At 64.3% G+C, this 115343-nt stretch carries 111 protein-coding genes and 1 pseudogene (2 of these 112 only partly in view); 38 read left to right on the top strand and 74 right to left on the bottom strand.

Annotated elements, in window-relative coordinates; translation table 11 throughout:
- The 3 genes from FGL95_RS08200 to FGL95_RS08190 all read left to right on the top strand — a co-directional run.
- Positions 1-179, top strand: partial view of a ferredoxin reductase gene (locus tag FGL95_RS08200; protein ID WP_338079758.1) — the end only. The gene continues 556 nt to the left of window position 1, outside the view; the window shows 179 of its 735 coding nt (coding positions 557-735); the start codon falls outside the window, past its left edge; the stop codon is at positions 177-179.
- Positions 179-433, top strand: coding sequence for a DUF6510 family protein (locus FGL95_RS08195; protein WP_206071605.1), 255 nt, complete (start codon positions 179-181; stop codon positions 431-433). The genes FGL95_RS08200 and FGL95_RS08195 overlap by 1 nt, the downstream gene beginning before the upstream one ends.
- A gap of 72 nt (positions 434-505) precedes the next feature.
- Complete coding sequence (locus FGL95_RS08190) at positions 506-697, top strand: hypothetical protein (protein WP_169585707.1); 192 nt, start codon at positions 506-508, stop codon at positions 695-697.
- Between the two features lie 7 nt (positions 698-704).
- Here FGL95_RS08190 and FGL95_RS08185 read toward each other — a convergent pair whose 3' ends face one another.
- From FGL95_RS08185 to FGL95_RS08175, 3 genes are all read right to left on the bottom strand, one after another.
- Positions 705-908 carry a hypothetical protein gene (locus FGL95_RS08185; protein WP_169585706.1) on the bottom strand — a complete coding sequence of 68 codons (204 nt, stop codon included), beginning with the start codon at positions 906-908 and terminating at the stop codon, positions 705-707.
- Positions 909-922: 14 nt separating this feature from the next.
- A complete protein-coding gene (locus FGL95_RS08180) occupies positions 923-1288 on the bottom strand; it encodes a low affinity iron permease family protein (protein WP_169585705.1) in 366 nt (121 codons plus the stop codon).
- Between the two features lie 104 nt (positions 1289-1392).
- Complete coding sequence (locus tag FGL95_RS08175; protein WP_169585704.1) at positions 1393-1566, bottom strand: CsbD family protein; 174 nt, start codon at positions 1564-1566, stop codon at positions 1393-1395.
- Between the two features lie 136 nt (positions 1567-1702).
- Between FGL95_RS08175 and FGL95_RS08170 the strand changes: the two genes are divergently transcribed.
- From FGL95_RS08170 to FGL95_RS08160, 3 genes are all read left to right on the top strand, one after another.
- Positions 1703-2416, top strand: coding sequence for a GntR family transcriptional regulator (locus FGL95_RS08170; RefSeq protein ID WP_169585703.1), 714 nt, complete (start codon positions 1703-1705; stop codon positions 2414-2416).
- 77 nt (positions 2417-2493) lie between these two features.
- The gene (locus FGL95_RS08165; protein WP_169585702.1) at positions 2494-4038 is read left to right on the top strand and encodes an NCS1 family nucleobase:cation symporter-1; all 1545 of its coding nucleotides are present in this window, start codon (positions 2494-2496) and stop codon (positions 4036-4038) included.
- A 9-nt stretch (positions 4039-4047) separates the two neighbouring features.
- Complete coding sequence (locus FGL95_RS08160) at positions 4048-4776, top strand: aspartate/glutamate racemase family protein (protein WP_169585701.1); 729 nt, start codon at positions 4048-4050, stop codon at positions 4774-4776.
- Here the strand turns inward: FGL95_RS08160 and puuE are convergent.
- The 5 genes from puuE to FGL95_RS08135 are packed head-to-tail and all read right to left on the bottom strand — an operon-like array spanning position 4743 to position 11144.
- The gene (gene puuE, locus FGL95_RS08155) at positions 4743-5666 is read right to left on the bottom strand and encodes an allantoinase PuuE (RefSeq protein ID WP_169585700.1); all 924 of its coding nucleotides are present in this window, start codon (positions 5664-5666) and stop codon (positions 4743-4745) included. The two genes, FGL95_RS08160 and puuE, sit on opposite strands and share 34 nt — an antisense overlap.
- Positions 5663-6661 (bottom strand): allantoicase, encoded by a 999-nt coding sequence (gene alc / locus FGL95_RS08150; protein ID WP_169585699.1) that lies wholly within the window; start codon positions 6659-6661, stop codon positions 5663-5665. Before alc ends, puuE begins: the two co-directional genes overlap by 4 nt.
- The gene (locus tag FGL95_RS08145; RefSeq protein WP_169585698.1) at positions 6658-7875 is read right to left on the bottom strand and encodes a DUF6986 family protein; all 1218 of its coding nucleotides are present in this window, start codon (positions 7873-7875) and stop codon (positions 6658-6660) included. Before FGL95_RS08145 ends, alc begins: the two co-directional genes overlap by 4 nt.
- 12 nt (positions 7876-7887) lie before the next feature.
- Positions 7888-8889: a zinc-binding alcohol dehydrogenase family protein gene (locus FGL95_RS08140; protein ID WP_169585918.1), complete on the bottom strand. Its 1002-nt coding sequence runs from the start codon at positions 8887-8889 to the stop codon at positions 7888-7890.
- A 5-nt stretch (positions 8890-8894) separates the two neighbouring features.
- Positions 8895-11144 (bottom strand): protein kinase domain-containing protein, encoded by a 2250-nt coding sequence (locus FGL95_RS08135; RefSeq protein WP_476726935.1) that lies wholly within the window; start codon positions 11142-11144, stop codon positions 8895-8897.
- A gap of 145 nt (positions 11145-11289) precedes the next feature.
- Between FGL95_RS08135 and FGL95_RS08130 the strand changes: the two genes are divergently transcribed.
- From FGL95_RS08130 to FGL95_RS08120, 3 genes are all read left to right on the top strand, one after another.
- Positions 11290-11754 carry a PAS domain-containing protein gene (locus FGL95_RS08130; RefSeq protein ID WP_338079757.1) on the top strand — a complete coding sequence of 155 codons (465 nt, stop codon included), beginning with the start codon at positions 11290-11292 and terminating at the stop codon, positions 11752-11754.
- Positions 11755-11973: 219 nt separating this feature from the next.
- Complete coding sequence (locus FGL95_RS08125; RefSeq protein ID WP_169585696.1) at positions 11974-13293, top strand: hemolysin family protein; 1320 nt, start codon at positions 11974-11976, stop codon at positions 13291-13293.
- On the top strand, positions 13286-14293 hold the full coding sequence (locus FGL95_RS08120; protein WP_169585695.1) for a CNNM domain-containing protein: 1008 nt from the start codon (positions 13286-13288) through the stop codon (positions 14291-14293). Before FGL95_RS08125 ends, FGL95_RS08120 begins: the two co-directional genes overlap by 8 nt.
- Before the next feature lie 3 nt (positions 14294-14296).
- On the opposite strand, the gene FGL95_RS08115 is transcribed toward FGL95_RS08120, so the two are convergent.
- Positions 14297-14653, bottom strand: coding sequence for an Rv2640c family ArsR-like transcriptional regulator (locus FGL95_RS08115; RefSeq protein ID WP_169585694.1), 357 nt, complete (start codon positions 14651-14653; stop codon positions 14297-14299).
- A 101-nt stretch (positions 14654-14754) separates the two neighbouring features.
- Between FGL95_RS08115 and FGL95_RS08110 the strand changes: the two genes are divergently transcribed.
- From FGL95_RS08110 to FGL95_RS08090, 5 genes are read left to right on the top strand one after another with little or no spacing between them, the layout of a single operon-like run.
- Positions 14755-15240 (top strand): ArsI/CadI family heavy metal resistance metalloenzyme, encoded by a 486-nt coding sequence (locus FGL95_RS08110; RefSeq protein WP_169585693.1) that lies wholly within the window; start codon positions 14755-14757, stop codon positions 15238-15240.
- A 40-nt stretch (positions 15241-15280) separates the two neighbouring features.
- Positions 15281-15631, top strand: a complete 351-nt coding sequence (locus FGL95_RS08105; RefSeq protein WP_169585692.1) for a metalloregulator ArsR/SmtB family transcription factor — start codon at positions 15281-15283, stop codon at positions 15629-15631.
- Positions 15628-16368, top strand: coding sequence for an aquaporin (locus tag FGL95_RS08100; RefSeq protein ID WP_169585691.1), 741 nt, complete (start codon positions 15628-15630; stop codon positions 16366-16368). Before FGL95_RS08105 ends, FGL95_RS08100 begins: the two co-directional genes overlap by 4 nt.
- A 15-nt stretch (positions 16369-16383) precedes the next feature.
- A complete protein-coding gene (locus tag FGL95_RS08095; protein WP_169585690.1) occupies positions 16384-16809 on the top strand; it encodes an arsenate reductase ArsC in 426 nt (141 codons plus the stop codon).
- On the top strand, positions 16799-17392 hold the full coding sequence (locus tag FGL95_RS08090) for an NADPH-dependent FMN reductase (RefSeq protein ID WP_338079756.1): 594 nt from the start codon (positions 16799-16801) through the stop codon (positions 17390-17392). Before FGL95_RS08095 ends, FGL95_RS08090 begins: the two co-directional genes overlap by 11 nt.
- Here FGL95_RS08090 and FGL95_RS08085 read toward each other — a convergent pair whose 3' ends face one another.
- The 5 genes from FGL95_RS08085 to FGL95_RS08065 all read right to left on the bottom strand — a co-directional run bounded on the left by FGL95_RS08085 (position 17393) and on the right by FGL95_RS08065 (position 22468).
- The gene (locus tag FGL95_RS08085; RefSeq protein ID WP_169585689.1) at positions 17393-17563 is read right to left on the bottom strand and encodes a hypothetical protein; all 171 of its coding nucleotides are present in this window, start codon (positions 17561-17563) and stop codon (positions 17393-17395) included.
- Between the two features lie 37 nt (positions 17564-17600).
- Positions 17601-18086 (bottom strand): hypothetical protein, encoded by a 486-nt coding sequence (locus FGL95_RS08080; protein ID WP_169585688.1) that lies wholly within the window; start codon positions 18084-18086, stop codon positions 17601-17603.
- Positions 18087-18152: 66 nt separating this feature from the next.
- Positions 18153-19028 (bottom strand): acyl-CoA thioesterase, encoded by an 876-nt coding sequence (locus FGL95_RS08075; RefSeq protein ID WP_169585915.1) that lies wholly within the window; start codon positions 19026-19028, stop codon positions 18153-18155.
- Positions 19028-20446 (bottom strand): pyruvate kinase, encoded by a 1419-nt coding sequence (pyk, locus tag FGL95_RS08070; RefSeq protein WP_169585687.1) that lies wholly within the window; start codon positions 20444-20446, stop codon positions 19028-19030. Before pyk ends, FGL95_RS08075 begins: the two co-directional genes overlap by 1 nt.
- Before the next feature lie 24 nt (positions 20447-20470).
- Positions 20471-22468, bottom strand: coding sequence for a protein kinase domain-containing protein (locus tag FGL95_RS08065; RefSeq protein WP_240962877.1), 1998 nt, complete (start codon positions 22466-22468; stop codon positions 20471-20473).
- Between the two features lie 209 nt (positions 22469-22677).
- Here FGL95_RS08065 and FGL95_RS08060 point away from each other — a divergent pair, with 209 nt between their 5' ends.
- On the top strand, positions 22678-24690 hold the full coding sequence (locus FGL95_RS08060) for a protein kinase domain-containing protein (protein ID WP_169585685.1): 2013 nt from the start codon (positions 22678-22680) through the stop codon (positions 24688-24690).
- Here the strand turns inward: FGL95_RS08060 and FGL95_RS08055 are convergent, their stop codons facing one another.
- The 8 genes and pseudogenes from FGL95_RS08055 to FGL95_RS08020 all read right to left on the bottom strand — a co-directional run bounded on the left by FGL95_RS08055 (position 24691) and on the right by FGL95_RS08020 (position 37599).
- Positions 24691-26196, bottom strand: coding sequence for a glutamate synthase small subunit (locus FGL95_RS08055; protein WP_169585684.1), 1506 nt, complete (start codon positions 26194-26196; stop codon positions 24691-24693).
- Positions 26189-30733 carry a glutamate synthase large subunit gene (gltB, locus tag FGL95_RS08050; RefSeq protein ID WP_169585683.1) on the bottom strand — a complete coding sequence of 1515 codons (4545 nt, stop codon included), beginning with the start codon at positions 30731-30733 and terminating at the stop codon, positions 26189-26191. Before gltB ends, FGL95_RS08055 begins: the two co-directional genes overlap by 8 nt.
- A gap of 573 nt (positions 30734-31306) precedes the next feature.
- Positions 31307-32347: pseudogene (lgt, locus tag FGL95_RS08045) on the bottom strand (prolipoprotein diacylglyceryl transferase); the annotation flags it as partial.
- Between the two features lie 11 nt (positions 32348-32358).
- Complete coding sequence (gene trpA / locus FGL95_RS08040; protein WP_169585682.1) at positions 32359-33153, bottom strand: tryptophan synthase subunit alpha; 795 nt, start codon at positions 33151-33153, stop codon at positions 32359-32361.
- Complete coding sequence (gene trpB / locus FGL95_RS08035) at positions 33150-34436, bottom strand: tryptophan synthase subunit beta (RefSeq protein ID WP_169585681.1); 1287 nt, start codon at positions 34434-34436, stop codon at positions 33150-33152. The genes trpA and trpB overlap by 4 nt, the downstream gene beginning before the upstream one ends.
- A 70-nt stretch (positions 34437-34506) precedes the next feature.
- On the bottom strand, positions 34507-35316 hold the full coding sequence (trpC, locus tag FGL95_RS08030; RefSeq protein ID WP_169585680.1) for an indole-3-glycerol phosphate synthase TrpC: 810 nt from the start codon (positions 35314-35316) through the stop codon (positions 34507-34509).
- Positions 35317-35404: 88 nt separating this feature from the next.
- Complete coding sequence (locus FGL95_RS08025; RefSeq protein ID WP_169585679.1) at positions 35405-36028, bottom strand: TIGR02234 family membrane protein; 624 nt, start codon at positions 36026-36028, stop codon at positions 35405-35407.
- Positions 36025-37599: an anthranilate synthase component I gene (locus FGL95_RS08020; protein WP_240962811.1), complete on the bottom strand. Its 1575-nt coding sequence runs from the start codon at positions 37597-37599 to the stop codon at positions 36025-36027. The genes FGL95_RS08025 and FGL95_RS08020 overlap by 4 nt, the downstream gene beginning before the upstream one ends.
- Positions 37600-37655: 56 nt before the next feature.
- On the opposite strand from FGL95_RS08020, the gene FGL95_RS08015 reads away from it, so the two are divergent.
- Positions 37656-38111, top strand: coding sequence for a redoxin domain-containing protein (locus FGL95_RS08015; protein ID WP_169585677.1), 456 nt, complete (start codon positions 37656-37658; stop codon positions 38109-38111).
- Between the two features lie 14 nt (positions 38112-38125).
- Positions 38126-38719, top strand: a complete 594-nt coding sequence (locus tag FGL95_RS08010; protein WP_169585676.1) for a permease — start codon at positions 38126-38128, stop codon at positions 38717-38719.
- Positions 38720-38783: 64 nt separating this feature from the next.
- Here the strand turns inward: FGL95_RS08010 and FGL95_RS08005 are convergent, their stop codons facing one another.
- From FGL95_RS08005 to FGL95_RS07980, 6 genes are all read right to left on the bottom strand, one after another.
- Positions 38784-39653, bottom strand: coding sequence for a DUF559 domain-containing protein (locus tag FGL95_RS08005; RefSeq protein WP_169585675.1), 870 nt, complete (start codon positions 39651-39653; stop codon positions 38784-38786).
- Positions 39654-39760: 107 nt separating this feature from the next.
- Complete coding sequence (locus tag FGL95_RS32890) at positions 39761-42484, bottom strand: AAA family ATPase (protein WP_169585674.1); 2724 nt, start codon at positions 42482-42484, stop codon at positions 39761-39763.
- Positions 42485-42542: 58 nt separating this feature from the next.
- The gene (locus FGL95_RS07995) at positions 42543-42722 is read right to left on the bottom strand and encodes a tautomerase family protein (protein ID WP_169585673.1); all 180 of its coding nucleotides are present in this window, start codon (positions 42720-42722) and stop codon (positions 42543-42545) included.
- 9 nt (positions 42723-42731) lie between these two features.
- Entirely contained in the window at positions 42732-42923 is a 192-nt protein-coding gene (locus FGL95_RS07990) for a hypothetical protein (protein ID WP_169585672.1), read from the bottom strand.
- Positions 42911-44284 carry an FAD-binding oxidoreductase gene (locus FGL95_RS07985; RefSeq protein WP_169585671.1) on the bottom strand — a complete coding sequence of 458 codons (1374 nt, stop codon included), beginning with the start codon at positions 44282-44284 and terminating at the stop codon, positions 42911-42913. Before FGL95_RS07985 ends, FGL95_RS07990 begins: the two co-directional genes overlap by 13 nt.
- 86 nt (positions 44285-44370) lie before the next feature.
- Positions 44371-45984 carry a LuxR family transcriptional regulator gene (locus FGL95_RS07980; protein WP_169585670.1) on the bottom strand — a complete coding sequence of 538 codons (1614 nt, stop codon included), beginning with the start codon at positions 45982-45984 and terminating at the stop codon, positions 44371-44373.
- A gap of 70 nt (positions 45985-46054) precedes the next feature.
- Between FGL95_RS07980 and FGL95_RS07975 the strand changes: the two genes are divergently transcribed.
- Positions 46055-47677, top strand: coding sequence for an alpha/beta hydrolase (locus FGL95_RS07975; protein WP_169585669.1), 1623 nt, complete (start codon positions 46055-46057; stop codon positions 47675-47677).
- A 1-nt stretch (position 47678) separates the two neighbouring features.
- Here FGL95_RS07975 and hisI read toward each other — a convergent pair whose 3' ends face one another.
- Positions 47679-48029 (bottom strand): phosphoribosyl-AMP cyclohydrolase, encoded by a 351-nt coding sequence (hisI, locus tag FGL95_RS07970; RefSeq protein WP_169585668.1) that lies wholly within the window; start codon positions 48027-48029, stop codon positions 47679-47681.
- Positions 48030-48073: 44 nt separating this feature from the next.
- On the opposite strand from hisI, the gene FGL95_RS07965 reads away from it, so the two are divergent.
- Entirely contained in the window at positions 48074-48565 is a 492-nt protein-coding gene (locus FGL95_RS07965) for a hypothetical protein (protein ID WP_169585667.1), read from the top strand.
- On the opposite strand, the gene hisF is transcribed toward FGL95_RS07965, so the two are convergent.
- The 9 genes from hisF to hisD form a co-directional block, all read right to left on the bottom strand.
- Positions 48562-49335, bottom strand: a complete 774-nt coding sequence (hisF, locus tag FGL95_RS07960; protein WP_169585666.1) for an imidazole glycerol phosphate synthase subunit HisF — start codon at positions 49333-49335, stop codon at positions 48562-48564. The genes FGL95_RS07965 and hisF overlap by 4 nt on opposite strands.
- A 28-nt stretch (positions 49336-49363) precedes the next feature.
- Positions 49364-50167, bottom strand: a complete 804-nt coding sequence (locus FGL95_RS07955; protein ID WP_169585665.1) for an inositol monophosphatase family protein — start codon at positions 50165-50167, stop codon at positions 49364-49366.
- Positions 50164-50901, bottom strand: a complete 738-nt coding sequence (priA, locus tag FGL95_RS07950; protein WP_169585664.1) for a bifunctional 1-(5-phosphoribosyl)-5-((5-phosphoribosylamino)methylideneamino)imidazole-4-carboxamide isomerase/phosphoribosylanthranilate isomerase PriA — start codon at positions 50899-50901, stop codon at positions 50164-50166. The genes FGL95_RS07955 and priA overlap by 4 nt, the downstream gene beginning before the upstream one ends.
- Before the next feature lie 11 nt (positions 50902-50912).
- Positions 50913-51170 (bottom strand): hypothetical protein, encoded by a 258-nt coding sequence (locus FGL95_RS07945; protein ID WP_169585663.1) that lies wholly within the window; start codon positions 51168-51170, stop codon positions 50913-50915.
- On the bottom strand, positions 51167-51802 hold the full coding sequence (gene hisH, locus FGL95_RS07940; protein ID WP_169585662.1) for an imidazole glycerol phosphate synthase subunit HisH: 636 nt from the start codon (positions 51800-51802) through the stop codon (positions 51167-51169). The genes FGL95_RS07945 and hisH overlap by 4 nt, the downstream gene beginning before the upstream one ends.
- 99 nt (positions 51803-51901) lie before the next feature.
- On the bottom strand, positions 51902-53020 hold the full coding sequence (locus FGL95_RS07935; RefSeq protein ID WP_338079755.1) for an MFS transporter: 1119 nt from the start codon (positions 53018-53020) through the stop codon (positions 51902-51904).
- Positions 53021-53023: 3 nt separating this feature from the next.
- Entirely contained in the window at positions 53024-53638 is a 615-nt protein-coding gene (gene hisB / locus FGL95_RS07930) for an imidazoleglycerol-phosphate dehydratase HisB (RefSeq protein ID WP_169585661.1), read from the bottom strand.
- Positions 53635-54783 (bottom strand): histidinol-phosphate transaminase, encoded by a 1149-nt coding sequence (locus FGL95_RS07925; RefSeq protein ID WP_169585660.1) that lies wholly within the window; start codon positions 54781-54783, stop codon positions 53635-53637. Before FGL95_RS07925 ends, hisB begins: the two co-directional genes overlap by 4 nt.
- The gene (gene hisD, locus FGL95_RS07920) at positions 54780-56102 is read right to left on the bottom strand and encodes a histidinol dehydrogenase (protein WP_169585659.1); all 1323 of its coding nucleotides are present in this window, start codon (positions 56100-56102) and stop codon (positions 54780-54782) included. Before hisD ends, FGL95_RS07925 begins: the two co-directional genes overlap by 4 nt.
- 72 nt (positions 56103-56174) lie before the next feature.
- On the opposite strand from hisD, the gene FGL95_RS07915 reads away from it, so the two are divergent.
- Positions 56175-57644 (top strand): flavin-containing monooxygenase, encoded by a 1470-nt coding sequence (locus tag FGL95_RS07915; protein WP_169585658.1) that lies wholly within the window; start codon positions 56175-56177, stop codon positions 57642-57644.
- Between the two features lie 2 nt (positions 57645-57646).
- On the top strand, positions 57647-58834 hold the full coding sequence (locus FGL95_RS07910; protein ID WP_338079754.1) for a GNAT family N-acetyltransferase: 1188 nt from the start codon (positions 57647-57649) through the stop codon (positions 58832-58834).
- 4 nt (positions 58835-58838) lie between these two features.
- Here FGL95_RS07910 and nadC read toward each other — a convergent pair whose 3' ends face one another.
- The 3 genes from nadC to nadA are packed head-to-tail and all read right to left on the bottom strand — an operon-like array spanning position 58839 to position 62291.
- Positions 58839-59696: a carboxylating nicotinate-nucleotide diphosphorylase gene (nadC, locus tag FGL95_RS07905; protein WP_169585656.1), complete on the bottom strand. Its 858-nt coding sequence runs from the start codon at positions 59694-59696 to the stop codon at positions 58839-58841.
- Between the two features lies 1 nt (position 59697).
- Entirely contained in the window at positions 59698-61269 is a 1572-nt protein-coding gene (locus FGL95_RS07900) for an L-aspartate oxidase (protein WP_169585655.1), read from the bottom strand.
- Positions 61266-62291, bottom strand: a complete 1026-nt coding sequence (gene nadA / locus FGL95_RS07895; protein ID WP_169585654.1) for a quinolinate synthase NadA — start codon at positions 62289-62291, stop codon at positions 61266-61268. The genes FGL95_RS07900 and nadA overlap by 4 nt, the downstream gene beginning before the upstream one ends.
- A 76-nt stretch (positions 62292-62367) precedes the next feature.
- Between nadA and FGL95_RS07890 the strand changes: the two genes are divergently transcribed.
- Complete coding sequence (locus FGL95_RS07890) at positions 62368-63057, top strand: NUDIX hydrolase (protein WP_169585653.1); 690 nt, start codon at positions 62368-62370, stop codon at positions 63055-63057.
- A 4-nt stretch (positions 63058-63061) separates the two neighbouring features.
- On the opposite strand, the gene FGL95_RS07885 is transcribed toward FGL95_RS07890, so the two are convergent.
- The 3 genes from FGL95_RS07885 to bioB are packed head-to-tail and all read right to left on the bottom strand — an operon-like array spanning position 63062 to position 64844.
- Positions 63062-63610, bottom strand: a complete 549-nt coding sequence (locus FGL95_RS07885) for a DUF2567 domain-containing protein (RefSeq protein WP_169585652.1) — start codon at positions 63608-63610, stop codon at positions 63062-63064.
- Complete coding sequence (bsaP, locus tag FGL95_RS07880) at positions 63607-63816, bottom strand: biotin synthase auxiliary protein BsaP (protein ID WP_206071683.1); 210 nt, start codon at positions 63814-63816, stop codon at positions 63607-63609. The genes FGL95_RS07885 and bsaP overlap by 4 nt, the downstream gene beginning before the upstream one ends.
- A gap of 14 nt (positions 63817-63830) precedes the next feature.
- Complete coding sequence (bioB, locus tag FGL95_RS07875) at positions 63831-64844, bottom strand: biotin synthase BioB (protein WP_169585650.1); 1014 nt, start codon at positions 64842-64844, stop codon at positions 63831-63833.
- An 82-nt stretch (positions 64845-64926) separates the two neighbouring features.
- On the opposite strand from bioB, the gene FGL95_RS07870 reads away from it, so the two are divergent.
- A complete protein-coding gene (locus tag FGL95_RS07870) occupies positions 64927-65511 on the top strand; it encodes a TetR/AcrR family transcriptional regulator C-terminal domain-containing protein (RefSeq protein ID WP_169585649.1) in 585 nt (194 codons plus the stop codon).
- Here FGL95_RS07870 and FGL95_RS07865 read toward each other — a convergent pair.
- Both FGL95_RS07865 and FGL95_RS07860 read right to left on the bottom strand, forming a co-directional pair.
- Positions 65499-66338: a pyridoxamine 5'-phosphate oxidase family protein gene (locus tag FGL95_RS07865; RefSeq protein ID WP_169585648.1), complete on the bottom strand. Its 840-nt coding sequence runs from the start codon at positions 66336-66338 to the stop codon at positions 65499-65501. The genes FGL95_RS07870 and FGL95_RS07865 overlap by 13 nt on opposite strands.
- Before the next feature lie 16 nt (positions 66339-66354).
- Entirely contained in the window at positions 66355-66819 is a 465-nt protein-coding gene (locus FGL95_RS07860; RefSeq protein ID WP_169585647.1) for a VOC family protein, read from the bottom strand.
- Between the two features lie 97 nt (positions 66820-66916).
- Between FGL95_RS07860 and FGL95_RS07855 the strand changes: the two genes are divergently transcribed.
- Positions 66917-67459: a CGNR zinc finger domain-containing protein gene (locus FGL95_RS07855; protein WP_169585646.1), complete on the top strand. Its 543-nt coding sequence runs from the start codon at positions 66917-66919 to the stop codon at positions 67457-67459.
- Between the two features lie 27 nt (positions 67460-67486).
- Here the strand turns inward: FGL95_RS07855 and FGL95_RS07850 are convergent, their stop codons facing one another.
- Positions 67487-68803 (bottom strand): AAA family ATPase, encoded by a 1317-nt coding sequence (locus FGL95_RS07850; RefSeq protein ID WP_338079753.1) that lies wholly within the window; start codon positions 68801-68803, stop codon positions 67487-67489.
- 82 nt (positions 68804-68885) lie between these two features.
- Positions 68886-70292 carry a Si-specific NAD(P)(+) transhydrogenase gene (gene sthA / locus FGL95_RS07845; RefSeq protein WP_169585645.1) on the bottom strand — a complete coding sequence of 469 codons (1407 nt, stop codon included), beginning with the start codon at positions 70290-70292 and terminating at the stop codon, positions 68886-68888.
- Positions 70293-70371: 79 nt separating this feature from the next.
- On the opposite strand from sthA, the gene FGL95_RS07840 reads away from it, so the two are divergent.
- Positions 70372-70554 carry a hypothetical protein gene (locus FGL95_RS07840; protein WP_169585644.1) on the top strand — a complete coding sequence of 61 codons (183 nt, stop codon included), beginning with the start codon at positions 70372-70374 and terminating at the stop codon, positions 70552-70554.
- Here FGL95_RS07840 and bioD read toward each other — a convergent pair.
- Together bioD and FGL95_RS07830 are read right to left on the bottom strand one after the other, a co-directional pair.
- The gene (gene bioD, locus FGL95_RS07835; protein WP_169585643.1) at positions 70541-71254 is read right to left on the bottom strand and encodes a dethiobiotin synthase; all 714 of its coding nucleotides are present in this window, start codon (positions 71252-71254) and stop codon (positions 70541-70543) included. The genes FGL95_RS07840 and bioD overlap by 14 nt on opposite strands.
- On the bottom strand, positions 71251-72393 hold the full coding sequence (locus FGL95_RS07830; RefSeq protein ID WP_169585642.1) for an aminotransferase class I/II-fold pyridoxal phosphate-dependent enzyme: 1143 nt from the start codon (positions 72391-72393) through the stop codon (positions 71251-71253). Before FGL95_RS07830 ends, bioD begins: the two co-directional genes overlap by 4 nt.
- Positions 72394-72540: 147 nt before the next feature.
- Here FGL95_RS07830 and FGL95_RS07825 point away from each other — a divergent pair, with 147 nt between their 5' ends.
- Positions 72541-73269 (top strand): hypothetical protein, encoded by a 729-nt coding sequence (locus FGL95_RS07825; protein ID WP_169585641.1) that lies wholly within the window; start codon positions 72541-72543, stop codon positions 73267-73269.
- Between the two features lie 4 nt (positions 73270-73273).
- Here the strand turns inward: FGL95_RS07825 and FGL95_RS07820 are convergent, their stop codons facing one another.
- Entirely contained in the window at positions 73274-74539 is a 1266-nt protein-coding gene (locus FGL95_RS07820; protein WP_169585640.1) for an adenosylmethionine--8-amino-7-oxononanoate transaminase, read from the bottom strand.
- Positions 74540-74707: 168 nt separating this feature from the next.
- On the opposite strand from FGL95_RS07820, the gene FGL95_RS07815 reads away from it, so the two are divergent.
- The 4 genes from FGL95_RS07815 to FGL95_RS07800 all read left to right on the top strand — a co-directional run bounded on the left by FGL95_RS07815 (position 74708) and on the right by FGL95_RS07800 (position 81855).
- Positions 74708-76108 carry an HNH endonuclease signature motif containing protein gene (locus tag FGL95_RS07815; protein WP_169585639.1) on the top strand — a complete coding sequence of 467 codons (1401 nt, stop codon included), beginning with the start codon at positions 74708-74710 and terminating at the stop codon, positions 76106-76108.
- Positions 76109-76168: 60 nt separating this feature from the next.
- The gene (gene glgX / locus FGL95_RS07810) at positions 76169-78289 is read left to right on the top strand and encodes a glycogen debranching protein GlgX (protein WP_169585638.1); all 2121 of its coding nucleotides are present in this window, start codon (positions 76169-76171) and stop codon (positions 78287-78289) included.
- The gene (treY, locus tag FGL95_RS07805; RefSeq protein WP_206071710.1) at positions 78286-80637 is read left to right on the top strand and encodes a malto-oligosyltrehalose synthase; all 2352 of its coding nucleotides are present in this window, start codon (positions 78286-78288) and stop codon (positions 80635-80637) included. Before glgX ends, treY begins: the two co-directional genes overlap by 4 nt.
- Before the next feature lie 69 nt (positions 80638-80706).
- Complete coding sequence (locus FGL95_RS07800) at positions 80707-81855, top strand: acyl-CoA dehydrogenase family protein (RefSeq protein WP_169585637.1); 1149 nt, start codon at positions 80707-80709, stop codon at positions 81853-81855.
- Here the strand turns inward: FGL95_RS07800 and FGL95_RS07795 are convergent.
- Positions 81824-84193 (bottom strand): serine/threonine-protein kinase, encoded by a 2370-nt coding sequence (locus FGL95_RS07795; protein ID WP_338079752.1) that lies wholly within the window; start codon positions 84191-84193, stop codon positions 81824-81826. The two genes, FGL95_RS07800 and FGL95_RS07795, sit on opposite strands and share 32 nt — an antisense overlap.
- 147 nt (positions 84194-84340) lie before the next feature.
- On the opposite strand from FGL95_RS07795, the gene FGL95_RS07790 reads away from it, so the two are divergent.
- From FGL95_RS07790 to treZ, 3 genes are read left to right on the top strand one after another with little or no spacing between them, the layout of a single operon-like run.
- The gene (locus FGL95_RS07790; RefSeq protein WP_169585910.1) at positions 84341-84643 is read left to right on the top strand and encodes an ArsR/SmtB family transcription factor; all 303 of its coding nucleotides are present in this window, start codon (positions 84341-84343) and stop codon (positions 84641-84643) included.
- Between the two features lie 12 nt (positions 84644-84655).
- Positions 84656-85102, top strand: coding sequence for an SRPBCC domain-containing protein (locus FGL95_RS07785; RefSeq protein ID WP_169585635.1), 447 nt, complete (start codon positions 84656-84658; stop codon positions 85100-85102).
- 27 nt (positions 85103-85129) lie between these two features.
- Entirely contained in the window at positions 85130-86869 is a 1740-nt protein-coding gene (gene treZ, locus FGL95_RS07780) for a malto-oligosyltrehalose trehalohydrolase (RefSeq protein WP_169585634.1), read from the top strand.
- On the opposite strand, the gene ilvA is transcribed toward treZ, so the two are convergent.
- From ilvA to FGL95_RS07765, 3 genes are read right to left on the bottom strand one after another with little or no spacing between them, the layout of a single operon-like run.
- Positions 86866-88212: a threonine ammonia-lyase IlvA gene (ilvA, locus tag FGL95_RS07775; protein ID WP_420838027.1), complete on the bottom strand. Its 1347-nt coding sequence runs from the start codon at positions 88210-88212 to the stop codon at positions 86866-86868. The genes treZ and ilvA overlap by 4 nt on opposite strands.
- Before the next feature lie 47 nt (positions 88213-88259).
- Positions 88260-88649, bottom strand: a complete 390-nt coding sequence (locus FGL95_RS07770) for a VOC family protein (RefSeq protein ID WP_169585632.1) — start codon at positions 88647-88649, stop codon at positions 88260-88262.
- Positions 88650-88707: 58 nt separating this feature from the next.
- Complete coding sequence (locus FGL95_RS07765) at positions 88708-89142, bottom strand: nitroreductase family deazaflavin-dependent oxidoreductase (RefSeq protein WP_169585631.1); 435 nt, start codon at positions 89140-89142, stop codon at positions 88708-88710.
- A 95-nt stretch (positions 89143-89237) separates the two neighbouring features.
- On the opposite strand from FGL95_RS07765, the gene FGL95_RS07760 reads away from it, so the two are divergent.
- Entirely contained in the window at positions 89238-89423 is a 186-nt protein-coding gene (locus tag FGL95_RS07760) for a hypothetical protein (RefSeq protein ID WP_169585630.1), read from the top strand.
- On the opposite strand, the gene dnaE is transcribed toward FGL95_RS07760, so the two are convergent.
- From dnaE to FGL95_RS07745, 3 genes are all read right to left on the bottom strand, one after another.
- Positions 89397-92933 (bottom strand): DNA polymerase III subunit alpha, encoded by a 3537-nt coding sequence (gene dnaE / locus FGL95_RS07755; protein WP_169585629.1) that lies wholly within the window; start codon positions 92931-92933, stop codon positions 89397-89399. The genes FGL95_RS07760 and dnaE overlap by 27 nt on opposite strands.
- Before the next feature lie 155 nt (positions 92934-93088).
- Positions 93089-94006 carry an EamA family transporter RarD gene (gene rarD, locus FGL95_RS07750; protein WP_169585628.1) on the bottom strand — a complete coding sequence of 306 codons (918 nt, stop codon included), beginning with the start codon at positions 94004-94006 and terminating at the stop codon, positions 93089-93091.
- Positions 94003-94869, bottom strand: a complete 867-nt coding sequence (locus FGL95_RS07745; protein WP_169585627.1) for a PfkB family carbohydrate kinase — start codon at positions 94867-94869, stop codon at positions 94003-94005. The genes rarD and FGL95_RS07745 overlap by 4 nt, the downstream gene beginning before the upstream one ends.
- A 28-nt stretch (positions 94870-94897) precedes the next feature.
- On the opposite strand from FGL95_RS07745, the gene FGL95_RS07740 reads away from it, so the two are divergent.
- On the top strand, positions 94898-97306 hold the full coding sequence (locus FGL95_RS07740) for a cation-translocating P-type ATPase (protein ID WP_169585626.1): 2409 nt from the start codon (positions 94898-94900) through the stop codon (positions 97304-97306).
- Here the strand turns inward: FGL95_RS07740 and FGL95_RS07735 are convergent.
- From FGL95_RS07735 to lspA, 3 genes are read right to left on the bottom strand one after another with little or no spacing between them, the layout of a single operon-like run.
- Positions 97299-97952 (bottom strand): hypothetical protein, encoded by a 654-nt coding sequence (locus FGL95_RS07735; protein ID WP_338079751.1) that lies wholly within the window; start codon positions 97950-97952, stop codon positions 97299-97301. The genes FGL95_RS07740 and FGL95_RS07735 overlap by 8 nt on opposite strands.
- The gene (locus tag FGL95_RS07730) at positions 97945-98871 is read right to left on the bottom strand and encodes an RluA family pseudouridine synthase (protein ID WP_169585624.1); all 927 of its coding nucleotides are present in this window, start codon (positions 98869-98871) and stop codon (positions 97945-97947) included. Before FGL95_RS07730 ends, FGL95_RS07735 begins: the two co-directional genes overlap by 8 nt.
- Positions 98868-99377 (bottom strand): signal peptidase II, encoded by a 510-nt coding sequence (gene lspA / locus FGL95_RS07725; protein WP_338079781.1) that lies wholly within the window; start codon positions 99375-99377, stop codon positions 98868-98870. The genes FGL95_RS07730 and lspA overlap by 4 nt, the downstream gene beginning before the upstream one ends.
- 121 nt (positions 99378-99498) lie before the next feature.
- Between lspA and FGL95_RS07720 the strand changes: the two genes are divergently transcribed.
- Positions 99499-100431 (top strand): hypothetical protein, encoded by a 933-nt coding sequence (locus FGL95_RS07720; RefSeq protein WP_420838026.1) that lies wholly within the window; start codon positions 99499-99501, stop codon positions 100429-100431.
- 4 nt (positions 100432-100435) lie between these two features.
- On the top strand, positions 100436-101149 hold the full coding sequence (locus FGL95_RS07715; protein WP_169585622.1) for a sensor domain-containing protein: 714 nt from the start codon (positions 100436-100438) through the stop codon (positions 101147-101149).
- Between the two features lie 55 nt (positions 101150-101204).
- Here the strand turns inward: FGL95_RS07715 and FGL95_RS07710 are convergent, their stop codons facing one another.
- Positions 101205-101705 carry a WKL family lipoprotein gene (locus FGL95_RS07710; RefSeq protein ID WP_169585621.1) on the bottom strand — a complete coding sequence of 167 codons (501 nt, stop codon included), beginning with the start codon at positions 101703-101705 and terminating at the stop codon, positions 101205-101207.
- A gap of 95 nt (positions 101706-101800) precedes the next feature.
- Positions 101801-103132, bottom strand: a complete 1332-nt coding sequence (locus FGL95_RS07705; RefSeq protein ID WP_169585620.1) for a DNA polymerase IV — start codon at positions 103130-103132, stop codon at positions 101801-101803.
- Positions 103133-103203: 71 nt separating this feature from the next.
- Between FGL95_RS07705 and FGL95_RS07700 the strand changes: the two genes are divergently transcribed.
- The gene (locus FGL95_RS07700; protein ID WP_169585619.1) at positions 103204-104097 is read left to right on the top strand and encodes a TIGR03619 family F420-dependent LLM class oxidoreductase; all 894 of its coding nucleotides are present in this window, start codon (positions 103204-103206) and stop codon (positions 104095-104097) included.
- Here FGL95_RS07700 and FGL95_RS07695 read toward each other — a convergent pair.
- The 11 genes from FGL95_RS07695 to murC form a co-directional block, all read right to left on the bottom strand.
- Positions 104094-104426, bottom strand: coding sequence for a TfoX/Sxy family protein (locus FGL95_RS07695; RefSeq protein WP_169585618.1), 333 nt, complete (start codon positions 104424-104426; stop codon positions 104094-104096). The genes FGL95_RS07700 and FGL95_RS07695 overlap by 4 nt on opposite strands.
- 516 nt (positions 104427-104942) lie before the next feature.
- Complete coding sequence (gene ileS, locus FGL95_RS07690; RefSeq protein WP_169585617.1) at positions 104943-108113, bottom strand: isoleucine--tRNA ligase; 3171 nt, start codon at positions 108111-108113, stop codon at positions 104943-104945.
- Between the two features lie 239 nt (positions 108114-108352).
- Positions 108353-108652 (bottom strand): hypothetical protein, encoded by a 300-nt coding sequence (locus FGL95_RS07685; protein WP_169585272.1) that lies wholly within the window; start codon positions 108650-108652, stop codon positions 108353-108355.
- Between the two features lie 58 nt (positions 108653-108710).
- The gene (wag31, locus tag FGL95_RS07680; protein WP_169585616.1) at positions 108711-109553 is read right to left on the bottom strand and encodes a DivIVA-like cell division protein Wag31; all 843 of its coding nucleotides are present in this window, start codon (positions 109551-109553) and stop codon (positions 108711-108713) included.
- 146 nt (positions 109554-109699) lie between these two features.
- On the bottom strand, positions 109700-109984 hold the full coding sequence (locus FGL95_RS07675) for a YggT family protein (protein ID WP_169585615.1): 285 nt from the start codon (positions 109982-109984) through the stop codon (positions 109700-109702).
- Between the two features lie 78 nt (positions 109985-110062).
- The gene (locus FGL95_RS07670; RefSeq protein WP_169585614.1) at positions 110063-110704 is read right to left on the bottom strand and encodes a cell division protein SepF; all 642 of its coding nucleotides are present in this window, start codon (positions 110702-110704) and stop codon (positions 110063-110065) included.
- Positions 110705-110765: 61 nt separating this feature from the next.
- A complete protein-coding gene (locus FGL95_RS07665) occupies positions 110766-111476 on the bottom strand; it encodes a YggS family pyridoxal phosphate-dependent enzyme (RefSeq protein WP_169585613.1) in 711 nt (236 codons plus the stop codon).
- Complete coding sequence (pgeF, locus tag FGL95_RS07660; protein WP_169585612.1) at positions 111473-112198, bottom strand: peptidoglycan editing factor PgeF; 726 nt, start codon at positions 112196-112198, stop codon at positions 111473-111475. Before pgeF ends, FGL95_RS07665 begins: the two co-directional genes overlap by 4 nt.
- Positions 112195-113352 carry a cell division protein FtsZ gene (ftsZ, locus tag FGL95_RS07655; protein ID WP_169585611.1) on the bottom strand — a complete coding sequence of 386 codons (1158 nt, stop codon included), beginning with the start codon at positions 113350-113352 and terminating at the stop codon, positions 112195-112197. The genes pgeF and ftsZ overlap by 4 nt, the downstream gene beginning before the upstream one ends.
- Before the next feature lie 228 nt (positions 113353-113580).
- The gene (locus FGL95_RS07650; protein ID WP_169585610.1) at positions 113581-114297 is read right to left on the bottom strand and encodes a cell division protein FtsQ/DivIB; all 717 of its coding nucleotides are present in this window, start codon (positions 114295-114297) and stop codon (positions 113581-113583) included.
- Positions 114294-115343 carry the 3' portion of a UDP-N-acetylmuramate--L-alanine ligase gene (gene murC, locus FGL95_RS07645; RefSeq protein WP_338079780.1) on the bottom strand. It continues 450 nt past the right edge of the window, so only the last 1050 of its 1500 coding nucleotides appear in the window; its start codon lies beyond the right edge, outside the window; its stop codon occupies positions 114294-114296. The genes FGL95_RS07650 and murC overlap by 4 nt, the downstream gene beginning before the upstream one ends.

The raw sequence follows: 115343 nt of genomic DNA, 5'->3' as shown, positions 1-115343 counted from the left end.
CGACACCACCAGGCCGCCTGACCCGAGAAACTCTCGCCTCTGCCGTCGTCCCACCAGCCGACGGACCTCGCATCTTCGTGTGCGGGCCGACCGCATTCGTCGAGGCAGTCGCCGGCTGGCTCCTCGACCTGGGCTTCCCGTCCAGTTCGATTCGCACCGAAAGATTCGGAGGCACGTGATGTCGCACGTCGACGGCAATGCATTGGCAGGTCCATTCGCTGACTTGTTCGCATTCGACCTGACCGCAGCATCGGCGCGATGTATCGGCTGCGGCGCGGTCGCAGCACTCGCGACGGCCATGGTCTACAACGGTGCGGCGGGCACCGTCATTCGCTGCGGTAGTTGCGATGGGGTCCTTGCCACGATCGTCCAAGCCCCGGACCGCACCTTCTTCGGCTTCTCGGGAATCAGTGCGATCGAGGTTCGCCGCTGATCAGATGCCAAATCCGCCTATCACGGTTTAGTAACGTTGTGGCGTGGGTAACCACAGCACATGATGTCGAAAATGGATCGACCTCCCACAACTATCGCAGGCGTTGAAGTCGGCGTTGTGATCTTGGCGGCCGCGCTGTGCCTCATCGGAGGTGTCTCCGTCGCGCTGCTGCAAGGCTCAGTGTTCGCAGGCATCGCGAGCGCCTCCGCCCTGTTCGCCGGAATTCTCCTCACCATGGGCATGCTGCCCGATAGCGCGACCTGACGGTCGGCTACTCCGGAGCTTGGTCTTCGCTCTCGACCTGCTCCGTTTTGGCCCTGTCGTCGGCGTTTCCGGGCGCACCTGCGGCCCGACGCTCGTCAGTGATCCGCTCTTCCAATTCGTTGACCACCCCCGCCAGGTCCTTGTCCCGCTCGTGTCCACTGTCCGGTGGAACCAAGAGGTCATCTTTTTTGTTGGCGTCGTCTTCTGCCATTGCAGTACCTCTCGTTAGTGACCAAGCCGGTCTTCTAGGTCGTGTTGCTCATCGACGGTGCGTTCTTCGGCATCGATCACTTCGTTGTCCGCGTCCTCGTCGGCGTGGATCAGCTCGTCGAGCTTCAGCAGAATGGCATTCGTGTGCTGGTTCGTCGTGTGCTGAATGACGAACAGCATTACGAGGCTGACCAGCGCAATGACCGAGTGGACTGTAATTTCCCACCAGTGCGGAAACCGGAAGCCGGCCCCGAGCGCCAGCAGGACGACCACCACAATCACCGCTGCCACATTGACCGCAACAGAGCCCGCCCATGCCGAGACGAAATGAACCGCGCTCGATACTCGCTTCTCGTGCTCGACTGAACGCGTATTGACCATGAGCCGCGTATACCCAGGTAGACGCAAATTTATGCAGTCGTTCAACGCAAGAGCGGCGGGCGGAGTCTTCAGACTCCGCCCGCCGCCAACGTCTATAGACGGACTCAGCTCTTGAAGGCGTCCTTGACCTTCTCGCCAGCGTCCTTCAGGTTCGACTTGGCCTGGTCCGTGCGACCTTCGTTCTCGGTCTCGCGGTCACCAGTGGCCTGTCCAACCTTCTCTTTCGCCTGTCCGGCGAGGTCTTCGGCCTTGTTCTTTGCTTTATCGATGGCACTCACTAGGTGAATCCTCCTCGTTGTCGACGACCCCCAGCCGGGGCTCATAGAAGGACTACCCGGGGCCAGCTAAGTGCAAACATGAGTCACGCATACTCGGCGTCACATCGCCGCAACATCGGACACCTATTCTTCGCGAATGTCGCAGCGACGCAGGTCGGTGCTGCTGTCGCAACTGGTCATCGAGCGGCCCGGCAGTCCGCAAACCGCCATCCTGAACGAGCTGCGCCGAGTGATACTCGACGGCGCAGCGCCACCGGGGACCCCGATTCCGCTGGGCGACGTCGCCGACCTGTTCGGCGTCAGCCATATCCCAGTCCGAGAATCACTCAAGACGTTGATCGGCGAAGGCCTCGTCGACCATCGGCTGAATGTGGGTTACGCGGTCGCGCAGCTGACTCCGGACGAGTTGCGCGAAATCTACATCGTGCGTGAGAGTTTGGAGACCGCTGCGCTGTCGGCGGCGATAGAATTTGCCACCGCTGCCGACCACCGCGAGGCGACCGAGGCGAATGTCGCTTTGGAGCAAGCCCTTCGGGACGATGATCCACACGCCTACCACCGCCACAGCCGACGTTTCCACCTCGCGCTGACGCGGCCGTCCAAGATGCTGCGCCTACTGCACATGCTCGAATCCGCTTGGAACATGACCGAACCGGTGCAACCGATGGTGCATTCGACCGGACAGGACCGAATGGCGCTGCACGACGATCACAAGCAGATGCTCGACGCATTCGTCGCCGGTGATCTGCGCCGTTTGCTGATGACCGCCGAGGCGCATCATCGTCGGCTCAATTCGGTCATCGCCAAATTGCCGACCCACACAGGTCTACTCGCGTCGGAAGATATATAACTGCCGCAACAGCCACGCAATCTGGCGTGGATAGCGTCTGGAATGTCCGTTCGAGACCGTCCAGATGGGTCCACGCCATGACCGATACGCTCCCCACCCACGCTCCTCCGCTGCCACCCGGCGCCGCGGCTGATCTCGTCGAAGCCGCAGGCCACCCCGTCGGTGGTGGGCTCATCAAGCCCGGTTACGACCCGCGGCTGACCAACGAAGACCTCGCCCCGCTGCGCAAGCAAGGCTGGGGCTCGTACAACATCTTCGCTTTCTGGATGTCGGACGTGCACAGCGTCGGCGGGTACGTCACCGCAGGCAGCCTGTTCGCACTCGGGCTGGCGAGCTGGCAGGTGCTGATCTCGCTGCTGATCGGCATCGCGATCGTCTACTTCTTCTGCAATTTGGTGGCGAAGCCGAGTCAAGCCACGGGCGTTCCGTATCCCGTGATCTGTCGCAGCGTGTTCGGTGTGCTGGGCGCGAACATCCCCGCGATCATTCGCGGCTTGATCGCGGTGGCCTGGTATGGAATTCAGACTTTCCTCGCGTCTGCCGCACTGGATGTCGTCCTCGTCAAGCTCTGGCCGTCCCTGGCGCCCTACGCCGTCGCCGACGATTACGGTTTCCTCGGCTTGCCGGCACTGGGGTGGGGCAGCTTCATGCTGCTGTGGGTGGTGCAGGCCTGCGTGTTCTGGCGCGGGATGGAATCGATTCGCAAATTCATCGACTTCTGCGGTCCCGCTGTCTACGTCGTCATGTTCCTGCTGTGCGGGTACTTGATCTCGAAGGCCGGTTGGAGCGCAATCGATCTCAACCTGGGCGACGTGAAGTACTCCGGCTTCGATGCAGTTCCCGTCATGCTCGGCGCCATCGCGCTGGTCGTTTCGTACTTCTCGGGTCCAATGCTCAACTTCGGCGACTTCTCCCGCTACGGACGCTCGTTCGCCGCAGTGAAGAAGGGCAACTTCCTCGGCCTGCCGGTGAACTTCTTGGTCTTCTCGGTTCTCGTCGTGGTGACGGCGTCACTCACGGTCCCCGTGTACGGCGAACTGATCACCGACCCGGTCACGACGGTCGCCAAGATCGACAGCACCTTCGCAATCATCTTGGGCGCCTTGACCTTCGCCATCGCGACGACCGGCATCAACATCGTCGCCAACTTCATCTCTCCCGCGTTCGACTTCTCGAACGTCAGCCCGCAGCGGATCAGCTGGCGCGCGGGCGGCATGATCGCGGCAATCGGCTCGGTGCTGATCACGCCGTGGAACCTCTACAACAACCCCGACGTCATCCACTACACCTTGGAGACGCTCGGCGCCTTCATCGGACCGCTGTTCGGAGTCCTGATCGCCGACTACTACTTGGTCCGTAAACAACACGTGGTCGTCGACGATCTGTTCACCATGTCGACGAGCGGAACATACTGGTACACGAAGGGATACAACCCGGCCGCCGTGGTCGCCACGGTCGTCGGTGCGATCGTAGCGATGATCCCAGTGCTCACCGGCGACAGTGTTTACGGCATGCACACCGCCGCCCAGTACAGCTGGTTCATAGGGTGCGGCTTGGCATTCGGTGTGTACGTTGTGCTTGCCACGCGATCACGAATGAAAGTGACGAATGTCGACGCTTAGGCACTGCTGATGAAGATCAAGATCATCAATCCGAACACCACGTTGGCGATGACGGCGAAGATCGACGAATGTGCCCGCGCTGTTGCGGGCGAGGGCACACTCATCGAAACAGTCAGTCCAGCAATGGGACCAGCATCGATCGAGAGTCACTACGACGAAGCGTTGAGTGTCCCCGGCCTGCTCGCCGAGATCATGCAAGGCGAACGAGACGGCGTCGAGGGGTACGTCGTCGCCTGCTTCGGCGATCCCGGACTCGAAGCCGCGCGTGAGGTCGCGCACGGACCTGTCATCGGGATTGCCGAAGCCGCAATGCATATGGGCAGCTTCCTCGGCCGCAGCTTCAGTGTCGTGACGACGCTGGAGCGCTCCGCAGGCCGGACCTGGGAGCTCGCAGAGAAGTACGGGATGGCACGTTTCTGCCGTGGCGTGCATCCGTGCGACGTGGCTGTGCTGGACCTCGATACCGATCCGGACGCCCACAAGATCATCACCGAAACCGCCTTGCGCGCAGTCGAAGCCGACAAGTCAGATTCGGTGCTCCTCGGTTGCGCGGGGATGGCCGATCTTTGCAAAGACATTTCCGACGAGATCGGCCTGCCGGTGATCGACGGCGTCGCTGCCGCAACGGTCATGGTGGAGTCGATGATTCGGTTGGGCCTGCGCAAGTCCGGCCGCGGCGAATTCGCGACCCCGATCCCCAAGGTCTACTCAGGAATTTTGAGCGAATTCGGCGGGTGAATCGCACGCCAGTGCTCGGCGATCTCGATCCGACGAGCGATCCATACCTGTTCGTGCGATTGGACGTGGTCGAGGAATCGTTCCAGTGCAGCGGTTCTGGCGGGGCGACCCACGAGCCTGCAATGCAAACCCACTGACAACATCTTGGGTCGCCCGTCGACGCCTTCGGCGTAGAGAACGTCGAACGCGTCCCGCAGGTGCGCGAAAAACTGTTCACCACTGGGAAATCCGGCCGAGGACGAGAACCGCATGTCGTTGGTGTCGAGCGTGTAGGGCACGACCAGATGATCCTTGGCGCCGACCTTCACCCAGTACGGCAGATCGTCCGCGTAGGAGTCGGAGTCGTAAACGAAGCCGCCGTGCTCGACGACCAGCTCGCGCGTGTTCGGTGAGTCGCGACCGGTGTACCAGCCGAGCGGCGCTGCACCCGTCAGCTCGCGCAGGATCTGCACCGCTTCGGCGAGATGCGCGCGCTCGGTCTCCTTGTCGACGAATTGATAAGACAGCCAACGCAGTCCGTGCGACGCGATCTCGTGCCCCAGTTCGCCGAATGCGGCCACCGCTTCCGGGTTGCGTTGCATCGCCTGCGCTACGGCGAAGATCGTCAACGGCAATCCACGCTTCTCGAACACCCGTAGCACTCGCCACAGGCCCGCCCGCGATCCGTACTCGTAGATCGATTCCATGCTCATGTGCCGTGCCGGGAACGGTGCTGCCGGCGTCATCTCGGAAAGAAACGTCTCCGAGCCGGAGTCGCCGTCGAGGACTGAATTCTCGCTGCCCTCTTCGTAATTGAGCACGAACTGAACGGCAATTCGCGCATCGCCCGGCCAGTGCGGATGCGGCGGGTTCGGTCCGTAGCCGACCATGTCACGCGGGTAGGTGTTCATCGCGCGCTCCGTTCGATTTTTGCGATTGCGGCCGCGGTGAGCTCGCCATAGAGGCGCAGCCGGGCGAGTCCGCCGTCCGGAAAAATGTCGAGGCGCACATCGGTGACCGGCGGGCCCGTGTTGACGTCGAACCGCTGCCGAGCGTCGGGAATCAGCTCGGTCCGCCCCAGTAACTCGATCCACTCACCCGCAGTGGTACGACCCCGCAGCGCCGCAGCACCGGGACAGTTTCCGATGAAGTAGGACGTGTCGATCTCCGCCGACGCGATCACGCCCTCGCCGGCCAATTGCACCTGGACCCAGTCATTTTCAGCGTTTCGGCGCCTCGCCGTCTCCCACCCGTCGCCCATCACGCGGGCCAGTCCGGGGAACAGCAGGTTGTGCGGCGAACTGTAGAAGCGGTTGGAGCAGTCGGTGACCAACGCACCGTTTTCCAGCGCCGCGAGGTCAAGCGGCCCGGACCGGAGGTAGTGCGGATCCGGCTTCCCTTCACCATGGACCCGAAAGCGCGCGACTCCCCCATCTGGATGCATCGTGAGTTTCACATGGGTCCAGCGCTTATCCGACTCGACTGCGAACGGATTGCGGCTGTCGCCATACACTTTCGTCTTCTCGATTATCGGTTCCCAGTCCGTGCGCACAGCCAACTCGTCGGCGGGCGGATAGCCGGACACCGAGACAGCCGAGACCGAGATCTCCGGCGGGAAGTTGCCTTTGAACCACGCTGTGTCGACTACGACGCCACGAATCACGCCGGGCACGCCGAGCCGGACGATCGCTTCGTCGATCCCCGTTTCCCGCCGCCGCCGGGTCTCCCAGCCGTCGTAGATCTGGCCTTTGTGCCCGAAGCTCGCGGGTTGATACGACGCCGGACCAGGTCGAATCAAATTCTCTTTCTCGGCGAAGGTCTCGTCGTTCGCCCAGACCACGGCGCCGCCGAGCGGCCGCAACGCAAGGTCGGGCAACATCGTGAAATCGGGAACAATCTCGCTCATCGAAGCCTCACCGGTCGTCGTTGCACCAAGTCCTCCAACACCGGCCGCTCAGGGGCGGCGACGTCCGCACCGTCGAATGCCCCACAATCCAAGCCGCGCAGCACTACTCGCGCCAGCGCCTCGGCGGTGGCTGGCTCGTCCACAACGCCCCCGGCACGCCGCTCCACATATGCGTCGAGCCGCGGGATTGCGGCGTCGGCAGCGCTGCGATAGAACGCGAAATTCGCCAGCCATCGCGTGACCAGATGGCCTGGGTGCATGTCCCACCCTTGGTAGTAGCCGCGTTCCAGCGCTCGGGTAACCAGCGCGTAGTGCCGCCGCAACGCCGCCTCGACCTGCGGGCCGTCGCCGGTCGGCGCTATCTGCGTAGAGCCGTCTGCGACCCACACCCCGGTCTGCGCGGCTGCGGCCAGCATGACCCCTTTGGCGTGATCGGCTACAGGATGGTCCAGCGCTTGGTATTGCGCCGCGATGCCGCAGGCTGCGCTGTAATCGTAAGTACCGTAGTGCAATCCAGTACATCTCCCCTCCGCGATCGATATCGCTCGGGCGAGTGTGACGGTCCCGTCGGCCGCAATCACGGCCTGCGGGCTCTCGATCTGCAGCTCGAACTGCAATGCGCCGGAGGTCAAGCCGTGCGCCCGCTCGAGGGCAGCACACAATCTGATCGCCGCCGAGACTTGCTCGACGGCACGAAACTTCGGGATCGTGAACACGAATCCTGCCGGGACGCCACCGGCCGCGTCGAGCACCAGCTCCAGCGTGCGTGTCGCCCTTTCCCATTCGCCGACCGTCAACCCCTTGATCCGTATTCCGCAGGCTCGCAGTCCATTCAGCGCTCCGAGTACCGCACCCGCCCGCCGCGCGTCCGCGTCTTCTGTTGCGTCGTCACGAAGTCCGTAGCCATCTTCGAAATCGAGCCGCAGATCCTGTATCGGGTTGCGCTCCAGCGCGTCACGAACACGGGTCACCAACACCGAATCGGCCAACTCGGCGAGGACCGCTACCTGCCCATCGAGCAGAGTCGTTGCCGCCGAACCCCATCGGTCCGGCAGGTCCGGCGATGCGTCTGCGGCGCTGACATACACGGTGTGCAAGGGCTGGATCGCGGCACGCTCGCCTGGGTAGCGCGCCGCGAGATACCCGTCGACGTCGCGCAGAATCTGCTCGACCGCACCAAGGTCGGCGTCGGACAATCGCGATTCGTACGGCATCCGCCTATGTTTTCACGGAACCAGCACTGCCGCTCCTGCGATTCGGCCCGCCGCCAAATCGGTCAACGCGCGATCGGCCTCGGAAAGCGGATATTCGGGCGTGGTTACGCGAATTGGATGGTGGTCGGCGAAGTCGAGGAAGTTGCGCGCGTCGGCTCGCGTATTCGAGGTGACCGACAGGATTTGGCGCTCCTGAAACAGATGTTTGTGGTAGTCGAGCGATGGGATGTCGGACAGATAAATTCCGGCGATGGCGAGGGTGCCGCCGCGGTCGAGGGCTTCCAGTGCGGGCGGCACGAGGTCGCCGACAGGCGCGAACAGAATCGCCGAGTTCAGCGGCACAGGCGGGCGGTCGTAGACCCCTTGCACCGAGGTTGCGCCCAGTTCGAGCGCAAGGTCGCGGGCTCGCTCGTCGCGAGTCATCACGTGCACCTCGGCGCCGTCGGCGATCGCGATCTGCGCGGTGATGTGCGCACTGCCGCCGAAGCCATAGATGCCGAGAGCACCGCCGGCCGGAAGCTGTGCGCGCACATACGATCTGTAGCCGATGATGCCGGCACACAAGAGCGGGGCAAGCTCGGAGTCGGAGTAACCCGTCGGCAGCTCCAGCGCGAAAGCCGCTGGCACAGTAGCATATTCGGCATAACCACCGTCGGCGTCCCAGCCGGTGTAGCGCGAATTCGGACACAGATTCTCCGCGCCTCGCAGGCACTGGTTGCACACCCCACAGGTCTCGCGAAGCCACGCGATTCCGACGCGATCACCGATCGCGAACCGCTCGCCCGCGTCGTCACCGAGCGCCAACACTTCGCCGACGACCTCGTGGCCCGGAATCACGTCCGCGCGATGAACGGGAAGATCGCCCTCACTGACGTGCAGGTCCGTCCTGCACACTCCGCACCTCAGCACTCGGACCAGCAGCTCCCTCGACGCCGGCTCCGGACGCTCGATATGGACCTGGGTGAGCGGCTTACTCGACATCGGACCAGGCCGCTGGACCTGCCAGGCCACCATCGAGGTCACGACTGATCTCGTCCCTTGTTGTCGTCCGAGGCACCTAGCGCACTGTTGACCTTGTTGAGCGCCGCGGCAAACAGGCCCTTCGACTTCGACGTCACCTGTTGCACAGGCCCTTTCGTGACCATGGCGAGAAGGGCGTTCATTCGCGAGGTCTCCATGATGTCCATGCCGGTGGATTCGATCAGGTCCAACGCAAATTTCGGGTCAGCGGCGGCCATTGCATGATCGACGGATTCCCGCAGCATTCCGTGTTCGGCGAACCACCGCGACGCTCGCAGATGCAGACTACGGACCCGCCCTGGGTGCGCGCGCTCTAGCCGCTGCCTTAGAAAATCTGCGAACAACAGCTGAAAGCGGAACCAATCGGGGTCCTCGGTGCGCTGCAAGAACAAACCGCGGTGGACGGCGTCGTCGAGCAGCGCGCGAGCGTTCTCGTCGTCGGACATGGCCGCTGCCAGACCGCTGTTGATTCGCTCGGCTACCGACGCCGCCATCAAGAACTCGATCATTTCGGGTTCGAGTGTGTGCAACACGTTTTCGATCAGATACTCACCGATGGCGCTGTGACTGCCCGACATTCGGCTGATCTCGTCGGCAGACCTGCCGATCGAGCGTGTCGTAGTGCCACTGCCCCGCACCGCCAACGCGAAAAGCTGCAGCGCGGCGACCCAGCCTTCGGTCGCTGCCCACAAGGCCTCGATATCGGCGTCGGACAGGTCGAGCCCACGCGCGTCGACGAGAAACTGCTTCGTCTCGTCGAGGTCGAATCGAATTGCGTCGGAATCGATTTCGACCAGTTCGTCGCGAACACGGAAACGCGCAAGCGGCAATCCCGTCCGTGACCGACTCGCGACGACTATCCGCAGATGGTGGCACCCGTGGTCGAGGAGAAATTCCAGCGCGGCGATCGAATCACGATCGGTGACGCGATGCCAATCGTCGATCACGAGCGCAAGGGTCTCGCCGCTCGTATGAATCTGTTCGATCAGCGCAGTCAGCACTGCACGCAGCGCATCGTCGCCTTGCTCCTCCAGGCGCTCGGTCGCGTCGGCAGCAAGGTCCGGGCGGACCCGTCGAATCGCGTCGATCATGTGCGTGACGAACCACACCGCGTTGTTGTCGTCACCGTCGACGCTCAGCCACGCAACCGCAATTCCGTCGTGGATCAGAACGTCTCGCCACTGCAGGAGCAACGCCGTCTTGCCGGATCCGGCCGGCGCATGAATCGCCGTCAGCTGTCGGCCTCCGCCTGCTTTGAGGATCTCCAGCAGACGCGACCTCGGCAGCGACGCCTGCGCGGACTTCAACGGACCTTGGGCTACCGTGGCCGGGACCGGCCGGGGACGGTCCGTGGGCAGCGCCATCTCGTCATGCCGCAAACCGTGCTCGTCTTCGACCAGCTGCAACATCTGACCGAATTCGGCAGCAGTGGCCGGCCTCTTCGACGGGTCCGCTGACATCGCCGCTTCGATCGCCGCCACGAAGTCGACAGGGAGGTCGAGCTCGCGTAGATCAGGTATCGGCTCGGATGTGATTCGCAAGAATTGCGCGACGACCTTCTCGCCACTTTTTCGCTCGAACGCCGCATGCCCGGTGACGAGGCAGAACAGTGTGGCGCCGAGCCCGTACACGTCCGAACGCACGGTCGGTTCGTGGCCCTGCAACACCTCGGGCGCCGTGAACGCGGGCGAACCGGCGATCGCATTTGTCGATGTCTCGAAACCGCCCGGCACCCGCGCGATACCGAAATCGGTCAGCTGTGGCTCGTCGTAGGCGGTCAGCAGAATGTTCGCGGGCTTCACGTCGCGGTGCAGGATGCCGGCGCGATGCGCCCATTCGAGCGCCCCTGCCACCTTGATGCCGATCCGCACCACCTCCGCCCACGGCAGCGGACCGCTCTCGCGGAGCAAGGCCTCGAGCGAGCCACGCGCGTGGAACGGCATCACGATGTACGGCCGGCCCGTCATGGTCACGTCGACCTGCAAGATGTCCACGATGTTCGGATGACCGGACAGGCGCCCCATCGCATGTTCCTCACGAAGGAACCGGTCGCGGTTCTCCTGGTCCAGGTCGGCGGACAACACCTTGACCGCGACGGTCCGGTCGAGGGATCGCTGTACGCATTTGTAGACGACGCCGAATCCGCCGCGACCGATCTCCTGCGCGTCGGCCAGGTCGGCGACGTCGAGTTCGGCCACAATGTCCGGTCTGAGGTCGCGCTGAGTCGAGGACGGCTCCGGTCCTGTGATCACGGAGCTGATCTTGCGACCGTCCTTGGGCGCGCCCATCTCACCACCCTTTCGAGCGAGTAGTTCAGCATACCGCCGGGCCTGCGACTGAACTCGGGCCGACAGAGCTACATTCCTTGTATACGCAGTGTGCAAGCCGCCCACGGTGAGAATCGACAACCTGGAGTACACGATGGACGAGTCAGCCGAGCGACGTCGGCGACCGCACCCCGAAAGCGCGATGGGCTACCTCGAAGCCCTACCCGCGACCGTGTTGCTGGAGCGGCTTCCCGTTCCCGTTCTCGCTGTGCACGTCGACGGGACGTTGCTATACGCAAACGGCGCATTCGAGCAGCTGGTGGGTTGTGATCGCTCCGAATTGGTCGGCAAGCCGATCGGCGGCTTGTTCGTCGGTTCCGATGCGGAGACGTCTCCGTTCGGCCTGCTTCGAGCATCCGTCGGGGAAATCGTGCAGCTCCAGCACAGTGTGGACGGCACGATCATCCGCGCCTTGGTCGGCGAATCCGCGTTCATCCGTGACGACGATCCGGTGGTGATGGTCAGCTTCCTCGACGTCACCGAGGAACTCTGGAACCACGGCGGCCTACCTGGACCGGCCCATCCCGCCTAGCGCGAGGGTGTCCGGCGGCGGGCCGACGCTTCCCGTAGTTACCTACCGCCGGCCCGCCGATCGAAGCTTAGCAGCTGATCGAACACCTGTTCGCTTGAGCGAGCGGGGTCCGATTTGCCCTATTCTCGAATGCAGTAGCCGTTCACACGACAGAGAGCAGGTCATGAAGCGCGCCAAGCGCCGCCGAAAACCCGTCCCGCCCCACCCGCTGGCTTCGCCATGGTGACCGTACTGACCATCCTCCTCGGTCTTAACGTCGTTCTCGCCATCACGGTCCTGACCGGCTACTTCGTTGCCCAAGAGTTCGCGTACATGGCCGTCGACCGGTCGCGGCTCGCGGCTCGCGCCGACGACGGTGACGCCGCGGCAGCCCGCGCATTGGCAGTCACTCGACGCACGTCGTTCATGCTGTCCGGCGCCCAACTCGGCATTACCGTGACCGGTTTGCTCGTCGGCTACGTTGCCGAACCGTTGATCGGCGCCGGGATGGGCGACCTGCTCGGCAGCGTCGGACTGTCGACTGCAGTGGGACTCGCGATCGGCGCCGTCGTCGCGATCCTGTTCTCGACGGTGGTGCAAATGGTCTTCGGTGAGCTGTTCCCGAAGAATCTCGCGATCGCTCGGCCCGAACCGGTCGCTCGGCGACTCGCGTTCTCCACCACCGTCTATCTTCGACTGTTCGGCTGGTTGATCTGGCTGTTCGACCAAGCGTCGAACCAGCTGCTCCGAGTTCTGCGGATCGAGCCGGTCCACGACGTCGAACATTCGGCCAATCCACGCGATCTCGCCCATATCCTCGCCGAATCCCGCCAGACCGGCGAGCTGCCCGCGGACCTGTCTGTCTTGCTCGACCGCATCCTCGATTTCCCCACCCGCACGGCCGAGCACGCAATGATCCCCAGACCGCGCGTGGACACTGTGCGCGTCGACGAGCCCGTGGACGCGGTGCTGGCTCGAATGGGAGCGGGCCACACGCGCTATCCCGTGGTCGGCGACTCGATCGACGACCTCCGCGGAGTCGTGCACTTGCGCGACCTGCTCGCTGACGATGCGGACGGGACCGTCGAGGCATACGCGCGCACGGCGGTGGTTGTGCCGTCGAGTTTGCCATTGCCCGAGTTGCTCACGCGGCTGGTCGACGCCGGCGACGAGCTGGCACTCGTCGTCGACGAGTACGGCGGCTTCGCGGGGATGGTCACGATCGAAGACATGGCCGAGGAGCTCGTCGGCGAACTCGCGGACGAATTCGACCCTGCGACCGACATATCGGTCCGTCCAAGCGACGAAGGCTGGTTGATCGCGGGCGACCTGCATATCGACGAGGTCGAGCGCGTCCTCGATCACCGCCTACCGGCGGGCGACTACGAAACCCTGGCCGGATTGGTCATCGCCGAATTCGGCGGTCTGCCTGTCGTCGGCGACACCGTCACGCTGGACCTGCAGCCGGACGGAGCGGTGACGATGCAGGTCCGTGACGTAGAAAAGCATGTTCCTGCTTCGGTGTTCGTCGCGCTCGTGAACGGTGACGAACATGGATAACCCCTGGCTCCTCCTGCTGGTGACAGTCGGATTGATCGGCGCGAGCGCCTTCTTCGTCGCGGTGGAGTTCGCGTTGATCGCCGCGCGGCGTCACCGCCTCGAAGACGCTGCGACGACCAGTCGCGCCGCACGCGCGGCGTTGCGGAGCGCCTCGGAGCTGTCTGTCTTACTCGCCGGATCGCAGCTCGGAATCACGGTGTGCACGCTCGCGCTGGGCGCGATCACCAAACCGGCGGTTCACCACTGGCTGAACCCGCTGTTCGAACGCTGGGTTCCGGTCGTGTGGGTCGCCGACGTCGGGGCATTTCTTCTCGCGCTGATCATCGTCACGTTCCTGCACCTGGTCGTCGGAGAGATGGCGCCGAAATCGTGGGCGATCGCGCACCCCGAGCGCTCGGCAACGCTGCTCGCAATTCCGATGCGGGGCTTCATGTGGCTGACCAGACCGCTGCTGATCCAGCTCAACCACTTGGCCAACTGGTGCCTGGTCAAGGTCGGTGTCGAACCGGTCGATCAACTCGCCACGGGGCAAGACCCACAATCGTTGCGCCAGTTGGTCGAACACTCCGCGGATGCCGGCGTACTCGATGAGCAGTACCGACGGCACATTGCCGACGCACTGGACCTGGAGACCCTCACCATCGGCGGGATTCTCCGGCCGAATTCAGCCGCTACCAGCGTCGGCATCGACGCGGTTACCGCGACAATTCGCGCTGCGAGTCACCGCAGCGGGCACCTTCGCTTGCTCGTGACCGGCGCCGACGGTATCGAGGGCGTGGTGCACGTGCGCGACACCCTGCGCGCATCAGCGCCCACTACGGCACGCGACCTGATGCGACCGGTGCTGATCCTGACGCCCGACACACCCGTCTACGAGGCGCTGCGGATCATCCGCGACGCCCGTAGTCACCTCGTCGTCGTGCAAGACGCCGACCAGCGATCCCTTGGCGTCGTCACCCTCAGCGACATTCTCGAACGGCTCATGCGCACAGCCGCATGAACTTCAGGTGCAGCAATTCGGGTCCAGTACGAGGCATAGCGCGGACAACGCGTCGCGACGGGCGCGGTGCTGGACGTTCATGCCCTGGCGTTCCGATTCGATCAGACCAGCGGTTCTCAGCTGACCGAGATGGTGACTGATCGTCGACTCGGACAGTCCGATGACGGCTGCGAGGTCGCCAGTCGTCGCATCCGGCGCGTCGGTGAGCAGCAGCGACATCAACTTGACTCGTGCTGGATCGGCGAGCGCTTTGAGCCGCAACGCCACTTCGAGGGCAGCCTCGTCACCGACCGGACCCGCCGCAACGGGTGCGCAGCAGACCGGGGCGGACATGTCGACCAATGGCAACGTCTTGGGCATGAACCAATTCTGCCGACAATATTGACATATGTCAAAAAGGTGCGCATCCTGGTGGTAGTCGAGCAATTCGACATATGTCACACAATCCGGAGGTCATCACCATGTCTCGTGTTCAGCTCGCCCTCAACGTCGACGACCTTGGCACGGCAGTCGAGTTCTACTCCAAACTGTTCGACAGCCAGCCCGCGAAACTGAAGGAGGGCTACGCCAACTTCGCGATCGCCGAGCCGCCACTGAAGCTGGTGCTGATCGAGAATCCCGGCAAAGGCGGATCGATCAACCACCTCGGCGTCGAGGTCGACTCCAGCGCGAAGGTGCATTCCGAGATCTCCCGCTTCACCGATGCCGGCCTGTTCACTCAGGAGGAGATCGGGACCACGTGTTGCTTCGCGACCCAAGACAAGGTGTGGATCACCGGACCTGCCGGCGAGAAATGGGAGGTCTACACGGTCCTCGCCGATGCGGAAACCTTCGGCACAACACCGGACTTGCTATCGGCCGACCCCACGGGCGGATGTGCGTGCGACAGCACCACGACGACCGCGGAAGCTCAGGGCGCCGAGGTCGCGACGTCCTGCTGCCGTTGACGCGCTTGCGTCTTGATTCGACATCCATCAATATCGATGGGTGTCGAATCAGGAACTGCTGTTGACCGACGTATCCGGGTGCACGGTCGCCCCGTTGGTGCGGGAACCGCTGAGCGCCGATGCCGCGACCGAGTTGGCGGCGAAACTCAAGGCGCTCTCGGATCCGGTCCGGTTGCGGTTGCTCAGCGCCATCGCCAGCACTGCAACCCAAGAGGCATGCGTCTGCGACATTTCCGCGGGCATCGAGTTGAGCCAACCGACCATCTCGCACCACCTCAAGGTGCTGCGCCAGGCCGGTTTGATCGACAGCGAGCGCCGCGGCACTTGGGTCTACTACCGGGTGGTTCCCGATGCACTGCAACAACTTTCGCGGCTGTTGGGCAACGGATGACCACCATGCCGCTGCGCAGGCGATTGCTGGCTGAATTCGTCGGCACCGCCCTGCTCGTCACCGTGGTGGTCGGATCCGGCATCGCCGCAGCCCAGCTGTCCCCCAACGACATCGGGCTCCAACTGCTGGAGAACTCGACCGCCACTGTGCTGGGTCTGGCCGTACTGATTCTGATGTTCGGACCTGTGTCCGGGGCGCATTTCAATCCTGTCGTCTCGGCCGCGGATTGGTTACTAGGGCGCCGAACCGGCACGGGCATGACTGTGACCGACCTCGGGTCCTACGCCGTTGCGCAGATATCGGGCGCCATCGTGGGCGCGATCCTGGCGAACGTCATGTTCGACCTGTCTGCGTTCCAGATCGCATCGAAGGACCGCGTCACGACCGGGCATCTGGTCGGCGAAGTCGTCGCCACCGCCGGATTGGTCGCGTTGATCTTCACCCTGGCTCGCACCAGCCGAGCCGGGCTGTCCGCGGCGTCGGTCGGGGCGTACATCGGCGCCGCGTACTGGTTCACCAGCTCTACCTCGTTCGCCAACCCGGCGGTGACGATCGGGCGGATCTTCTCCGACACCTTCGCGGGCATCGCCCCAGGGTCGGCGCCCGGATTCATCGGCGCCCAGCTGATCGGGGGCCTGATCGGGCTCGCCCTGATCGTCTCGCTGTACCCAGACGCCGCCGCAACCGCCGACGACGTGGTCGTTCCCCACCATCCCGACCACGCCACACCGAACTGAAAGTGACTGTTTCCCATGGCATCTGCCAAACCCAGCGTCTTGTTCGTCTGCGTCCACAACGCCGGACGCTCCCAAATGGCAGCAGGCTTCCTCACTGCCCTCGCGGGTGATCGAATCGAAGTCCGCTCCGCAGGAAGCGCACCCGCCGACTCCGTGAACCCCGCAGCCGTGGCTGCGATGGCCGAAGTCGGAATCGACATCTCCGACCAGTCGCCGAAGATCCTTACCTTCGACACCGTCGAAACTTCCGACGTCGTCATCACGATGGGCTGCGGTGACGTGTGCCCAGCGTTTCCGGGTGTCAGTTATCGCGACTGGACCTTGGACGACCCCGCGGGCAAAGGTGTCGATGCGGTCCGCCCGATTCGCGACGAGATCAAGGCACGCATCGAGGCGCTGATCGACGAGCTTGTTCCTTCACAACATCCAAGTGCGGGATGAACTGACCACGCGCAGCGTTCTAACCGACATGGCACCGGTCAAGCTTCTTTTGATATCCGGCAGCACGCGCGGCGGTTCGACGAACACAGCCGCGCTACGGACCGCGCTCGGCGTGCTGCCAGACGACACCACCGCTGAGCTCTACGAAGGCCTCGCCGCCCTGCCCGCTTTCAATCCCGACGACGACCACGAGCCACTTCCGCCCGCGCCGGCCGAACTCCGAGCAGCGATCGCCGACGCCGACGCTGTTCTCTTCTGCACACCTGAGTACGCAGGCAACATGCCAGGGAGCTTGAAGAACCTGCTCGACTGGACCGTTGGCGGCGCCGAAATGTACCGAAAGCCGGTTGCGTGGATCAACGTCGCGGTTCCCGGCCGGGGACACAACGCGCTCGCAGCGCTGTCGACGGTCCTCGGCTACGTCGGTGCCGACGTCATCGACGAGGCGTGCGTAGACCTGCCTTTGCGCAGCGCCCAGGTCGACGAGAACGGACTCGTCACCGACCCCGAATGGCTTGCACAGCTGGCGAAGCCGCTCACGGCGATCCGTGAGCGCCTCAACTCCCGCCAGCGGAGCCGGTGACTACTCTGCAGATCGCTTTCGAATCTCGTCCTCGAATGCCGCTATCACACGGTCGATTTCGCGAAAGTCCGCGGAGTCGGCCCCTTCGTCCAGTCCGGCGTCGCGTGCCTTACGCAAATTCGCCAGCGCTGGTTCCAATTCATGTGTATCGAGCACTCGTGGATCCTGCATGCTTGCCATTGTGCCTCGCGAGCGTGCTCAGGGGGTCCTATCTCTCGCTTCTAGCCAGCAAGCAACGGATGGGAAGTGGTCCCGGACCGAGCGCGTGAACAATGACGTTCTTGACCGACGACGCTGAAATGTCCGGGAATTCGATATTCACCACCGATTGGCCGGGCACGACCAACACCGTATTGGACTTGTCGCCGCCCGACGATGTCACCGTCACCGTGACCGAGGCCGGTCCGTACTCGTAAACCGTTGCAGTGATGCCGTTTCCACTCGACGCGGTGCGCCAGCCATTGGCGGACGGGCACGGCGAGACGCGACCGTCGAACGCCGGCGCGTCGGTCGTCGTAGGCACAGTTGTCGTTGTCGTTGTCGTGCTCTGAGTCGGCGTAGCGGTCGGATCCGCCTCAGCGCTCCCCGTCGCACCGATGCCCCAGCCGAGCACCGACACGCCCACCAACAGCAGCGAAACCCACCCCAACCGAACACCGATCGGGCGCGGTAGCCGCAGGTCAGTTGGGGTCATAGGACGAGAGTGCGCCCAGATCCGCAACACGTCAACTACGAGCTTTGGACGCGCCCCGGACCGTATCTATTTTCTTCTCGGGAAGTGCCGAATCAGCCCTTCCTGCACCACAGTTGCGAGGAGTTCGCCTTCCAGCGAGAAGTAGCGACCGGTGCCCAGCCCGCGGGATCCGGCGGCGACCGGCGATTCCGTTGCGTACAAGGCCCACTCGTCGAAACGGATCGGACGGTGGAACCACATCGAGTGGTTCACCGTCGCCGCAACGATGCGGTCGTGCCCCCATGACAGCCCGTGCGTCGTGATGATCGAATCCAGCACCGTCGTATCCGACGAATAACCCATGATCGCAACGTGAATCAGCGGATCCTCGGGAATCGGGCCGTCAGCCTTCATCCACACGCGGTTGTGCGTGAGCCGCTCCCCCGTGCCTTTCATGATCCAGGCGGGGTCGTTCGCATAGCGCATGTCGATCGGCTTGAGCGCGTTGACGAACATCTGCAGCCGGTCTTCGTAGCCGACGAAGTGATCGCCCAGCGGCGGCAGGACATCCGGGTAAGGCACGTCCGGCACCTCGACGGCGTGCTCGAGACCCTTCGTCCAGTCCTGGAATGCGGCCAGCATCACGAAGATGTCGGCGCCGTTCTGGCGCGCCGTCACCAAGCGGTTGGCGAATGCGCGTCCGTCACGTTGCCGTTGCACGTGATATTCGATGGGCGCCTTCACATCACCGCCGCGGATGAAGTGCGCGTTGATCGCGTGCAACGGCCGCGTCGAGCCGACCGTGCGGCCGGCGGCGATGATCGCCTGCGAGATGAGCTGCCCACCGAAGGTGCGGCTACCGACGTGACCCAGGTGCTTGCCGAGATAGACGTCGTCGCCCAGTTCCTCCAGGTCCAGCAACTCGAGGAGCGTTTCGAGATCGGACTTCGGCACGGTCAAGATCAGTAATCTCCCTCACCGATGCGGTGCACATGAATCAGGTTGGTCGAGCCTACGGTTCCCGGCGGGGAGCCGGCGACGATGATCACCATGTCGCCCTTGGCGTAGCGGTCGAGAGCCAGCAGCGACTGGTCGACCTGCCCGATCATCTCGTCGGTGCTTTCAACCCGTGGCACCAGGAACGTCTCGGTTCCCCAGGTCAGCGTCAGTTGGCTACGGACCGCCGGGTCCGGCGTGAACGCAAGCAACGGCAACGGCGTGTGCAAACGAGCGAGGCGACGCAGAGTGTCGCCTGACTGGGTGAACGCCACCAACGCTCGGGCATTCAGCCGCTCGCCGATATCCCTTGCGGCGTAGGAAATCACGCCACGTTTGGTCCGAGGCACATGCGTGAGTGGCGGCACCCGCGTCGAGTCGGCTTCGACGACCTCGGCGATGCGCGCCATCGTCCGCACAGCCTCCATGGCGTACTTACCAACGGACGTCTCGCCCGACAGCATGACCGCGTCGGCACCGTCGAGCACGGCGTTGGCGACGTCGGACGCCTCGGCGCGGGTGGGGCGAGAGTTCTCGATCATCGATTCGAGCATCTGCGTTGCGACGATCACCGGCTTCGCGTTCTCACGCGCCATCTGAATCGCACGCTTCTGCACCAGCGGGACCTGCTCGAGTGGGAGCTCGACGCCGAGGTCGCCGCGAGCAACCATGATCGCGTCGAACGCGAGGACGATGGCTTCCAGGTTGTCGATCGCTTCCGGCTTCTCCAGCTTGGCGATGACGGGGATCTTCCGTCCGACGCGATCCATCACTTCGTGGACCAACTCGATGTCGGCGGGCGAACGCACGAACGAGAGCGCGATGAAGTCGACGCCGAGCTCCAGCGCGAACTCCAGATCCTCGATGTCCTTCTCCGACATCGCGGGCACCGAGACGTCCATGCCGGGCAGAGACACGCCCTTGTTGTTGCTGACGGGGCCGCCCTCGGTCACGCGACAGACCACATCGTTGCCGTCGACAGCTTCGACGGTCAGGCCCACTTTGCCGTCGTCGACGAGGAGCCGGTCGCCCGGTTTCGCGTCTTGCGCGAGCTCTTTGTAGGTGGTCGAGACCCGGTCGTGTGTGCCGTCGCATTCGTCGACGGTGATGCGAACTTGCTCGCCGCTGGCCCAGGTCGTCTTGCCATCGGCGAAGCGGCCCAGTCTGATCTTCGGGCCTTGGAGGTCGGCGAGGATGCCGACGGCGCGGCCGGTCGAATCCGACGCGGCGCGCACTCGGTCGTAGTTGGCCTTGTGGTCCGGGTAGTCGCCGTGGCTGAAATTCAGCCGCGCGACATCCATACCGCTTTCGACAAGTTCTCGAATGCGGTCATCGGTAGCAGTGGCAGGTCCGAGCGTGCAAACGATTTTGGTCCGTCGGGTCACTCGTAGAGCGTAGTAGCTCGAGGATCATCGCGTCTTCGTAGGTGGCGCAGACGGTGGCGGCGTCGTCGTCGTATATGTGACGGGCGGTGTCGTCGGCGGGGCCGTCGTGGGCGGTGTGGTCGGCGGCGTCTTCACCGGTGGCGTCGTCGGCGGTGGCGTCGTCGTGACCGCTACCTGGTGGAAAGTCGCAGTGACCGACACGGCGCTGTTCAACGCGACTGTGCACGTGCCGTAGCCCGAGCACGCGCCCGACCAGCCCGCGAAGGTCGAGCCGTATTCCGGAACGGCAGTCAGCGTGACGCTGGTCCCGGACTGATAGGTGCCCGTGCAGCGCGAGCCGCAGCTGATGCCGCCGCCGGTCACGTAGCCGGAGCCGTGACCGTTCGTGTAGACGGAGAGGGTGTACTGATTCGCGACCACCACAACCGGGTTTGCCGTGAACGATGCGGTCAGCTCGACGTCGGAATCGGTGACGACCTCGCACGCGCCTGTTCCGGAGCATGCGCCCGACCAGCCGTCGAACCGGTAGCCGGCGTCGGGACGCGCGGTGAAGGTGACCTTGGTGCCAGGCGCGTAGCTCTCGGCGCACTTGCCGCCGCAGTCGATGCCCGCAGGATCGCTCCACACCGAACCGCTGCCGTTTTTCGCGATCGAGACGGTATGCGTGGCGGTCTTCGGCGGTCCGTCGCTGCGGGTGATGACGCCTTCCGCACTGGCGACGCCGATCCCGGCGCCCTTGGCGTTGCTGAGCGACACCATGACTGTCTTGTTGCCTTCGGCCTCGCTGTTGCCGATGACCGGCACCCGGATCTCTTGCTTGGTCTTGCCCACGGCGAATTCCAGCGTGCCGCGGGTCGCGTCGTAGTCCTTACCTGCGATGGCGGTGCCGCCGTCGGTCGCGTAGTCGACGGTCACTGCCTGTGTCGGCGCGGGCGTGACCTCCACCGCGAAGACGAGATCTGCCCTGCCCTCGTTCCCCTCGGCGACGGTGGCGTTGCTGACCTTGATCGTCGGGGCAGCTGCTGCGGACGCGGAAGCAGACGCCTTGCTGTTGTCCGGCAACAGGGCGAAGACCGCGAAACCTGTCAACAGCAGGAGCACACCGACGACAGAGGCCAGTATGAGTGCCGGTCGCTTGTTCGACCGAGGAGATGCCTGGGCCACTGGAGCCTGCCGGACCTGCGTCACCGCGGCCGGCTGGTAGAACGCAGGTGGTGGCTGCTGCCGGTAGACCGTTTGCGATGGCTCGGGGCGAAGGGCAGCGCGCGCCGCAGCAGCAAGTTCGCCGCACGATGAGAATCGGTCTTGCGGCCGCTTTGCCAACGCGCGCTCGATCACGGCGTCCATTGCCCGCGGCAACCCTGGTCGGACGACACTCGGTTTCGGAATCTCGGACCGCAGATGCGCGTGCATCATCTGCGGCAGCATCGTGCCCGCATAAGGCAACTGTCCGGTCATCAGGTGAAACAGCGTGCAACCGAGCGAGTACACGTCGGTACGGTGATCGAGCTCGCCGCCGACGAACTGTTCGGGCGCGGCGTATTGCAGACTGGCGACGAGCATTCCGGTGCGCGTCAACTGGTCAGTCGATTCGCTCAGCGCCTTGGCAATACCGAAGTCGGCCAACAAAACTCGGCCTGGCCGCCCCGAACGTCCATGTTCGAGCAAGATATTCGCCGGTTTGACGTCGCGGTGCAGGACACCTACCTCGTGCGCATAGTCGAGTGCCTTCGCGGTTTCCGACACGATGTAGACGGCGCGGTCCGGCGCGACGGGTCCGTGTTCGAGCTCTGCCTTGGCGTCGGTTCCGTCGATGTGCTGCATCGCAATCCAGAGTTGCCCCGCTGACACACCGCGGTCGTGCACAGCGACGATGTTGGGATGCTCGAGGCGCGCAGCATGGTCTGCCTCTTGCTCGAAACGCGACCGGACGTACTCGTCGTCGGTCAGTCCGGGGTGGAGCAGCTTCAGCGCGGTCTTGCGTGGCAGACGTGGGTGCGCGGCCAAATAGACAGTGCCCATGCCGCCGACACCCAGCACTTGTTCGACGGTGTAACCGGCGAACACTGCCCCGGGTTCCAACGTGCCTGACTCATCCACTCGACGACCACCTTTCTGTAATCAACCATCGCAGAGATATGGACAATTGCTCCGTTTGCGAGGGTTCGACTTTTGACACCTACGGTGCAAGGTTTGCTATGAGCACCGTTCGCGCATGACAGAATTCGGCAGTGGATGAAACCCCGTTCGGCCGCTATCGCCTGCTCGAACGGCTGGGCGTCGGTGGCATGGGCGAGGTCTACAAGGCGTACGACACCGTCACCGATCGCCTCGTCGCTCTGAAGGTTCTCAAGCGCCAACTCGCCACAGAATCGGAGTTCATCGAGAGGTTCAAACGAGAAGCGCGCGCGGTCGCCGGGCTCACAGAGCCGCACGTGGTCCCGATTCATGATTACGGCGAGATCGACGGCCGGCTGTTCCTCGATATGCGATTGCTCGAAGGAACCGACCTCACTGGCCTGATCCGGCAGGGCGGCCCGATGCCACCCGCGCTGGCGGTGAAGATCATCGACCAAGTTGCGTCCGCCTTGGACGCCGCGCACGCAAACGGCCTGGTCCACCGTGATGTCAAGCCGTCCAACATCCTCGTCACAGCGAAAAACTTCGCCTACTTGATCGACTTCGGCATCGTCCGCGCCGCGGAAGACTCAGGATTGACGAGCACGGGCATGGCGATCGGAACCTTCGCGTACATGGCCCCGGAACGCTTCACGACCGGCCACGCCGACCATCGCGCTGACGTTTACGCGCTCGCCTGCGTGCTCCACGAATGCCTGACCGGTCAGCGTCCGTACACCATGACCCAGCCCGAAAAGCAGATGGCGGCACACGTCTACGACAGTCCGCCGCGGGCAAGCCAGGTTCGCCCCGGCGTGCCGCCTGCGTTCGACCCCGTCATCGCGCGCGGGATGGCGAAGGACCCGAACAATCGCTACTCCTCGGCAGGCGAACTCGCCGCAGCTGCCGATCGGGCGTTGACGATCTCAACTCAGCACGCCATCGACGATCCCGACGCGACTGAGCGCATACCCCCACGTCGAGAGCCGACCGGGCCTGCGCGCATCGCTCCGCCCACTGCTCCCCCAACGATTGCGCGGCCGACGCGACCGGTCACCACGCCGCGCTACGACGGGTACGCGGTCCCCGATGTCATCGCGCCCGCTGTATCGAAGAAACGAAAGCCGTGGCTACCTATCGCCGCCGCAGTCGTCGTCGCACTGCTGATCGGCGTGTTTGCGGTCTGGAAGTTGAGTGGCGAGAAGGATTCTGGCGGCGCCCCTACGACATCAACCGTCACCGCGTCGCCCGTAACCAAAGTCACCGGGACAATCCCGGTCGAGCGAAGACCGACCGCGGTAGCGTTCGATCCCGGAACACAGGTTGTGTATGCCACCAACTCCGATGTCGACAAAGTGACGACGATAGACATCAAGAATCGTTCGGTCACAGGTTCTTTCGCGGTCGGCAAGACTCCGGTCGGACTCGCGATCGATACCGACGCGCACCGGCTCTACACGGCGAACATCGGCGACAAGACGGTATCGGTCATCGACACGGGCACCAATACAGTCATCGCAACCATTCGAGTCGGCAAGACGACAGCCCGCGTGGCGATCGATCCGAGCGCCCATTTGCTCTACGCGTCGAACCCCGATGACGACACAGTCACAGTCATCGACACTGCGAAAAATGAAGTCACGAACACGATTCCGGTCGGCAGCTTTCCATGGAGTCTCGCTGTGGATGGCAGCGCACACAAGATCTACACGGCCGACACACATTCCAACGACCTCTCGCTGATCGACGGACCGACCGGCAAGGTCTCCACCGTGACAGTCGGCACTCCCCCATCCCGTGTTGCCTTCGATGCGACGACTCACATCGTCTATGTCACACACGAAGAGGAGAACAGCGTGTCCGCCGTCGATACGAAGACCGGCAATGTCAGCACGGTCCGAGTCGGCAGCAAGCCGGTCGGATTGGCGGTCGATGCGGACCTCCACACTCTCTACGTCGCGAACATCGATGACAACACGGTCACCGTCATCGACACGAAGACTCAGTCCGTCGTCCGGACGATCAAGACCGGCGACGGACCCGCCGCCATGGTGATCGACCCGGCGACGCACGTCGTCTATCTCGTGCTCGAAGGCGCGAGCAGCATTGCGGTCTTGGAGCCCTAGCTATTTGACTGCCAGCGGCAGCGCGGTCGGATGTACCGGCGCGGGGAGGTCGGACGCGCCCATCAGATACATGTCGACTCCTTGTGCCGCAGAGCGACCTTCGGCGATTGCCCAGACCACCAGCGAGGCGCCACGATGCGCGTCGCCACAAACGAAAACGCCCGGGACCGTGGTCTGGTAGTCCGGACCGCACGACAGCACGCCGCGCCGGTTCAGCTCCAGCCCGTATTCGTCGAGCAGCGCCATGTGCTCGACCCCTTCGAATCCGATGGCGAACAAGGCCATGTCACAGGGCAATTCGACTTCTTCGCCGACCGGAACGATGGATCGCCTGCCGTCTGCGTCCCGCTCGACCTTGACCTCGGCGAGCACCATCGCCCGCACATTGCCGGCGTCGTCACCCAGGAACCGACGAACCGCGACTTGATAGCGGCGCACCCCGCCTTCGGCATGCGCCGGTGAGGTCCGTAACACCAAGGGCCACGCTGGCCAGGGCGTTACCGCTGCGTCGCGCTCGGACGGCGGTTCGGGGTTGTAGTCGAGCTGGGTCACCGACGCCGCACCTTGCCGGTGCGCGGTACCCAGACAGTCCGCGCCGGTGTCGCCACCGCCGATGATGACGACGTGTTTGCCACGCGCGCTGATCGGCGTCGGACCGTCACCTTCACATTCCCGATTCGACGGCACCAGGTGCGACATCGCAAGATGCACGCCGGCGAGGTCGCGACCTTCGATCGAGTGGTCGTCGCGAGCGCGCAACGCACCGACCGCCAGCACGACGGCGTCGTATTGGCTGCGCAAGGCCGAAATCTCGAGATCCACGCCGACTTCGCAGCTGGTGACGAAACGCGTTCCCTCGGCACGCATCTGGTTCAGCCGCTGATCGAGCACGCCCTTGTCCATTTTGAATGCCGGAATGCCGTAGCGCAGCAGGCCGCCGAGGCGGTCGTCGCGCTCGAACACGGTCACGTTGTGCCCTGCACGGGTCAGCTGTTGCGCGGCCGCCAGTCCCGCAGGTCCGGATCCGACCACAGCGACCGATCGTCCTGTGCTCACGGCCGCGAGTTGCGGTGTGATCGAACCGTTCTCCCACGCGGCGTCGGCGATGGTCTGCTCGATCCGTTTGATCGTGACGCTGCCGCCGGTGTCGTTCTCGGCGATCGACAACACGCATGCGGCCTCGCACGGCGCCGGGCAGACGCGGCCGGTGAACTCCGGAAAGTTGTTTGTTGCGTGCAGCCGTTCGATCGCGGCAGACCAACGCCCCCGTCGGGCAAGGTCGTTCCATTCGGGGATCAAGTTGCCCAGCGGGCAACCCGAGGAACCGCTGTGGCAGAACGGAATACCACAGTCCATGCATCGACGCGCCTGGACCGACACCTCTTTGGCACGCTCGGTCAGCGACGGCTCGGCGTAGATCTCCCGCCAGTCATTGATCCGTTCGGCCGCAGGGCGTTTCGGCGCATCCTGCTTCTGGACGTTGAGAAACCCGTGAATGTCAGGCACGTGCCGCCTCCATAATCGCAGCGTCGACGTCGCGGCCTTCGGCCTTGGCCAACCGCGTCGCCTGGAGAACACGCTTGTAATCCGTCGGCATGACCTTGGTGAACAGCCGCGACCGCCTCGGCCAATCGGCGAGAATGGATTTCCCGACCGACGAACCGGTCCACCGAACGTGCGCTTCGATGGTGCCTCGCAACCACGAGAGATCATCGGGATCAGGTGAATCGAGCTCCACCATTGCGAGATTGACGTTCGGCGGATGGAGATCGAGAACGTAGGTGATGCCGCCTGACATTCCTGCCGCGATGTTGCGGCCAGTCGGTCCGAGCACGACCACGCGACCGCCCGTCATGTATTCGCACGCATGGTCGCCGAGTCCTTCGACAACTGCCGTCGCCCCGGAGTTGCGGGCACAGAACCGTTCGCCAGCCAAGCCGCGCAGGAAAACTTCACCCGACGTCGCGCCGTACAGCACAGTATTTCCGGCAATGACGTTGTCTTCTGCCAAGAACAGCGTCGAATCGTCGGGTCGCACGACTACCCGACCGCCGGAAAGTCCTTTGCCTACATAGTCGTTCGCGTCGCCGATCAATTCGAGCGTGATACCGGGCGGCAGGAACGCACCGACCGATTGACCGGCAGATCCCGTGAGCGTCACTCGGATCGTGTCGTCGGCCAGACCGTTCGCGCCGTATCGCCGCGTGACCTCCGCGCCGAGCAAAGTTCCGACCGTTCGGTTGACGTTGCGCACCGGTAGCTCCAGATGCACTGGCCGCGCGTCCTCCAAAGCGCCTTCGGCAAGTTGGATCAGAGTCTGGTCGAGCGCGAACACCAAACCGTGGTCTTGGTCGCGCTCGCGACGACGCTGAGTGAAGTGCGCGCCGTCGTCGTCGACCGGAACGTGGAAGATCGGGCTCAGGTCGAGGCCCGCACTCTTCCAATGTGCAATTCCCGCAGCAGTATCCAGGGCGTCCGCTCGCCCGACCGCTTCGTCGACACTGCGGAATCCCAGCCGAGCCAGATACTTTCGAACATCTTCGGCGATGAACCGGAAAAACTCTTCGACGAACTCCGGCTTTCCGTTGAATCTCTTGCGCAGCTCGGGATTTTGCGTCGCCACGCCGACCGGGCACGTATCAAGGTGACAGACGCGCATCATGATGCAACCAGCGACGATCAGCGGCGCCGTCGAAAAGCCGAACTCCTCCGCGCCGAGGAGCGCGGCGACGATCACGTCGCGTCCGGTCCGTAGCCCGCCGTCACACTGCACTGTGATGCGATCGCGAAGTCCATTGAGCACCAACGTTTGCTGTGCGTCTGCGAGACCGATTTCCCACGGTGCGCCGGCGTGCTTCATAGAGGTCAACGGCGTCGCGCCGGTGCCGCCGTCGTACCCGGAAATCAGCACCACGTCGGCATGGGCCTTGCTCACTCCCGCCGCGACGGTCCCGACACCGACCGAACTCACCAATTTGACGTGAACTCTTGCCTTGTCGTTGGCGTTCTTCAGGTCGTGAATGAGCTGGGCGAGGTCTTCGATCGAGTAGATGTCGTGGTGTGGCGGCGGGCTGATCAGTCCGACACCTGGGGTCGAGTGCCGCGTCTTCGCGATCGTCGGATACACCTTGAACGCCGGGAGCTGACCGCCCTCACCAGGTTTGGCGCCTTGCGCCATCTTGATCTGGATGTCGGTCGCGTTGACCAGATAGTCGCTCGTCACGCCGAACCTGCCACTTGCGACCTGCTTCACGGCGCTGCGGCGGGTGAGGTCGTACAGCCGGTCCGTGTCCTCGCCGCCTTCACCCGAATTCGACCGGCCACCAAGGCGGTTCATCGCAACGGCCATCGTCTCGTGCGCCTCTGCGGAGATGGACCCGTAACTCATCGCGCCCGTGTTGAACCGCTTCACGATTTCGTCGGCGCTTTCGACTTCGTCGAGTGGCACCGGCGGTCGAAGGCCCTCACGGAATCCGAAGAGCCCCCGCAAACTTCCGCCTTCGGCTGACAACCGGTCGACCTCGTCGCTGTATTTTGCGAAGACGTCGCGACGGCCGGTTCGGGTCGCGTGCTGCAGCAGGAACACAGTCTCCGGTGTGAACAAGTGCAATTCACCCTCGCGCCGGAACTGGTACTCACCGCCGACGTCGAGCCCGCGGTACACGACCGCAGTCGGGTTGTCGGGGTAGGCACGTCGGTGCCGGAGCTTCACCTCGTCGGCGAGCACGTCGAGTCCGGCGCCGCCCAGTTGGCTGACCGTGCCCGTGAAGTATTCGTCGACCAGCTCCTTGTCGAGGCCGATCGCCTCGAAAGCTTGTGCGCTCGTATAGGAAGCAATGGTCGAGATGCCCATCTTCGACATCACCTTCAGCACGCCCTTGCCGAGCGCGACGAGGTAGTTGCGCGTCGCGACGCTGGCCTCGATCCCCGTCAGCTCGCCCTGGTTGATCAGGTCCTCGATCGATTCCATTGCCAGATAAGGGTTTACCGCACCCGCACCGAATCCGATCAGCGTAGCTATGTGATGTACCTCGCGGGCGTCGCCGGACTCGATGACCACAGCGACCTGGGTCCGCTGCTTGGTGCGAACCAGATGGTGATGGACCGCCGAGATGGCCAACAGCGACGGAATCGGCGCACGCGAATGGTCCGAATCACGGTCGGAGATAACAATTATTCGGAAGCCCGCGGCAATCGCGTTCGTAGCGGCCAGGCGAAGTTCGTCGAGTGCCTCCGCCAGTCCCGCACTCCCCCGCTCGACGTCGTAGAGCGCGCGGAGCACAGTGGCAGCCAGCCCGGGATGGTTGCCGTCGTCGTTGATGTGGACGATCTTGCCGAGTTCGTCGTTGTCGAGCACCGGCCACGGCAACACGAGCTGTCGACAGGACGCAGGCGTCGGGTCGAGCAGATTCTGCTCCGGTCCCACCACCCTGCGAAGCGAGGTGACGATCTCTTCGCGAATCGCGTCGAGCGGCGGATTGGTCACTTGGGCAAAGAGTTCGATGAAGTAGTCGTACAACAACCGAGGTCGCTGCGAGAGCACGGCCACCGGTGTGTCGGTCCCCATGGAGCCCAACGGTTCTCCGCCGCTCGCGGCCATGGGCGACAGCAATATTCGCAGGTCTTCCTCGGTATAGCCGAATGCTTGCTGCCTGCGCACCACCGACTCGTGATTGTGCGGAAGACGTTGGCGCGCAGGCAGAGTCTCCAGGCCTAACAGCCCGGCGTAGAGCCACTGGTCGTACGGACGCGCTCCAGCGAGCTTGGATTTGATCTCGTCGTCGGACACGATTCGGCCCTCGGCTGTATCGACGAGGAACATCCGGCCTGGTTGCAGCCGTCCTTTCGCGACGACCTGATCCTGCGACACCGGCAACACCCCGGCTTCGCTGGCGAGAATCACTCGGTCGTCGACGGTCTGCCACCACCGGCCTGGCCGTAATCCGTTGCGGTCCAGTACTGCACCGACACAGGAGCCATCGCTGAACGTCACGCACGCCGGTCCGTCCCAGGCCTCCATGATCGATGCGTGGTACTCGTAGAAGGCCTGCCGGTCCGGGGCCATGGACGTGTGGTTCTCCCACGCCTCCGGCACCATCATCATCACCGCGTGCGGCAGCGACCGTCCGCCCAGGTGCAACAACTCGAGCACCTCGTCGAACGACGCCGAGTCCGATGCGTCGGGTGTGCAGATCGGAAACAGCCTGCTCAGATCACCAGGAATCAGGTCACTGGCCAGCAATGCCTCGCGAGCGCGCATCCGATTCCGGTTGCCGCGCACGGTGTTGATCTCACCGTTGTGCGCCACGAAGCGGAACGGATGCGCCAGCGGCCATGACGGGAACGTGTTGGTCGAGAACCGACTATGCACAATCGCGATTGCACTTTGGCAGAGCGGATCGCGCAGGTCCGGGAAATACAGCGGGAGCTGCGCGGTCGTCAGCATGCCTTTGTAGACGATGGTGCGGCTCGACAACGACGGAAAGTACACCGAAGCCGTGTGCTCCGCGCGCTTGCGTAGCGGATAGACCGCACGGTCGAGGGCGATTCCACCGAGTCCCGGTGCGGTCACGAACAGCTGACTCATGTACGGCACGCAACTCATTGCTGTGCGACCGATATCGGCACCGACCGCGTCCACTGGAACCTCGCGCCACCCGAGCACCTCGATGCGTTCTTCCGCCGCGATCGCCTCGACCTCAGCCACGGCCGTTGCGCGCTCTTCCTCGTCCTGCGGCAGGAAACAGACGCCGACGGCATAGGCGTTGGTGCCGTCGGGAACGGGTGCCGGCAGATCGAAGTCGACTGCGGCGCTGAACAACTCGGTCGGGAGCTGGATCAGAATCCCAGCCCCATCGCCGCTGTTCGGCTCAGCACCGGCTGCCCCACGATGGTCGAGATTTTCGAGCGCCAGCAAACCATCGGACACAATCGAATGCGACCTCACCCCGCCGATATGCGCGATCATCGCCACACCACACGAATCGGATTCCCGATCAGGATCGTACAAACCCTGCGCTGGGGGAATTTGCGAGAAAAGCACGGGGCACCTCCGCGTCTGCCGGCGGACGAAAACGCCAGCGCACACAGTCAACAGGCTTTGTGTGCTGTCCGGTAACCGGGACAGCAGCGGCCCGTGAAGCCTCTCGGTCATCGAGTTGATCAAGCCTAGCAGCTATTGGGCAACCGACAAGATCAACTTCGCCCCGCTGGTCGCATCAATGCGACATTCACTCAGTTAGATCGAGTCAATGGGCCATTCATGCAGTTAGTTCCCGCGAACGCGGCGAATCAGCCCGCTCAGCCGACCCTCTTGCTTGGACATCGGCACGGCAACCTCAGGTTCGGTAACTTCCGGCTCCGGCTCGGGCTCGGGCTCCTTCACCGGTTCAGGCTCAGGTTCAGGTTCAGGTTCCGCCTCGGGCTCAGGCTCCGGCGCTGCATCCTCCACCACCGCAGGCGCGGGCTTCGGCGTGCGTTTGAACAACCCACCCTTCGGCGGCGCGACTACCTCAGGCTCAGGCTCGTCGACTGCGTCCTCACCGACCGCAGGCGTGGGCTCCGGTGCACCCTTTTCGGCCTCGGCCGGCGCGTCAGCCTTCAGCGACTCGACCCAGGCGTCGTCGTCGGTGACTTCCTTTTCAGCCACCCCGCCGCGTTTGAACAAGCCGCCACGCTTCGGCGGTGCGATGACGGTCGGGACTTCCGTCTCGTCCTCGTCGATGATCTCCACGATCTCGTCGGATTCATCGGACTCTTCCGATTCATCGGAATCGGAGCCGGCAAGGGCGACAACGGACTTCAAGTCGGCGGGATCTTCTCGTCCCTTCTTCGCAAAGATCACATATGCGACTGCAAGGACGAAGACGATCACCGAGGTGAACAGGTTGATACGGATTCCGGCAATGTGCGAGGCGTGGTCGACGCGCAGCAATTCGACGCCGAATCGGCCGACGCAATACAACGCGACGTACAGCGCGAACAGCCGGCCGTGACCTATCTTGAATCGCTTGTCTATGAGCACAAGCAGTCCGACGACGATGAGATTCCACAGCAACTCGTACAGGAACGTCGGATGGACCACGCCGGCGACGACGCCGTTCGAGATGCCGTTCAAGTCGTCTTTGACACCGGAGGTATCAAAGCGCTGATAGATCTCTAGGCCCCAGGGCAGGTGAGTCTCGCGACCGTACAGTTCCTGGTTGAAGTAGTTGCCGAGCCGGCCGATGGCCTGCGCAAGCAAGATTGCGGGAGCGATAGCATCGCCCAACGCGGGCAACGGAATTCCACGCTGACGGCAGCCGATCCACGCACCGAGTGCACCGAACAGGACTGCGCCCCAGATGCCAAGCCCGCCCTGCCAGATCTTCAATGCGTCGATCGGGTGCTTGCCGTCGCCGAAGTACGTCGGCCAGTCGGTGGCAACGTGGTACAGCCGTCCACCGATCAAGCCGAATGGCACAGCCCAGATGGCGACATCGAGAATCGTCCCTGGGTCGCCACCGCGTGCGATCCAGCGCCGCTCACCCCAGTAGATAGCGACGATGATGCCGATGATGATGAACAAGGCATATGCGCGAAGAGGAAACGGACCGAGCTCCCAGACGCCCCGTGGAGGGCTAGGGATGTACGCCAAAACTTGCGCGGACGAAGTCAACAAGCTGGAAGTCACGACGCAACGGTAGCGGAGCGCACACCTTGGGCTAGCTCGGTGGTGAGAGTACGGACCGCATCCACGCCGATTCCCGCCGCCGAAACCAACGCGGACCCGACGATGACGCCGTCCGCGAACTGCGCGATTTCCGCAGCCTGCGCGCCGGACCGCACACCGAGGCCGACACCCACCGGGATATCGGAGTGGGCGCGAATGCGAGCAGTCAGCTCCGGTGCAGCCGACGAGACCGCGTCGCGCGCACCCGTCACACCCATGGTCGACGCGGCGTAGACGAAGCCGCTGCTCGCCTCGAGCGTCATCGCCAAACGTTCCTCTGTCGATGACGGCGCGACAAGGAAGATGCGGTCGAGGTCGTGCGCGTGCGACGCGGCGATCCACTCGTCGGCCTCTTCGGGGATGAGGTTCGGCGTGATGAGGCCGAGCCCGCCTGCGGCTGCGAGGTCGCGGGCGAACGCGTCGACGCCGTAGCGAAGCACTGGGTTCCAGTAGGTCATGACGACGGCTTTGCCGCCGACGGACGCAATCTGCTCAACGACGGTGAAGACGTCACGAACGCGGATTCCGTTGCGCAACGCCTGCTCGGCGGCGGCCTGAATCGTCGGACCGTCCATCACCGGATCGGAGTAGGCGACGCCCACTTCGATGATGTCGCAACCGGATTCGACCATGGCCTTGAACAGGTCGATCGAACCAGCGAGGTCGGGGTAGCCGGCAGGCAGGTAACCGATCAGGGCGGCGCGGTTCTCGGCGCGGCAGGCGGCGAATGTTGGTGCGAGTCGTGACGTCATTTCGCGGACTCCTTATCGAACAGCCCGAACCACTTACCAGCCGTGTCCATGTCCTTGTCACCGCGGCCGGACAGGTTGACGACGATGATGGCGCCCTCCCCCAGTTCCTTGCCGAGTTCCAACGCGCCGGCCACTGCGTGTGCGGATTCGACCGCGGGGATGATGCCCTCCGAACGACTCAGGAGCAGCAACGCGTCCATCGCCTGGGTGTCGGTGATCGGGAGGTACTGCGCGCGGCCCGTGTCCTTCAGGAACGCGTGCTCCGGACCGACGCCTGGGTAGTCGAGACCTGCCGAGATGGAATGCGATTCGATCGTCTGACCGTCTTCGTCCTGCAGCAGGTACGAGTACGCACCTTGAAATGCGCCCGGCGTGCCGCCGGTGAAAGTGGCAGCGTGCCTGCCGGTTTCGACGCCGTCGCCAGCCGCTTCATAGCCGACGAGCTTTACGCCGGGATCGTCGATGAATGCGTGGAAGATGCCGATCGCGTTGGAACCGCCACCGACACAGGCGGTAACCGCGTCGGGCAACCGCCCGGTGTGCGCCTGCACCTGTGCGCGTGCCTCCAGCCCGATGATTCTTTGCAAGTCGCGGACCAGCATCGGGAACGGGTGCGGACCGGCTGCGGTACCGAAGCAGTAGTAGGTGTTGTGCGCGTTGGTAACCCAATCGCGCAGCGCTTCGTTGATCGCGTCCTTCAAAGTGCGCGAACCGGATTCGACCGACACAACCTTCGAGCCGAGCAGGCGCATCCGCGCAACGTTCAACGCCTGCCGCTCGGTGTCGACCGCACCCATGTAGATGATGCATTCGAGGCCGAACAAGGCACACGCGGTGGCCGTCGCAACACCGTGCTGACCGGCTCCGGTCTCGGCGATGATCCGCGTCTTGCCCATCCGCTTGGCGAGCAGTGCTTGACCGATCACATTGTTGATCTTGTGCGAGCCGGTGTGGTTGAGATCCTCGCGCTTGAGGAAAATTCGCGCGCCACCCGCATGTTCGCTCAGCCGCGTTGCCTCGTAGAGCGGCGACGGCCTGCCGACGTAGTCGCGCTGCAGACGGTCGAGTTCATCGAGGAACGCCGGATCGATCCGAGCCTTGTCGTACTCGGCGGTGACCTCTTCGATCACGGCCATCAACGCCTCCGGCACATGCCGACCGCCGTAGACGCCGAAGTGGCCGCCGACATCTGGCTCGTGCGCGCTCTTCTCCGAGATACCCGCACTCGCCCGGGGGACTCCCGCGCCCTTCGCATCCAGAATCGAATCCGGCGTCGTTCGCATGGTTAACCCTTCACCTGTTGTCATCGGTCCAGCCTGCCCCTACTAACAACGGCTGCGCACACTCACACGTTCAGCGTGAGGGCTTCGGGCAGGACGGATGCGTACCTGCAGTCACGAGATCGGCCACCGCGGTCCGCGGATCGCCGCTGGTGACAAGCCCTTCACCGACGAGTACAGCGTCGGCACCGGCGCCGGCGTAAGCAAGCAAGTCTGCCGTGCCGCGCACGCCGGACTCGGCGATCTTCAAGACGCCGGAAGGCAATCCGGGTGCGATGCGAGCAAACGAATCACGGTCGACCTCGAGCGTCTTGAGGTTGCGCGCATTGACGCCGATGACCGAAGCTCCCGCGTCGAGCGCGCGGTCCGCTTCTTCCTCGGTGTGGACCTCGACGAGCGCGGTCATGCCGAGGGATTCCGTGCGGTCCAGCAACGACGCGAGCGCCTGCTGCTCGAGAGCCGCCACGATCAGCAAGATGACGTCTGCGCCGTGCGCGCGAGCCTCGTGGATCTGGTACGGGCCGACGATGAAGTCCTTACGCAGCACCGGAATGCTGACCGCTTTGCGAACCGCGTCGAGGTCGTCGAGCGAGCCGTGGAAGCGCCGCCCCTCGGTGAGCACGCTGATGATTCGGGCGCCGCCGGACTCGTACGCCAGTGCCAGCTCAGCCGGATCCGCGATCTCGGCGAGCGGACCCTTGGACGGGCTTGCGCGCTTCACTTCCGCGATCACACCGATGCCCGGCTCGCGAAGCGCGGCCATGGCGTCGAGTGCAGCCGGTGCTTTGAGCGCTGCGGCCTTGATCGCGGCGAAGTCTGTGATGGCCTCGCGGGCGGCGACATCGGCGCGGACCCCGTCGAGAATCGAGTCGAGAACAGTCATCGTGGCCCGAATCCTTTCTGGGGCGTCTTCCGAACGCGGTCGGGCTGCGTTCGAATTCTGATTAGCGTAGATGGCCGTGTGGCGTTGCTCATCTTTGGGTGCCAACGTCGGACTCACCTTCTATTGTCGGGTCCGCTCCGGCGTCGAGCGCGTCCCATAGCGAGCGCTGCGAGACCTCGCCGTCACCTGCAATTGCGGCCTCGCGACGCACAGCGGGGTTTGCATACTTCGACGACAGACCGCCGCGGTCGGACCGTCGAGCCACAATCAGCGCTCCGGCTGCGACAGCTGCCGCAGCACCCACGAGCGCAAGCGCAGCGGCAAGTGGAGCGGTCTGTACCGAGGTGACCACGGCGCGGTCCTTCAACTCGGCGATCCGACCCGCGCGGTCGTTCGTGGCACCACCTGCGAGCAGCGAGATTGCTGGAATTGCGGCCGCGACGCCGACAGCCGCGAGAACGACTCCGAGGCCTCGCAACGCCAATCCGCGAACGGCGAAGACCGCGGCGATTCCCGCCACCAACACCAACGCGAGCGGCGTCAGTGCCGCTGCCCAGACACTGCCCGCGATGTCGTCGGTGCGATCGGCGCCGAGTCCGTCGGAGGAATGCACCGTCACCCACGTCAGCTTCCCCGCCCCCCACAAACAGGCGGCGGCGACAGCAAGCGCAAGCGCAGCGACGATCGGGTAGCGCCGGACCGTTGACGTCATGCAGGCGCACCGCCGTACGCCCGGACCGTCTTGGCCGCGGCGATCGCGCTCAAGACGGCCATTGCTTTGTTCCGCGCTTCGGTGTCTTCGTACTCGGGATCGGAGTCGGCGACCACTCCTGCCCCGGCCTGGACGTAGGCGACGCCGTCCTTGACCAGGGCGGTCCGGATGGTGATGGCTGTGTCAGCGTCACCGGCGAAATCGAGGTAGCCGACGATCCCGCCGTAGATCCCGCGACGAGTCGGTTCCAACTCGTCGATCAGTTCCATCGCACGGACCTTCGGCGCACCCGACAACGTGCCCGCCGGGAAGCACGCTGCGACCGCGTCGAGCGCGACCTTGCCTTCCGCGAGCCTGCCCGACACCGTCGACACCAGATGCATCACGTGGCTGTAGCGCTCGATGTGGCGGTAGTCGGTGACCTTCACGGTCCCCGGCTCGCACACCCGGCCCAAATCGTTGCGACCGAGGTCGACGAGCATCAAATGCTCGGCGTTCTCTTTCTCGTCGGCGAGCAGTCCCTTGGCGAGCAGGATGTCGTCTTCCTCCGACGCTCCGCGCCACCGAGTGCCTGCGATCGGATGGGTCGTCGCGACGCCGTCCTGCACGGTCACGAGCGCTTCGGGGCTGGATCCGACGATGGAGAACGCGGTCCCGCCGTGACCGTCCGGGACGTGCAGCAGATACATGTACGGACTCGGGTTCGATGCACGCAGCATCCGGTAGAGGTCGATCGGCTCGGCATCGAAGTCCATTTCGAAGCGCTGCGACAGCACGACCTGGAACGCTTCGCCAGCCTCGATTTCCTCGACGAGCCGACGAACGCCCGCGCCGAATTCCTCGGTCGTGCGCTGGCGCCGGAATTCCGGTTGAGGCCGGTCGAACGTGGAGACGGTCGACACCGCTGGCGCAGCCAATGCCGCGGTCATCTTGTCCAGCCGCGCGACCGCATCGTCGTACGCCTCGTCGACACGCTCGTCGGTGCCGTTCCAGTTCACCGCGTTGGCGATCAACGTGATCGCGCCTTCGTGGTGGTCGAACGCCGCGATGTCGGTCGCCAGCAGCATGACCATCTCGGGGATGTGCAGATCGTCGACGGCGATTGACGGCAGCTTTTCGATCCTGCGTACCGCGTCGTAGCCGAGGAAGCCGACCATTCCGCCCGTCAGCGGCGGAAGGCCCGGGAGCCGCTCGGTCTGCAACAACTCCAGCGTTTCGCGCAATGCTTCGAGCGGGTTGCCGCCCGACGGCGCGTCGGCGGGAATCGTTCCCTGCCATGCCGCTTCGCCGTCGGTAACCGTCAGCGCCGATGCACTACCAGTGCCGATGAACGACCACCGCGACCACGACCGGCCGTTCTCGGCAGACTCGAACAGGAAGGTCCCCGGACCGTCTGCGCTCAGTTTCCGGTACGCCGACAACGGAGTTTCCGAGTCGGCCAGTACCTTTCGCGTCACCGGAACGACGCGATGTTCAGCGGCAAGCAGACGGAACTGTTCGCGGGTGGTAGTCGAATCCCCTGAACCCGCAATGGAAGGCGCAGGTGGGATGGACGTCGTCTCGCCATGCATGCGCATCATCATCCCAGCCACACCGAAGACAACGTCGCACCGGTAGTGTCGGTTCAGTGAAGCAAGGTGATCGGGCACCACAGTTTGCACTGCAGGATCAATCGGGGACGACGAGGTCGTTGGACGACCTACTCGCCGACGGACCTGTCGTGCTGTTCTTCTATCCAGCGGCCAACACGCCGGTGTGCACCGCGGAGGCATGTCACTTCCGTGACCTCAACAGCGAGTTCGCGGCAGTCGGCGCATCGCAGGTCGGCATCAGTGTCGACCCCGTCTCCGTGCTGGAGGGCTTCGCCGCCAAACAGTCGCTCGACTATCCGTTGCTGTCCGACGCCGACGGCACTGTCGCGACCCAATTCGGAGTCAAAAGGGGCATTCTCGGCAAATTGGCACCCGTCAGACGGCAGACTTTTGTCATCGACACCGACCGCACGGTGTTGAAGGTGATCGCCAGTGAGTTGCGAGCCAACACGCATGCGGACCAAGCGCTCGACTTTCTGAAGAACCGATAGGGAGGAGACGGTCGATGAATCCGCAGAGCGAAGCACCCCCCGTAACAACAGGTAAGCCGGCTGCGCAAGTCTGGATCCGACGCGCGATCTTGGCCGCCGTCGTGCTGGTCATTCTGGTCGTCATGTACTTCGCGCTGTCGGCGTTCATTCCGCGCTGGTGGGGTATCAAGATCGGCAACATCGCCAATCAAAGCTTCACCCGCGGAATCGGGACCGGCCTCGTCATCGGCGCGGTGTGTACTTTCGTGCCACTTTTCCTGCTCCTGATCGGCGGCCTGCGATTTCGCAAACGCGGCGGCAAGGTCATCGGCGGAATAGCCGTGGTTCTGGCGTTCATCGCAGCGATTCCGAACCTCATGACCCTCACGATCGTCCTCGGCAGCGGCAACGGCGCCCATTCCGGTCAGCGCAGTCTCGACGTCGAAGCCCCCGGCTTCCGTGGCGCAAGCCTGGTCGGCGCGATCGTTGCCGTCCTCGCCTGGATTGCCGTGGCCTTCTTCGTCACGAGATACAAGGTCCGCGGTAAGCAACTACGTAAGGCCCGCGACCGCGAGGCCCTCGACATCGCCGCCGACCGCATCGAGCGCGCAGACCGTCCACACCCCTAGTTCCGCCGAGTGGACTCTCAGTGCTCAGTATCGCCTCGAAATTGAGCACTGGGAGTCCATTCGTTTACACCGGTGCGCCGGCCTCGCGCAGAATTTGACTAATTTGGCGCATTAGTAGCGCGCGTCCGTACATCAACTGCCGCTTCTTGACTCTGATCACGCGCCACCCCGCGGCTTCCAGTGCGTTCCACCGCTCGACATCGCGGTTGCGTTGCTCGTAGTTGAAATGGTCGTCGCCGTCGTATTCCACCAGGACCCGCCACTTCCGCCAGCCGAGGTCCGCGCGACCGATGAACCGCCCGTCGGCGTCGTAAACGTGAACTTGGGAGTCCGGCCGTGGAAAACCGTCTGCGATGATCGCCATGCGAGTCCTCGTTTCCCACACCGACTCGGCACCTTCGTCCGAAAGCTCGATGACCTCGCGAAGTTGCACCAATCCCCGTGCCCCGGGCTGACCGTCGGCGTACTTCGACAGTTGCTCGCGCGTGAGGCCGGTCGCTTGGTAGATGGCGTCCACAGCCTCGACCGCACGGTCGAGCGGCAGGCGTCGGCCGAGATCGAATGCAGTCCGTTCTGGTGTTGTGACGGTTAAGGAGCGCCGCTGCTGTCGGTCGGCATCGGCCAGCCGCTCGCGAAACAGTTCAATGCCGGCCGGAGTTCGGCGGTGACATACCGAGCTCAGACCGCCCGGCTCGCTGTCATCGATCCATTTGGCTCCCAGTACGGCCGCCGCCGACCAGCCCGCGAGCGTGCCACGGCCGCCCGACCAGCACCAGACCGCTTGCGCTCGAACCGTCGCATTCACTTCGATGTCTTTGTGCACGTAGGTGTCCGGGTAGAGCCGGACGTAGTCGCGGTCCACTTGGTACCGGCACAAAAGACCGTTCTTCAGGACATCAGAACGACGAAACGGTCCCGGGAGTGGTTCTGTCACGGTCAGACGTTGACACACCCTGATATGCGCTCTTCAGCAAAAGCCCAGGTCGCAGATTGCCCTGTGGATAGCCATCCCTCTGTGGATAGGCGCCCGCCCTTAAAGCCTTAGAGGTACTGACCTGGCCGATCGTCGATCTTCTCCTCGACGTCGGGGATGTCGACTAGTCGAATGAGCCGGACTTCGTCGGTGTCGGGGGTCTTGGGCATGCTCGTCAGGCGGACCGCTTGGCGACCGAGAATCGCCTCGAGCAGGTTGCGGGCAGCCCTCGCGTTGCCGAAGCCGCGGTCGCTTTTCTGCGCGGCGAGCATCCCAGAGACGCGCTGAGGCACGCCGTCTTCCATTCGAAGGCCGGATTCGCGGACCATCGTCTCGAAGATCGCGCTCAAGTCGTCTTTGGTGTAGTCGGGGAACTTGATGCGGCGCGCGAATCGCGACTCGAGACCGGGGTTGGACATCAAGAAGGTGTCCATCTCGCGCTCGTAACCTGCGACGATCACCATGAGGTCGCTTCGGTGGTCTTCCATCATTTTCACGAGGCTGGCGACGGCTTCGTGACCGTAGTCGTTGGATGAATTCGGGGGCGTCAACGAGTAGGCCTCGTCGATGAACAGCACGCCACCGAGCGCACGTTCGACAGCCGCGCGGACCTTCGGTGTGGTCTGCCCGATGTAGCGACCGATCAAGTCGGCGCGCGATACCTCGACGATGTGACCTGAAGTCAGCAAGCCGACCGAACTGTAGATCCGCGCCAAAAGCCGCGCGACCGTTGTCTTTCCGGTACCGGGATTGCCGGTGAACGCGAGGTGGCGGGCCGGCGGTGCGACGACGATCCCCGCGTCGCGACGCAGCTTGAAGGCTGCGGCTTCGGCACGCAGCAGCCGGACCTCATCCTTCACTTTGTCCAACCCGACGAGCAGGTCGAGCTCGCCCATCGGATCGCCGACCGCGATGACCGCGCCAGTGACGTCCTCCGGAAAGTCCTCGACCGTCACGTCGACCTTGTTCTCACCGGTCCGCATGCGGGCAGCGACGACCGAGTCCGACGCGAACGCCGACGCCAGGTGACCGTTGCGCAAGTTGCGGAACGGCGGTGTCGCCTTCAGCTTGGCTCCGGCCGCTGCGACGGTGTCGTCGTCGACCGTGCAGCCGAGACGAACGACCTTCCGACGGAACAACTCCGCAAACGCGGCTTCGTCGAAATCCTTGGTGACGGCGGTCCGGAACTCGCGGGCCAGCGCGGGGTTTGCGCCGTAGACCGCGCGATGGCCGTCGACTCCGCAGAGCGCGATGACGTCGAGACTCTCGTGTTCGTCGAGCAGTCGCTGGAACTCGCGGATCAGGCTGCGGTCGACCTCGGTCGAGGTGACCAACTCGTCGAGTCCGTCGACGACGAGCACCCGCTTGCCGACGCACGCCGCGACCTCGAGACGCAGGACTTCGATCGCGGTCGCGGTCGTGCGGTCGGTGAACAATGCGGCGGGGATCCAGCGAGTCGGTTCGTTGACGCCGACGCGGCGGAACGCGTCGGCGACCATATCCACCGCGACGCCTTTACCGGTCCCCTGCGGCCCCGCGATCAGCAGCCGCATTGCCGATCCGCCACTTTCGGCGGCAGCGATGATGGTCTGCTTCAGTTCGGGCTGCCCGATGATCGAGAGGTCGTTCTTCTGCGCGGTTGCGTCGTCCGCTGCAAGGACCGGTTCGGCGTCGGCGACCGCGGTGGCCTTCGCGATCGAATTGATCACCCGACGACGAGTGACCATGCCGCGCACGCTTTCCTCGAAGTCGTAGACCGGGACCGACGACGACTGCGACGAGTACCTCGTCTGCGCGCGATTCGGCAGTCCGTACGCGGCTCCGTCGAGTCGCCGTGCCATGTCCAGCCACGTGCGAACATCGCCGAGATGGCCGTCGACGCTGAGGCGGACCAGCCAGCGGACTGTGGCGTCCTGCCACTCGGTCGTGTCGAACGCGGCGGACAACTCTCCCATCTTCGTATCGACCTCTTTGAGCACGTCGACGCCGATCGATGCCACCAACGCCGGTGGTACCGACTTCACCCCCGCTGCGAGGAGCAACTTCGACAGCGCGAGCGGAAGCTTCTCGCCACCACCCGCATTCACCAACTTCCGATGAATTGCGACGAAACCGTCTGCCGCCCAGGTCATGTACCCGACCGGACCGCTCAGCTCCGGCAACACGTTCACGATCTCTTCCGACGCTTCCGCGCCCCACAGGTCCGCGAGTTCGTCGTTCGGTGCGGACAGGTCGAACGAGTGCTTGAACGGGTCAGCGGCACGTTCGTCGATCAGTGCCAGTAAGGCTTGGCGACGGGCTTCGATCGGTTCGAGACCGTCGTACACCTCGACGCATTCGCGCAGCATCGCCAGGCCGATCTCGCGTCGCGCGGGATCCTGCGTGGCGGCATCCATGATCACCCAACCGGGCGGACGCCACCGCCCGTCCTGACCACGAATGAAGTTCCACCGAGGCCGCGACCGGTCCATGCTGACGAACAACGGATCGGTGATGGTGAAGACCTTCTCGCCCCAGTACCCCGACCGCGCAGCGCACGCCCCGAACAGGAACGCCAAGACACCGTCGATCGTGTCTGCAATGCCGTTTTTCGGTTCTCGATACGCCTCGTTGGCGTTGCCCGACCACTCGGCGACCCGTGGGTCCGCGACCAACTTCAGCGCACGGCTTCGCATCTCGTCGAGTAGCCCATCCGGAATCCGCCACGGGCCGTAGGAGTACAGATCCAGGATCGGCTCTTCGACGTACGAAAGCTCGAATTCCTCCGGGACCGAGAACCCAATCGTGCTCACCCCTTAAATCTACCGAGGCTGACCCCCCCCACCGCGGGGCGATGGAACCCGACGAGCCTCAGCCCAACGGTTTGCCGCCCACACCCCAGTGCTCGCGAGGGATGTCGGTGACCGTGACCCACACTGCGTCGGGGTTCTTCCCTGTCGCGTCGGCGTAGGCCTTGGTGACCGCGGCGATGGCGGCTTGCTTCTGCTCGGTCGTCAATCCGGGCGTCTGACTGATCTGAATCAAAGGCATGGACCGAATCTACGGCTGTGCCAATGCGTACGTCTCGGTGACCGGGTCGAAGGAGACAAGCTCCGCAACTGTCATGGCCGCCAACCACGTTCGAGTCTCGCCCTCCCCCAGACCGCTGGCGTCGGCGATCTGGAGGCAGGTTGCCGGGGGCAGTTGAGTCATGGTCGCGATCAGCCACTCACCGGATGTCAGGGCGTCCATGGCTTGATGTTGTGGTTGAGGCGAAAGACGTTGGCCGGGTCGTACTCTGCCTTCACACGAGTAAGTCGGTCGTAGTTGTCGCGTCCGAATCCGGAGACGATGCGGTCTTCGCCTTCGTTGCCGATGAAGTTCAGGTACACCGCGCCCGTCGAGTACGGCTGCAAACCCGCGACGGCATTGCGCGCCCAGGAGATGACGTAGTCGTCGTCAGCGGGGTCTTCCCACAACCCGAACGGATGCACCACCCACGCCGCACTCCGATGCGGCTGCGGCCAATTCTCGGCGTGATCGGCGACCGCGCCACCCCAAGGGAGGATCAGATGCTGCGACGGCGACGGCACCAACATCGCTTCACCCTGTGCAATGAACACGTCGATCGCCTCGTCCGACAACGCGGCAAGATGCTGCGCAGACCAATAGTTGCGGAATCCCGGCGGATCGTCGAGCGCGGACTGAATCTCCGTGTACGGCAGCTCGGCGATCATGCTCGCGACCGGATTCAACGCGAGCAACGGTGCGATCGCCGAACGCATTTCGGCCTCGGAGCCGGCATAAGTGGCGATCATGCCGATGAGCCGCCGGCCCTGCAGCTCGTCGGGAACGAAGGGCAACGGTGGACCGGTCAGATAGGCCATGCCACCACCGAGGTCGAGGGGCAGGCCACGGTCGACCATGTCGCGATACGTCCGCAGCAGGGTGCGAGCAGTCTCGGGCAACCACAGCAACAACGCGAACGCCGTGACCGGCAACGGCTGCAGCGCGAAGACGAAACGTGTTGCGACACCGAAATTTCCGCCGCCACCGTGCAATGCCCAGAACAAGTCCGGGTTCTCTTCGGCACTGGCAGTGACCTCGCGTCCGTCGGCCGTGACGAGGTCGACGGAGATGAGCGCGTCGGACGCGAGCCCGAATTTGCGTTCGAACCAGCCGGACCCACCCCCCAGCGTCAGGCCGGCGACGCCCGTCGACGACACGCGCCCACCGACAGTTGCCAGACCGTGCGGCTGACATGCGCGGTCGACATCTGCCCAGGTTGCACCCCCTGCGACCGTGGCAGTGCGGGCGTCTGTGTCGACGCTGACCTCGTTCATCAGTCGCAGATCGACGACCAAGCCGCCGTCTATCACGCTCGCTCCCGCCACGCTGTGCCCGCCGGACCGCACCGCAATGTCGAGGCCCTCCCGCTGCCCATAGGCCAGCGCTGCCTTCACGTCCTCGACCGTCCTGCATTGGGCGATCACGGCGGGCCGCCGATCGATCATCGCGTTGAAAATCTCGCGTGCGTCGTCGTAACCGGGATCCCCCTGCGTCAGAACGATTCCCGCGAAGTTTTGCTGCAAACTTACATGTGTCCTAGTCATACCTTCGAGGTTAGAAATCCGGGGACGCCCACACATCGGGCGAATACCTGATCTTTCCGACGAGGTCGTGCAGCAAATGATGTACGTCAGACCAACGCGTTCGCCCGCGCCCAAGCGACGGCGGCGGTCCGCGACGAGACACCCAGCTTGGCGTAGATGTTCGCCAGATGACGCCCGACCGTCTTCTCGGTGATGAACACCTGCGCAGCGACCTGCTTGTTTGTAGCGCCCTGGGCGATGCACGCGAGGATCTCGACCTCGCGAGCGGTGAGCCCACCAGGCCGTTCGGAACGATCGAGCCTACGCACGTCGGGCTCGGCTCCGAGCTGGCGATAGATCGCGAGCGCGGTCGCAACGTCGGCATCGGCGAGTTCATTGTCCCCGATGCCTTTGTGCGCCAACGCCATCCATTCGTACACCTGCGCAAGACTGTAGCGCGTCTGCTGCTCGCGATAGTCTCGCGCCGCAGCCTGCAGCGCCCGCAGCCCCTCATCGAACGCACGTCGCGTGACCAATACTGCTCCGCGGCAATGGCGCGCCCACGCTCGAAAGCCCGGACTCCAATATGCCTCTGCGAGCGATTCCAGTTCCTGGCAACATGTTTCGGCTTCGTCGACTTTGTCGAGCGACAGCGCGACGAGCACGGCGCTCGGCAACAGTCGCGCCCGGCCGACGCGATCTTCGCAGTCGAGCGCAGACCGAAGCATCGTCCACGCCGCTGCGCCCTTCCCCATGGCGAGTTGCAACAAGGCCTCGCCAGGCTGCGGCTCGATACCGAGTTCACGCGCACGCGCGTAAGCCGCCATTGCCTGATCTGTGTCGCCCCGCATCCGCCGCACGTCGCCGAGCTGATGAAAGCCGGCTCCCGCTATCCAACCGTTCAGGTCGGTCAATGCCTCACTGGCCTCGATGAGCAGGCGCTCGACGACCTCGAAGTCGCCGTCGAACCCGCGCAATTGCAGCCGATGAATGCGGCAGATTCCGGTAACCATCACAGCTTGAGGCACGTTCGCCGACCAGCGTTCCAGCGCGTCGGTCCAAGACCGCATGCGTCGCACATCGGCAAGCAAGTGACACGCATGAATCACGGTGCAGTACACGTCGGTGGCCCACAGCGGCGGTACTTGATCTGCAAGCACCGGAAGCATTGCCTCATCGAGTTTCGCGAAGCCCGCCACGGTCCGACATTCCTTCAGATCCGCAAGTCCGGACAAGACCAGACCCAGCGATTCGAGCGCAGGTGCGTCGTAGCGCGAACTCATCTGCTGCAATGCCGGAGCCTGGACCGTCGTCGGCTCTAGATCACCGAATTCCAGCGCCAACATGGCATCGAGGTAGCCGAGGTAGCCATGCTCGGGCCCTTCGGGTACCTCGGCGAGAATCCGCTTCGCGCGATTGATCCACCCCGATCCGATGGCGATGTCGCCGCGGGTAATCCACGCCAGACCCAGTTCGACGGCTTTCATCCCGGCACGCCGGGTGGAACCTGCTTGTTGCAGTCGCCGAAATACCTCCTCGGACGTGCACAGCGCATCTTTGACGATCCCGAGCCACCACGCGGCCTCGCCGAGCGCATCGAGCTCGTCTGTATCGAGCTCGCAGCACCCGCGAGCCTCGTCGAGGCACCGATATGCCTCACGCCAATCGCGGCGCAAGCACGCAGCCCGCGCCGTTTCGCGCAATACGTCCGTGTCGGCCATTAGATCCTCGAACTCAACGGTAGACCTGCAATGATGTCCCGACCGAGGTATTCATCCGCGAGGAGCCAAGATGTCGATCCCCGACCAACCGCCGCCGCCAACGCCGGAGCAGCCGTCGTCCGCACCGCCGAAAAAGAGCAAACGCGGCCTGCTGTTTGCGTTCGTGGCTTTAGCAATCGTCGCCGCGGTGGTGATCGGTTTCGTCATCTTCAAGCTCGTGACAAAGGACGACAAGTCCGACGCCGCGCCAGCAGGTTTGGAAAAGTACTACACCCAGACCGTCGATTGGGGTCCCTGCAAGGGCTATGAGGCCGGTGGCAGCCGCATCAGCTTCGGACTCCAGTGCGCGCGCATCGACGTTCCGGTCGACTACGACAATCCCGACGGCGACCAGGCGAAAATTGCCATCTCGCGGACCCGGGCAACCGGCAAGAAGATCGGTTCGGTGCTGATCAACCCGGGCGGTCCGGGTGCGTCGGGCCTGCGGCTTGCGGGCCTCGGTATCGGCACCGAGATCGGTGAGCGCTTCGACGTGATCGGCTTCGATCCGCGTGGCATCGGCGCGTCGACACCGACGATCAAATGCCTCGACGACAAAGAAAAGGACGCCGACCGGCAGGACCTCGATATCGACAACTCCCCTGCGGGTATCAAGGAGCAGGAAGACGAGACCAAGCGCGACGTCGAAAAGTGCGTCGAGCGGACCGGCAAGGACTTCCTGGCGCACGTCGGCACGCGCGAGGTTGCCCACGACATGGACGTCATTCGTGGCGCACTCGGCGACGAGAAGTTGACCTACATCGGCATCTCCTACGGCACCCACATCGGGTCGGTGTACGCCGAGACCTTCCCCGACAAGGTCCGCGCGATGGTCCTCGATGGCGCGGTCAACCCGGCCGAAGACGTTCGCGAGTCCCGGATCAAGCAGTGGACCGGCTTCCAGAAGGCCTTCGACAAGTTCGCCGCCAAATGTGCCGAGAAGCCCGATTGCCCGCTCGGCACCGACCCCGCGCAGGCAGTCGCCGCGTATCGTGCCCTCGTCAACCCGCTGATCGAAAAGCCTGCGACAACACAAGATCCGCGCGGACTGGGCTACAACGATGCGATCACCGGCACCATCCAGGCGCTCTACAGCCCGGAACTGTGGGACAAATTGACGACCGGATTGACCGAACTGAAGGCCAATCCGCAGAAGGGCGATGCGCTCCTCGCCTTGTCGGACGACTACTTGGACCGCCGTGAAGACGGCACGTATGCGAATCAGGACGACGCGCATACCGCCGTCCTGTGTGTGGACAAGCCTGCGGAGACGGACCGCGCGGAACTCGGCGAGCTCGACACCGAGATCCGTAAGGTCGCGCCGTTCACCGATGACGGTCACGGCACTGGAGCAGCACCGCTCGGCTCGTGCGCGCTCTGGCCGGTTCCGCCGACGTCGCAGCCGCACGAGATCACAGTCAAGGGCTTGCCCGACATCGTCGTCGTCTCGACCACCGGCGACCCGGCCACGCCGTACCAGGCGGGTGTCGACCTCGCCAAGCAGCTCGGCGGCTCGCTCATCACGGTCGAGGGCACTCAGCACGGCGGCACGTTCAGCGAAATTGCCTGCGTCGACGATGCCGTTCTCGCCTACATCAACGACCTCACGAAGCCCGCTGAAGGGCTGACCTGCAAGGCCGACGACAAGAAGTAGCTCAGACCTGCTTCGGCGCGAGCAGCACGTCCGCGTCGAAGCAGGTGTGCGTTCCGGTGTGGCAGGCGGCACCGACCTGGTCGACGATCAGGAGCACGGTGTCGCCGTCGCAATCGAGCCTGACCTCGTGGACGTACTGCGTGTGGCCGGACGTCTCACCCTTCGTCCAGTACTGCTGACGCGAGCGCGAATAATAAGTGGCGCTGCGGGTTTCGAGGGTGCGAGCGAGCGCCTCGTCGTCCATCCAGGCCATCATCAGCACATCACCGGTGGCCTTCTCCTGCGCGACCGCAGCGAACAGTCCGGCGTCGTTGCGCTTGAGGCGGGACGCGATTGCGGGGTCGAGGCTCATGCCTTCAGCGTAACGGGGCGCGCTACGCGATAACGTCGTCGTCCATGCCGACGAGCTTGCGAGGTGACGTGACCAGGTTTCGAACTACCGCTGCCGTCGTCAGCGTCACCGCACTGCTCATCGGTGCTGGTGCAGCTATTGCGCTCGCCCCCAACGGCAAGCGCGAAGACCACACGACACGCATGACGCCGACAGAGGCCACGTCGACGAGAGCGCTCGCGATCGACCGCACGCCACCGGTCATCGAGTACCAATCGGCCGCGGAACCAGTCGTCTACACCGGCGACTGCGGGCCGACGGCAGCACCGGTGCGGGCGAGCGTTCCCAAGGCCGCCTCAGTGCGCCTCACCTGGACCGAGCCGGCAGGAGCGCTCAACTCCATCGACATGATCTGGGGACCCGACGAGTGGACCGCATCGCTGGGTCCGTTTGCCGACCCCGGCGCCGTGACATGGAACGTCGAGGCAATAGATGCCGAAGGCAACCGAGCAGCCGGCCACGAGCGGACCCTCGAAGTCGCCGCGTGCGCGGGCTAGCGGACGATGATTCCCTCGGCGCGCATGGCGTTCTTGACGTCCGATATGCGCAGATCACCGAAGTGGAAGACGCTGGCCGCGAGCACCGCATCGGCGCCGGCTTCGACGGCGGGGGCGAAGTGCTCGATCGTCCCAGCGCCGCCGCTCGCGATGACCGGAACGTGCACCGCCGCCCGGACCGCGCGGATCATCTGCAGGTCGAAGCCCGCCTTGGTGCCATCGGCGTCCATCGAGTTGAGCAGGATTTCGCCGACGCCCAATTCCGCGCCGCGCAACGCCCACTCGACCGCATCGATGCCGGTCCCTCGCTTACCGCCATGCGTCGTCACTTCCCAGCCCGACGGCGTCGGCTCCTGACCTTCCGGCACGGTGCGCGCATCGACAGACAGCACGATGCATTGCGAGCCGAACCGTTCGCTCAACTCGCGCAACAACTCCGGGCGCGCGATCGCTGCGGTGTTGACCGACACCTTGTCGGCACCTGCCCGCAACAGTCGGTCCACGTCTTCGACGCTGCGCACTCCCCCGCCCACGGTCAGCGGGATGAAAACCTGCTCGGCGGTCCGGGTGACGACGTCGATCATCGTGCCTCGGTCCGACGTCGATGCGGTGACGTCGAGGAAGGTCAGCTCGTCTGCACCTTGCGCGTCGTAGATGGCTGCCAGCTCGACGGGATCGCCTGCGTCACGCAGATTTTCGAAGTTGACACCTTTGACGACACGTCCCGCGTCGACATCGAGGCATGGGATCACTCGCACCGCGACTGTCATTGTTTCCCCCGTCGCTTCGCTCGCCCCGTCACGCGGACACCTCCGCATTCACGATTTCCAACAGATCCTCATGCACGCCCGGTGCAGCAGCCAGCACGGACCGCGACGAGATCGACCACGGCTCGCCGGCAAGGTCGGTGACGACGCCACCGGCAGCCCGGACCAGCGCTACACCCGCGGCGTTGTCCCACGGGTGATGTCCGAACACCACTGCGCCGCCGAGCACGCCGGCTGCGGTGTAGGCAAGGTCGACGCCGGTCGACCCGTGCATGCGGAGACGCGACGACAGGCGGCTCAACGCGCCGAGCAGTTGGTGCCGGTAGTCGCCGGGAATCACGCCTCGGCTCTCGACGTTGAAGGCACCGAAGCCGATCATCGACGTTGCGAGAGTGGCGGTTTCGAGTGGCGGCAGCGGTACGTCGTTGCGCAGCAAAGGACCGCCGACCATCGATTTGTACCGTTCACCCAGCAACGGAAGCCACGTGAGGCCCAGGACCGGCTGACCGTCGTCGACCAACGCGAGCAGCATCCCGGCAAGCGGCAGACCCGCGGAGTAGTTGTACGTCCCGTCGATCGGATCGAGCACCCACGATGTGCCGGTCGAGAGCTCCGGACCGCCGAACTCCTCGCCGTGCACCGGAATTCCGGTGCGCTCCAACAGTTCCGCCGAAAGAGTGCGCTCCAGCTCGAGATCGATCTCCGTCGCGAAGTCGTCGTGACCTTTGCGGACCGCGCTCGGTGCACCGACGCCCGCGACGAACCGCTCTGACGCAGCGTCGAGCAGGTCGCTCGCAATCGCAAGCAGCGCAGCGGGTTCGGCGGTCAGGCTCATCGAGCAGAAACCGCAGCCAGCGCTTCGACCAAGGTGAAACGTCCCGCGTACAACGCTTTTCCGACGATCGAGCCCTCGACGCCATCGGGCACTAGCTCGGCGATCGCGACGAGGTCCTCGATGGTCGAGACACCGCCGGACGCGATGACAGGCGCATCTGTTGCAGCGCACACGTCGCGCAACAGGTCGAGGTTCGGACCGGTCAGCATGCCGTCCTTGCCCACGTCTGTGACCACGTAGCGGGTGCAGCCGTCGCGATCGAGGCGTTCGAGCACCTCCCACAAGTCACCGCCGTCGCTCACCCAGCCACGACCGCGCAACCGATGCTCGCCGTCGATGATCCGCACATCGAGACCGACGGCAATCCGGTCGCCGTACTTTGCAATCGAGCGTGCGCACCACTGCGGATCTTCGAGCGCGGCGGTGCCGAGGTTCACCCGGGCACAACCGGTGGCAAGCGCGGCTTCCAGCGATTCGTCGTCGCGGATTCCGCCGGACAGCTCGACTTTGACGTCCAGTTCACCGACGACTGAGGCGAGGAGCTCACGGTTGCTGCCGCGACCGAACGCGGCGTCGAGATCGACGAGGTGCACCCACTCGGCACCGTCGTTCTGCCACGCCAGGGCGGCGTCGCGAGGCGAGCCGTAGCTCGTTTCGCTGCCGGCAGCTCCTTGGACAAGACGTACAGCTTCACCGTTTGCAACGTCGACGGCAGGCAATAAAACGAGGCTCACGTGGTGAAACCCTACTGCGTCGGCGGCTGATCGCCGCGCTCGGGAGTCTTCGGGAACGCCTTGTTCGTCATTCGAGTCGCGACGGTGCCCATGGCCGCAATCGCGCCGAACACACCGGCGAGGGCGACGGCCAGCAACACCCACGTGTTCGCGTCCTGCAGCAAGCCGACCAGGAACGTCGTCACCAACAGGACCAACGATGCGGCGCCGATCGAGAAAAACGCCAGCTTCGCGTAGGAAAACGGCGGGCCGCTATCGGGTTGTGTCACAAGCTGTTCACCCAGTTCCGTAGAAGTACTGCCCCGGCGTCACCGGATTTTTCGGGATGGAATTGCGTGGCCGCCAACGCGCCGTTCTCGACAGCGGCGAGGAACGGACCGCCGTGCTCGGCCCAGGTCAGCTTCGCCGGAGCCAAAGTTTCCGACGGTGGGAGCTCCCACGTCTGCGCAGCGTAGGAGTGGACGAAGTAGAACCTGGTATCGGCGTCGAGACCGGCAAACAGCACGCTATCCGACGGCGCGGTCACCGTGTTCCAGCCCATGTGCGGGAGCACCGGCGCAGGCAGCCTGTCGACCGTGCCGGGCCATTCGCCGCACCCCTTGGATTCCACGCCGAACTCGACCCCGCGGTCGAAAAGGATCTGCATGCCGACGCAGATACCGAGAACCGGCCGACCACCGGCGAGCCGACGCCCGATGATCCGGTCGCCACGCGCGGCGAGCAGGCCCTCCATACATGCTGCAAATGCGCCGACGCCGGGAACGACAAGTCCGTCGGCTGCGAGTGCCGTGTCGAAATCCGCCGTGACCTCGACGTCTGCGCCCGCGCGCACGAGCGCGCGCTGGGCGGAGTGCAAATTGCCCGAACCGTAGTCCAGTAAGGCCACCGACTTAGCTGTCACCCCACAAGATTAGTCAGCCCGCGCACCGGCGTCGGTACGCACCCGGCGGCGAGCCGACCTCACGTGTGAACTCCGCGGCGAAAGCGACCTCGGAGGTAGTCACAGACGTAACGTGAACGGCACAGCAACAAGGACGACTGCCGTCGCAACGGCGAAGACGATGGAATAGCCGGAGACCGTCGCGACCACGCCGAGCGATAACGCGCCCGCGCCGGTGCCGCCGTCGTAGGCGACGTTCCACGCGGCGCTTGCAGCGCCTCGGCGGTGCGGCCCGGCGGCGGTGAAGACCGTCACGAGCGAGTCTGCCTGACAGAGCCCGAAACCCAGGCCGAGCGCGGCGGCGCCGACGACCACCAGCGGCAGCGAGACCCCGCCGTGAAAGCCCAGCGCAATGCCGCCCAAACCAGCGGCGGCGACGAGCAACGATGGCAACAGGAGCCGACTTGGGCCAAGTCGGTCGACACTTCGGCCACCGACGAATCGGCCCGCGACCAGCGCCGCGCTGGCGACGACCAACGCCAGAGTCGCGGCATTCGCGATCCCCAGGGTCGCGATCGGGACGAGACTCGAGAACCCGCCGAACGCCGCGGACATGACGGCCATCGCCAAGACCGGAGCGAGCAAAACGGACCAGGGCAGCCGCGCCTTGGTCTGTGCGATGTCCGACGGTTCCCGCGTGACCGGTGGAAGCAGCAGCACGCACGCAATTCCAGCGGTCGGGATCAACGCGCCGATCAAGAACACCGGAGTGGTCGACGAGAATTCCGCCAACGCCAACCCAGCTGGCAGGCAGACCGTTTGGGTAGCGGCCGACGTGATTCCGACTGCCGCACCGGCCCGACCGAGCAGCTGCGGCGGCGCGATTTCGGCGACCATCGCGTTGGCCGCCACGGTCAGCAGCCCGAATCCGACGCCCCGCACCGCTGAGATCGCAAGAACGGGAACGGCATCGGTGAAGGCGAGAAACGCGAGCGCAGGCACACCGAGCAAGGCAAGGCCCACGGCGAGTACGAGGCGATATCCCCACCGCCGCAGAGCTTTCGGCGTCAGCAGCTGCGCCAAGACCGTCGTCGCCATGAAGATGGCTGTGCTAGCACCCGCGATCGCATCGGACTCCCCCGCGAGGGAAAGTGCCAGCGGCACAACAGGAAGGAGGAGTGTCCACCCCACGATCGTGGCTACGAATAGGATAAGCAACCACCGAAACGAGCGTGGCACGAGTTAGAGCGTGCCCTTGGTGGACGGCACCCCGTGGACCCGCGGGTCCGGCTCGACGGCGGCGCGCAATGCGCGAGCGACGGCTTTGTATTCGGCTTCGGTGATGTGGTGCTGATCGCGGCCGTAGAGCACCCGAACGTGCAGGGCGATGCGCGCATTCAGTGCGATCGATTCGAAGACGTGGCGGTTGATGACCGTCGAGTACGGCGCACCAGGCTCGCCTGCGATGACGGCATGCAGCAGGTGATCCGGCTCGCCGGTGTGGACGCAGTACGGCCGGCCCGATACGTCGACGGCGGCGTGGACGAGGGTCTCGTCCATCGGGATGTAGGCGTCACCGAACCGCCGGATTCCGACCTTGTCCCCCAACGCTTGACCTAGCGCCTGACCAAGGACGATCGCAGTGTCCTCGACAGTGTGGTGCGCCTCGATCTCGATGTCGCCCTTGGCTTTCACCGTGAGGTCGAAGCTGGCGTGGGAACCGAGTGCGGTGAGCATGTGGTCGAAAAACGGCACGCCGGTGGAGATGTCGACCTTGCCCGTGCCGTCGAGGTTCAACTCGACGACGATGTTCGATTCCTTGGTCGTGCGCTCGATCCGCGCAGTGCGGGCCATCATTGCTCCAACTCGGTAGCTGTCAATTTCTCACTCACACGTAGCAACTCGTCATTCTCGGCCGCCAAGCCAATGGTTGCACGCAAATATCCGGGAATGCCGACGTCGCGGATCAACACGCCCTCGTCGAGATAGTGCTGCCACGCTCGCGGAGCGTCGGTGAAGCGGCCGAAGAGGATGAAGTTGGCGTCGCTGGGGACGACGTCGAATCCGGCCTCCGTCAGTGCTGCCGCGACTCGGTCGCGCTGGGCAGCCAATTCGGCGACGCTGGCGAGGGTTTCGTCGGCATGCCGCAATGCCGCGCGCGCGGCGGCCTGCGTCACGACCGACAGGTGGTACGGCAGCCGGACCAACAACATCGCGTCGATCACCGCGGGTGCCGCAACCAGATACCCGAGCCGACCGCCCGCAAACGCGAAGGCCTTGCTCATGGTTCTCGATACAACGAGTTTCGTCGGGTACTTGTCGATAAGGGTGATCGCACTCGGCGCTGCAGAAAACTCGCCGTACGCCTCGTCGAGGACGACGATGCCTGGGGTCGCGTCGAGGATCGCTTCGAGCGATTCCAACGGAATGCTGTGTCCCGTCGGGTTGTTGGGACTCGTCACGAAGACGACATCGGGTTTGCGCTCATGAATCGCGGTGACGGCGTAGTCGACATCCAGCGAGAAATCCGCGCTGCGTTTGGCTTCCACCCACTCGGTGTTGATCCCCGTCGAGATGATCGGGTGCATCGAGTACGACGGTACGAACCCCAGTGCGGTCCGGCCCGGACCGCCGAAGGCCTGCAGTAGTTGCTGCAGGATCTCGTTGGAGCCGTTGGCCGCCCACACGTTCGCGGTCTCGACGGGCGCACCGGTCTGCGTCCGCAGATATGCGGCGAGGTCGGTCCGTAGCGCAACCGCGTCGCGGTCCGGGTAGCGGTGCAGGTCGGCTGCTGCAGCCCGGATCGACTCGGCCACATCGTCGATCAGCGCCTTCGTCGGCGGATGCGGATTCTCGTTGGTGTTCAGCTGCACCGGCACCGTCAGCTGTGGCGCACCGTACGGCGTTTTGCCACGCAGACTTTCGCGAATCGGCAGGTCGTCGAGGGTGATTTTCGAACCAGGCGCGGTGACATTCCCCGTCGCTTCGCTCGCCCCGATCATGTGAGCTTCTCGAACCGCAACCGGACCGCTTCGCCGTGCGCCGGGAGATCCTCGGCATTGGCGAGCGTGATCACGTGCCCCGACACCTCTTTCAGCGCCGCTTCCGAGTAGTCGACGACGTGGATGCCGCGCAGGAACGTCTGGACCGACAGTCCGGACGAGTGCCGTGCGCAGCCTGCAGTCGGGAGCACGTGGTTCGACCCGGCGCAGTAATCACCGAGGGACACCGGCGACCACGGACCGACGAAAATCGCTCCGGCACTACGCACTCGAGCCGCGACCGCGCTCGCGTCGGCCGTCTGAATCTCGAGGTGCTCGGCCGCATAAGCGTTGACGACACGCAGGCCTTCGTCGATGGTGTCGACCAACACGACGCCGGACTGGCTGCCGGCCAATGCGGTTGCCACTCTGTCGTGGTGCTTGGTGATCGTGAGCTGAGCGGTCAAGGCATCGTCGACGGCGTCAGCCAGTTCCGGGCTGTCGGTCACGAGCACGCTCGCGGCGAGAACATCGTGCTCGGCTTGGCTGATCAGGTCCGCGGCGACGTGAACCGGGTCTGCGGTGGCGTCGGCGAGGATCGCGATCTCCGTCGGTCCGGCTTCGGCGTCGATACCCACGAGCCCACGGCAAAGTCGCTTCGCCGCCGTCACGTAGATGTTGCCCGGACCGGTGATGAGGTCGACGGGCTCGAGATCCGCGTCGCCATAGGCGAGCAGCGCGACCGCCTGCGCACCGCCGACAGCCCAGACCTCCTCGACGCCGAGCAATTCAGCCGCGGCAAGGATGGTGGGGTGTGGCAGTCCGCCGAACTGCTTCTGCGGCGGCGACGCGACGACGAGTGAGCCCACTCCGGCAGTCTGGGCGGGAACCACGTTCATCACGACGCTCGACGGGTAGACCGCATTGCCACCTGGGACATAGAGGCCAACGCGCTCGACAGGCACCCAGCGTTCGGTGACCGTGCCGCCGTCGACCACCTCGGTCTTCGTGTCGGTCCGGCGCTGGTCAGCGTGCACGAGGCGGGTGCGTTCGATCGCGACCTCGAGTGCTGTCCGCACCGCGGGGTCGAGCTCGGCCAACGCCCTCGTCAACTCGGCGGCAGGCACGCGTACCGACGCGGGTCGGACGCCGTCGAACTTCTCGCTGAACTCGAGCGCAGCCTCGGCACCACGCTCGCGAATTGCATCGACGACCGGCTTGACCAGATGTAATACCGAGTCCACGTCGACTCCGCCCCGCGGCAACGCGGTGCGTAGTTCGGCAGTCGACGTCGCGCGTCCGCGCAGGTCGATGCGGGTGAGCTCGGTCCGGGTAGACATGGGTTTCCCTTCGTATAGTGCCTCCTACCCTGGTAGGACGCATCACTAGGATACTGGCGCTACGTTGGGCTGATGGAACACGACGGTCGAGCGGAGCGAGGGGGGATTGCAGTCGACGTCCTCATCGTCGGTGCGGGGCTCTCCGGGATAGGCGCAGCACACCATCTGCAGGAGAAATGTCCCGGCCGCACCTACGCCATCCTCGAAGCGCGCGACGCGATCGGCGGTACGTGGGACCTGTTCCGGTACCCAGGTGTGCGGTCCGACTCGGACATGTACACCCTCGGCTACTCGTTCCGGCCGTGGACGAACGCCAAGTCCATCGCCGACGGACCAGATATTCTCGACTACGTTCGCGAGACCGCGAAAGACGGCGACATCGAGCGCCACATCCGCTTCGGCCACCGTGTGGTGCGCGCGGAATGGTCGTCTGCGGAGTGCCTGTGGACTGTATCGGCGGAGTACGGGTCCGAGGTCGTCGCGTACACGTGCAACTTCCTCTTCATGTGCAGCGGCTACTACGACTACCGCGCGGGCTACACACCCGAGTTCGCCGGCCGGGAGCGATTCGGTGGCACGATCGTCCACCCACAGCACTGGCCCGAAGACCTCGACTACGCCGGAAAGCGCGTCGTCGTCATCGGCAGCGGCGCAACGGCAGTGACGCTTGTTCCGGCGATGGCCGAGACCGCCGAGCACGTGACGATGCTGCAGCGCTCCCCCAGCTACGTCATGTCCGTGCCGAACCGCGACAAGACTGCCGACCGGCTCCGGCGGCTCTTTCCTGCGAAGGCGGCATATGCAGTCTCTCGTTGGAAGAATGTGTCGATTGCGACGTTCTTCTTCCAGATCAGCCGACGGCGGCCCGAGCTGGTGAAGAAGTTCATCCGCAAAGGTGTTGCGGCGCAACTCGGTCCGGACTTCGATGTCGACAAGCACTTCAAGCCGAGTTACAACCCGTGGGATCAGCGGATGTGCCTCGTCCCTCGCGGTGACCTCTTCAAGGCGATCCGCAGTGGCAAGGCGTCGGTAGTCACCGATCACATCGACACGTTCACCGAGACAGGCATCGCGTTGCAGTCCGGAGCGAAGCTCGACGCCGACATCATCGTCACCGCAACCGGTCTGGACTTGATCCCGATGGGCGGTCTGGCGGCGACGGTCGACGGCGAGCCGGTCGATCTGCCGAAGTCGTTGGCCTACAAGGGAATGATGTTGAGCGGCGTTCCCAACGCGGCGTTCGCGATGGGCTACACGAATGCGTCGTGGACGCTGAAATGCGACCTCACGTGCGAATACGTCTGCCGGCTCCTCAATCACATGGACGAACACGGTTATCGAAAAGCCGTTGCCGCCAATATCGATCCAGCCGTCACACCGATGCCGATCATCGACTTCTCCTCGGGCTACGTCCAGCGGGCGGTCGACAAATTTCCCCAACAAGGCTCACACCGACCATGGCGGCTGTATCAGAACTACGCCCTCGACATCGTGACGCTGAAATTCGGTGGCCTCGACGACAAGGCGATGGTATTCACATAGGAGTGAATGCAGTCACGATCCGACCCGGAACTCTCGACGACTGGCCGGCCGCAACCCGGCTGTTCGAGTTCGCTTTCGGGCACCGCTCTTCCGACGAAGTCCTGGCGGCGTGGAGTGGCGAGATCGGCGACAGCATGGTCGTCGCGACGGACACCGGTTCCGTCGTGGGGCAGACGATGGACCTCCCGATGACGACGACCGTTCCCGGTGGCGCCCAGCTCACCGGTCGAGGAATCTCACTCGTCGCGGTCGCGCCGACGCATCGACGCAGAGGGCTGCTGCGCGCCATGTTCACCGAGCAGCACAAGCGCATCGCCGCGTCCGGTGTGCCGTTGGCGCTGCTCACGGCGAGCGAGGCCAGCATTTACGGCAGGTTCGGGTACGGCGCGGCGACCATCGAATCTCGGGTCAGGATCGATCGCCGCCTCGCGAAAATGCATGCGGGCGTGCCCGACCCGGGCGGCGTCCGCGTGGTGTCGGTCGCCGAGGCGACCGAGCTCGTTCCCGCCATCTACGAGCGTTGGCAGGCGCTGACGCCGGGTGCGCAGGTCCGACCGAAGGCAATGCTCGACCGCTACCTCGCCAACGCCGACAAACCTGGTTCGACGCCGCCCTATGCGATCGTTCATCGCGACGGTTATGCGCTGTTCGCTCGGCGGACGAAGGACAACGAAGGAATTGCGCGTGTGTTCGAGTTCCGCGCGGTCACTGCGGACGCGCACGCCGCGCTGTGGCGAATTCTGCTGAGCCTCGATCTCGTGACCTATGTCGAGGCAGTCCAGAGTCCGGAAGATCCGTTGCAGTACATGCTCACCGACAGCCGGCTGGTCGAGGTGGACGAGCGCGAGGATGCGTTGTGGGTACGGATCATGGACGTGCCTGCCGCACTGGAAGCCCGGACGTATTCGGCCGACCTCGACGTCGTCGTCGAGGTTCGCGACGGATTCCTCGACGCGGGAGGCACTTTCGCGCTGACGGTCGCCGACGGCAAGGCGCGCTGCGTCCGCACCGAAGCGCCCGCACAGGTGTCGCTGGACTTGGCCGTCCTCGGCAGCCTCTACCTCGGCGCGCATCGTGCTCGTGTTTTGGCGGCCGCACACCGCCTGTGGGCCAAGGATTCCGAGACGCTGCGCGTATTCGACCTGGCCTTCCAGACCGACCGTGCCGCCGAAATGGGTTGGGGCTTCTAACTCGTCACATATCGAGGCCGAGGTCGAGGACCTTCACCGAGTGGGTCAACGCACCGACTGCGAGGTAGTCGACGCCGGTGCGGGCGTATTCCGCGGCGACATCGAGGCTCAGTCCGCCCGACGATTCCAGCTTCGTCTGCGGCGCGTTCGCGTTTCGACGTTGCACGGCAGTTTGCGTCTGCCATAGCGGGAAGTTGTCCAGCAGAACGAGTTCCACGTTCTGCGCCAACACAGCGTCGAGTTGCTCGATGCTGTCGACCTCGACCTCACACGCGATATCCGGACGCGCCGCCCGGACCGCTTCGAGCGCCGCGACCACCGAACCCGCCGCGACGACGTGGTTGTCCTTGATCAGCGCGGCATCGCCGAGGCCCATGCGGTGGTTGACTCCCCCGCCCATCCGGACCGCGTACTTCTCGAGTGCGCGCAGGCCCGGCAACGTCTTTCGTGTGTCGCGAATCTTGCACGACGTGCCCTCCACGGCGTCGACCCATCGGGCGGTCGCGGTCGCAATGCCGGACAGGTGGCACAGCAGGTTGAGCATCGTCCGCTCGGCGGTCAGTAGCTCACGCGTCGGCGCGACGACCGTCAGGACCGCGGTGCCCTTCGTGACGCGGGTGCCGTCGGCCACGCGTTCGACGACCTCGTAGTTACCCGCGCCGATCACCTCGTCGAACACCAAGAGGCCCACGTCGATCCCCGCGACCGTGCCGTCCTCACGCGATACGACGGACGCCTTGGCAACGGCATCGGCGGATACGGTCGCCGTCGTCGTCACGTCCGGTCCGTACCGCAGGTCCTCGTCGAGGCCGGTGCGAATCACCCGGAGAACTTCGTCGAGATTCAAGTGCTCGTCCAGCATGTCAGCGCACTCCTGTCAGATTCTGTGCCGACGCAATCAGTTCGCCGCCGTCCGACAGCCGTAACTCGATGCTGTGGCGCTGCGCTTCGTCGGTGTCGGGATAGTCCGAGCGGGTATGGCAGCCGCGGCTTTCCACCCGTGCCGAGGCTGCGAGCACCAACGCTCGCGCCGTGACGGTCAGTGCCGAATCTTCCAGTGCCGCAGCATCTGTCGACTCGACCTGCGGCGCCACGCTCAGCGCGTCGATGGCCGCAGCCAGTCCAGATTCGTCACGGACGACGGAAGCGTGTTCGGTCATCACCGTCTGCACGATCGACCGGTCGAGGCGCGGCGAGGTCCAGGGTGCGACGTCGGTGATCGTCGGACGCACATCGCGTCGTTCGGCTGCAGCCGCACCAGCACGCTCGCCGACGACGAGACCTTCCAGCAAGCTGTTGGAGGCCAACCGATTTGCTCCGTGGAGACCGGTCCGCGCGACTTCGCCGGCGGCGTACAGGCCGGCAATACCGGTCCGGCCGTGGACGTCGGTGACCACCCCACCGCACTGATAGTGCGCAGCAGGGGCGACGGGGATCAGCTGCTGAGTCGGGTCGATTCCCGCCGCCAGGCAGGACGCGGTGATCGTCGGAAAGCGTTGCGCGAAGCCTCCGATCGAGCGCGCGTCCAAGAACACGTGATCGGTGCCGAGATCGCGCATGCGGGCCGCGATCGCCTTCGACACGACGTCGCGCGGCGCGAGGTCACCACGAGGGTGCACTCCCGCGGTCACCGAATTGCCTTCGGTATCGACAAGTTTGGCGCCTTCGCCACGCACGGCCTCGCTGATCAACGGGCGTCGGCCCAATCCACCCGGCGTGTACAGCACGGTCGGATGGAACTGCACGAACTCGATGTCCGCGATAGTCGCACCCGCATCGAGCGCGAGGGCGACGCCATCCGCCGTTGCGCCTGGTGGGTTGGTGCTACAGGCAAAGAGCTGGCCCAACCCCCCGGTGGCGAGCAGGACCGCGGGCGAATGAACCACGCCGAAGCCCTTGTCCGACAGCACGATCAAACCCTGCACTCCGGCCGCATCGGTCACGACGCGCGCAGCAGCAGTGCCGAACAGCACCGGCATTCCCGCAGCATTGAGCGCACGCTGGACCTCGGCACCCGTGGCGTCGCCACCGGCATGGATGATCCGGCGTGTGCTGTGACCGCCCTCGCGGGTGCGCGACACCTTGCCGTCGCGCCCGAGGTCGAACACCGCGCCCAGATCGGTCAGCGCCGAAATCGCTTGCTTGCCACCGGACACGATGGACCGAACGGCATCGACGTCACAGAGTCCGGCGCCGGCCTCGACCGTGTCGCGCACATGCGACGCGACCGAATCACCTTTCGGCGCAACGACTGCGATGCCACCTTGCGCGTACTGCGTCGACGTATCGGTCGGACCGCCTTTGCTCACGGTCAGCACCCGCAGCCCCCGCCGTGACGCGGCGCGCGCGGCGGTCAAACCCGCCACGCCGCCGCCGATCACGATGAGGTCAGCTTCGGCCTCCCACGACACCCCAGCCCCCGCCGGTGTGCTCACTCCCCTCCGCCCGGGGTACCGATCTCGATCATCCGCTGGACCGATTTGCTGGCTGCCTTCGCGATCTCGGGATCGACGTGCACCTCGTCCTTGCCTTCGATCAGGCACCGCAGCAACGCGGCCGGGGTGATCATCTTCATGTACTTGCAGGATGCGCGGTCGTTGACGGCCTGGAAGTCGATGCCAGGCGCCGCCTTGCGGAGCTGGTGCAGCATGCCGACCTCGGTCGCGACCAGCACTTGCTTCGACTTGGCAACGCGCGCAGCGTCGATCATGCCGCCGGTCGAGAGGATGTGCACTCGGTCCGCCGGGAACGCACCTTCGCCCGCCAGATACAGAGCAGACGTGGCGCAACCGCATTCGGGGTGCACGAACAGCTCGGCATCCGGGTGGCTCATGGCCTGGGCCGTCAGCTCGTCGCCGTTGATCCCTGCGTGCACGTGGCACTCGCCCGCCCAGATGTGCAGGTTCTTGCGACCGGTGATGCGCTTGACGTGAGCGCCGAGGAACTGGTCCGGCAGGAACAGCACATCGCGATCGGGATCGACAGATGCGACGACGTCGACCGCATTGGACGACGTGCAGCAGATGTCGGTGAGCGCCTTCACCTCGGCGGTGGTGTTGACGTAGGAGACGACGACCGCGTCCGGATAGTCCGCTTTCCAGGCTCGCAGATCGTCGGCGGTGATCGAATCCGCCAACGAGCAACCTGCCCGCGCATCCGGGATCAGCACCGTTTTGGTCGGGCTCAGAATCTTGGCGGTCTCGGCCATGAAGTGCACACCGCAGAAGACGATGGTGTCTTCGGAGGCTTCTGCAGCAATTCTCGACAGCGCCAGGGAATCGCCGACATGGTCCGCGACGTCCTGAATCTCCGGGAGCTGATAGTTGTGCGCCAAAATCGTGGCGTTGCGCTCACGCGCGAGCCGCTTGACCTCACTCGCCCATTCGGGTGTACCGCTCACACCCGAATACCCGCCAGGTCCGTTGTGGATCTGAGCTTCCAGCAAAGTTGTAGCCATTGTCGGCTCCTTCCCTGCGTCCCTAGGAGCAAGGCCCGGTTCGCATATTCGAGGTTTTCGACTTATGATCGAAAACATGCTTCATAGTAGCACCATTCATGAATCGCTCACCGCGGTGTTCCAAGTTCGTCACTTCGACGGCGGACCGGAGCTTGCGGTTCTGCTATGGCAACGCGCGCTGGATCCCCAGAAAGGCACGTGGTCGCTGCCCGGCGGAACGCTGCGCGACGAAGAAGACCTGACGTCGTCCGCACGTCGGCAACTGGCGGAAAAGGTCGACGTCCGCGACGTGGCGCACTTGGAGCAGCTGTCCGTCTTCAGCGACCCCAAACGGGTACCTGGTCCGCGCCGGATCGCCTCGACCTTCCTCGGCCTCGTCCCGCTCACGACGGACCCGACCCTGCCCGACGACACCGCCTGGCATCCCGTGTCCCGACTTCCGGAGATGTCGTTCGACCACGGCATCGTCGTCGATCACGCCCGAGTTCGCTTGGCAGCCAAGCTTTCCTACACCAACATCGCATTCGCGCTCGCCCCTCGCGAGTTCGCCATGTCGACGTTGCGTGAAATCTACTGCGCTGCCCTCGGTTACGACGTCGACGCGACCAACCTGCAGCGAGTCCTCAACCGCCGCAAGGTCCTCATGCCCACCGGAACGACAGCCTCCCCCGGCCGCGCAGGCGGCAGGCCCGCGGCGCTCTATCGATTCACCGATTCCGCCATCCGCGTCACCGACGAATTCGCCGCCTTCCGCCCGCGCACCTAACACCTCACGAGGGTTGGTCGGCCAGCTCGGCGGCTTGCGGCGCCGGAGATACGTCCGCCCCGAGATCGTCGCGAGGGCTCACCGCCGCCATCACCAGGACCGTGAAGCTCGTCAACAGCGGCGCGACGAGCAGGACGACGTAGGTGCCGACAGTCGGTGCGACGGCGATGATCTGGTCGACGGCTGGTGAGTCGACGTGCGGGAAACGCAGCCGGGCGACGAGTTCACCGGCGAAGTACATCGTGGCCGCGCCAGCGCCGGAACCGATAAGCAAGCCGGCGAAAAGAACTGGCCCGCGCACCGCGCGCCACTGCCACACAGCCGCGGCGGTGAGGATGCCGATCGCCGCTGCGATGCACGCGAAGATGGCGACCGAGTCGAACTGATGGGCGCTCTCGCCGGTGAGCGCAGCGCCGCGGTCGGGCGCGACGACGATCAAGTGTTCGGGAGGAGCCGCGAAGCCCCACACGAGCGCTCCGACTGCGCCGACCACCACGCACACGACGATGGCGATTGCCGCAGCGCGAATTTCGGTGCGACTGACAGTCGTCAACGAAGCCCCAAGTGTGCCGAGTCGATGACGCCGTGGCGCGAACACTTCGCCCACCACCCGTCCGGACTCACCTGAACGATCATCCGGCGGCCGCACTGTTCACAGAATCGCGGCGGCTCCAAACCCAGTGCGGCAGCCGCGGGGACGACGTCGTCGACTCCCGGCACTATCCGCCGACCCGTGAACGGGTTGTACTGCTCGTCCATACCGATCGATGTTGTCACAAGGTGCTGTTGAGCGCCTTGATCGGCATCTGCAGCTCGCCGAGCAAGTCGAGATCCTGTTCGGCCGGGCGGCCGAGCGTCGTCAAGTAGTTGCCGACGATGACGGCGTTGATGCCGCCGAGGATGCCCTTCTTGGCGCCGAGATCGCCGAGCGTGATTTCGCGACCACCGGCGAAACGCAGGATCGTGCGCGGCAATGCGAGGCGGAACGCGGCGACCGACTTCAGCGCCTCGCTCGCAGGGAGCACCTCGAGGTCACCGAACGGCGTGCCCGGGCGCGGGTTGAGGAAGTTGAGCGGAACCTCGTCGGGCTCCAACTCGGCCAAGTTGGCGGCGAATTCGGCGCGCTGTTCGAGGCTCTCCCCCATGCCGAGGATGCCGCCGCAGCAGACCTCCATGCCGGCCGCGCGCACCATTTTCAGCGTGTCCCAACGCTCTTCCCACGAGTGCGTGGTGACGACGTTCGGGAAATGCGACTTCGAGGTCTCGAGATTGTGGTTGTAGCGGTGCACACCCATCGCTGCGAGCTGGTCGACCTGCTCTTGGGTCAGCATGCCGAGCGAGCACGCGATCTGGATGTCGACCTCGTTGCGGATCGCTTCGATACCTGCCGCGACCTGCGCAAGCAGGCGTGCGTCTGGTCCACGGACAGCGGCGACGATGCAGAACTCCGTCGCGCCGGACTTGGCAGTCTGCTTCGCGGCTTCGACGAGACTCGGGATGTCCAACCATGCTGCGCGGACGGGCGACTGGAACAGTCCCGACTGCGAGCAGAAGTGACAGTCTTCGGGGCAACCACCGGTCTTGAGGCTGATGATGCCCTCGACTTCGACCTCTGGGCCGCACCACTTCATCCGCACGTCGTGAGCGAGCGCGAGGAGCTCTTCCAGGCGGTCGTCGTCGAGGCGCAGGACCTCCAGGACCTGCTCTTCGCTCAGACCGACGCCACGGTCGAGCACTTGCTCGCGGGCAAGCGCGAGGATGTCTGTGCGAGCGGGCGCCTGAGTCACTGTGAGAGTCCCTTCGAGTGCAACTTGAACAGTGTTCAGGCTAGGGTAGTCGAGGTACCGAGTCAAAACCAGGAGGAGCGCCATGCAGCTGCGTCGGAGCGACGTGCTCGACGGCGCCATCGCGATTCTCGACGAGTACAGCCTCGCGGACCTGACCATGCGCAGGCTCGCAGGATCGCTCAATGTGCAGCCGGGTGCGCTGTATTGGCACTTCCCCAACAAGCAGACACTGCTGGGCGCCGTCGCCGACCGCATCCTCGAGCCCCTGGACGCGCCGGTCGTCGCGGTCGACTGGGCCGACCAACTCAAAGAACTCGCCCACCGACTGCGCGACGCGCTGCTCTCTCATCGCGACGGGGCAGAACTCGTATCGGCCACCTACGCATCACGATTGACGACGACACAGGCACGCGAAAAGTTCGTGAGCGCCGCTTTGCGCGCGCGGATGCCGCGCGCGGAAGCCGAACTCGCCGCCTACACCCTCCTGTACTACGTCCTTGGTCAGACGGTCGACGAACAGTCGCGGATTCAGCTCGACTCGGTCGGTGTCTTGACTGAGGAGTCCTCTCCCCTCTTCGAAACCCCCGACGCGACAGCACGATTCGACTTCGGTTTGCAGCTGTTCATCGGTGGCATCCACAGCCGCGTCCATTCCTACGGTCGCTGAACGACGTCCGTGACAGTGAAGTCGATCAGCAACTGCGCTCCGGGTTCATCGCCGTAATCCCAGTTCAGTTCGGCATTTCCGGAGATGCTCAGACTCGCGCCCGTCGCTCGGTCCGGAACCCATAGCCCCGCTGCGGGATTGACCATGATGTTGCCCAGCGTCATGAACATCGAGTTGCCGCGATAGTCCGGCCAGCGCAGCCGGGTCGGCGAAAGCACCTGCAAGAAGCCAGCATTCCCACCGCGATGCGATGCGTCGGCATTGCCGTCACGGTCGGTCGTCGCGATGAAGAACGTTTCCGCAGCACGGATCGTGTCTTGCTGCTGCGGATCCAACTCCAGACCTTGGCGGAACGTCGGACCAGTATGACCCGGGCCGCCGACGTCGAGCGGCCGGCGCGAAATGTACTTAGGGCAGTTGGAATACACCTGCTCGGCGGTGATGCGAATCCCCCGCTCGGTCGGCTCGCTGACGCCGTTCACCCGCATCCTGCGCCGCGTCTCCGGCTCGAGCGCGATGAGGCCGATCGACACCCTCCCGCGAAGCGCGTCGGCGAGCCGTTCGCCCGTCGTGAGTTCGACATCGATCTCGATCACGTCGTAGTCGACCACCCGCACGAAGCCCGGGGCGCCAATCAGCGGGCTCGCCCAGACGCAGCCCTCCGCGTCTCTCGCGCCGATGACGACCAGTGGCTGCTCGGCGAGGAATTCGGCTGCTGCGTATGGGATCTGGCGGCCGATTCCGCGCCCCACCCGTTGCGCGATATCGGCCTGACCGAGGCGGTCCTGCACATACCGCTCCCCTGCGTGGAAAATCTCGGCGACCATGTCTGGCACCCGCCGCTCAGAAGAAACCGCAGGTCGGCGCCGGACCGCTCGGCGCCGGTGCGTCGTGCGCACCAGTGGGCGCGTAGACCTCCAGCCGAATCCCGTCGGGATCGGTGAAGAAGACGCCACCCGACGGAGCGCTGAAGCCGTGCGACACGACGCCATCGTGGGTGAAAGTCACCGAGAGCGCTTTCAGCGTGGTCTCCACCTCGCGGACCTGCTCGATCGTGTCGACCTGAAACGAAAGATGATGCAGACCAGGCGACTTCGGCGAGAACTCGCCGTCGCTCTGCTGCCACAACGTGATCTGCACGATCCCGTCACGACCCAGGAATGCCCAGCGGCGCGAATCGTCGTCACCGCTGCTGGCTTGGACCTCCAAGCCGAGTGCGCGCTGATAGAAGTCGCGCGATCGATCCAGGTCGGTCACATTCAAGCCGATGTGCCCCGTCGCCAGTACGGGTTGGGTCGCAATAGTCATGTCGCTCCTTTGGTGGTTCTAACTGGTAACATTGACTTTAATGGTTAGAACAGAGTTGTCAACCAGTAAAATCGGTTTACCCAGTTAGGCTCACAAAATGGACGATCCCCGGCCGCACATCGGCGAACCGCTCGCCGTCGACCTGCTGAACACGCGGTGGAACTACGACGGACCGCACGACCTGCTCAGCGACGTCGCCGGCCTGCGTATCTGGCTGGAATCCAACGGCCTGACCCAACGCTGTCGGGCCGACGAGGAGACGCGGGCGGCCCTTGTCGCGGCCCGAGACGCGATCCATGCAGCCGTCACATCGGAGTCGACCGACGCATTGAACGCAGTCCTCGAACACGGCCGGGTGCGAAGGGAATTGGCAGCCGACGGACCGAATCAGGTGGTCGAGGTCACGCGCCAGGAATGGTTACCCGGCTACCTTGCGGCCGACAACTTGCTCGACCTGCTCACCCAGGGACCTGATCGGATCAGGCAGTGCGCAGGTCATGCGTGCGTGCTGTTCTTCTACGACACGTCCAAGAACGGAAAACGCCGCTGGCATTCCATGGCGGCATGCGGAAATCGAGAGAAGGCGGCACGGAACTACGCCCGCCGAACCGTGCGCGAGTCTGGCCCCTCCAGGGGCTAAATTCACGCACGGTTCAGGCTGGGGTGCTCACAGGTAGTTCCCCACCAAAGGCTCGGGCTTCCAACGGCCCTGAGCGATGACGGCGCGCAAGCGGTCGGTCGTGAGGTCGACGCCGTGGACCAGCACCGCCCTGCGCACGATCTCCTGCAGGTCCGCGCCGGAGACGTCGCCGCCGATGCTCGACGCCACCGCGTCGGCATCGACCGACTCGGCGCACGCCAGCTTCGCCAGCAGACCACGAAGGATCGCCACCCGACCGCGAACATCCGGGTAGTCGAGGCGGATGATCGAGTCGAACCGCGATGCGCGCGTCGCCGCCTTGTCCAGTGCCGCAGGATCGTTCGTCGACGCAATGGTCAGGACGTCCTCGTAGCGTTCACTGCCGTCCATCACAGCGAGGAAGTCCGCGAGCGCCGAACCACCGGTGCCGTTGTTGCGGTTACCGATATAGAGGTCGACGTCCTCGAGCACCACAACCGTCGGACCGAGTTCCTTCGTCTCCTCGAACACCAACCGCAGCACGTACGATCCGGCACGCGCGTCGACGAGGATCACGGTGAAGTCGCCGACGAGTTCGCGAGCGACGATCGAGCTGATCGCACTCTTACCGACACCCGGCGGCCCAGCGAGCAACACTCCGCGTCGCGTACCGAGTCCGAGCTCGCGCATCAGGTCCGCACGAGTGGTCAACGCAGCGACGTTCGTGTCGATCTCGTCCCACACCGCTTGCGGCACAGACAGACTCGAACGCTCACGGTCCGGCAGCTGGCTGATGTCGAGCTGCAGGCCCTCGTTGCAGGTCGCATGCAGAACCCGCCCGCGAAGCACGTTCTTCTTCTTGGCACTTGCCGTGATCAGATCGAAGACGGTCCGTGCGACCGCGCGGTTCTCCTGCGTCGAGTTCACGAACAACGCCGGACCGCCGTAGCAGTCGGCGCCGATGAGCCGCACGACAACGCCTGCGCTGCCGAGGGTTTCGGCCGGGAAGAACATCGACAACGTCTTCGGCAACGACAACGTCGTGCCGTCGAGTTCGAGCCGCCGCCACTCCGGGGTATCGCTACCGTCGCCCGGACCGATTTCCGGGCCGTAGAGATCGATGAGGTCGACCAGCGCCGCCGCAAAGGACAACGAATTCGATGCCGACAGCCGGACCGTTTCCGAGACCAACGCGGTGTTCTTCTCGCCGAGCACCCGGGCCGCGAAGGTCTCGTCGGTCTCGGTGACTTCCTTTGTCCCCGTGAGCACTTCGCCGAGTACCTCGAAAGTCCGACGCACGCACGACGGCTCGCCGATCAGCGATTCACGCAGATCGGTGCCGGCCAACGTCGTGGTCGTGTTCACGGATCTTTCCTTTCAGCTTCGTCGTTCGGGCAAGGGTGCAACCTTACGGACTGCCTGCCCCGGACGAAACTGAATTTCGGTGCTAGTCGTCGGCGAACGACGACAACGCGCGAATCTTGTTCGTCGCGTCGAGCGCGGCCACCTTGTACGACTCGGCCAGTGTCGGGTAGTTGAACACCGCGTCGACCAGATAGTCGACGGTCCCGCCGCATCCCATCACGGCTTGACCGATGTGAATCAATTCCGTTGCCTGCGTGCCGAAGATGTGAACGCCGAGGACCTCGCCGGTCTCCGGTGAGATCAGCAGTTTGAGCACGCCGTAGGAGTCGCCGACGATCTGGCCGCGCGCCAGTTCGCGATAACGCGAAATGCCGACCTCGAACGGGATCTTCTCATGCGTCAGTTCGTCCTCGGTCTTACCGATGAAGCTGATCTCCGGGATCGTGTAGATGCCGATCGGCTGCAGCTTGTTCATTTCGTGCACTGGTTCACCGCAGGCGTGGTGCGCTGCGAGCCTGCCCTGCTCCATCGATGTTGCTGCGAGAGCGGGGAACCCGATCACATCGCCGACCGCATAGATGTGTTCGACCTCGGTTCGGAAGTGCTCGTCCACCTGGATCCGGCCGCGGTCGTCGGCTTCGAGCCCTGCGTTCTTGAGGTCGAGCTTGTCCGTAACGCCTTGCCGTCCAGCCGAATACATCACTGTCTCGGCCGGGATCTTCTTGCCTGATTCGAGAATCGTCAGCGCGCCCTTGTCGAAACGCTCGACCGCCGCGACCGATTCGCCGAAGCGGAACGTCACCGCGAGATCGCGCAGTTGGTACTTGAGTGCTTCGACGACCTCTTTGTCGACGAATTCCAGCATCGATTCACGCCGCTCGATGACCGTCACCTTCGTGCCCAATGCGGCGAACATCGACGCGTATTCGATACCGATCACGCCGGCACCGACCACCACCATCGTCTGCGGAAGCTCGGCGAGATCCAGAATCCCGTCCGAGTCGATGATCGTGCGGTTGTCGAAGTCGACCGATTTGGGACGGGCCGGTCGCGTTCCCGTCGCAATGATGAACTTGTCCGCGGTCACGACAAGCGCTTGCCCGCTACCGTCCTGAATCTCGATCGTGTTCGGGTCGGTGAAACGTCCTGTGCCCTGCAGCAGCGCGACGCGGTTGCGGCGCAGTTGGCTGCGAATCACGTCGATCTGCCTGCTCGTCACGTGGTGGGTCCGCGACATGAGGTCGTCTTTGGTGATTTCGTCCTTCACCCGGTACGAGCTGCCGTACATGTCGCGCTGACTCAACCCCGTCAGGTAAACCACTGCCTCACGCAGGGTTTTCGACGGAATGGTGCCGGTGTTGATGCACACTCCGCCGATCATGTCGCGACGTTCGACGATCGCAACCTTCTTACCGAGCTTCGCCGCGGCAATCGCCGCACGTTGCCCGCCTGGACCGGATCCCAACACCAACACGTCATAGTCGCTCACCGATGCATTGTCGCAAAGGTCACACTGGCACCGCAGCGGACTAGGCTCACCGGGACGACAAACGATGGGAGACCAGCGAATGAAGTTCGTGCTCGAGATCGCGTTCGACGAGTCCGATCAACCGACCGCGATCACCGAAATCGGCAGAGCACTACGGTATTGGGCGGGTAACCTCAAGCATTACGACCTCGCGGAACCCGTCACCGAGCAGATCACGGATTCGGCGTACGAACCGATCGGATCCTGGTCTATCCAGCCTTAGCAACCGCGTTCGGCAACCAGCCGGGATCGAACCAGTTCGGCGCAGCGGCGAGGAACTGTGCCCGATCGAGTGCGCCGGAGCCTTCAGGGATGCGACCGACGATGTCGACGCCGGTCACCCGCGGCAGGTCGATCAGGTTGCATCGGGCCGCGAGGTCCGGGTCGGCCGGCCACGACCCGATGACCAGGCCTGAGCACGTAATTCCTGCGTTGTCCAACGCCTGGACAGTGAGCTCGGTGTGGTTCAGCGTGCCGAGCCCAGCAGCTGCGACGACGAGTACCGGCGCTTCCAGCTCGTGGGCGAGGTCGATGAGCGTGAACTCTTCTCCGAGCCGGACTAGCAGGCCGCCCGCGCCTTCGACGATGGTGATGTCCGCGTCCAGGTCGCGAATGCTCGAGACCACATGATCGAGGGTCAGCGGTCGCAATCCAGCCCGGCGCGCTGCCGTGTCGGGCGCCAAAGGGTCGGGGTAGCGGGCCAATTCGAGCGTCGACGTCACTCCCGACAGGCGAGTGATGTCCTCGAGATCGCCAGGTTCACCAGGTAAAACGCCGGTTTGTGCGGGCTTCACCACCGCCACGGACCGTGCGTGAGTTTGGCCCCCCTGGGGGCCGAACTCACGCACAGTCATGGCTGCGAGCGCGGCGGTGACGACCGTTTTGCCGACGCCGGTCGAGGTACCGGTGACGAGAAGAATCATGTTGCCGCGGGTGCGAGGACCTCGGTCAGCACCGTCTCGATCGTCGACAGCTCGTGAGCGGTCAAGGTCGCTCGGGCCGTCAGCCGCAGGCGTGACGTTCCTTCCGGAACCGACGGCGGCCGGAAACAGCCGACGCTCAGCCCGTTCTCGCGGCATGCGGTCGCTGCGTCGAAGGCGCGCTGCGGATCGCCGAGAATGACCGAGACAACAGCGGATTCGGGTGCGCCGACGCCAGCAATGCGTGCGAGGTCTGCGGCCCGGTCCAGAACCGCCTGCGCGCGCTGCGGTTCCCGCTGCAATACACCGAGAGCCGCGCGCGCAGCGCCGACCGCGCCCGGCGCCAGGCCGGTATCGAAGATGAACGAACGGGCCGAGTCGATCAGATGCGCAACCACCTTCGAGTGCGCGAGGACCACTCCCCCTTGACTGGCAAGCGATTTCGACAAGGTCGCGGTGATCACGATGTCCGGCTCGCCCGCCAAACCGAGTTCGTGCACCAGGCCACGGCCGCCGAGACCGCGAACACCGATTCCGTGCGCTTCGTCGACGACGAGGATCGCGCCGTGTTCCCGACCGATTCGGTGCATTTCCCGAAGCGGCGCGAGGTCGCCGTCGGCACTGAAGACCGAGTCGGTGATGACGAGGGCTCGTTCTTCGGTCCGTTCGCGCAGGGTGGTCTCGATGAAACCGACGTCGCCGTGCGGTGCGACGACGACCCGAGCACGCGATAGCCGGCACGCGTCGACGAGCGAGGCGTGACTGCCCGCGTCGGACACCACCAGGCACCCGCGTCCTGCCAGCGCAGTGACCGCGCCGAGGTTCGCGGCATAGCCGGTAGCGAACACCAGGCCAGCTTCGGCGCCCACGAAGTCCGCGAGTTCGTTTTCGAGCATCGCGTGCTCGGTCGTCGAGCCGGTGACCAGGCGTGATCCCGTCGAACCAGCACCCCAGCGCCGCGTCGACGCGATGGCACCGTCGATGACCTCGGGGTGGCGAACCAGGCCCAGGTAGTCGTTGGAGGCGAGGTCGATCAGCCCGGTCGCGGGTGTGCGCGGCCGCAGCTCCCGGCGCAGTCCAGCTGCTCGACGCTCCCGTTCACGGTCGTCGAGCCAGCTCAGCGCGTTTCTTTCGGAACCCACAAGGGATCAGCATACGCGAACTTGAACAGCGTTCAAGCGGGGCTCTGGTGGTGTGGGCCATATCCAGCCCTGGAGGGGTGTCGCGCGCGGACCGCACTCTGCGAATCTTGCGCTACCAGAGGAGTGAACGAAAGTGTGCCACCGACAATGAATGCAACAGTCATCGCGATTCTCGCTACATCGCTGCTGATCGGAGCCGCAATCGGCATCCTGCTGCGGCGCAACCTGCTTCGCGGTCCCGACCTCGAATTCGCCAACGAGTTGGCACTCGCCCTGCGGACCGGACGAATCCCGCGCGACGCCGCGCCGGACTCCTGGGTCGCGTTGATTCGCAGTGCACGTGGCGACTCCAACCGCGCGCGCCTGACGCTCGGTGGCATGGCACTCGCAACGGTAGTCGGCGACTTGGCCTGGATCACCATCCGCGAAATCGGGCCGTCCGTCGCCGACGCCGCGCTCGCCATTCCCCTCGTAGCGTTCGGGGCGGGCGCACTGCAGCACCACCTACGCGTACGTCGGGCCGACGCCCTGCTAGCCAGCTTGCACACGAATCCACCAGGCGATCTGCGGCGCAATGTGCGAATCGCGATCCGCACCCGCACGCTCCCCGCTGGCTCGGATCCACTTGTGTGGGTCCCGCTTTTGCAGAAGGCACACGCGGACGCCATCCGGCGCGCGCGAGTGGATACGCGGCTCCTCGCGGTGTGGTCTGGAGTGTTGGTCGTTCAGCTCGCAGTCCTGGTGATCGACCACGAGCTCCGTCTCAGCTGGTGGATCTTTACGCCCGCGGCGTTGGTTGCGGTCGGGCTGGAAGCCCTTTGTGCGCGTCGAGCCGCGAAGAACTCCGACGCTCTGCTTGTCGAAGCGCGCGGGTAAATCGTCACCCAACCGCGGCCGCGGCGACCATCGCTGTCGTAATGCGCTGCAGATCGTCGTCGGTGCTGATGAAGGGAGGCATCGCGTAGATCAGATTCCGGAACGGTCGCAGCCAGACGCCCGCGTCGACCGCTGCGTCGGTTGCAGCCTGCATGTCCACCGCGTGGTCGAGCTCGATGACGCCGATTCCGCCGAGCACTCGAACCTCGACGACTCCCGGTAGTTCGCGCGCAGGCGCAAGGCCGCGTTCCAACCCGGCAGCCAACCCCGCGACTTCGGCACGCCAGTCGCGCGAGAGCAGCAATTCGATCGATGCGACCGCAACCGCGCAGGCCAGCGGGTTGCCCATGAAAGTCGGTCCGTGCATCAGGCCACCGTGGGCAACGCTGATCGATTCCGCGATGGCCGTCGTACACAGCGCCGCAGCCAGGGTCATGTATCCCCCCGTCAGCGCCTTACCGACGCACATCACATCCGGCGAGACGTCGGCGTGATCGGCCGCGAACAGCTGACCGGTCCGGCCGAAACCTGTTGCAATCTCGTCGAATACGAGCAGCACCTCGTGGTCGTCGCACAGCCGGCGCAGCTCGCGCAAGTACCTCGGATCGTGAAATCGCATCCCGCCCGCCCCCTGGACGACTGGTTCGACGATCACCGCGGCGACCTCGTGCGCGTGCTCACTCAGCAGGTGCGCCAACTCGTCGACGTAGTCGGCATCGAATTCTCGTGGCGGCATCGGGGCAAAGATCTGTTCGGCCAGAATGTCGGTCCACAGCGAGTGCATGCCGCCGTCTGGATCGCAGACGCTCATCGGCGTGAACGTGTCGCCGTGGTAGTCGCCGCGCCAGGTCAGCAGCCGCGTCTTCCCCGGCATACCGACGCTGCGCCAGTACTGCAGACACATCTTGACCGCGACCTCCACCGAGACCGATCCGGAGTCGGCGAGGAATACCTTGTCCAGTCCGTGCGGTGTCAGGTCGACGAGCAACTCGGTCAGGCGCACCGCAGGTTCGTGGGTCAGTCCGCCGAACATGACGTGACTCATCCGACCGAGCTGGTCGACGATCGCGGCGTCCAACACCGGGTGTTTGTAACCATGAATGACGGCCCACCACGAGCTCATACCGTCGATCAACTCGCGCCCGTCAGCCAGCTGCAAGCGCGTTCCCACGGCGCTGGCCACCACCAATGGCGTCGTCGACGCCGGGAACCCGCCGTACGGATGCCAGACATGGGCGGCGTCGATGGCGGAAATTTCGTCGGGCGTCACGAGGTTGACGGTACCGGGGTCCCTGAACGGTGTTCAAGTTTTTGCGGTCTGTGCAACGTGCACTCGGTGTGCCCAACCTGTCACGATCGCGGTAATCCGTTGCGTCACAACCGCATCTGGAGTCACAGGGTACGGATTTCTGTCGGTGTGCGCCGATACAATTAGCACATGGGTTCGAGGACGGTGATCATCGATGAGGCAACGGAAGCGGCGCTGGCCGCTCTGACCGCGGCACTCGACACGATCGCCGCGCTCTCACCGATCTTGCCGGAAGCGGTGCACCTCGAAGTGCTGCGCGGGCTGGAAAGCGCTGCACGACGCATCCCGGCGCTCGGACACAACGCATTGCTGAAAGTGGTGAAAGCGCCTGACGAAGTCTTCGGCAACCAGCGCAACCGCGACGTCATCGCGGACACGTTGCGGATCACCCGCACCGAACTGGGACGCCGGATCAGCGAAGCCGAAGACTTGGCTGAACGAACCTCGATCACCGGCCAACCGTTGGCGCCAATGCGTGAACACACTGCCGCTGCCCAACGATCCGGGCTGATCGGGCGCGACCACATCAAAGTCGTGCGCGACTTTTTTCGACACCTACCCAACAATGTCGACATCGGCACCCGAGAAGCAGCCGAACAACGACTTGCCCAACTCGCCGGTGCGCTTCGACCCGACGAACTGAAAAAAGCTGCCGACCGGCTCGACGCACACCTCAACCCAGACGGACACTTCGACGACCAAGACCGCGCCCGCCGCCGCAGCTTCCATCTCGGTAAGCAAGGCCCCGACTTGATGAGCACCGGCACCTTTACCGCCGACCCCGAACTCCGCACCTACTTGGAAGCCTTGTTCGCCAAATGGGCGAAACCCGGCATGTGCAACCCCGACGACGAATCACCCATCGCGGACGGCGAACCGGGCGAGGTCGACGCAGCGAAGGATCGCCGCAACACCGGGCAACGCCAACACGACGCGATCAAAGCGTCGTGCCGAGCCATGCTCGCCTCCGGCGAACTCGGCCAGCACCGTGGACTGCCGGTGACAGTGATTGTGTCGACCACACTGAAAGAGCTGTACAGCCTCGTCGGGTCCGCCGTGACCGGCGGCGGGTCACTGCTCCCGAATCGCGAGCTGATCCGGCTCGCCGCCCATGCCAACCACTACTTGGCGATCTTCGACGACTCCGACGGACGACCGTTGTACCTAGGCCGTAGCTGTCGAATCGCGAAACCCGATCAGAGGATCGTGATGCACGCTCAGCATCGTGGTTGCACCTACCCAGGCTGCACACGACCGGGGTATCTCTGCCAGTGCCACCATTGCAAGGCCTGGCGCGCACAACAAGGTAATACCGACGCCGACGAGTTGACCTTCGCCTGCGAATTCCACCACCCGCTGGTCGGCGAAACCGAAAAAGACTGGACCACAATCCCCTGCCGCACAGGCAAATACCGCGGCCGAACACTGTGGATACCACCCGCCCACATCGATCCCCAGCGAAAGCCTCGGATCAACCACTACTTCCACCCCGACGAATACCTCCTCGACGACGACGACAACGCGCCGTAAGAACGTCGTTGCTTTGAGCGCCCTCGCGACTGGGCAGACGGCGACAGCTAGGGTTGAGCGATGGCCCAGTCAGAACCTGTGTCCGACCCGGCTGCGCTCGCCGTCTGGCCGGGCAGTGCATATCCGCTCGGTGCGACGTACGACGGTGCGGGAACGAACTTCTCGGTCTTCTCCGAGATCGCCGACGCCGTCGAGTTGTGTTTGATCGCTAAAGACGGTGTCGAGACTCGAGTGCCGATCGCCGAGGTCGACGGCTTCGTCTGGCATTGCTACCTGCCGACGGTCGGTCCCGGCACCCATTACGGCTGGCGAATCCACGGACCGTTCGAGCCGGAGAACGGACACCGCTGCGACCCGAGCAAGTTGCTCCTCGACCCGTACGGGAAAGCTTTCGACGGCGAATTCGACGGCGACCCGTCGCTCACCACGTACGGACTGGATTCGCTCCACCACACGATGAGCACCGTCGTCATCAACCCGTTCTTCGATTGGCAGTCCGACCGTGCGCCGAAGCGGCCGTACAACGAGACCGTCATCTACGAGGCGCATGTCAAGGGCCTCACCGCAACTCACCCCGACATCCCGGAAGAGCTGCGGGGAACCTATGCAGGATTGGCTCATCCGGTGGTCATCGAGCATCTGAAGAGCCTCGGCATCACTGCCATCGAGCTCATGCCGGTGCACCAGTTCTTGCAGGATCAGATGCTGATCGACCAAGGCCTGCGAAACTACTGGGGCTACAACACCTTCGGATTCCTCGCGCCGCACAACGAGTACGCGTCCGCACGCAAGCCCGGTGCAACCGTCTCGGAGTTCAAGGCCATGGTCCGCGCGTTCCACGCAGAGGGCATCGAGGTGATTCTCGACGTCGTCTACAACCACACCGCAGAGGGCAATCACAACGGCCCCACCCTTGCTTTTCGTGGGATCGACAACGCCGCGTACTACCGCCTCGTCGACGGCGACCTTGCGATGTACATGGACTACACCGGCACCGGAAACAGCCTCAACGCGCGGCATCCGCACACGCTCCAGCTGATCATGGACTCGCTGCGCTACTGGATCCTCGAAATGCACGTCGACGGCTTCCGGTTCGATCTGGCTTCGACTCTGGCGCGCGAACTGCACGACGTTGACCGCCTGTCGGCATTCTTCGATCTCGTGCAACAAGATCCGGTCGTCAGCCAGGTCAAACTCATCGCCGAACCGTGGGACGTCGGCGAAGGCGGCTACCAGGTCGGCAACTTCCCCGGTCTGTGGACGGAGTGGAACGGCAAGTACCGCGATACCGTGCGGGATTTCTGGCGGGGCGAGCCGGCGACGTTGGGCGAGTTCGCATCTCGACTCACCGGTTCGTCGGACCTGTACGAGGCGACAGGCCGCCGCCCGGGCGCGAGCATCAACTTCGTCATCGCACACGACGGATTCACACTGCGCGACCTGGTGTCCTACAACGAGAAACACAACGAAGCCAACGGCGAGGACAACAACGACGGCGAGAGCCACAACAGGTCGTGGAACTGCGGAGTCGAAGGGCCGACCGACGACCCCGAGATTCTGGACCTCCGGGGGCGGCAGAGCCGCAACATCCTCGCGACGCTGCTGCTCAGCCAGGGCACGCCGATGATCGCGCACGGCGACGAGATCGGCCGGACCCAGCAAGGCAACAACAACGTCTACTGCCAGGATTCCGAGTTGTCCTGGATGGACTGGTCTTTGGTGGAGACGAACGCGGACCTGCTCGAGTTCACTCGAAACGTCATCACGTTGCGTCGCAAACATCCGGTCTTTCGAAGGCGCAGATTCTTCGAGGGCAAGCCGATTCGGTCCGGCGATCAAACGCGCGATATCGCCTGGCTGACACCGGCAGGCGAGGAAATGACGTTGGAAGACTGGGACAGCGGATTCGGCAAGGCGCTCGCTGTGTACCTCAACGGCGAGGGCATCCCCGAACCCAACTATCGCGGTGAACGGGTCGTGGACGACTCGTTCATCCTGTGTTTCAACGCCCACAGCGACGAACTGCAGTTCGAAGCTCCAGACAGCGTGTACGGGTCGCACTGGGAGGTCGTTCTGGACACGTCGCTGCCGACCGGCCTCTCCGACGCGACACTGGCTGCCGACGAAGCGATCACGGTTCCGGCGCGATCGTTGCTGGTCCTTCGTCGGACGGCACCGTGACCACACCCATCACCGCGACGTATCGGCTGCAACTCCGAGCCGACGCGTTCACCCTCGGCGACGCCCGGAACATCGCCGAATACCTGCAGCAACTGGGCGTCTCGCACGTCTACCTGTCACCGGTGTTGACCGCCGCCCACGGTTCCACTCACGGCTACGACGTCACCGACCCGACCACTGTGTCCGCAGCACTCGGCGGCCCCGCCGGACTACGGGCATTGGCCGACGAGCTACGGACCCGCGCAATGGGTTTGGTGATCGATATCGTGCCCAACCACGTCGGCGTCAGCGATCCTCGCCAGAATGCCTGGTGGTGGGACGTGTTGAAGCACGGGCTCGATTCCCCCTACGCCCCCTTTTTCGACATCGATTGGCGTACCGACAACGGTGCGGGTGGCCGGATTGCGTTGCCCGTCTTCGACGGCGAGAACGACGTCGCGGCGTTGCGCATCGACCGTACCGAACCGGAACCGATGCTTGCGTTCGGCGACCTGCGATTCCCGATCAAGCCCGGCACCGACGAGGGAAACGCTCTCGCGGTACACGATCGGCAGTCGTACCGGTTGGCGAACTGGCGCTGCGGCGCTGCCACCTATCGGCGATTCTTCACGGTCAACAGTCTCGCGGCGCTGCGGCAGGAAGATCCCCGAGTGTTCGACGCGACGCACTCCCAGGTTGCGGCATGGGCGGCACACGACGTGATCGACGGCCTGCGGATCGACCATCCCGACGGAATGGCTGATCCGACAGCGTATTTGCTGCGATTGCGGCAGTTGGTCGGCCCCACCCGCTGGATCGTCATCGAGAAAATCCTCGGAGCAACCGAACCCCTCGACGCGACGCTGCCGGTCGACGGCACCACGGGCTACGAGGCACTGGCCGAGCTCGGCGGAGTGTTCGTCGACCGAGCCGGTGCGCGCGGACTTGCGGAGCTCTCCACCGAAATCGCAGGCACGCCAGGCGATGCCGACTGGCTGGAATTGGCCGAAACCGAAGTCAAACGCCAGGTCGCCACGACTGACCTCGCCCCCGAGGTGCGCAGGCTCGTCGCCGCGATTGCGCGCGATGCGCTGTCCGCGCACGATCATGACGCACTGGCCGAGGCTGTCGTCGAGGTCTTGGTCTCGCTGCGGGTCTACCGACCCGACTACGCGCCGCTCGCCGGCTCCCTCACGCGTGCCGTCGCGGCGACGGTGGAAGCGAACCCCTCGCTTGCAGAAGCACTATCGGTAGTGGGCACCGGTCTCGCCGCGGGCGGTGAGGCTGCGGTCCGGTTCAGCCAGGTGTGCGGAGCGCTCACGGCGAAGAGCGTCGAAGATTGCCTGTTCTACCGAGCTGCGCGACTGGTGTCGCTACAGGAGGTCGGTGGCGACCCGGCGCGCTTCGGCCACACGCCCCTCGAATTCCACATGGCCAACGCCGAACGCGCACGGCGCTGGCCCCGCACCATGACGACACTCTCGACGCACGACACCAAACGCGGCGAAGACGTCCGGGCGCGCATCGGCGTGCTTTCCCAGGTTCCCGCGCTGTGGACCCAACACGTGCTCGAGTGGGAACGACTCACTCCGAGCCCGGACGGCATCACGGGATTGTTCCTGTTGCAGAACATGTTCGGCGTGTGGCCTGCGGACGGCACGCCTGCAGCCTCGGTGCCTGACCTGCGCGATCGACTGCATGCCTACGCAGAGAAGGCCATTCGCGAAGCGGGGCTTCGAACCACCTGGAACAAGGTCGACGAAGACTTCGAAAAAGCGTGCCACGCCTGGATCGACGCCGTCATCGACGGACCTGTCGGCGAAAGTATGAGCACCTTGGTCGGCCGGCTCGCTCCACACGGCTGGTCGGACTCGCTGGGCCAGAAGTTGCTGCAACTGTGCGGTCCCGGCATCCCGGACGTGTATCAAGGCACCGAACTCTGGGAGGACTCGCTCGTCGACCCGGACAACCGCCGGGTGGTCGATTTCTCGGTCCGGCAGCGGATGCTTGCCACCTTGAATTCGCCGCCTTCAGTCGACTCGACGGGTGCTGCGAAGCTGTGGGTTGTTGCGCATGCGCTCTGGCTGCGCAGGCAGAAACCAGAGTGCTTCGTTGGTGGTACCTACTCCCCTGTCACAGCCTCAGGCGACGCCGCCGACCACCTGATCGGCTTCGTTCGTGGTTCCAGCGTGCTGGCCTTGGCGACCCGGCATTCCGTCGCGCTCGCAGATAAGGGCTGGGGCACGACAGTGCTCGAATTGCCGCCCGGTTCCTGGGTCGACCGCCTGACCGATGCGGTGTTTGCTGGAACGGTGCCGCTGTCCGAGGTTTTCCGCCGCCTGCCGGTCGCGCTGCTCGCCCGAACCTGAGCACACGTTTGCCCTATTGGCAGACCGTCAATAGACTCCGTTGTCATCACCTAGACAATGGAGGAACGAATGTCTGATCGAGCGCCCTGGAGCGACGACGAGGTCGAGGCTGTTCGCGAGCTGGCCAGGGACTTCTTCACCAAAGAAGTTGTGCCGAATCAGGAAAAGTACATAGCGCAGGGCTACCCGGACCGTGAAATTTATCGTCGCGCGGGCGAACTGGGCCTGTTGTGCGCGATGATCCCCGAGGAGTACGGCGGCGGTGGGGGCACCTTCGCGCACGAGGCAGCGATCATCGAAGAGCAGGTCCGCGCGGGTGAAGGTTCGATGGGCAACGGCGTCCACAGCGGCATCATCGCGCCGTACATCCTCCACTACGGTTCCGAGGAACTGAAGCGTCGCATCCTCCCGAAGGCAGCCAGCGGCGAGATCGTTCTCGCGATCGCCATGACCGAGCCCGGCACCGGCTCCGACCTGCAGAACATTCAGACCCGCGCGGTGCGCGAAGGTGACGAGTACGTCATCAGCGGCGCCAAGACATTCATCAGCAACGGCCACAACGCCGACGTCATCGTCATCGCCGCCAAGACCGATCCCTCGAAGGGCGCGGCCGGGGTTTCGCTGATCGTGGCCGAGGTCGACGACGACACACCAGGATTCAGCCGTGGCCGCATCCTCTCCAAGATCGGCGGCAAAGGTCAGGACACAGGCGAGCTGTTCTTCGACGGACTACGGGTCCCCGCGACCAACCTGCTCGGCGACGCCGAAGGGCAAGGCTTCATCCAGCTCATGCAGCAACTGGTCCAGGAGCGGCTGATCACGGCCGTGATGGCCGTTCCGATGATGGAGAACGCGGTCGCGCTGACGATCGATTACACGAAGGGCCGCCACGCCTTCGGCAAGCCGCTCTTCGCGCTGCAGAATACGAAATTCGTCATCGCCGAGGCAGCAACGACCGCTCGCATCGCGCGCGTCTTCATCGACGATTGCATTACCAAGCACCTGAACAACGAACTGGACGTACAAGGTGCCGCAATGGCGAAGTACTGGACGACCGAGCAACTCGGCATCGTCGCCGACAAGTGCCTGCAGTTGTTCGGCGGCTACGGCTACATGACCGAGTACCCGATCAGCCAGATCTACACCGGCGCACGCATTCTGCGAATCCTGGCCGGCACCAACGAGATCATGAAGGAATTGATCGCACGGGGCGTCTGACGACCGTGCGCAGATCGCGGTGACCGGTGCGACGTTTCGCTCGCGCCGTCACCATGCGCTCCAGCGCGGCCAGGTCCATCTCCAACTTTCGGAACAGCCAATAGGCGACGACGAACGCTGCGATGCCGGTGACACAGAGCCAGACGATCGAGCCGACGATCTGACGAACCTGCTGCCGATCGAGGAACGCGATGCCCGCGATGACACCGACGGCAGGCACCGAGCCGACGATGGCCAGATACAAGTTGCAGCGTCGGGCGAGAGCCCGCAGCCGCCAGGCATCCGACATCGATGTCGTGCCGCGCGTCAACAATGCGGGCAGGTACCAGCGCACGACGTAGAACTCGATGAGGAACAACGGGTAGGTCACCGCTACCGCGCCTGCAACGAGATGTGATGCGACGAGGTTGTCGACGAGTCCCGCCGACAGGTTGCCGATGGCCGCGACTGCGCCGCCGAGCAAGAGCAGCGCCGCCACCCAGGCGACGAATCCGGTGAGCGCGATTCGATCGCCGCAGGCGAGGGTGTCCGCACGCGCTCGATCGAGCTCGGCGGGTTCGTAGACCTTTCCGCGCCACATTCCCCAGGGAACGCTGAGAACCCGGCGGCACAGGAAGAACATCAGTCCGCCGCACAACGGAATGACGAGGGCGACGACCAGAATGATTCTGAGGTCGAGCTGCGACTTCGCGTCAGGCGTGATGTTGTTTTGCACCAGCCGGTAGTTGTGCATGAAGAGGTACAGCATGCCGAGCGCCTGGCCGAAGACGACCGACGACATCACGACCGGGATCGGCCGCAGGCCAAGCCGCGCCCGCAGACTTCCCGCAGGCGGATCGACCAAGTCTCGTGCGCGAGCGTCGAGACACAGTTCGAGCTGCTGAGCGAGTTCGGCGTTGGTGCTGAAGCGGTCCTCCGGTTTCGCTGCGAGGCAGGTCAGCAAAACTCGGCGCAGCGTTGCCGGGCAGTCCGGCGGCAGTTCGGAGATTCGGGCCGGTTCGATTCCGCGGCGCCGCACCTCGAGCATGCGTTGCAGCGACGTTTCACTCTCCCCTGCCTTCGTCTCATCGCGGAACGGATGCCGCCCCGTCAGTAGTTCCCACAGCAGCACGCCGAGGGCGTACATGTCGCTTCGCTCGTCGAGATCGGATGCCCCTCGCGCAATGTGGGGATGGCAGGCCTCCAGCTGTTCGGGCGACATGTAGGACAGCGAACCGCCGAAATATGCAGCAGGACTTGCCCCTGCGATGTGATTGCTGAAACTGATGTTGAAATCGGCAAGTTTCGGGACGCCCTCCGCCGTCAGCAGCACGTTCGCCGGTTTGATGTCTCGATGGAGCACGCCCCGCTGCGCCGCGTAATCGAGCGCGTCTGCAAGGCGACGACCCAGCCACGCAACGGTTTCCGGCCAGCTCAGTGCGGCGATTTCGTCCCGGATGCTGGAACCGCTCGGCTCGTCCTGCGCACCGTCGTCGATCGCGTCCAGCAGGAGATGCCCGTCGCGTTGATCGGGATCGGTTGCGGCAACGTATTCCAGCACCCCGAGCAGCGTGCCGCCGCGGACGTACTCCATGTACATCAGCTTCAAATCACGGTCCGCGATCAGCCGTTGGTCGAATACCCGCACGATGTACTCGTGATCGAGCTGGGCCATCGTCTGCGGCTCGGACCCATGGTTGTGCGAAATCTTCAGCGCAACAAAGCGCTCCATCGACCGTTGTCTGGCAAGAAAGACCCTCGCAAACGCGCCGCGGCCGAGTGCGGCACGCAAGTCGAAATCGTCGATGCTGTCTCCGACGACAAGATCTTCGAGTTCGTCTCTTTGCTGTGGCCGCACGACCACCGTGCTGCGATCGTTCGCGCCGAGGAATGGCGCGACGAACTGCCATTGATCGGGGAACGCCTGCCGATACTCCTGAGGATCGACGGGCTCGCCGTAGCGGCGCCTGCACTGAAATTCCTCGTAGATCAGGTCCGGCGGTACGGGTTGGGCGCTCAGCTCACCGAACTCGGCGATGTAGCTGCTGAGCCGCTTCGGCTCGCCGCCCGGCCGCCACCGGTGATCGAGGTCGACCTTGACCAGCTCGATCACGCACGCTCGGCGACCCGGTGCGTCGGGTACGAAGTCGGCCAACGCGGGTGGTGAGTCCGCACGCTTCCACGCCGCGTCGAATTCCGCGACGGCGCTTGCGAGGACCAGCCGCGTCTGCGCACCTGGCTCATTGTCGGTTTCGAGCACGTTTCCGGCCTCGGTCGGTTGATCTACAGCGATCGTTCGATCGACGTCGATGGTAGGTCCCGCAACGTCGCCGGGGCGTTTCGGTTGCGACGCGCTCACTCTCGATCCTCTCTCGTAGTCGAGTTCATCCTCCCATTCAGCCCTACCCGTGGGCATTCATGCGCCGCGGCGCGCTTGACCGATCGACTTTCATCACACACACTTAATAGTGTGCTTAACAAAAGCGCACAGGCGCAGCTGGACCTCATGTTCCATGCGCTGGCGGATCCGAGCCGGCGAAGCATGGTCGACCGGTTGTGCCGCGGTCCGGCGTCGGTGAGCGAGCTCGCAAAGCCGCTCGACATGTCGCTGCCCGCCGTCGTGCAGCACCTGGCCGTGCTCGAGAGCAGCGGACTGGTGCGTTCCGAGAAGGTCGGACGCGTCCGGACCTGCCAGATCGAGCCGCAGGCGCTGCGGACCGCCGAAGAATGGATAAACGATCGACGACTGGGCTGGGAGCGTCGGCTGGATCGCCTCGGCCAGTTTCTCACCGAAGAATCCGACGACTAGGAGCAATGGTCCGTGACCATCACGCACGCGAACTTCACGATCGAACGTAGGTATCCCGTTGCGCCCGAGCGGGTTTACAACGCTTTCGCCGACCCGGTCAAGAAGGCGAAATGGTTCGCCGGACCGCCGGAGTGGACATCGGCCAAAACGATGGACTTCCGTGAAGGTGGCCACGAGACCGATGTGGGCGGCCCCGTCGGCGGTCCGGTGCATTCGTTCGAGGCGACCTACGTCGATATCGTTCCCAACGAGCGAATCGTCTACACCTACGAAATGTCGTTGGACGACACTCGCATCTCGGTTTCGGTGGCGACGATCGAAATCTCGGCCGACGCCGCCGGAACGCGACTCACCTTGACCGAACTTGGGGCGTTCTTCGACGGTCAGGACGACCCCGCCGAGCGCGAACACGGCACCGGACTGCTGCTCGACGGACTCGGCGCCTACCTGGCCGAGTGATCTCGCCGATAAGGCATGCTTGGTTGGATGAGCACCACGCATCAGTTCGAGGTTTGGGCGCCCATCCCCAACGAGGTCCAGCTGTGGGTGGACGGGCAACGCCACCCTATGCAACGCGAAGGCGAAGGTTGGTGGCGCGCAGCGGTTCCCGCAGAGCCTGATTCGCGGTACGGCTTCCTGCTCGACGACGAAGATCGCGTCTTGCCCGATCCTCGCTCCCCCAGGCAGCCCGACGGTGTTCACGAGCCGTCGCAGCTGCACACCCTCGACGAATCGACGTGGACCGACGGGGATTGGACAGGCAGGCAGCTCCCCGGCGCCGTCATCTACGAGCTGCACATCGGAACCTTCACGCCGGCAGGCACATTCGACGCCGCGATCGAACGGCTCGACCATCTCGTCGAACTCGGCGTGACGTTCGTGGAAATCATGCCGGTCAACGCGTTCAACGGTGAGCACAACTGGGGCTACGACGGCGTGCTCTGGTACGCCGTCCATGAGGCGTACGGCGGCCCGGACGGATTGCAGCGCCTGGTCGACGCCTGCCACCGACGTGGGCTCGCCGTCGTCCTCGATGTCGTCTACAACCACCTCGGACCATCGGGGAACTATCTGCCCAAGTTCGGTCCGTACCTCGCCGACGGCGCCAACACGTGGGGGGCGCTGATCAACATCGCGGGGCCGCAGTCGTACGACGTCCGGCGCTTCATCGTCGACAACGCATTGCGCTGGTTTCGCGAATTCCACATCGACGCACTGCGATTGGATGCCGTCCACGCGTTGACCGATCACACGGCAATCCACCTGCTCGAGCAGTTGAGCGTCGAAACGCACCGGCTCGCCACCCATCTGCGTCGCCCACTCAGCCTTATCGCGGAGAGCGACCTCAACGATCCGAAACTGATCTCCCCTCGATCGGCAGGTGGCTACGGCCTCAACGCGCAGTGGAACGACGACGTCCACCACGCCGTCCACGCGGCGGTCTCCGGTGAAAGGCAGGGTTACTACGGCGATTTCGGCTCGTTGTCGTGCCTCGCTCACACGCTCAAACACGGGTTCTTCCATGCAGGGACGTATTCGAGCTTCCGCGGCCGCGCTCACGGCCGCCCCATCGACATCCGACGCATCCCGGCAAGTTCATTGCTGGCCTTCACGTGCACGCATGATCAGATCGGCAATCGCGCCATCGGCGACCGTCCCGGATCATATTTGGACGCAGGGCAACTGGCGATCAAGGCAGCGCTCGTCCTCACCTCGCCATATACCCCGATGCTCTTCATGGGCGAAGAATGGGGCGCAAGTACGCCGTTCCAGTTCTTCACCAGCCATCCTGAACCCGAACTGGGTCAGGCGACCGCGTTGGGACGCAAAGCCGAGTTCGAGGCCCATGGTTGGGCCACCGACGACATCCCGGATCCCCAAGACCCCGAGACCTTCACTCGTTCGAAGCTCGCGTGGACCGAGCTGGCAGACGAACCTCATTCGCGATTGCTCGAGTGCTACCGCGCCCTCATCGCACTGCGGCGCGAGCGCCCCGAGCTCAGCGACCCCTGGCTCGAGGCACTCACCGTCGACTACGACGACGACGAGCGGTGGATCGTCATTCAGCGCGGGGATCTGCGGCTCGCCTGCAACCTCGGCCCAGATCCGGTTGTCGTTCCCGTCGGCGGCGCACCCATCCTCTGGTGGGACAAGCCCGACCCCGACGAGACCGAGGCTGCCACCACGATTCCGGGCCACTCGTTCGCCATACTCGACCGGAGCTAGGTCAGGTAACGGTAGGCAGGCGAACCGGGTTCGAGACGCTCGAAGTGGATCTTCGACGTGAGCATCCGGTCCATGAGCCCCGAAAGCCCTTCCGCAGCACCGAGTTCGATGCCGACCAACGCCGCACCGGTTTCCCGGTTGTTGCGTTTGACGTACTCGAACAACGTGATGTCGTCCTCGGGTCCGAGCACTTGGTCGAGGAACCGCCGCAATGCGCCGGGCTCCTGCGGAAAGTCGACCAGGAAGTAATGCTTCAGCCCGAGGTGGACCAGAGAGCGCTCCAACACCTCGCCGTATCGCGAAACGTCGTTGTTGCCACCGGAAATCAGACACACGATCGTCGACCCCGGCACAACCGCCAGCTGCGGCAGCGCAGCAACGGAGAGGGCACCCGCAGGCTCGGCTATGATGCCCTCGTTCTGGTACAGGTCCAGCATTGCCGTGCACACCGCACCCTCGTCGACATGCGTCATCGCGAAGGAGTTGTGCCGGTCCTCGGTCGCGTAGACGAGCGGCAGCGATCCATGCGAGACCGCGCGTGCGCCGAGCCGCGACACCGCGGCATAAGGGATGTCACCGATCCGGCGAACAGCCGCACCGTCGACGAATGGATTGATCTCCGGCAGCGTTACCGGTCCGCCTGCGACAAGCGCCGCGGTCATCGACGCTGCACCCGCCGGTTCCACGCCGACGATGGTGGCCTGCGGCGCACGTTCATGCAGGTAGGTCGCGATGCCTGCGATGCAGCCACCACCCCCGACCGGAACGATCACCGTATCGGGCGCTTCGTCGAGCTGAGTCAGGATTTCGGCAGCGATGGTGCCCTGGCCCGCAGCGGTCCGTACGTCGTCGAACGGTGGGACCATCGTCGCGCCGGTGCGAGCGACGTCCTCCTCGGCGGCAGCGGCTGCGGCGTCGTAGGTGTTGCCGACGGCGATGAGTTCGACGAAATCCTGACCGTGCACCTTGATGCGGTCACGCTTCTGCTTGGGCGTATTTCTCGGAACGTAGATGCGCCCAACGATTCCCATGATGCGACAGGCAAACGCCACGCCCTGCGCATGGTTGCCTGCGCTCGCGGCGACAACCCCAGCCCGACGCTCGGCGTCGGTGATTTGGACGATCAGGTTGTACGCGCCGCGCAACTTGTAGGAACGGACTACTTGCAGGTCCTCGCGCTTGAGATAGACGTGCGCACCGGTCAGCGCGGACAGTCGCTCGGAGTAGTGCAACGGTGTGGCCGCGATGACGTCCGAAATTCGCTTCGCCGCGGCGTCGATCTCGTCCGCGGTCAGCGCGGCGAGAGGATCGTGCAGGTTGGCGACATCGTTCGAGGTGGACACACGAAACATGCTCCCACTTCGCGTGCCCCGATCCCCAATCGGTCCCGCTATTGTGGGACCTCACCGTAAGCCACGGTCATCAACTCCATCTTGTGACCGCTTGGATCGACGAAGTACACACCTCGGCCACCGTAGAGCGTGTTGATCTCGCGAGGACGGCTGTCGAACGGGTCGGCCCAGAAGTCGATGCCGGATTCTTCGATCCGCGCCAATCCCCTGTCGAACTCGTCGTTGTCGACGAGGAACGCATAGTGCTGCGACTGCACAGTCTCCTCGCCGACCTCGAGAAATTCGAGCACTGCGCCGTTGCCCAGGACGATCGGAAGGAAAGGGCCCCAGCGCTTTCCGACCGGAAGACCGAGGATGTCGGCCAGAAATTCGGCTGCCGCTGCGGCGTCGTGCGATCGGACGATTGTGTGGTTCAGTTCGATTGTCATACGGCAAATCGTTCCGAATTCCGGGTGCCCCCACATCCGCCGCGAAGCGCAATCTCGACTACGCAGGCGTGAGTACGAAGATCGGGATTTCGCGGTCGGTCTTGGCTTGGTAGGCGTCGTAGTCCGGCCACACGGCGGTGGAGCGTTTCCACCAGATGGCTTTCTCGTCACCCTTTGCCTCGTGTGCGATGTAGTCGCGCTTGTCGGGACCGTCCTGGAGTTCGACCAGCGGATTCGCGACGACGTTGTGGTACCAGACCGGATGCTGCGGCGCGCCACCCATCGACGCGACGATCGCATATTCGCCATCGTGCTCGACGCGCATCAACGGGGTCTTGCGAAGGTTGCCCGTCTTGGCACCCTTGGTCGTCAGCAGAATGATCGGCACGCCGCGCATCGTGTTGTCTTCGGTACCGCCGGACGCCTCGAAATTCTCGGCCTGGCTGGCGGCTTGCGCGTACGGGCTCGGCACATATTCTCCGGTAAGTGGCATATCTCGACCAACGCATCGCCTTGCGCGAGCATTCCCCTGAGTGACTTACGGAATGTTTGGTAGACCGAACTCTTCGGTGCGTATAGCCTGAATACATGACGGTCGACATTGCGGGTACCGCGTGGCCCGTGTACAAACTCGAGGCTATCGCCGCAGGCCTGGCAGTCTTTCTGGTCGCAATGCTGATCGTCGGGTCGATGCAGGTCGCCGTTCTCGGTGCCAGCGCTCTTGCCGCTGGCGTCTGGCTTGTCGGCTCAGTTCGCCAAGCAACTCGGGCCTAGCAACGCTTTCAAGTCACCCATCAAGGCCGACGACGGCGTGACGCGGAGGCTGTCGTCCAGCTTGAGTGTGGTGGTTTTGCTGTTGCTGATAAGTCGCAGGTGAACGTCCGCCGTGCCCGGGTGGCTCGATAGAACCTTCTTCAACGCACCGACCTTGTCGGCCGTGCACAACCTGGTCGGGATGCTGACCGCGACGGGTTTCGCCACACCGACGGCCGAAAGGTCGGGCACGGCGAGGTCGTTGGCGATCAACGAAATCCGGTCGTCGCGAACCGATACCCGCGCCTTGACCAGCACCACGGAGTCTTCGGCGATATCCATCCCGTAGACCGAGTACGCCTGCGGGAAGAACAGCACCTCGATGCTGCCGACCAGGTCTTCGATCTGCGCCGACGCCCAGGTCAGTCCGTTCTTGTTGATGCGGCGGTTCACCGACGCGAGAATGCCGCCGACGACGACCTGAGCGCCGTCCTTGACGTCGCCTTCGAGGATCGCCGGAATCTGCGTGTCCGCCTGCGCCGCCAGCACATGCTCGACGCCGTTCAGCGGGTGACCGGATACGTAGAGCCCCAACATCTCCCGTTCGAGCGCAAGCCGATGCTTGGTCTCCCACTCCTCGTCGGGGACTTTCACGTTGAAGACAGACGTGACCGACTCGTCGGCATCGAGGCCGCCGAACAGGTCGAACTGACCGATCGACTCCGCCTTCTTGGTGCTCATCACGGCATCGATCGCGTCGCTGTGAATCAGCAACAAGCCCTTACGAGGGTGGCCGAGCGAATCGAAACCACCTGCCTTGATCAGCGATTCCGTGACCTTCTTGCTGCAGGCCACCGCGTCGATCTTGTTCAGGTAGTCGGAGAAATCGGTGAAGTTCGTCTTCTCTTTGCGAGCCGCGATGATCGAGGCGACCACATTCGATCCGACGTTGCGCACGGCGCCGAGGCCGAAGCGAATGTCGCCGCCGACCGAAGCGAAGTTGAGCAACGACTCGTTGACATCCGGAGGTAGCACCGTGATGCCGAGCCTGCGGCAATCGGCAAGGTACACAGCGGCTTTGTCTTTGTCGTCGCCGACGCTCGTAAGCAGACCTGCCATGTATTCGGCCGGGTAATTCGCCTTGAGATACGCGGTCCAGAACGAGACAAGTCCGTAGCCGGCGGCGTGCGACTTGTTGAACGCGTACCCGGCGAACGGAAGGATGGTGTCCCACAACGCCTTCACCGCGGCCTCGGAGAATCCGTTGGCCATCATGCCCGCGTGGAAGCCCTTGTACTCGGCTTCCAGCACCTCGAGCTTCTTCTTACCCATTGCCTTGCGGAGCGCGTCGGCCTTACCCATCGAGTAGCCGGCGACCTTCTGCGCAATGAACATGATCTGCTCTTGGTAGACGATCAGACCGTAAGTCTCGGCGAGGATTTCCTTGAGCGGCTCTTCGAGTTCGGGATGAATCGGTGTGATCGGCTGCCGGTTGTTCTTGCGGTCGGCGTAGTCGTTGTGCGCGTTCATGCCCATCGGACCTGGGCGGTACAGCGCAAGGACGGCGACGATGTCGTTGAAGCCGGTCGGTTGCATGCGCCGCAGCAGGTCGCGCATCGGCCCACCGTCGAGCTGAAAGACACCGAGAGTGTCTCCGCGAGAAAGCAATTCGTAGGTCGCCGGGTCTTCCAACGGCAGGGTGTCGAGGTCGAGATCGATGTTGCGGTTGTTCTTGATGTTCTCGATCGCGTCGCCGATGACCGTGAGGTTGCGCAGCCCCAGGAAGTCCATCTTCAACAGGCCGATGGCCTCGCACGACGGGTAATCCCAGCCGGTGATGATCGCGCCGTCCTGAGCGCGCTTCCACACCGGGATGGCGTCGACCAGCGGTTCGGACGACATGATGACCGCGCACGCGTGCACGCCGGCGTTGCGGATCAGACCTTCGAGCCCGCGTGCGGTCTTGTAGATCTTCGCGATATCGGGGTTGTTGTCGATCAGCGTCCGAACTTCGGCAGCTTCCTTGTACCGCTCGTGCTTCGGATCGGTGATGCCCGCGACCGAGATGTCTTTGGCCATGATCGGCGGCGGCAAGGCCTTGGTGATCTGGTCTGCGATCGCAAAACCTGGTTGACCGAACTGAACTCGCGCGGAGTCCTTGATCGCGGCCTTGGTCTTGATGGTGCCGAACGTGATGACCTGGGCGACGCGGTCGGACCCCCACTTTTCCGTCGCATAGCGCACCATCTCGCCGCGGCGACGGTCGTCGAAGTCGATATCGATATCCGGCGCGGACGGTCGTTCCGGGTTCAGGAACCGCTCGAACAGCAGTCCGTGCGGAATTGGGTCGATGTTGGTGATGCCGAGCGCATAAGCGACGAGCGAACCAGCCGCCGAACCACGACCCGGACCGACGCGGATCCCGACCTCTTTCGCGTGCTTGACGAGGTCGCCGACAACCAGGAAGTACGCCGGGAAGCCCTTCTGCTTGATGACGTCGAGCTCGAAGTAGGCGCGGGTGTAGTACTCGTCGGGCACGCCGCCGGGGAATCGGCGGAGCAATCCACGGTCGACCTCTTTGCGCAGGAACGAATCCTGGTCTTCGCCGTCAGGCACGGGGAAGACCGGCATGCGGTCGCGATGTTCCCAGACCTCGTCGTACGGCTGAACCCGCTCGGCAATCAGCAGCGTCGAATCACACGCGCCGGGCACCTGGTCGTCCCAGATGGCGCGCATCTCCGCCGCGGACTTCAGGTAGTAGCCGTCGCCGTCGAACTTGAAGCGCGTGGGGTCCGACAAGGTTTTGCCGGTTTGAATACACAGCAACGCCTCGTGGTTCTCTGCCGCTTCTTTGGTGACGTAGTGGCAGTCGTTCGTCGCGAGCGGCCGAATGTCGAGCGTCCGGCCTATCTCGAGCAGCCCTTCACGCACGCGCCGCTCGATCGACAGGCCATGGTCCATCAGCTCGAGGAAGAAGTTCTCCTTGCCGAAGATCTCCTGCCACTTCGCCGCAGCTTCGAGCGCTTCCTGGTCGTGGCCGAGGCGCAGCCGCGTCTGGACCTCACCCGACGGGCAGCCCGTCGTCGCGATGATTCCTTCGGCATGCTGGGCGATGATCTCCTCGTCCATACGCGCCCACTTGCCGAGCTGACCTTCCAGCGACGCCAGCGACGACAGCTTGAAGAGGTTGCGCAAGCCCTTCGCGTTCTCGGCCACCATCGTCATGTGGGTGTAGGAACCGCTACCCGAGACATCGTCGGACTTCTGGCTGCGATCGCCCCAGAGAATTCGCTTCGTGTCGAAGCGTGAGCCAGGCGCGATGTAGGCCTCGATGCCGATGATCGGCTTGATGCCCTGCTTCTTCGCCGAGTTGTAGAACTCCGACGCGCCGTACATATTGCCGTGGTCGGTCATGCCCACGGCATTCATCCCGAGCCGCTCCGCCTCCTTGAACAGGGGCGAAATCTTGGCCGCACCATCGAGCATCGAATACTCGGTGTGGTTGTGCAGGTGGACGAACGAGTCAGCCAAGACGAAGTCCTTATGGTCGGGAGTGGGTACGAGCATATGCGGACCCACTGACAGGTCCAGCCGACTCGCGGGCTCGAGACAGCTGTGACAGGTGGGTCCAGCGCGAGGTGCATGAATGGCCCACTGCCTCAGTCAGAGTGAGGCGGTGGGCCCATTCATGCAGTGGCGTCAGCGGCGGCAGCGGCAGCGACCGATTTCCGCTGCCGGGCGCGAAGGAGGGCGTCGCTGGTGAACACCACCAAGGCGATCCAGATCAACACGAATCCGATCCAGCGGGAAGGCGGCATATACTCGTGGCCGACGACCAGCCCCCACGCCATCTGCAGCGCGGGCGTCAGGTACTGCAGGATGCCCATCGTGACCAGCGGTAATCGGTGCGCGGCGGCGCCGAACAACAACAGCGGCACCGTTGTCACGAGTCCTGAGATGATCAGCAACACCGTGTGGCTTCTGCCATCGTCGAAGGTCGCCGGACCGGTCACTGCGAGCCAAGCAAGGTAGGCGATCGCGAACGGCGCAGCGACCAGACCTTCGGACGTCAGACTGCGCAGCGGGTCGAGCGGGACGATCTTCTTCATCAGTCCGTAGGTCGCGAACGAGGCAGCCAGGATCAGCGCGATCCAGGGTGGACGGCCGTAGTCGATCGTCAAAATTACGACCGCAATTGCCGCCAATGCGATGGCCACCAGCTGCGCGCGGACCAGCCGTTCGCGGAAGATCACCACACCGAGCAGCACGCTGACCAAGGGATTGATGAAGTAGCCGAGCGCACATTCGACGACGTGCCCGGACGTGACGCCATAGACGTAGACACCCCAGTTGGTCGAAATCGCCGCCGACGCCGCGGCGACCACCAGCCAGGTCCGTAGTCCCATCCCCCGCAACCCGCGCAATCGGCCTGCGATGGCCATCACCACGAGCATGACGGCGAGGGTCCACAGGATTCGGTGAGCCAGAATTTCGACCGGACCCGCGAAGGCGAGCAGTCCGAAGAAAGCGGGAAACAGTCCCCAGATGAAGTACGCCCCGAAGCCGTACGCCAAACCGGACGGTGGCGCAGCAGTCAGCTTCACGACTCGACACTATGGTGCGTCATCCATCGACGGCTACCGAAATACCGGCACGATAGCGACGCCACCTGTGCCGCGCGGTCCAGCGCGTCGACGAATTCGTGGCCTGCTGCAGTGAAGTGGCAGAACGCCCCGTGCAGGACGTCGCCCGCGCCGAGAGTGTCGACCGCTTCCACAGCGTCGACATCGAGCACGCCGACCCCTTCTGGCGTCGAGTACCGAATGGCGTTCGCGCCGTCGGTGATTGCCACCTTCGCCGGACCGCGGTCGCGCAAGTAGCCGACGACGTCGTCGACTCCAGGCGGCGCGAAAGCTGACGAACAGATCGCGACGTCGACGAGAGGCAGGATCGCGTCGTGCGCCGCCATCCAGCGGCCGGCGTCGAGCACGACGGGAATGCCGCGCCGCTGCGCTTCGCCAGCCATCCCGAGTGCGAGGTCCGGGTAGTGGGCGTCGACGAGCACAACGTGCGCATCGTCGAGCACATCGACGAACGTGTCGTCGAACGGCGCGGACATTCTGGAGGCGTCGAGCGAGATGATCGTTCTGGTCGACGCGAGGCGTGCCACCACGATCGAGGAGATCGGGAGTTGTTGTGCGCTGGCCGGATTCGCATCGACGACCGCAACGTTGCAGGCAACGAGCTCGGACCTGACCAACTCGGTCAGCTGGTGCGCACCCAACGCCGTGACGAGAGTGGGCCCAACAGCCGAAAGATGCGCGTACGCCACCGCGGCATTCGCCGCCGGTCCACCCGCACCGAGGTACTGGTCGACGGCCTTCGTCTTGGCGTCCTCGGCGGGATAGTTGTCGACCAGGTAGGCGATGTCGAGCGTCGTCAGACCGACGAAGACCGCTGCACTCACAGGGTCAAGTCTCGCCTACTCTCTGAACATGTCGATCGACACCCACGTTGCAGTTCGCCGAGGTCTTACCGCTGCCGAAGTCGCGCAGCGCCGGGCCGACGGATTGACCAACGACGTTCCCGACCGCGCCAGCCGCTCGGTGAAAGACATCGTCCGAGCAAACGTCCTTACCCGGATCAACGCGATCCTCGGCGTGCTGTTCATTCTTGTCGTGGTGACCGGCTCGATCGTCGACGGCATGTTCGGCCTGCTGATCATCGCCAACAGTTCGGTCGGCATCATCCAAGAAATCAGGGCCAAACGAACCCTGGACCGGCTGGCCATCGTCAGCCAAGCCAAACCTGTCGTCCGTCGCGACGGAAAGGCCGAGGCGGTCGCGCCGAAAGAGGTTGTGCTCGACGACATCATCGAACTCGGTCCGGGCGATCAGATCGTCGTCGACGGCACAGTCGTCGAGACGGCGAGCCTGGAGATCGACGAATCGCTGCTCACCGGCGAGGCCGACTCTGTGCCCAAAGGTCTCGACGCCGAGGTCCTTTCCGGCAGCTACGTCGTCGCAGGCAGCGGCGCGTATCGCGCGAAGAAGGTCGGCGCCGATGCCTATGCCGCCAAGCTGGCCGAGGAGGCGAGCAAGTTCACGCTCGTGCACTCCGAGTTGCAGACCGGCATCAACAAGATCCTCAAATTCATTACCTACCTGATGATTCCGGCCGGGTTGCTGATCATCTACAACCAGATGTTCTCCAGCCATCAGGCCTGGCGGCCGGCGGTCAACGGCATGGTCGCAGCGTTGGTTCCGATGGTTCCCGAGGGCTTGGTGTTGATGACGTCGATTGCTTTCGCAGTCGGCGTCGTTCGGCTCGGCCAACGTCAGTGTCTGGTGCAGGAATTGCCCGCAATCGAAGGACTGGCCCGCGTCGACGTCGTCTGCGCCGACAAGACCGGCACGCTGACCGAGAACGGGATGCGCCTCTCCGAACTGCGTCGCGCCGGTGCCGATGCCGCCGAAGAGGCTCAGTTGCAGCAGGTTCTGGCCGCGATGGCTGCCGACGATCCTCGACCGAACGCGAGCGTCCAGGCCCTCGGCGAAGCGTTCAGCGAATCACCGGGTTGGACGCAAAGCGCGGTCGCGCCGTTCTCGTCGGCCAAGAAGTGGAGTGGACTCTCCTACGGCGAGCACGGCAACTGGCTTCTCGGCGCGCCCGACGTACTGCTGGACCCGAGCACAGACATCGCAAGGGAGGCCGAAGAACTCGGCTCAGCCGGCCTACGCGTGCTCCTCCTCGGCAGCAGCGACCGCGCGGTCGACTCCGACGATGCGCCCGGCATTGTCACGCCGCAGGCGCTGGTGGTCCTCGAACAAAAGGTGCGCTCCGACGCCCGCGAAACGTTGGACTTCTTCGCTAGCCAAGATGTTGCCGTAAAAGTGATTTCGGGCGACAACGCGGTCTCCGTCGGCGCGGTCGCTGGTTCGCTCGGCCTGCCCGGCGGCGACAGCCCGATCGATGCGCGGCGGCTACCGACGGACAAGACCCAGCTCGCCCAAACTCTCGAAGAGTCAACCACTTTCGGTCGAGTGCGTCCCGACCAGAAGCGAGAGATGGTGGGCGCGCTGCAATCTCGCGGTCACACCGTCGCGATGACCGGCGACGGCGTCAACGACGTCCTCGCGCTGAAGGATGCCGACATCGGCGTCTCGATGGGATCCGGCAGTCCTGCGACTCGCGCGGTCGCGCAGATTGTGCTGCTGGACAACAAATTTGCGACGCTGCCGTACGTCGTCGGCGAAGGTCGGCGAGTGATCGGCAACATCGAGCGAGTATCGAACCTCTTCCTCACCAAGACGGTCTACTCGGTGCTGCTCGCATTCCTGGTCGGTCTGTCGGGTGTGGGTTCGCAGATCTTCGATTTCGACCCGCTGCCGTACCCGTTCCTCCCCCGCCACGTGACGATCGCGGCTTGGTTCACGATCGGTATCCCGGCCTTCATTCTGTCGCTGGCGCCCAACAACGAACGCGCACGGACCGGATTCGTTCCGCGAGTCATGAAGCTCGCCGTCCCATCGGGTGTCGTGATCGGCGTGGCGACGTTCACCGCGTACCTGATTGCCTACGCCGGACCGGACGCTTCCGAGAAGCAGATCGTCCAAGCCGGAACGACGGCATTGATCACGCTGATCATGATTGCCGTATGGGTGCTCGCGATCGTCGCCCGGCCATACACCTGGTGGAAGATTCTGCTGATCGCCGGTTCCGTGGTCGGGTATCTGATTCTCTTCGGTCTGCCGTTCACGCGCACGTTCTTCAAACTCGACCCGACGAACGTCGGCTTGACGACAACCGCCGTCGTGATCGGCGCCGTCGGGATCGCGTTGGTCGAACTGGCGGACTGGCTCGGTGCTCGCGCCCGCGGCAAAGCAGCGGAAGCGGTCAGCTGACCGGCACGTCGCCATCGTCGGGGCCTGCGACAACGAGGTCGGTGTATTCCGGTAGCAGTGGTACGACTGCAAACCTTCCCGCGACGGCATCGGGCGGTAGCGCTTCGACCGCACGCACGCCGTCGCGGTGGGAAAGATCTGTCAGGGCAGCAGGATTTGCCCGGACCGTGAGCCCCACGATGCAGGCACATCCCTCGTACAACCGCGCAGCAGAGACCGAATTGATCCGTTGCTGGCGTTCGTTGGGCGCGCGTACCAGGCTCAGTTGTGCGATCGCATTCCCCGGTGACCGCAGTATCGCTTCGGCGCCGTCAGGTGTGTTCACAGTGATGATCGACGTCTGCACCCGCGGGATCGGCACGTGAAAGATCACCCCGGCCACCCGCATTCCGGCAGCTAGTGCCACCGCTGCCGCCGGCGTGATTTCCGTGGTCAACGAGACCAGCGCAAATCGGGGCTCGTCAGCACCGGACAACGAATTCCGTGCACGGTCGAGGTAGTTCGCCACCGTCTCGCCGTGCTCGGGACCGAGACGGTCCGTGGTGATGGCCGCCTCCCGCGGCGGCCCCAGAATCCCTGCACACAACACGATCACCACCAGCACGGCGATCACGCCGGACGCGATGAACTGTTGCCGCTTATCCACTCCTGAGGACCTCGAGGGCATGCGCCAGGTCCGCGGGGTAATCACTGGTGATCTCGATCCAACGGCCGTCGCTGGGGTGTGCGAACCCGAGCGAACGAGCATGCAGCCATTGGCGTTCCAACCCAAGCCTTTTGGCGATTGTCGGGTCCGCGCCGTAGGTGATGTCACCGCAGCATGGGTGGCGGATAGCGGCGAAATGCACCCGAATCTGGTGCGTACGACCGGTTTCCAAATGGATGTCGAGCAGACTCGCCGATTGGAACGCCTCGACCGTGTCGTAATGCGTCACACTCGGCTTGCCGTCGGCCATGACGGCGAACTTCCAGTCGTTGCCGTGATGACGCCCGATCGGCGCGTCGATCGTGCCGCTACTCGGGTCCGGATGACCTTGCACTAGAGCGTGATACCGCTTGTCGATCGTGCGCTCCTTGAACGCCCGCTTGAGCACGGTGTACGCACGTTCGGACTGCGCGACGACCATCACCCCGGACGTCCCGACGTCGAGTCGCTGGACGATCCCCTGCCGCTCGTGCGCACCGGACGTCGAAATGCGGTATCCCGCCGCCGCGAGCCCACCCACGACCGTCGGACCGGTCCAGCCGACCCCCGTATGCGCCGCAACTCCGACCGGCTTGTCGACAGCCACGATGTCGTCGTCCGCGTACAAGATCTTCATGCCGTCGACCGGTTCTGGGTCGATCGTCAACTCCCGCTTCGGCGCAGGCAGCTCGACTTCCAGCCAGCTGCCCGCTCCCAGACGGTCGGATTTCGCGGCCGGGGCTCCGTCGACGACGACGGCCCCCTCTTCGGCCAGTGCAGCAACCGCGGTCCGCGACAGGCCGAGCAGTCGCGCCAATCCCGCGTCCACCCGCATCCCGTCGAGCCCGTCGGGCACCGGCATAGCGCGAGATTCCCTCACTCAGTTCGCTCCGTCGCGTTGTTGGTGCCTGATTTCGTCCTTGTGCCGTTCGGCTCGATGCCGAACAGCGTGAGACCGACGAGCAACGCGGCACCGCACACGATGCACGAGTCCGCCACGTTGAACACCGGCCACCACCCGACCGACACGAAGTCGATCACGTGGCCCTGCAACGGTCCGGGCGCTCGGAAGAACCGGTCGATCAGGTTGCCGACCGCGCCACCGAGCACCATCCCGAGCCCGACGGCCCACCACAACGAGCGCAGCTTGCGCCCGAAACGCACGACACCGATTGCAACGCCGAGGGCGACCAACGCCAACAACCACGTCATCCCTGTCGCGATCGAGAACGCTGCGCCAGGATTGCGGACCAAAGACAAGGTCACGACGTCACCGATGATCCGGACCGGTTTGCCCGGCTCGATCAGTGCGACGACGGCGACTTTTGTAATCAGGTCGAGCGTCAGCAGAACCGCCGCAACCGTCAGCAGAATCGGCAATCGGATCGGGCCTCGATCGGTTTGCTGGGTCGGTGCGGCGCCCTGCGCCGTAGTTGCCGACACGTCGTCGTCGGTTCGTCGATCGTCGCTCACCAGGCAATCATCCCCTACCACGTAGCCTGGGTGCGTGACGGTGTTGTCGTACCCGGTCCGGTCCAGCATGTTCGTGCTGGCCGCGGCTTTGAGTTTTACTTCCTTTGTCAGCGGTTGCTCGGACGAACCCGAGTCCAATACCGCTGATCCCGGCGCGGTCGCTGCGGAAGCGCCGAAGGAAGTAACCGTGCCGATCTCGCCTGTCGCGATCACGGTCGTCGACGCAGGCGAGGATCCGGCCGAGGTGCTCGGACCCCGTCGCACGCCCGGCGTACGGCAGGCTGTGACGCTCATGACGACGACGATGGTTCGTCAGCGGATCAACGACCAAGCAGACCAGGACCTGTCGGGCCCGGCACTGACCATTCCGCTCACCGCGACGACCGACGACAAGGGCGTCGACATCACGCTCGGTAAGGTGACCACCCCGGACGCCCAGCTGGCGATCGACCTGCACCCTGCCGAGGGCTCCCAGCTCGGTCTGACGTTGGCGGCAGGCGGCGCGGTCACTGCGCTGCGAATCAGTCCTGCCGGTGAAGCCGCCGATTCGGCTCGCTCGGCGATCGAGCAAGCCTTCTATCAAGCGGTCTACACGTCGGTCACATTCCCCGAGACCGCGATCGGGATAGGCGCGATCTGGACGATGCGCCAACATGTTTCGGGCGGTGTGTCGCTCGACCAGGTGACGACAGCGACCCTCACCGAGCGCGACGGCGACTTGCTGACGGTCGCACTCGACGTGCGGCAGGTCCCGAGCACGGCGACCTGGAATCTGCCGAACGGCGCGGGCATGCTCAAAATCGACGACTACGTCATGCACGGCACCGGCACTGTGATCATCGATCTCGGCATGCCGCTGCCCGTAGGCGGTTCGATCACCGTCGGCGGCGAACAGACCTACTCCGACCCTGCAACCAAGTCCCGGCTGCGCCAGACCACCGCCAATTCGGTCAAGTGGGGTGGCTGAGCGCGTGCGTGTGCCCACGAGCCTGGTTCCCATTGTGGTCGCCCTGGCGGTAGCCGGCTGTTCCTCGGATTCCGACAAGTCCGCGCTGCCGGACGTCAAGCCGTCGGTTGCGGCACCGTCGACGCCGTCAGCCCCACCGATCACCGACCCCGCCGCGATTCGCGCGGCATTGTTGACCGCTGCCGAGCTGCCGCCGGGTTTCTCACAACTCGTCGACCTGCCGACCGAAGCGCCCGCCGGACCCGGCGCCGACAACCCCGATAAATCGAGTACCGATCCCGCGCGCTGTGCCGTGGTGCTGTCGCCTATTTCACAGCAACAAACCGGCTCGGCGGCGAACGCGAGCGCGCGGTTCGGCGGTCCGGGATACAACAGCATCGACGTCGACGCTGCCAGCTATGTCGACGTGGCAGCAGCGTTTTCGCGCGTACAAGAGCTGATCGGTCAGTGCACGCACTACACAGGGACCGACGCCGACGGTGTTGCCATCGACTATCGAATCGGGGGAACCGACCTGCCAACCGTCGGGGACGCGTCGACCGCGTTTCGCGTCCTGACCGAGAGCATGGGCATCACGCTGACGACCGACGTAATCGTCGCTGTCGTCGGCTCGACGGTCGTACAGCTGACCGCGACGGGCCGGGCGCCTATCGACGCCGGCGTGCTGACCGGTTTGGCGACCAAGCAAGTCGATCGACTGCGCCACGCATCCGGCTGAAACGCCAACGGCCGGCACCGAAATCGGTGCCGGCCGCGCGTTACTTGCGAAGAATTTACTTGCAGGAAGCGGGAACCGAGTTGGGATCGATTGCACCCAGCGAGTCGCAGACCCACTGCTTCTTGAGCTTCCACTTGCCATTCTCGGCGACGAAGACCGGCTGCAGTTCACCCGGCTGGCCGTTGATCGAGAACGACGCAGTCGCGAGGAGTTCGTCCATGCCGTACGGCTCGACCTTGGTGATCGACAAGGTTGCCCCCGTCGACTTGGCGAGATCGACGAACTTCGTGATCAACGCCTCGTCCGCGCCTCCCTGGATCATGTCGGCTTTCTCTGCTGCCGGGACATTCGGGTCGATCGCGGTTTGGAACTGCGCGTTGAGCTCCTCCGGCGTCGGCTGCGGCGGCAGGTTCGCTGCGCGGGTTGCCACGGCGGTTGTGGTGGACGTGGACTTCGCCGCCGGCTTGTTGCTGTCGTCGCTACAAGCGGTGATCGAGAGTGCAGTCATGATCGCCATACCAGCGATCAGGATGCGGCTGGTCTTTCGAAACTTCAACTGCCCGTCCTTTGCTTTCGGATGCGTACTTCTTGTTGTCCACTATGTCAGTGCAGGCGTGGTCGGCCGATGTGCTCGAGTCCCCAAGGCTACCGTCAGTTAAGGCTTTCGAGTGGATCGGCCCTGGCTAGCAGCGGATCGCCGGCGGGGAAAGTGTGCGCCACACCCGGCCCGGTAGAGCGCGTCTCGAACCGCACCGTGACCACTCCGTGACCTGCTCCTTGCACCCAGCCGTGGCCGTAGTCGGGATGGCTGACGTCGATTCCCGGATGCCAATCCGGGGCATTTGGCTCGGCTTCCTGGACCGCGTCGTCGCCGGATTCGTCAGTGACAGGGTCGGGGTGTTCGCCTTGGTCGAGCTCGGGAAACAGCGACCCCTGGCGGACGGTCGACAGTCCGCCGTAGCCGACGCCGACCAGTCGGATCGGCCCTATTTCGAGCGGGTCGAGCACCGATCGTTGTGCTGCACCGGTCAGCGTGGCGAGGTCCGCGGTGGCATACGGCAACGTGACCGACCTCGTCACGATCGTCATATCGGACTTCTTCAGCTTCAACACGACCGTGCGAGCCGCGCGCCCGTCGCGAAGCAACCGCCGATGCGCGGCTGCCGCGATCGATTCCACCGCGGTCCGTAGGTGGGCGAGGGTGACGATATCGATCGCGAACGTGGTCTCGGCGCTGATTTGTTTGGCCTCCGCTCGTTCGGCCACCGTGCGGTCGTCGATGCCCCGGGCGAGCCGATGCAAAGCGGGCCCGACTGTGGCGCCGAGAATCGACGCCACCTCCGACTGCGGAAGCGCCGCAAATCCACCGATGGTCTCGACACCGAGTTTGCGGAGTTTCGCGTCGGCGACCGGACCGATCCCCCACAGCTTGCGGACCGGCAGAGCGCCCATAAGAGCGTCTTGTTCGTCCGGCGTCACCACTCTGACACCGTCCGGCTTTGCCAGTCCGGACGCGATTTTCGCGACCTGCTTCCCCGCGCCCGCACCGATGGACGCGACGAGGCCGGTCTCGGTCCGTACCAGTGTGCGAAGGCCTTCGCAAAACTCCTGGACTTCCTCCGCCGTCGCGCCCGCCAGCTCGACCGGCTCGCCGAACGCCTCGTCGAGCGACAGCTGCTCGAGAATGGGCATGCGGTGGCGCAGCGCGTCGAAGACCTGCTTGCTGACCGCCGAGTACACCACGTGCCGGGGCGGCAGCACCACCGCGGTCGAGCCGACCAACCGACGCGCTTGATGCATCGGCATCGCCGACCTGGCGCCGAATATCCTTGCCTCGTAGCTGGCTCCTGCGACGACGCCGCGGCCACCCGCCCCGCCTACCAACACCGGCCGATTGCGCAGCGTAGGACGGGTCAGTTGCTCGACGGAGGCGAAGAACGCATCCATGTCGAGGTGCAGAACCCATCGACGGCTACGCGTCATAGTGCGACGCTATCGGACCCCGTGCGCGTGTTTTACCCGCCCGCAGGTAAAACTCGCGCACAGTAGTGGGTATGGACATCGGTTTCGCCCTGCCCGTGTCGGGATCCTGGGCCACTCCCCGCAATGTTGTCGAGATCGCGAAACGCGCAGACGAACTTGGCTACTCGTCATTGTGGACCTTTCAGCGTCTGCTCTATCCGAGCGGTACCGGTCTGTCGTCGGTGTACGCGAGCGTGCTCGATCCGGTGACGGTCCTGGGCTTCGCCGCGGCGGTGACCGAGCGGATTCGGCTCGGCACTGCGATCGTCAACGTTCCGTTTCAGCCGCCTGTCCTGCTGGCCAAGCAGTTGGCGACCCTGGATGTGCTGTCCGAGGGGCGCCTCGACGCTGGTCTCGGATTAGGTTGGGCGCCAGAAGAATTCACCGCCGCGGGCGCGCCGTACGAACGGCGAGGTGCTCGCGCCGTCGAATACGTCGCGTGCCTGCGCGCGCTGTGGGGCCCCGACCCCGTGTCGTTCGACGGCGAGTTCTACCAAGTCCCACCCTCGACAGTGCTGCCCAAGCCGGTCCAGCAGCCACACCCGCCGCTCCTACTCGGGGGCGCGGCTCCGGCCGCCCTCGCCCGGATCGGCCGCATCGCCGACGGCTGGATCAGCAGCAGCCGTGCCGATCTGACCACGCTCGCTGAGCCGGTCACGCAGATCAAGGACGCCGCCGTCACTGCCGGTCGCGATCCTCAGTCGTTGCGCTTCGTCGTCCGCGGCGTGCTTCCCAACGTCGAGCGTGGCGGTCCGCTGACGGGCACCTTGGACGAGGTCCGCGCCGATCTGGACACCATTGCCGCCCAAGGCATCACGGAGACGTTCCTCGAACTCAACTTCGACCCCGAGATCGGCAATCCCGACGCCGACCCCGCAGCATCGATGCGCCGCGCACACGAGGTGCTCGAGGCACTCGCGCCCTAACGCTTCTTCTTGGGCGCTTTTGGTTTCGGCTTCGGGAGGATGTCCGCCGTTGCCTGAATGAACGAGTGCAGCCACTCGGTATCGGTAAGCCGGTCCGTCGGGACGCCGTAGTACTCCTTCGCCTCTGGATACGGCTCGATCATGGGCAGATCGCCGCCGAACTCTTCCGCGACGGGGGTCGGCTTGACCAATAGTGTGTCGTCGCAGACGAATCCGACGACCTTGTCGTCGCAATACAACGCGAACTCGCCGAACATCGCCCGCGCCCGCACATCCAGCGGCTCCAACTGCTCGAGGATGTAGGCCACCGCATCCTTGCTCGTGCTCATACGGGCGACGCTACGCGCGCCGCCCGACAGCCGGCGCACGGCATTTTGTTCGCCGCAAAGGCAATTGCGTATGCGTGAGACAAATAGGCGTGCGGCAAGTCATGCATTCTAGGCGTAGTCGAACGCAGTGAGCCCCGCGGACGCCCGCGAGGAGCCACCTACGCCTCGTGAGTCTTTTTGGAGTCCCTGGACTCCTAAAAGACTCACGAGGGTGGGTGGGCCGTGATGAAACCGAGCCAACTTGTTACTGCATCGCGACTTGAAAGGGGTGTGTCAGATGTGACTGATGTGGCTAAATATTACTTGTGAGGCCAACGAGCTTCCACTCAAGCTAGTTCGGACCGCCGAACTGAAAACAAAAGGAGATACAACATGCTCAACGACGTCGCAGGCACCGGCTTCTTCTCCACCCTCATCAACCTCTTCGCGGCCATCTTCACCGGCATGTCCTAAAGCCCAAAGTCGCTCAACGAAACTGCCCCGCCTCGTGAAGAGGTCGGGGCAGTTCGCTGTTTGTCAGGCCTTTTCGATCTTCGCTTTCGTTCCGACGCCGACATCGAGCGCATCGGGACCAAGGCCACCCAGTTCGATGGCGACAGCGAGGATCTCGCCGGCGATCAAGTCGAGATGCGTGTGGGCCCAACGCTGGAACTCCTCGGGCACCGAAAGTACGACCCGAATCCGGTCGGACACGTCCAGACCCAACGACTTTCGCGCGTCTTGTAGCTCGCGGATCAAGTCACGTGCCCAACCTTCGGCTTCCAGTTCCTCCGTGACGATCGAGTTCAGAACGACCAGGCCCGCGTTACCCGGCAGTGCGGCAGTCGATTCCGGCTCTGCTGCGACCAAGCGCTGGGTGTACTCCTCGGGCAGCAACGCGATTCCGGCAGCACGGACCACGCCGTCGGCATCCTCGGACCACTCCCCTGCCTTGACCGCCTTGATCACGGCCTGCACGTCCTTGCCGATCCGCGGACCTGCTGCACGCGCATTGACGACCAATTCGAAGCGGCCGTGCACGTCGACGTCGGTAGTGAGATCGACCTTCTTGACGTTCACCTCGTCGGCGATGATGTCGGTGAACGGCGCCAGCCGCTCGGCATCATCGGCAGCAACGGTGACCTCGGCCAACGGCAGCCGGACCCGAAGGTTCTGAGCCTTCCGCAAGCTGAGGATCGTCGAGCACACCGTACGGACCTCGTCCATCGCCGCGACCAACTCGGGATCCGCCGGCAGCGAGCCCTCTTCGGGCCAGTCGGCCAGGTGCACGGATACACCGCCGGTCAGTCCCCGCCAGATCACCTCGGTGATCAGCGGCAGCAACGGCGCGGCCAACCGGGTGACAACCTCGAGGACCGTGTGGAGCGTGTCGATCGCATCGCGATCCTCGTCCCAGAACCGTTGCCGCGACCGGCGTACGTACCAGTTGGTGAGAGCGTCACTGAACGCCCGCAATTCGTCGCACGCGCCCGCGATGTCATAGACGTCGAGCGCATTCGTCATCCCGTCCCGGCACGCGGCGAGCTTTGCGAGCACGTAGCGGTCGAGCACGTGCGGTGAATCCGTTCGCCACACACCAGCTTTGGGCGCGTAGAGCTGCAGGAAGGTCCACGCGTTCCACAGCGGGCGCAGCGCATGGCTGGCACCTTCGCGGATGCCGCGCTCGGTGACCACAAGGTTGCCACCGCGCAAGATCGGTGACGCCATCAGGAACCAGCGCATCGCGTCGGAGCCATCGCGGTCGAAGACCTCGTTGACGTTCGGGTAGTTGCCCTTCGACTTGCTCATCTTCAAACCGTCGTCGCCAAGGACGATGCCATGAGCAACAACGTTTTTGAACGCCGGCCGGTCGAACAACGCCGTCGACAGCACATGCAGGTTGTAGAACCACCCACGCGTCTGACCGTTGTACTCGACGATGAAGTCACCTGGGAAATGCCCAGCGGCTGCACTCGTTCCGTCGAACCACTCACGATTCTCGAATGGGTAGTGCACCTGGGCATACGGCATCGACCCTGATTCGAACCAGCAGTCCAAGACCTCGGGCGCCCGGCGCATCGTCGAATTCCCGGTCGGGTCGTCGGGGTTCGGCCGGGTCAGTTCGTCGATCATCGGGCGATGCAGGTCGGTCGGACGAACGCCGAAGTCGCGCTCCAGTTCGTCGAGCGACCCGTAGACGTCGACCCTGGGGTACGCAGGATCATCGGACAGCCAGACCGGGATCGGACTGCCCCAGTACCGGTTTCGGCTGATATTCCAGTCGCGCGCACCTTCGAGCCACTTGCCGAACTGGCCGTCGCGGATGTGCTCGGGGACCCAGGTGATCTCCTGGTTCAGCTCGACCATGCGATCGCGGATCTTGGTGACAGCGACGAACCACGACGGCACCGCCATGTAGATCAGCGGCTGCCCGGACCGCCAGCTGTGCGGGTAGGAGTGCTCGATCGTTTCGTGCCGCAACACTTTTCCTGCGGCCTTGAGGTCCTTGATGATGACCGGATTCGCGTCGAACACCATGAGGCCCTCGTACGGCGGGACCATCGACGTGAAGCGGCCACCTTGGTCCAGCGGCTGGACCAGCTCGATACCGTTCGCCGACGCAACATCCATGTCCTCCTCGCCGAATGCGGGCGCGAGGTGGACGATGCCGGTACCGGAATCGGTGGTCACATACTCGGCAGCAAGCACGCGATGCGCGTTGGGACGGCCGGTGAAGAAGTCGAACGGCGGCTCGTAGCTCAGGCCGACGAGGTCGGCACCCTTGTGCTCGGACAACACTTCTGGCTCGGCACCGAGTTCACGGGCGTAGTGCCCGATCCGCTCCTTGGCGAGGACATAGCGCTTTCCGTCGGACGCCTGCACCTGGACGTAATCGAATTCCGGGTGGACGGCAACCGCGAGGTTCGACGGCAGCGTCCACGGCGTCGTCGTCCAGATCAGGGCGTTGGCGCCGTCGAGCACCGAATCGGGTGCGACGAGCGGCATGTCGACGGTCAGGGCTGGGTCCTGGCGCATTTTGTAGGCGTCGTCGAGCTTGGTTTCCTGATTCGACAGCGGCGTCTGCTCGTACCAGCTGTACGGCAGCACGCGGAAGCCCTGATAGATCAGGCCCTTCTCCCACAACTGTTTGAAGGCCCACATGACCGACTCCATGAAGTCGATGTCGAGGGTCTTGTAGTCGTTGTCGAAGTCGACCCAACGCGCCTGCCGCGTGACGTAGTTGCGCCACTCGTTGGTGTACTGCAGCACCGATGTCCGGCAGGCCGCATTGAACTCGGCCAGGCCCATGGCGTCGATCTGCGACTTGTCGGTGATCCCGAGTTGCTTCTCGGCCTCGAGCTCGGCGGGCAGGCCGTGACAGTCCCAACCGAATCGGCGCTCGACCTTGTAACCCCGCATCGTCTTGTACCGCGGGATCAGGTCCTTGACATACCCGGTCAACAGGTGGCCGTAGTGCGGCAAACCGTTGGCAAATGGAGGTCCGTCGTAGAAGACGAACTCTTCGTCATCAGCGCGGGCCGCGACGCTTGCGCGAAATGTGCCGTTTGCCTCCCAATCGGCAAGCACTCGCGCCTCGAGTTCGGCGAATGCCACGTTGGAAGACGTGGTGCCGCCGCCTAGATCGACGCGCGGATAGGCGGGGGTACTTTCGGACGTCTCTGTCTGAGACGTCTCTTCTGCGGACACAGTCGTGCTCCTCGTGCCTTTACGGGCACGGGGACGACCGCAACGCCCGTTGCGCTGCAACCGCGGTACCACCCCGCTTGCGCCGGCCACGCCGTGACCGGAACCTCTCTACGAGCTGTATCGGGCTCACCCGTTCGGTTCTACTGAGCAAAAATCCGACTGAGCGGAAATCCGCGGTTCTTCCGAAAGCTCCCCGGTGATTGCCGGATCAACGCCGATCACATCGTACCGCTGCGCCGCTACGGCTTTTCGTGCCGTCCACGGCGCTGCGGAGTCTTCTCTTCCGTCCCGTCGACTACATCGCTGTCGACAACCTCAGCCTCGTCGGCGTCGTCCTCGACTGCCGCATGCCCGCCGACGCTGCGCTCACCGCGCTCGACCGGTCTATTGCGGGCGGACAGACCACTGGCCAGCAGCAGGACCGCACCGATCACACAGGCAACGATGCAGAGCCATGCCCACAGGACCGAGCCGGTCATCAGGGACACCACCAGCATGCCGAACCCGACTGCTGCCAGCACCAACGTCAGGACAAGCACAGCGCACCTCTACCCGAGCGGGACAACAGCGTCCCTCGTCGCTTCGCCGGTCTGATGACTACTTGCTGCCCTTGGCGAACGAAGCCATGCTGTGGTTGCTCGACGGAGCGTCCGCGAAGGCATCGCCACCGTCGACCGGAATTGCCGATCCACGATTGTCGAGCTCTTCGAGCTGGCTCTCCAGGTACGACTTCAGGCGCACGCGGTACTCGCGCTCGAACGTCTTCAACTGCTCGATTCGGCCTTCGAGGACCGTGCGCTGCTGGTTGATCGTCGCCATGATCTCGGTGTGCTTGCGCTCGGCATCGGCCTGCAGTGCGTCGGCCTTCTCTTTTGCCTGGCGAAGCTGCGTCTCGGACCGAGTCTGCGCATCGGAGAGCAGAGCCTCCGACTTCTGGCGCGCATCGGCGATCATCGCCTCCGACCGCGAACGGGCGTCGGTGACCAGGCGCTCGGAATTGGTGCGAGCGTTCGTGAGCAGCTGCTCCGACTCCGCCTTCGCATCGCCGGTGAGGCGATCGGCCATTTCCTGAGCGAGACCGAGGACCTTGGCGGCCTGCATGCTCGCATCACCGGTCTTCGGCGCAGCCGGAGCTGCGGACGCGATCGGAGCAGGAGCGGCAGGTGCGGGGGCCGGCGGGGCCTTCGCAGTCTGTACCGGCGCAGCGACAGGCGCCGGAGCAGCGGCCTTACTGCTGCCACGACCCTTCTTGGCGTCGGCCAGCTCGGCGTCGAGTTCGCCAACTCGCTGACGCAGGTCGGCATTCTCCTCGATCAGGCGCGACAGCTCCTGTTCGACAAGATCGAGGAAAGCATCTACCTCGTCCTCGTTGTAGCCACGTTTGCCGATCGGCGGCTTGCTGAACGCGACGTTGTGCACATCGGCGGGAGTCAGCGGCATGGAAGGGTCCCTTCACGCGTCTTTTGGCGGTCTAGCAAGCATTCAGTTATAGCGCACTTCTCAAGGCGATGAACCATCACACTGTAACTGGCGTCCATTCTGTCACACCTGACCCGTAGGTCGCGTGAGTCTGGCGACAATCAGCATCAGACCGACCTTTCTACGACCGACATCAGGATGAACACAATGAACAATAAAACCATTATGGAGAGGTCGATGCGTATCCCGCCAAGTGAAACCGGCGGAATGAGACGCCGAAGCAGCTTCACTGGAGGGTCCGTGATCGTGAAGATCCCCTCCAGAATCACGACGACGACCCCGGTCGGGTGCCAATCGCGCGCGAACGAACGGATGAACTCGACAATGACGCGACCGATCAGCAACAGCCAAAAAATGAAGAGGGCGAAGTAGATCACCGCGAAGATTGCCACAGCTCTACCCTACCCACGAGGGGCTTTGCCGCCCGTGAACCCCCCGAACGGCGCGCGGTCCGCGCGCCAAGGGCGGCTTCAGTTGCTGGGCGTATAGAAACTGGTTTCGGCAATCCTGCGACGCTCCTCGGCGGAAACGTCGACGTCCTGCGGTGAGAGCAAGAACACCTTGGTCGCCACTTTGTCGAACGAGCCACGTAGTGCGAAGGCGAGTCCCGCGGCGAAGTCGACCAGGCGCTTCGCGTCGGCGTTGCTCATCTCGACGAGGTCCATGATGACCGGCGTGCCGTCGCGGAAGCGCTCGCCGATCGTGCGGGCCTCGCCGTAGTCACGGGGGCGCAGGGTGGTGATCTTCGACAGCGGACCGCCGTCGTCGAATACGGGGGCGCGACGCGGCTCCGAGCGCTGCTCCAGCGACTGGTCCATGGCGAGAGCGCCTCGGGTTGCACCTCGCGCCATCGTTGCGGTGCTACGCGACGGCAACGGCTCCAGCCGCGGGCTACGACGGGGCGCCTCGTACGCCGGCTCGTCGTCGAACTCTTCTCGGCGGGCCGCGGCATAGCCGGGCCGCAGTGCAGCCTCGGGGTAATCCATCTCGCCGTAGGACTCGCGAGTACGGACTGGGCGTCGCGCCGGACCGGGCTCGTCCAGATAGTCGTCTTCATAGTCCTCGAGCGGAACCATGCCGAAGTAAGCCTTGAACTTGTGCAGGGTGCTCATTGATCGACCTTTCCTTGGCACGACGCGCGCCTTGGGATGTTTCAGTTGTGACTGATGGGGTTCAATTTATCGGCCGAGTACCTAACAACGCGGTACCGACACGCACGCAGGTAGATCCATATTCGACGGCGATTTCAAGATCACCCGACATGCCCGCAGACAGCTCGGTCGCCGCCGGATGCGCCCGCAAGAGTTCGGTGTGCAACTGGGCGAGACGCTCGAAGGACGCAGCGGGGTCCGCACCCAGCGGCGGGATGGCCATCAGCCCTCGTAACTCCAGATGAGCTGTGCCGGAGACAGTTTCAGCCAAGGCCGGAATGTCGTCGGGCAGCACTCCCCCACGATCCGGGTCCGCGTCGAGACTGACCTGCAGCAGAACCCGCAACGGATCGCGGCGGCCACCCTCGTCGAATTCGCGCTCGACGGCAGTCCCGAGGGCCGCGACAAGCCGTGCGCTGTCAACGGAATGAATCGCGTACGCCCAGTGCGCCACCGAGCGAGCCTTATTGCGTTGCAAGCGCCCGATCATGTGCCAACGAATGGGGTCCGGCACGTCGATCTGCTCGACCTTCGCCGACGCCTCCTGCTCGCGCGACTCTCCGAAATCCCGACACCCGAGGCGATACAGGATCTCTACGTCCGAAGCCGGAAAGAACTTGGTGACGGGCAGCAGCATGACGTCCGCGGGGTCGCGCCCGGCGGCGCGGCAGGCAGCGGCGAGTCGCTCTCGCGTGCGGTCGAGTGAGGCCGCGAGTTCGAGCTCCCGGGTCATGGCACTTCGGAGGTATGCATCCAGATCACACTGGCCTGTCTACCCGTCGGCGCGCCTCGCCGGTGACTGAACAACGTGCGGTCCTCGATCGTGCACCGCGGATCCTCGACCTGACCGGCTGTGCCCGCAGCGACGAGCTGCCGTCGGATGCCTTCGCGGAGGTCGAGACCGGGCGTACCCCGGACCGTCGTAGTCGCACTGCCCGGCAGCCGGCTCTCGACGTCGGCCTGCATGTGCGCAGGGACTTCGTATTGCCTGCCGCTGGCCGCCGGACCGAGGAAGGAGTGAATGCGGCCCAACTCGGCGCCGCACTCGACCATTACGTCGAGCACTCGCGGAACGATCCCGATCCGCGCACCGATTCGGCCGGCGTGCACTGCAGCAATGACGCCCGCTTCGTCGTCGGACAACAGTATGGGCACACAATCCGCCGTCAGAACGACGAGAGCGAGATCGAGGACCGTGGTGACGAGCGCATCGGTCGCGGGCACGGGCTCGTCGACCGGGCCGGTCACTATTTCGACGTTGCGACCGTGGATTTGTTCCATCCAAACCATGCGGTCCGGCGCGACGCCGATCTGCTGCGCAAGCCGCTCGCGATTGCTCGCGACAGCTGCTGGGTCGTCGCCGACGTGGTCGCCGAGGTTGAACGAGTCGTAAGGCGGCAACGACACACCACCCGCCCGGCTTGTGACGACCCGGCGGGTGATCCGCGTCCTCACCGCAAGAAGCGAGGAACGTCGAGGTCGTCGTCGAGTTCTTCGCGTGCAGGTGCCGAGTTGGCGGCTGCGCGAGCCGGTACCCGGTCACGATCGCGGTCGAGATGGTGCTGACCGTAGCGGTCCGCGCCGCTGTCACCGGGAACCACCGAAGCAATCGGGTTACGGCGGGCCGCGGCCGGTTGCGCCTCGACCGGACGCCGTGCAGGCGCTCCAGCGTCGAAGCCGGCAGCGATGACCGTCACGCGGACCTCGTCGCCGAGCGAATCGTCGATGACGGTTCCGAAGATGATGTTGGCGTCGACGTGTGCGGCTTCCTGCACGAGCGAGGCGGCTTCGTTGATCTCGAACAGTCCGAGGTCGGAGCCACCTGCGATCGACAGCAGCACACCGTGTGCACCTTCCATCGACGCCTCGAGCAACGGCGAATTGATCGCGGACTCAGCCGCTTTCACCGCGCGACCTTCGCCACGCGAGGAGCCGATACCCATCAACGCGCTACCGGCGCCCGACATCACACTCTTGACGTCCGCGAAGTCGACGTTGATCAGGCCAGGGGTAGTGATGAGGTCCGTGATGCCCTGCACACCGTTGAGCAGCACCTCGTCGGCGGACCGGAATGCGTCCATCAAGCTCACGGCGGCGTCGCCGAGCTGCAGCAGCCGGTCGTTGGGGATGACGATCAACGTGTCGCAGGATTCGCGGAGCGAACCGATGCCCGTCTCTGCCTGTCCGCCGCGCCGCTTGCCCTCGAACGAGAACGGGCGCGTCACGACACCGATTGTCAGAGCACCGAGCTTGCGCGCGATGCTGGCGACGACCGGCGCGCCACCGGTGCCGGTGCCACCGCCTTCACCTGCGGTGACGAAGACCATGTCGGCGCCCTTGAGCACCTCTTCGATCTCGTCCTTGTGGTCTTCTGCGGCCTTACGGCCGACTTCGGGGTCGGCGCCGGCGCCGAGGCCGCGCGTCAGTTCACGACCGACGTCGAGCTTGACGTCGGCATCGCTCATCAACAACGCCTGAGCGTCGGTGTTGACGGCGATGAACTCGACTCCCTTGAGTCCTTGTTCGATCATCCGGTTGACGGCGTTGACACCGCCGCCGCCGATACCGACGACCTTGATAACGGCGAGGTAGTTATGCGGGGGCGTCATGGCTCTCGCCTTCCTTCGATCGCAAAGCATGTATTCGCCTGGTCGGCGTGGCCTACTATCCATCGAGCTCCAACCTCAACCCTAAACCTCAACCATAGGTTTAACGTTATGTCAAGTACTCGACTAGAGCGAAACGCTATTCACCGCCACACCGATCCGCACGCAGGCGCGCCGTACGGTGTTGCAGTTTCTTAACTCGAATTGTGTTGGCGCAGCTTCGAGCAGAGCTCAACGGACGGTCGGGAGGTCCGGACTGGAGACGTCGTACGTCCGTCCGGGCTGGCCGAGCAGCGGCAATGCGATTGCCGCCTTGCGTTCGGAGTTCTCTTTGCTCCCCCACACGATCACCCGACCGTCGAGCAGAGTGAGCGAAATCGCCGAGATCGATGTCGCCACGACTTCGCCGACCTGCACGCGCAGTGGCCCAGGTGTCGCGGCCAGCACAGCAAGCGCGGCCTGCGTCGACGGATCGTCGAACGCCGGTTTGTCGACCTTGAGGCGCGGGACACCCGGCGGCGGCGGCTCGATGGCGTAATCGACGCCCAAGGCATCGACGAGATGGGTCCCCTGCGGCGAATCGAAGAACACCGCAGGCTTGCGCTCGGTGACGAACACGCGCACGGACGACGGGTAGTGCCGCTCGACGCGCACCTCGGCGACCTTGGGAAGCTGCGCAACACGCTTAGCTGCAGCGTCGGTATCGACCCGCAGCAACGGTGTGCCCTTCGTGATGTCGAGCGACTCGAGTACTTGTTCCTCGGTGACCTGACCGAGACCGCTGACTGTGATCTTCCGGACCGACAGCACGGGGGTGAACCACGCGACACATACGAGAGCCACGACCAGAATCAGAACCGCGAGGGTCCACAAGACGGGCTTACGGCGACTGCCGCGCGTCCGCGGGGTCCGGCGACGGCTGGACCGCTGGGCGCTGGCAACGCTCATGCCCGGCGCCGCCCATGATGCGGACGCGACCGCAACCCGTCGAGAATTTGGCTACCGAGCATCGTGACGTCGCCTGCACCCATGGTGATCACCACATCGCCGGGCTGACTCAGAGCGGCAACCTGCCGACCGACCCGAGACAGATCAGGTTGGTAATGAACGGGTTTGGTGACGGACCGGGCAACGAGCGCGCCGTTCACGCCCGGCAAGGGTTCCTCGCGCGCGCCGTAGACGTCCAGTACGACCACCTCGTCGGCGAGGTCGAGGGCATTGGCGAACTCGGTCGCGAACGTTGCGGTCCGGCTGTAGAGGTGCGGCTGAAAGACGACGATCACCTTGCCCCGGCGCGACCGCGCACCGTCCTTCGCCTCCTGGGCGACGATCTCTGCGGCGGCACCGAGCACCGCACGCACCTCCGTCGGGTGGTGGGCGTAGTCGTCGAACACCCGAACGCCCTGCTCACGGCCGGTGAACTGGAAGCGGCGGTGGACACCGCCGAAGCCGGAAAGGCCTTCGAGTATCTCGTCGATGTCGGCACCACCCTCGCGCGCAGCAAGCAGCGCAGCCAGGGCGTTCAGCGCCATGTGCTTACCGGGGACCGACAGCCGCAACGTTCGCGCAGTCGTTTCGCCGGCGAGCTGGAATTGGGCCACACCGCCCACATCTCGCGATTCCCAGCTGTGCAACCACACGCCGACCTCGACGCCATTGCGCGTCGCAGGTATCTCGCCGTTCTCGGGCAACGACCCGTAACCGATTACCCGGACCCCCGGCAACTGACGCGCCGCGACCCGTTCGGCCAACCCCGCCGAACCCGGATCGTCCATGCACGCGACGAGCACACCACCCGGACCGAGCAGCCCGGCGAAATCGTCGAACACCTGGACGTACGCCTCGGTGGTACCGAAGTGGTCCAGGTGATCGGATTCGACATTCGTGACGACGATGACGTTCGGAACGTATTGCAGCAGCGAGCCGTCGCTCTCGTCGGCCTCGGCGACGAAGATATCGCCCGAACCGTGGTGAGCGTTGGTGCCTGCCTCGTT

The sequence above is a fragment of the Antrihabitans stalactiti genome (assembly GCF_012932915.1).
Lineage (GTDB): Bacteria > Actinomycetota > Actinomycetes > Mycobacteriales > Mycobacteriaceae > Antrihabitans > Antrihabitans stalactiti.
Note: the sequence above shows the minus strand (reverse complement) of the source record. Positions and strands in the feature narration are given on the sequence as shown.

Excerpts from the sequence above, each read along its gene's own strand:
- FGL95_RS08020 (WP_240962811.1), bottom strand. The coding sequence starts at position 37,599 with ATGCATGGCGAGACGACGTCCATCCCACCTGCGCCTTCCATTGCGGGT.
- glgX (WP_169585638.1), top strand. The coding sequence starts at position 76,169 with ATGGCCCAGTCAGAACCTGTGTCCGACCCGGCTGCGCTCGCCGTCTGG.
- FGL95_RS07765 (WP_169585631.1), bottom strand. The coding sequence starts at position 89,142 with ATGCCACTTACCGGAGAATATGTGCCGAGCCCGTACGCGCAAGCCGCC.
- FGL95_RS08180 (WP_169585705.1), bottom strand. The coding sequence starts at position 1,288 with ATGGTCAATACGCGTTCAGTCGAGCACGAGAAGCGAGTATCGAGCGCG.
- FGL95_RS08125 (WP_169585696.1), top strand. The coding sequence starts at position 11,974 with ATGGTGACCGTACTGACCATCCTCCTCGGTCTTAACGTCGTTCTCGCC.
- FGL95_RS08140 (WP_169585918.1), bottom strand. The coding sequence starts at position 8,889 with ATGGTGGCCTGGCAGGTCCAGCGGCCTGGTCCGATGTCGAGTAAGCCG.
- FGL95_RS08185 (WP_169585706.1), bottom strand. The coding sequence starts at position 908 with ATGGCAGAAGACGACGCCAACAAAAAAGATGACCTCTTGGTTCCACCG.
- FGL95_RS07955 (WP_169585665.1), bottom strand. The coding sequence starts at position 50,167 with ATGAGCCTGACCGCCGAACCCGCTGCGCTGCTTGCGATTGCGAGCGAC.
- alc (WP_169585699.1), bottom strand. The coding sequence starts at position 6,661 with ATGAGCGAGATTGTTCCCGATTTCACGATGTTGCCCGACCTTGCGTTG.
- FGL95_RS07760 (WP_169585630.1), top strand. The coding sequence starts at position 89,238 with ATGACGGTCGACATTGCGGGTACCGCGTGGCCCGTGTACAAACTCGAG.
- trpA (WP_169585682.1), bottom strand. The coding sequence starts at position 33,153 with ATGACGTCACGACTCGCACCAACATTCGCCGCCTGCCGCGCCGAGAAC.
- puuE (WP_169585700.1), bottom strand. The coding sequence starts at position 5,666 with ATGAACACCTACCCGCGTGACATGGTCGGCTACGGACCGAACCCGCCG.
- FGL95_RS08170 (WP_169585703.1), top strand. The coding sequence starts at position 1,703 with ATGTCGCAGCGACGCAGGTCGGTGCTGCTGTCGCAACTGGTCATCGAG.
- FGL95_RS07705 (WP_169585620.1), bottom strand. The coding sequence starts at position 103,132 with ATGACGCGTAGCCGTCGATGGGTTCTGCACCTCGACATGGATGCGTTC.
- FGL95_RS08120 (WP_169585695.1), top strand. The coding sequence starts at position 13,286 with ATGGATAACCCCTGGCTCCTCCTGCTGGTGACAGTCGGATTGATCGGC.
- FGL95_RS08065 (WP_240962877.1), bottom strand. The coding sequence starts at position 22,468 with ATGGGCACTGTCTATTTGGCCGCGCACCCACGTCTGCCACGCAAGACC.
- FGL95_RS07665 (WP_169585613.1), bottom strand. The coding sequence starts at position 111,476 with ATGACCCGGGAGCTCGAACTCGCGGCCTCACTCGACCGCACGCGAGAG.
- FGL95_RS07670 (WP_169585614.1), bottom strand. The coding sequence starts at position 110,704 with ATGAGCACCCTGCACAAGTTCAAGGCTTACTTCGGCATGGTTCCGCTC.
- FGL95_RS07995 (WP_169585673.1), bottom strand. The coding sequence starts at position 42,722 with ATGCCTTTGATTCAGATCAGTCAGACGCCCGGATTGACGACCGAGCAG.
- nadA (WP_169585654.1), bottom strand. The coding sequence starts at position 62,291 with ATGGCTACAACTTTGCTGGAAGCTCAGATCCACAACGGACCTGGCGGG.
- FGL95_RS07890 (WP_169585653.1), top strand. The coding sequence starts at position 62,368 with ATGCTTCATAGTAGCACCATTCATGAATCGCTCACCGCGGTGTTCCAA.
- FGL95_RS07790 (WP_169585910.1), top strand. The coding sequence starts at position 84,341 with ATGTTCCATGCGCTGGCGGATCCGAGCCGGCGAAGCATGGTCGACCGG.
- FGL95_RS08085 (WP_169585689.1), bottom strand. The coding sequence starts at position 17,563 with ATGCAGGATCCACGAGTGCTCGATACACATGAATTGGAACCAGCGCTG.
- FGL95_RS07925 (WP_169585660.1), bottom strand. The coding sequence starts at position 54,783 with ATGATCGGGGCGAGCGAAGCGACGGGGAATGTCACCGCGCCTGGTTCG.
- FGL95_RS07990 (WP_169585672.1), bottom strand. The coding sequence starts at position 42,923 with ATGGACGCCCTGACATCCGGTGAGTGGCTGATCGCGACCATGACTCAA.
- trpC (WP_169585680.1), bottom strand. The coding sequence starts at position 35,316 with ATGACTGTTCTCGACTCGATTCTCGACGGGGTCCGCGCCGATGTCGCC.
- FGL95_RS08110 (WP_169585693.1), top strand. The coding sequence starts at position 14,755 with ATGTCTCGTGTTCAGCTCGCCCTCAACGTCGACGACCTTGGCACGGCA.
- FGL95_RS07825 (WP_169585641.1), top strand. The coding sequence starts at position 72,541 with ATGAATGCAACAGTCATCGCGATTCTCGCTACATCGCTGCTGATCGGA.
- FGL95_RS07975 (WP_169585669.1), top strand. The coding sequence starts at position 46,055 with ATGTCGATCCCCGACCAACCGCCGCCGCCAACGCCGGAGCAGCCGTCG.
- FGL95_RS08190 (WP_169585707.1), top strand. The coding sequence starts at position 506 with ATGGATCGACCTCCCACAACTATCGCAGGCGTTGAAGTCGGCGTTGTG.
- FGL95_RS07815 (WP_169585639.1), top strand. The coding sequence starts at position 74,708 with ATGGGTTCGAGGACGGTGATCATCGATGAGGCAACGGAAGCGGCGCTG.
- hisD (WP_169585659.1), bottom strand. The coding sequence starts at position 56,102 with ATGTCTACCCGGACCGAGCTCACCCGCATCGACCTGCGCGGACGCGCG.
- FGL95_RS07740 (WP_169585626.1), top strand. The coding sequence starts at position 94,898 with ATGTCGATCGACACCCACGTTGCAGTTCGCCGAGGTCTTACCGCTGCC.
- FGL95_RS08080 (WP_169585688.1), bottom strand. The coding sequence starts at position 18,086 with ATGACCCCAACTGACCTGCGGCTACCGCGCCCGATCGGTGTTCGGTTG.
- bioD (WP_169585643.1), bottom strand. The coding sequence starts at position 71,254 with ATGATTCTTCTCGTCACCGGTACCTCGACCGGCGTCGGCAAAACGGTC.
- FGL95_RS07770 (WP_169585632.1), bottom strand. The coding sequence starts at position 88,649 with ATGACAATCGAACTGAACCACACAATCGTCCGATCGCACGACGCCGCA.
- FGL95_RS07985 (WP_169585671.1), bottom strand. The coding sequence starts at position 44,284 with ATGACTAGGACACATGTAAGTTTGCAGCAAAACTTCGCGGGAATCGTT.
- FGL95_RS07840 (WP_169585644.1), top strand. The coding sequence starts at position 70,372 with ATGAAGTTCGTGCTCGAGATCGCGTTCGACGAGTCCGATCAACCGACC.
- treZ (WP_169585634.1), top strand. The coding sequence starts at position 85,130 with ATGAGCACCACGCATCAGTTCGAGGTTTGGGCGCCCATCCCCAACGAG.
- FGL95_RS08160 (WP_169585701.1), top strand. The coding sequence starts at position 4,048 with ATGAAGATCAAGATCATCAATCCGAACACCACGTTGGCGATGACGGCG.
- FGL95_RS07855 (WP_169585646.1), top strand. The coding sequence starts at position 66,917 with ATGGACGATCCCCGGCCGCACATCGGCGAACCGCTCGCCGTCGACCTG.
- FGL95_RS07915 (WP_169585658.1), top strand. The coding sequence starts at position 56,175 with ATGGAACACGACGGTCGAGCGGAGCGAGGGGGGATTGCAGTCGACGTC.
- hisI (WP_169585668.1), bottom strand. The coding sequence starts at position 48,029 with ATGAGCCTCGACCCCGCAATCGCGTCCCGCCTCAAGCGCAACGACGCC.
- FGL95_RS07860 (WP_169585647.1), bottom strand. The coding sequence starts at position 66,819 with ATGACTATTGCGACCCAACCCGTACTGGCGACGGGGCACATCGGCTTG.
- hisB (WP_169585661.1), bottom strand. The coding sequence starts at position 53,638 with ATGATGGCCCGCACTGCGCGGATCGAGCGCACGACCAAGGAATCGAAC.
- FGL95_RS07870 (WP_169585649.1), top strand. The coding sequence starts at position 64,927 with ATGCAGCTGCGTCGGAGCGACGTGCTCGACGGCGCCATCGCGATTCTC.
- FGL95_RS07695 (WP_169585618.1), bottom strand. The coding sequence starts at position 104,426 with ATGAGCACGAGCAAGGATGCGGTGGCCTACATCCTCGAGCAGTTGGAG.
- trpB (WP_169585681.1), bottom strand. The coding sequence starts at position 34,436 with ATGCGAACGACGCCGGATTCGATTCTGGATGCGAAGGGCGCGGGAGTC.
- FGL95_RS07865 (WP_169585648.1), bottom strand. The coding sequence starts at position 66,338 with ATGGTCGCCGAGATTTTCCACGCAGGGGAGCGGTATGTGCAGGACCGC.
- FGL95_RS07700 (WP_169585619.1), top strand. The coding sequence starts at position 103,204 with ATGGACATCGGTTTCGCCCTGCCCGTGTCGGGATCCTGGGCCACTCCC.
- nadC (WP_169585656.1), bottom strand. The coding sequence starts at position 59,696 with ATGCTGGACGAGCACTTGAATCTCGACGAAGTTCTCCGGGTGATTCGC.
- FGL95_RS08145 (WP_169585698.1), bottom strand. The coding sequence starts at position 7,875 with ATGCCGTACGAATCGCGATTGTCCGACGCCGACCTTGGTGCGGTCGAG.
- FGL95_RS08195 (WP_206071605.1), top strand. The coding sequence starts at position 179 with ATGTCGCACGTCGACGGCAATGCATTGGCAGGTCCATTCGCTGACTTG.
- FGL95_RS08025 (WP_169585679.1), bottom strand. The coding sequence starts at position 36,028 with ATGACGTCAACGGTCCGGCGCTACCCGATCGTCGCTGCGCTTGCGCTT.
- bsaP (WP_206071683.1), bottom strand. The coding sequence starts at position 63,816 with ATGGACGAGCAGTACAACCCGTTCACGGGTCGGCGGATAGTGCCGGGA.
- FGL95_RS08165 (WP_169585702.1), top strand. The coding sequence starts at position 2,494 with ATGACCGATACGCTCCCCACCCACGCTCCTCCGCTGCCACCCGGCGCC.
- wag31 (WP_169585616.1), bottom strand. The coding sequence starts at position 109,553 with ATGCCGCTGACTCCCGCCGATGTGCACAACGTCGCGTTCAGCAAGCCG.
- FGL95_RS08100 (WP_169585691.1), top strand. The coding sequence starts at position 15,628 with ATGACCACCATGCCGCTGCGCAGGCGATTGCTGGCTGAATTCGTCGGC.
- FGL95_RS07650 (WP_169585610.1), bottom strand. The coding sequence starts at position 114,297 with ATGAGCGTTGCCAGCGCCCAGCGGTCCAGCCGTCGCCGGACCCCGCGG.
- ftsZ (WP_169585611.1), bottom strand. The coding sequence starts at position 113,352 with ATGACGCCCCCGCATAACTACCTCGCCGTTATCAAGGTCGTCGGTATC.
- FGL95_RS07965 (WP_169585667.1), top strand. The coding sequence starts at position 48,074 with ATGCCGACGAGCTTGCGAGGTGACGTGACCAGGTTTCGAACTACCGCT.
- FGL95_RS07800 (WP_169585637.1), top strand. The coding sequence starts at position 80,707 with ATGTCTGATCGAGCGCCCTGGAGCGACGACGAGGTCGAGGCTGTTCGC.
- FGL95_RS07980 (WP_169585670.1), bottom strand. The coding sequence starts at position 45,984 with ATGGCCGACACGGACGTATTGCGCGAAACGGCGCGGGCTGCGTGCTTG.
- FGL95_RS08010 (WP_169585676.1), top strand. The coding sequence starts at position 38,126 with ATGAATCCGCAGAGCGAAGCACCCCCCGTAACAACAGGTAAGCCGGCT.
- FGL95_RS08095 (WP_169585690.1), top strand. The coding sequence starts at position 16,384 with ATGGCATCTGCCAAACCCAGCGTCTTGTTCGTCTGCGTCCACAACGCC.
- FGL95_RS08115 (WP_169585694.1), bottom strand. The coding sequence starts at position 14,653 with ATGCCCAAGACGTTGCCATTGGTCGACATGTCCGCCCCGGTCTGCTGC.
- hisF (WP_169585666.1), bottom strand. The coding sequence starts at position 49,335 with ATGACAGTCGCGGTGCGAGTGATCCCATGCCTCGATGTCGACGCGGGA.